Consider the following 115343-nt stretch of genomic DNA (forward strand, 5'->3'; position numbering starts at 1 on the left):
GCTGCGTGACACGGAAGCAGACAACACGCCTCAGTCCGACCTGGTGAAGCCGGAGTTCGAGGCGTGGTGGCAGGACAGCGCCGGCGGCCGTCGCGGAGACATCGCAGCCCGCTGCGGCACCCAACAGCACTTACGAAGGGTTATGGTGGAAACCCCCCCTCGGGCCGGTCCGTATCCCCCCCACGGACCGGCCCGTTTTCTGTGCCGGGGCCGCCGACCGACAGCCGGCGGCCCGGCGGCGGGCCGTTGGGCGGGCCCGCGCCGGGGGTGTCAGCCCCGGTCGGCCCAGATGTTCGTGCCCTTGGTGTCCACCGCGAAGTCGTCGATCTCCCGGAGGTCGTCCGCGGAGAGCGGCGCACCGGCCAGCGCGGCGACATTCTCGTCGAGCTGCTTCACACTCGACGCGCCGATCAGCGCGGAGGTCATCCGGGCGTCACGGAGCACCCAGTTCAGCGCGAGCTGTGCCAGCGACTGACCGCGACGCCGCGCGATCTCGTTCAGCCCGTTCAGCCGCCGCGTGACCTCGTCGGAGAGCAGATTCGGGTTCAGGGACTTGCCCTGGGTGGCCCGCGAGCCCTCCGGAATGCCCTTCAGGTACTTGTTCGTCAGCAGCCCCTGCGCGAGCGGCACAAAGGAGATGCAGCCCATTCCGGCCGTCTCCAGGGTGTCGAGCAGGCCGTCGTCCTCGATCCAGCGGTTGATCATCGAGTAGGAGGGCTGGTGGATGAGGGCGGGGACGCCCATCTCCTTCAGCAGCCCGGCCGCCTCGGCGGTCTGCTCCGCGTTGTACGACGAGACCCCGACGTACAGCGCCTTGCCCTGCCGCACGGCGGACGCCAGCGCGCCCATCGTCTCCTCAAGCGGAGTCTCCGGGTCGAAGCGGTGCGAGTAGAAGATGTCGACGTAGTCGAGTCCCATCCGCTCCAGGGACGCGTCCAGCGACGACAACAGGTACTTACGGGAACCCCATTCCCCGTAAGGGCCGGGATGCATCAGATAGCCCGCCTTGGTGGAAATGATGAGTTCATCCCGGTAGGCGGAAAAGTCCTGGGCGAAGATCTTGCCGAAATTCAGCTCGGCGGATCCGGGCGGCGGACCGTAGTTGTTCGCCAGGTCGAAGTGCGTGACGCCGAGATCGAAGGCGCGGCGCAGGATCGCGCGCTGCGAGTCGAGGGTGCGGTCGTCACCGAAGTTGTGCCAGAGGCCGAGAGAGATCGCGGGCAATTTCAGGCCACTGCGACCGCTGCGCCGGTACTCCATGGAGTCGTACCGGTCGTCGGCTGCGAGGTAAGAGGGAAAATCAGTCACGTCTCATTCCTTATCACGTACTTGTGACAGGCCGGGTTGGGTGACCGTGGTGACCGCGCAGTACTGTGACGGCTTCGGGGTCCTGGGCCGGCCCCAGGATCCCGCCAGCGGACGCGCCGGTCCCCATGGAATCGAGAGGTGGACTCAGTGAACCTGCGCGACCTGGTGTACGGGCTCTATGCACGCCGGGTGGAAGGCCGCCTCGATCACGCCCAGGTGCCCAAGCACATCGGCGTCATCCTCGACGGCAACCGTCGCTGGGCCAAGGCGTCCGGCGGTACGACCGAGCAAGGGCACAAGGCCGGCGCCAGCAAGATCCTGGAACTGCTCGGCTGGTGCTCCGAGACCAATGTCGAGGTCGTCACCCTCTGGATGCTCTCCACGGACAACTTCGACCGTCCCGAGGAAGAGCTCGTCCCGCTGCTGGGCATCATCGAGAACGCGGTCCGCGATCTGGCGGCCGACGGCCGCTGGCGGGTGCACCACGTCGGCACGCTGGACCTGCTGCCGGCCCGCACCCAGACCGTGATCAAGGAGGCCGAACAGGCCACCGTCGACAACAAGGGGATACTCGTCAATGTCGCCGTGGGCTACGGCGGCCGACAGGAGATCGCGGACGCCGTCCGCTCCCTGCTGATCGACCACGCGAGCAAGGGCACCTCCTTCGAGGACCTCGCCGAGATCGTCGACACCGACATGATCTCCTCGCACCTCTACACGCGCGGCCAGCCCGACCCCGACCTGGTCATCCGTACCAGCGGCGAGCAGCGTCTCTCCGGCTTCATGCTGTGGCAGAGCGCCCATTCGGAGTACTACTTCTGCGAAGTCTTCTGGCCGGCCTTCCGCAAGGTCGACTTCCTGCGGGCGCTGCGTGACTACGCGGCACGCCACCGCCGCTACGGTTCCTGACCTCCGCGCCCGGCGGACCTCCGCGGCCGGCCGGCCACGGAGGTCCGCCCCGCGTATTCGGGTGATAAGCGCGACACGCCGCGGCGCGCCGCCCGGCGTCAGGATCCCGTAAAGGTCCCCGGCGACGGGTCAGTTCCCGCAAGGCATCCGGGCCTCCGCCCCCGGCGCGCGCCCCCGTACGACCGGTCTCTTCACCCGGCATTCATCCGCCGTCCGTCATATGCCATGGCATGGCGGCGAGCGTTCGAGGGCATACCTCCTCCAGGTCGACGTCCGAAAAGTACTGGCAGCGATGCCGGCGGATGTCGCATCTCAGCGGACGGCATGGGGCCGTCCGCCCGGGAGGCCCTTTGCACCAGGACGACCGTGCGGTGAGACGTACGGGCGACATGGAGGGCCGGAGCTCGGCCCGCGCATGGGACCCGAGCCCGGCCCACCCGCCCGCGACGCCGTCGCACCCCGACCTCAGCCGAGGGGGTACGTCCTTCCGTGGTGACCAGCACAAAGCGCCGCATGCCCGACAGGCGCACCTATGTTCTCGACACCAGCGTCCTGCTGGCCGATCCGAACGCCATGTCCCGCTTCGAGGAGCACGAAGTCGTGCTCCCGATCGTGGTGATCACGGAGTTGGAGGCCAAGAGGCACCATCCGGAGCTCGGCTACTTCGCCCGGCAGGCGCTGCGCCTGCTCGACGACTTCCGAATCCGCTATGGCCGTCTCGACGCCCCCATCCCGCTGGGCGACCTGGGCGGCACGCTGCGCGTCGAGCTCAACCACTCTGATCCCGGCATCCTGCCAGCCGGCTTCCGATTGGGGGACAACGACTCACGGATTCTCGCGGTCGCGCGCAATCTGCAGGCCGAGGGGTACGACGTCACGGTCGTCTCCAAGGACCTGCCGCTGCGCATCAAGGCGTCGTCGGTCGGACTTCTCGCCGAGGAGTACCGCGCCGAACTCGCCATCACCGACTCCGGCTGGACAGGGATGAGCGAGCTGTCGCTCGCCGCTGATCAGGTGGACCTCCTCTATACGGAGGAGACGGTCCATGTGCCCGAGGCGAGCGAGCTGCCCGTGCACACCGGGCTGGTGCTCCAGTCCGAGCGCGGCAAGGCGCTGGGCCGGGTCACCGCCGAGGGAAATGTCCGGCTCGTCCGCGGTGACCGTGAGGCCTTCGGGATCCACGGCCGCAGCGCCGAGCAGCGCATCGCCCTCGATCTCCTCCTCGACCCGGACATCGGCATTGTGTCGATGGGCGGCCGGGCCGGCACGGGCAAGTCGGCGCTGGCCCTCTGCGCGGGCCTGGAGGCGGTTCTGGAGCGCCGGCAGCATCAGAAGGTGATGGTCTTCCGGCCGCTGTACGCGGTCGGCGGCCAGGAGCTCGGCTATCTGCCCGGCACCGAGGCCGAGAAGATGAGCCCCTGGGCGCAGGCGGTCTTCGACACGCTCTCCGCGGTCGCCGGCCGTGAGGTGATCGAGGAGGTGCTGGGGCGCGGCATGCTCGAAGTGCTGCCGCTCACTCACATCCGCGGCCGGTCACTGCACGACGCGTTCGTCATCGTCGACGAGGCCCAGTCGCTGGAGCGGAACGTCCTGCTGACCGTTCTGTCCCGGATCGGGGCGAACTCCCGGGTGGTGCTCACGCATGACGTCGCGCAGCGGGACAACTTGCGGGTGGGCCGGTACGACGGGATCGTCGCCGTCGTCGAGAAGCTCAAGGGCCATCCGCTGTTCGCGCATGTCACTCTCACCCGCTCCGAGCGTTCGCAGATCGCCGCGCTCGTGACCGAAATGTTGGAGGACGGCCAGATCTAGCCTGAATCACCACAGTTGGCGCCGCCCGGTGAAGCCGAAGAGCTTAGCCGGGCGGCGTTGTGCTGTGCCGCGATTTCCATAAATCTCTTGCGGCAAACGGGGTGTGAGCTTTCACACGCAACGAAGAATTGCCTCAGGGTGTCGCCGTCCGGCAGAGTCTTGCTTCCGTCAGGCCCCGCATGCGGCACACGTACACCTCCACAGGTGTGGCACCACACAATTCAACAACTGCCGCCGTATGCCGCCCGTGCACCACGCGGCAGTCCCCGCAAGGGGGTTGTCCAGCGGGCCCGTGTCTCCCGTGACCCAGCAGTGGGGAGGCCAGTGACAGGGGCACGATCGCGCCCGCGAGGTCACCTATGCGGGCGATGCTGGAAGGACACCGTGTGAGCCGGATCTCGGTCCGGGGATTCGCCGTGGCGTCAGCCACTGCGGTCACCACCGTCGGCGCTGTCGTGGGTGTCGCCTCGGGCGACCCTCAGACCTCGAACGACAACTTCGAGGCGACCGCAGCCGACACGACGCTCCTCGCAGACATCCCCGCAGGCCAGCAGGCGCAGGTCCAGACCGCGTCGCTGACGCAGCAGGCGGACGTGCAGGCGGCCGCCGCCGACGCGACCGCGAAGAAGTCCGCCGAGGAAGCGGCCCGTATCCAGGCCGCCAAGGACGCCAAGGCGAAGAAGGAAGCCGCTGACGACAAGGTCGAGCGCGAGCGCGCGGCCAAGGAAGCGGAAGAGCGCGCGAGCCGCGACGAGGTGCGTTCCGCCAGCGCCTTCGCGCCGCAGAGCTCCTACACCATCGCCCAGGTCCAGGCGATCGCCCGGCAGATGATCCCGGCCGACCAGTTCCAGTGCTTCAGCAACATCGTGAGCCACGAGTCCGGCTGGAACTACACGGCGCAGAACGCTTCGTCCGGCGCGTACGGTCTCGTCCAGGCGCTCCCCGGCTCGAAGATGGCCTCGGCGGGCGCGGACTGGCAGACCAATCCGGCCACCCAGATCAAGTGGGGCCTGAACTACATGAACGGCCGCTACGACAGCCCCTGTGGCGCCTGGTCGTTCTGGCAGGCCAACAACTGGTACTAGGGGTACGCGAAGCCCCTCAGGCCCGCACCGGCCCGAGCGGTACTCAACCCCGCGAAGCCCCCCGCCGTCCCTACGGCGGGGGGCTTCGTACGTGTACGGTCGGTGCGGACGGCTCCCGGGGGAGCGAGTGGAGAGCCCACCGGGGGGAAGAGGGAACATCATGTCAAGAGTGCCAGGATGGCTGGGTCGGCTGGGCGCGGAACTGACCCTTATCGGAGAGCGCTTGGACGAGCGCAGGGCCGAGGCGGAGGCAGGCGAGGACCTCGGGTCCTCGGCGGCGCCGAAGAGCGTGCCTCCACCGCCCGCCCACGCGCCCGCCGTGTCGGCCAAACCCGATCCCGTCGCCGCCATCCCCTGGGGGATCCGCGTCGCGGGCGAGGCCGCCTGGCGGCTGCTCGTGCTGGCCGGCACGCTCTGGGTGCTGATGCGCGTGATCAGCGCCGTACAACTGGTCGTCCTGGCCTTTGTCGCCGGGCTGCTCATCACGGCCCTGCTCCAGCCCACGGTGGCCCGGCTCAAGAGCCACGGGGTGCCGCGCGGGCTGGCCACCTCCCTCACCGCCATAGCGGGATTCGTCCTCATGGGGCTGGTCGGCTGGTTCGTGGTGTGGCAGGTCATGGAGAACATCGACGATCTCTCCAACCGGGTCACCGACGGTATCGACGAGCTGAAGCGCTGGCTCCTCAACAGTCCGTTCCATGTGACCGAGGACCAGATCAATGACATCGCGAAGAACCTGAGCGACGCCGTCGGCACCAATACCGAGGAGATAACGTCGGCGGGCCTGCAGGGCGTGACCGTGATGGTCGAGTTCCTGACGGGCATGCTGCTGGCGATGTTCTCGACGCTCTTCCTGCTGTACGACGGCAGGCGGATCTGGGAGTGGACGCTCAAACTGGTCCCGGCGCAGGCCCGGGAGGGTGTGGCCGGAGCCGGGCCCCGTGCCTGGCGCACCCTCACCGCCTATGTGCGCGGCACGGTCATCGTGGCGCTGATCGACGCGACCTTCATCGGTCTGGGGCTCTACTTCCTCGATGTGCCGCTGGCGGTGCCGCTGGCCGTCTTCATCTTCCTGGGCGCCTTCATCCCGCTGGTCGGCGCGGTGATCTCGGGCGCTCTGGCCGTGGTGGTCGCGCTGGTCACCCAGGACGTGTTCACCGCGCTGATGGTCCTGGTCGTCGTGCTCGCCGTCCAGCAGATCGAGGGCCATGTGCTGCAGCCCTTCATCCTGGGCCGCGCGGTACGGGTGCATCCGCTCGCCGTCGTCCTCTCCGTGGCGGCCGGCGGACTGGTCGCGGGCATCGGCGGCGCGGTGGTGGCGGTGCCGCTGGTGGCGGTGACCAATACCGTCGTCGGCTATCTCCGCGCGTACAGCCAGGGGCAGTATGCGCGGAGTTCCCCGCCGCCGCCGGCCGAGGCGGTGGCCGACAGCGCGCCGGAACCGCCGCCCGCCCCGGCGCCCGCGGTCGTGGCACCGTCCGGCGCGGTCGCGGCCCCGGAGGGGCGCGAGAACCAGGAGTGATCCGGTCTGTCCGAGTGGGGCCCCGTGGAATGTCCACGGGGCCCCTCGGCAATCGGGGCTCACTCAGCGAGGACGGCCTCGGCGTCGAGCGTCGTGCCCACGGCCTGGATCACCGAGGCGATCTTGAAGGCTTCCTGGACGGCCTCGCGGTCCAGGCCCGCCTTGCGCAGCACCCGCTCGTGCGCGTCGAGGCACAGGCCGCAGCCGTTGACGGCGGAGACGGCGAGCGACCAGAACTCGAAGTCGACCCGCTCCACGCCAGGGTTGCCGATGACGTTCATCCGCAGTCCGGCGCGCAGGGATCCGTACTCGGGGTCCGACAGCAGATGCCGGGTCCGGTAGAAGACGTTGTTCATCGCCATCATCGCGGCGGCCGTCTTGGCGGCGGTGTACGCCTCGGCGCTCAGCCGGGACTTCGCCTCCGGCGCCAGCTCGCGCAGCACCGTCGCCGAGCGTGACGCGATCGCACAGGCCAGCACCGTGCCCCAGAGCCGCTGCTGCGGCAGCTCGCTGTTGCCGATGACCGAACCGAGGTTCAGCCGCAGGTCCTTCGCGTAGTCCGGCAGGGCCGACTTCAGATCGTCGAGTGCCATCGCGGCGTCACACGCCCGACAGAAGCTTGGCGGAGTCCAGGGTTTCCTCTCCCTTGTTCCAGTTGCACGGGCACAGCTCGTCGGTCTGGAGGGCGTCCAGCACCCGCAGGACCTCCCTGGGGTTGCGCCCGACGGAGCCCGCCGTCACCATCGCGAACTGGATCTCGTTCTCCGGGTCGACGATGAAGACGGCGCGCCTGGCGAAGCCGTCCCCGTCCTCGATGCCCAGGTCGCGCATCAGCTCGTGCCCGGAGTCCGCCATCATCGGGAACGGCAGGTCCCGCAGGTCCGGATGGTCCTTGCGCCAGGCGTGGTGGACATACTCCGAGTCGCCCGAGAAGCCGAGGAGCTGGGCGTCACGGTCCCTGAAGTCCTCGTTCAGCCGGCCGAAGGCCGCGATCTCGGTCGGGCACACAAAGGTGAAGTCCTTGGGCCAGGCGAAGACGACCAGCCAGGTGCCTTCATAGGTCTTGTGGTTGATCTCCTCGAACTCCTTGCCGCTCTCCAGCGAGACACAGGCGGTCAGCTCGAACGCGGGGAACCTGTCACCAACAGTGAGCATGCGCACTCCTTGTGGGGGAGGAAATCCCTTTTGAGGGCTTCCGGGGGCCGGACAGGTTACTGATGGTGGCACAGAGAACGCGGACCACAGAAATAACCGACATGGCCGCCGCCGGCGGAGGTGCCCCTCCCGGGCGGTACGCCGGTCGCACGGGCCGGCGGGGCGGAACGCCCGGCCGGCCCGGCGCCTCACTCCGTCCGCAGGCCGTCCGGCCGCATCACGCGCCAGAGGAACGGCAGACTGCCCACCGTCACCAGCAGGATCACGGCGACCCCCGCGCCCGCGAAGGGCAGGAACACCGACCAATCCTTGACCGGTTTGTTCACGATGTGCAGCATGGCGTCGCCGAGGACCAGCCCACCGCCGATCGCGAGGACGGTGCCCGCCACAACCGGCACGGCCGTCCCCCACAGCACCGACCAGGCGAGGGTCGATCTGCGGGTGCCGAAGGCCACCAGAGCGGACAACAGCCGCTTGCGCTCCCGGAGTTGCTCGATCTGCGCGACCAGCATGCTCGCGGCGATCAGGGCCATCGTGGCGGCGCCGCCGGCCAGCAGGCCCGTCTGCACGGTGGCGTACTGCTTGTCCCGCTCCATGTTCTGCAGCTTCCACACGCGCATCGTCGGGTCGAGGCGCGCCGCGGTGTTGCGCACATGCTCCTCGGCGTCGGGTGTCCGCCTGTCGACACGGATCGCGGCACGGGTCGTCCCGCCGGGCAGCCGGCCCGTGTCGACGGCTCCCGTGGTGGCGAGGATGCCGTCGTGTTCGGTGCCCATCGGGTCCGGCACGGTCCGCACCGTACGGGTGGACGCGGGCAGGGTCCACAGGACCGGCTTCGAACCGTCGCGCGTGGAGCCGGCGTTGAGATCGACGGGCTTGCCCGGCCGGGCCGTCTTGTCGATCCACGCGTTGCCTTCCGTCTGCCCGGCGGTGTGGGCGACGAAGGTGTCGCCGTCCCGGCAGGACGGCAGCCGGGCCAGTTCGCGGAGGGTGGCGCAGGCGCCGATCGTCAAGGTCGTGGTGGGCTGGATCTCGCCGGTGGCGACGCCCCCGGGCCGGGTGACATACGTCTCGACGACGCCGATGACGGCGGTGACCCCCTGTGTGCGGCGGAAGTCCTCGGTCATCCGTTCCGCCAGCGCCCCGTCACCGAACTCCGTGCTGATGTCGAGGCCGGCGCGGGCGGCGTCCTGGCCCGTCGGTTTCAGGAAGTCCTCCTGCATCCCGCCGAACATCATCTGGAGGGCGATCGCGCCCGCCACGGCCACGGTGATCCCGCTCACGGCGCGGGCCGCGGTGCCGCTGCCGAGCTGGAGCCGGCGCATGGCGAGCTGCCAGGGCACGGGACCGCCCCGCAGCCGGGCCACCACCGCCTCCACCAGCCACGGCAGCAGGGCGGTGAGGCCGGTCAGCACCAGCAGCGTCCCGGCCGCGACGGGATACGGATCGACTCCCTCGCTGTCGCCCTCGACGGTCTCCGTCAGGGCGAGGACGGCGACGCCGACGACGGGCATCAGCAGCCGCCACCAGAGCCGGCGCCGGCGGGGACCGGATTCGCGTACGACGCCCAGCGGTTCGATGACGACCGAGCGCAGGGCGGCCAGGGTGACCAGGACGGCCGACGCCGGTACGGCGAACACGATGAGCGCGGCGAGCGCGGGCACCGGCGCGATGTCGGCGGGGAAGGCGCTCAGGCTCCACAACTGCACACCGCCCGCCAGGGGTCTGGCGGCCAGGAAGATCACGGCTCCGAGGACCAGCCCCAGCACCGCGCCGCACAGGGCCTCGCCCGCGGCGATGCGCCGGGTCATCCTGATGTCCGCGCCGACCAGCCGCAGCGCGGCCAGCCTGCGGTCCCTGCGGTCGCCGCCGAACCGGACGGCGGTGGCGATGAAGACGGCCACCGGGGCGAGCAGCACCACACAGATCAGGATGATCAGCACCACCAGGACCGGATTCGTCGGAAGCCCGGGGTCGTGCGCACCGTAACCGGCCGCCCGCAGGGCGCCCCTGTCGGTGGAGAGGGTGTCGCTGCCCGCGTAGAAGCGGAGTTCGCCGGGGGCGAGCAGGCCGCGCTCGGCGATGGTGCCGACGTCGTGGTAGTCCAGCCGCTCCTTGAGGAGGGCGCCGTCCGGCGAGCCGAGCAGGTCGCGCAGCGCGGGGGAGACGAGCATGCCGCCGGGGCCCGGCAGCGCGGTCACCCCGGGCGGCTTCGGCGCCTCCGGGCCCTCCGGGCGCAGCAGTTGACCGCCGACGGGGTCGCCGCGGTACTCGGTGCCCGCGTCGGCCCACAGCAGGGCCGAGCCGTCCGGCGACTGCCCGGACGACGCCTCGGCGGCCCGCCGCGCGTCGCCGCGTTCGGCGCGGGCGGCGGTCATGTGCGGCACGGACGCCGCGAAGAAGAGCAGCGCCACACCGAGTCCGACCCCCACCGCCGTCAGCGCGGTACGGGCCCAGCCCTCGCGGCCGCCTGACAGGGCGAACCGGATGCCGAGCGCGAGGTCGCGGGGCCAGGCGCCGAAGCCGTCGGACCCGGATTCCGGCCGCGGGACGGCGGTCTTCCGCCGGTCGAGGAGGGTCATCCCGCGTGCTCCAGGTCGCGGCACTTTCCGTCCCGCACGACGATCTCGCGGTCCGAGTAGGCGGCGACCCGCGCCTCATGAGTGACCAGAACGACGGCGGTACGGATGGACCTCGCCGCGTCGGTCAGCAGCTCCATCACCCGCTCGCCGTTGAGCGAGTCGAGCGCTCCGGTCGGCTCGTCGGCGAAGATCACGCGCGGATCGCCGACCAGCGAACGGGCGACCGCGACCCGCTGGCCCTGTCCGCCGGAGACCTCGCCGGGCCGCTTGTGCCCGACACCGTCGACCTCCAGGCGCTCCAGCCATGCCAGCGCGGCGCGCTCCGCCTCCTTGCGGCGGGTGCCCGCGAGCCGCAGCGGCAGTGCCACATTCTCCAGACAGGTCAGCTCGGGCACGAGCCGGCCGAACTGGAAGACGAAGCCGAAGGCGTGCCGGCGCAGGGCGCTGCGCTCGGCGTCCGTCATCGCGCCGAGCGTCCGGCCCTCATAGGTGATGGTGCCCGAGTCGGGGCGGACGATCCCGGCGAGGCAGTGCAGCAGGGTGGACTTCCCGGAGCCGGACGGGCCCATGACGGCGACGACCTCGCCGGGACGGATGGCGAACGAGGCGCCGTCGAGCGCGGGGGTGGCGCCGTATGCCTTGCGCAGATCCTCGGCGACGAGCAGGGCACCGGCGGGCGTCATGCGCGCACCTGCTCGGCGAGTTTGTCCAGCCGGGCGGCGGCCAGCTCCAGCCAGCGCAGATCGGCCTCCAGATGGAACAGCGCGTGGTCGCAGACGAGCTGGTCGGCGAGGTCGCCGTGCCGCTTGCGGTCGGTCAGGGTACGCATCAGCCGCAGATGCTCGGCGCGCTGGACGTCGAGCAGCTCGTGCGCGCTGCGGCCGGTGAGCAGCGCGAGGACGAGCTTGGTGTAGAGCGTCGACTGGAGGTAGGGCTCCGGCTTCTCCGGCTGGGAGAGCCACTGGGCGACATCGGTGACGCCGGCATCGGTGATGGCGTACCGCTTGCGCTCGGGACCCCCTCCGGCCTCTATGCCGTCGACCTCGACCAGGCCGTTCTTCAGCAGCCGGGACATGGTCGAGTAGACCTGCCCGTAGTGGAGCGGCCGGTCGTGGCCGAATTTCTCGTCGAAGGCGCGCTTGAGGTCGTAACCGTGGCGCGGTCCGGACTCCAGAAGCCCGAGCAGGGTGTGGCCGATAGACATGGAGAGCACTCTACACCGTGTGTATACCCGTTGTGTATAGCGATTTTTTGCAGCCTTCCCGGCAGTCGGTGCCTCCCCGGCGCGGCCGGCCGGGGAGGCGCCGGCTCACTCCCCGTCGGGCGTGCTCCCCGGATCCGGGCCCGCCGGGCCCGGATCCGGCCGCTGCGCGGCCTTCGGGGGCCGGCCCCGGCGCGGGATGGGCGCCGCGCCGCCGGGGAGCCGGCCCGCCTCCGCCAGGGCCCGGCGGAGCAGGAACTCGATCTGCGCGTTGGTGCTGCGCAGCTCGTCGGACGCCCAGCGGGCCAGGGCGTCGTACACCGCCGGGTCCAGTCGCAGGAGGGCCTGCTTGCGTTCGGTCACTGGTAGAGAGTGCCCGTGTTCACGACCGGCTGTGCGGCCCGGTCCCCGCAGAGCACGACCAGCAGATTGCTGACCATCGCGGCCTTGCGCTCCGAGTCCAGCTCGACGATGTCCTGTTCGGTGAGGCGGGTGAGCGCGGCCTCGACCATGCCGACCGCGCCGTCCACGATCAGCCGGCGGGCCGCGACGACGGCGCCCGCCTGCTGGCGCTGGAGCATCGCGGAGGCGATCTCCGGGGCGTAGGCGAGATGGGTGAAGCGGGACTCGATGATGTGGACACCGGCCGCCTCCACCCGGGCGTGCAGCTCGACGGCGAGCTTCTCGGTGATCTCCTCGGCGTTGCCGCGCAGGGACAGGCCGTCCTCCTCGTGCGCGTCGTACGGGTACTCGATGGCGATATGACGGACGGCCGCCTCGGTCTGGGTGGAGACGAACTCCAGGAAGTCGTCCACCTCGAAGGTCGCCTGCGCGGTGTCCTCGACCTTCCAGACCACGACCGCGGCCAGCTCGATCGGGTTGCCGTAGGCGTCGTTGACCTTGAGGACCGCCGTCTCGTGGTTCCGGACCCGGGTCGAGATCTTGCTGCGCGAGGTGAGTGGATTCACCCAGCGCAGTCCGTCGGTGCGGATGGTGCCGCGGTAGCGGCCGAAGAGCTGGACGACCCGGGCCTCGCCCGGCGCGACCATGTTGAGTCCGCACATCGCGAAGAACGCGGCTATGTCCGTCAGGACGCCGACCACGATCAGCGCGGCCTTCGGTCCTGCCGAGCCGAGCGTGGCACCGAGGACGATCAGGCCGGCACCGGCGATCAAACCGAAGAGTCCGAACAGCAGTGCGAGACCACCCCCGATGCTGTGGGCGGAGAATTCCCGGACCTGCGGCGCGGGCATCTCGGGCAGGTCGTCGGGCGCGACGGTGCTGGTGGAGGCCATATTCGTTCCCCGTTTCTGTGGTGCCGCCGCCATCCGGCGGTGGCTATCATTGTGATAGCACATTAGCTGTCTTCACAACCCTCTGGCGCTCTGGTGAGTCGGTTCCATGGGAACGGGTGCTGATTGTCACGTCCCAAAAGGAAGGAAACAGTGCCCTTTGTCATAGCGGGCGGTGTTAGCTTTCTGAGCTGATTCCGGTGGGTGAGAGCTGCGAGCGAGTCCGACGACACGATCTGAGAGCGGAGCGACACGGCGATGGGCCGAGCTGAAGCCAGACGGGCCCGGCAGCGCACGACGCGCCGGGTGACGAACGCGGGCGGCATACGCCGCCTGTTCACACCGAAGAAGCTGCTCGGCACCTTCTTCGGGCTCTGCCTGCTCGCCATGGGCGCGTTCGTCGTGATCTATGTGCTGGTCCCGGTGCCGAGTGCCAACGCGCAGGCCGAGATGCAGAGCAACGTCTACAAGTACAGCGACGGAAAGATCCTGGCGCGTACCGGCGAGGTCAACCGCGAGATAGTCGGGCTGGAACAGATCCCCCAGGACGTCCAGCGCACCTTTGTCGCGGCCGAGAACAAGACCTTCTACAAGGACTCCGGCGTCGACCTCAAGGGCACCGCCCGCGGTCTGATGAACACCCTCTCGGGCAAGGGCAAGCAGGGTGGTTCGACCATCACCCAGCAGTACGTCAAGAACTACTACCTGCAGCAGGACCAGACGGTCACCCGCAAGCTCAAGGAGCTGGTGATCTCGCTGAAGGTGGATCAGAAGAAGAGCAAGAACGAGATCCTCGCCGGTTACATCAACACCAGCTACTACGGGCGCAACGCGTACGGCATCCAGGCCGCCGCCCAGGCGTACTACGGCATCGACGCCGGTGAGCTGAATGTCGCGCAGGGCGCCTATCTCGCCGCTGTCCTCCAGGCCCCCAGCCAGTACGACTGGGCCGTCGCCACCGACACCGGCAAGCGGCTGGTCACCGAGCGCTGGAACTACGTCCTGGACAACATGGTCGGCGAGCACTGGCTGGACCCCTCGGCCCGCCGGGGTCTGAAGTTCCCCGTGCCGCACGCGCCCAAGGCCGCGCCCGGCATGGAGGGCCAGACCGGCTACCTGGTCGAGGCCGCCAATGACGAACTGGCCCGGCAGGGTGTCGACAAGGCGGCCATCGACGCGGGCGGCTGGACGATCACCCTCAACATCGACGAGAAGCGGCAGAAGGCGCTCGTCGACTCGGTCGACAAACAGCTCGAAAGCAAGATCGACCGCAAGGAGAACAAGACGGACGCCACGGTGCAGGCCGGGGCCACCTCCGTCGACCCGAAGACCGGCCGGGTGGTCGCGCTCTACGGCGGGGTGGGCGCCACCGAGCACTGGATCTCCAACGCCACCCGCACCGACTACCAGCCCGCCTCGACCTTCAAGCCGGTCGTGCTCACCTCCGCCCTGGAGAACGGCTCGAAGACCCAGGACGGCCGGAAGATCGACCTCGGCACCGTGTACGACGGCACGAGCAAGCGGCCGGTCGAGGGCAGTGACACCCCCTTCAACCCGGAGAACGAGGACGACCGGGACTACGGCCCCGTCGACGTACGGACCGCGATGGAGGACTCGATCAACTCCGTCTTCGCGCAGATGGTCGTGGACGTCGGTCCCGGCACGGTCAAGCGGACCGCGCTCGCCCTCGGGATGCGGGACAAGAACTTCCCCGAGCGTCCCGCGATCACGCTGGGCACCATGAACGCCTCGACCTGGGACATGGCGGGCGTCTACGCGACCCTCGACAACCACGGCCGTAAGGTCACCCCGGCCATCGTGAAGTCGGCCGAGCACAAGGACCGTACGGTCAAGCTGCCCGATCCGGTGGGCAAGCAGGTGGTGAGCCGGGAGACGGCCGACACCGTGACCCATGTGCTCCAGAGCGTCGTCGACAACGGTTCGGGCTTCGAGGCCGACACCCCCGACTACGACGCGGCGGGCAAGACCGGTACGTCGGAGAACAACAAGTCGGCCTGGTTCGCCGCGTACACCCCGCAGCTCACCACGGTCGTCGCGCTGTTCGGCGAGTCGCCCCGGGACGGCGGCGGCCAGGTCACCCTGACCGGCACCGCCAACTCCGGCCGCGCCAACGGCGGCGGCTTCCCCGCCAGGATCTGGGCGGCCTACACGCTGGCCGCGCTGAACGGCGGCTCCGACGCGAAGTTCGACCTGGAGTACACGGAGCCCGTACCCGACAGGCCCACGGCGCCGCCGGTCGAGACCGCCCCCGAGCAGACGCCGAGCGAGGAGCCGACCAAGACCGCGCCGCCTCCGCCGGAGCCCGAAGAGACTCCGAGCGAGACCGCCCCCACGGCGCCAGAGGAGTCGCCGCCGCCCACCCTCCCGACCGATCCCGGCACCGACCCGGGCGGCCCCGAGAGCGGCGGCCCGACGGAGGCCCCCGGCCCTCCCGACGGACTCCTGAGACTGCCCGCGGGCCGGTGACGGCGCGGCCGAGGTGAGAAACGGCGAAAAGCGGCGGCCCCGGCGGACGCGTTCGCGTCCGGCGGGGCCACCGCTCCCGGCCCGGAGTCAGCCGCCGTTCGCCTTCGTGGCGATACGGTCGCCGATCTCCTTGTCGATATTGCGCCAGTACTGGAGCGCCCGCTCCAGCACCGGCCGGGACACGCCCTGTGCCAGATGGCCGACGACGTTCGACACCAGCCGGTCGCGCTGCGCGTCGTCCAGCACCTCACGGACCTGAGTGCCCGCCTGGCCCCAGTCGTCGTCCTCGCGGTGCAGCCTGGCCGCCTCGCGCACCATCTCGCCCGCCGCGGCCCAGCCCGCCGGGTCGCCGAAGCGCTCCGTGTCGGCCGCGGGACCGCCGTACGAGTTCGGCGCGTACGGCATCGCCGTGTGCGACGCCTCGTACCGCATCGGTCCGTCCTTCGCGTACGAGTTCACCTGCGAATGCGCCCGGTTCGGCGGGAGCTGCGTGTAGTTCGGGCCGATCCGGTAGCGGTGGGTGTCCGGGTACGAGAAGAGCCGGCCGAGCAGCATCTTGTCCGGGGACGGGCCGATGCCCGGCACCAGGTTCGAGGGCTCGAAGGCGGCCTGCTCGATATGGACGAAGAAGTTGTCCGGGTTCTCGTTGAGGGTCATCCGGCCGACATCGATCAGGGGGTAGTCGCCGTGCGGCCACACCTTGGTCAGGTCGAACGGATTGAAGCGGTAGTCCGCCGCGTCCTCGAACGGCATGATCTGGACCTTCAGGCTCCAGGTCGGCGCGTTCCCGGACTGGATCGACTCGTACAGGTCCCGGCGGTGGTGGTCGGCGTCCGAGCCGGCCATCTCGTCGGCGTCGGCCTGGGTGAGGAAGTCGATGCCCTGGTCGGTCTTGAAGTGGTATTTCACCCAGAACCGCTCACCGGCGGCGTTCACCCACATATAGGTGTGCGAGCTGTAGCCGTTCATGTGGCGGAAGGACTTCGGGATGCCCCGGTCGCCCATCAGCCAGGTCACCTGGTGCGCGGATTCGGGTGACAGGGTCCAGAAGTCCCACTGCATGTCGTTGTTGCGCAGCCCGGTGGCCGGGTGGCGCTTCTGCGAGCGGATGAAGTCCTGGAATTTCATCGGGTCGCGTACGAAGAAGACCGGCGTGTTGTTGCCGACCATGTCGTAGTTGCCGTGTTCCGTGTAGAACTTCAGCGCGAAGCCTCGGGGATCGCGCCAGGTGTCGGGGGAGCCCAGCTCACCGGCGACGGTGGAGAAACGCGCCAGCATGTCCGTGCGCTTGCCCGGCTGGAAAAGGTCGGCCTTGGTGAACTGGCTGACGTCGTTCGTCACTTCGAAGAAGCCATAAGCGCCTGCTCCCTTGGCGTGGACCACTCGCTCGGGGACCCGTTCGCGGTTGAACTGGGCCATTTTCTCGATGAGATAGTGGTCCTGCATCAGGATCGGGCCGTCGGAGCTGATGGTGAGCGAGTGCTCGTCGCTCTCCACCGGGATGCCGACGTTGTTCGTCGTGTAAGGAGTCCTGGGGGGTGACTCAGTCACGAGCGTCCTCCCGTCGATAGAAGGCCCGGGAAACCGGGGGCGACCCGGGAAATGGCAGCGGTCAATTGGCCGCCTGCCCCAGTCAACCTCCGTGACACCAGGTCGGCAACATCTGGATTTGGTCCAGACCTGACCCCGGTCCGGATTACGTCCTGGTCGGAAGCTCGAACCAGACCACCTTGCCGGTGGACAGCCGGGTCGCTCCCCAGCGCCGTGCCAGCCGGTTGACCAGGAAGAGTCCCCGGCCGCCCTCGTCCGTGTCCCGGGCGCGCCGCTGCCGGGGCAACTGCGGCGAGTCGTCCCCGACCTCGCAGCGCAGTACATCTGTACGGAGCAGCCGCAGCGTCACGGGGCGCTCCGCGTACCGCACGGCGTTGGTCACGACCTCGCTGATCAGCAGCTCGACCGAGTCGCTCAGCTCCTCCAGGTCCCAGCGCGCCAGCGCCCGCCGGGCCAGTCGCCTGGCCCGGCCCGGAGCGGCGTCCTCCGGCTCCAGGAACCAGTACGCGACGTCACTCGGCGCGATCCCGTCGAACCGGGCCGCGAGCAGTGCGATGTCGTCGTCCCGGTCGCCGGGGCCCAGTACGTCGAGGACGTCGTCGCAGAGCGCCTCCAGCGGCGGCGAGTGATCCGGCCCGGTGAGCTGCGCGGTGGCCGCGAGGCGCTCCCGGAGCTGCTCGATGCCCGTCCACACGTCACGCAGCCGCGACTCGACGAGCCCGTCCGTGTAGAGCAGGAGGGTCGCTCCGGCGGGCGCGTCCAGCTCGACGGCCTCGAAGTCCACCCCGCCGACCCCGATGGGGGCACCCGGCGGCACCCGGAGGACCTCGGCGCGGCCCCCCAGGTGCAGGAGTATGGGCGGCGGATGGCCGGCGTTGGCGATGGTGATCCGGTGCGAGACCGGGTCGTACACCGCGTACAGGCAGGTCGCCATCCGGTCCGTGCCGAGGCGCTGGGCCTGCTCGTCGAGATGGTGCAGCACCTCCTGCGGCGGCAGATCGAGGCCCGCGAGGGTCTGCGCCGTCGTCCGGAGCTGGCCCATGATCGCCGCCGAGGTCATGGAGTGGCCCATGACATCGCCCACGACCAGCGCCACCCGGCTGCCCGGCAGCGGGATCGCGTCGTACCAGTCGCCGCCGACCCGGGCGGTCTCGGCCGCCGGCAGATAGCGGGAGGCGAGCCGGACCCCCGTGGGCTGCGGGAGGTTCTCCGGCAGCATCGTGCGCTGGAGCTCGTCGGCGATGTACGCCTCGCGTCCGTACAGCACCGCCTTGTCGATCCCCAGCGCCGTGTGGGTCGCGAGCTGCGCCGCGACCAGCAGGTCGTTCGGTTCGAAGGCCGCGCGGTCCGGCCTGCGCAGGAAGACGGCCGCGCCGATGACCCGCCGCCGCCCGCGCAGCGGCGCGAGTATCGCGCGGTGCCCGCTCGGTACGGCCCGGTCGGCGCCCAGCAGCTCGGGCAGCGCGGCGCGGGCCGCGGCCGAATCGCCGAACACGGGGCGCACCCCGCGCAGCACCTCGGAGAGCGCGCCGCCCGAGAGCACCTCGCACAGCTCGGACGCCGGCATCACCTCGGACTGCGGGTCGAGGAGCGGCAGCAGCGCCGTGGGGGAGATCTGCGTCGGGATGCCGCCCGGGACCGTGCCGTGCTCGGGATCCTCGTCGGTCAGCCGGAGCCGGTCCGTGCGCCGCAGACGCAGGACGAAGGGGGAGACCGGCCGTTCGTCGCCGACCGGCAGCGGATCGCGCAGATAGACGAGGATGGCGTCGGAGAACGTCGGCACGGTCGCCCGGCACAGCCCGAGCACGATCTCGTCCAGATCGATGCCCCGGGCGATGCGTCGGGTGGCGGCCCCCACGAAGCGCAGCCGGTCGCCCTCGCGCCGCGCGGTCTGCGCGGGGTCGGGCGTCGGCACCGCGGGCTGTGGGACGGCGGAGGCGCTCGCCTCCTGCCGCGGCCGTGTGCGTTCCTGAGACCGGGCAGCCAGGGGCTGCCGGCCTTCGTGGGAGGTGGGGTGCTCCGTCACGCGTGGGGTTCCGTCCGTCCGGGCCGGTGGTGCGATGCGATCGCGTCGAAGGAGCGGCTGCCGTCCCGCACGGCTCCACCCCCTCGGAAAGTGACTCACGTTCGTAGTGACTAGCGGTGTGACGTGTGTGTGACTTGCGGTCAGGTCCGGTGCCGCGCTGCCCCGTTGACCGGGAGCGGCCTTCCGGAGGACGATCCTACGTTTGAACCCCGGGGGTACATCAAGGGTCTCATGACGTCGGTGACGGAGCCCCGGCGATCACGGCGCCGGCCGGTTCATCCCGCCGGGACCCCGGAGCGTCCCGGTGCCCGGTCCCAGCCGTCCGGCAGTTCGGGCACCGTCCAGCGCGGATCGGGCCGCCAGTGCTCCCAGCCGTCACGGAACGGCGAGCCCCAGGAGGCGACCACGTCGATCGCCGCCCGGCCGGCCTCCCTGACCTGCCGCGCCAGCTCACGCTCCATCAGCCCGTCGTGCTGGGCCTGGGCGAACTCGTCCTCGTCGCGCCAGCGCCAGCTCCGGTCCGGGAAGACGTCGATGTCGAGGAAGTGGTCCTGCGAGTCGACGCCGCCCGACCAGCGGGTGCGGGGCTCCTCCAGATTCACGTACCAGTTCTGGAAGCGCCAGCCGCGCTCCCACCAGAGCCAGACCGACCAGGGCTCGCCGGGCCGCGCCAGCTTCAGCACGCCCATGCCGTACCACCGGTCGCGCACCACCGTGCGCGGCTTGGTGTAGCGGCTGGCCAGCGGCTCGCGGTGGACCGGCGTGCCGTCCGCGAGGACCGGCTTCACACACGGGGTGTCCGGTGCCAGCCAGGCCGCGAGCAGTTCGTCCGTGTCCTGCACGACCGTGACGGGACGGCAGATGTGCACCCGGTCACCGGCGTTCTCGCGGTAACGCCACAGGATCTGGGTGCCGGGCGTCCAGTGCCCGTCGGCTGCCGTCTCTGTCATGCGCAGATCCTAGGCCCTGGAGCGGGACACCGTCGGCGGGGCCGGCGACGCGGCCGGGAAACCGGACCGCCGGACGCCGCCGTGCCGGTGACTGTTCACGGCCGGGTCATGCGCAGTACGTCCAGCGCCTCGTCGAGCTGTTCCAGGGTGAGATCGCCGCGCTCCACGTACCCCGAGGCCAGGACCACCTCGCGGATCGTCCTGCGCTCGGCCAGGGACTTCTTGGCGACCTTGGCGGCCTCCTCGTAGCCGATGTACTTGTTCAGCGGAGTGACGACGGACGGCGAGGACTCGGCGTACTCACGGGCCCGTTCGACGTGGGCGGTGATCCCGTCGACCGTGCGGTCCGCGAGCAGCCGCGAGACATTGGCGAGCAGGCGTACGGACTCCAGGAGGTTCTTGGCGATCACCGGGAGCATCACGTTCAGCTCGAAGTTCCCGGCGGCGCCGGCCGCGGCGACCGTGGCGTCATTGCCGGTGACCTGCGCGGCGACCATCAGCACGGCTTCCGGAATCACCGGATTGACCTTGCCGGGCATGATCGAGGAGCCCGGCTGGAGATCGGGGAGACTGATCTCCGCCAGCCCGGTGCGCGGGCCCGAGGCCATCCAGCGCAGATCGTTGGAGATCTTGGTCAGGGAGACGGCGAGGGTACGGAGCTGTCCCGAGGTCTCCACCAGGCCGTCGCGGGCGCCCTGCGCCTCGAAGTGATTGCGGGCCTCGGTCAGCGGCAGCCCGGTCGTGCGGGCGACCTCGGCGATGACGGCGGCGGAGAAGCCGGGCGGGGTGTTGATGCCGGTGCCCACCGCCGTACCGCCGAGCGGCAGCTCGGCGAGGCGCGGGAGGGAGGCGGTCAGCCGCTCCACGGCGTAGCGGATCTGCGCGGCGTAACCGCCGAACTCCTGCCCCAGTGTGACGGGGGTGGCGTCCATGAGATGCGTACGCCCGGACTTCACGACGTCCCGGAACTCCTCGGCCTTGCGCTCCAGGGCCGCGGCCAGATGGTCCAGCGCCGGCACCAGTTCGCCGGTGACGGCCGCGGTGGCGGCGATGTGGATGCTGGACGGGAAGACGTCGTTGGAGCTCTGCGAGGCGTTGACATGGTCGTTCGGGTGGACGTCCCGGCCGAGGCGCTCGGTGGCGAGTGTGGCGAGCACCTCATTGGTGTTCATGTTGGAGGACGTGCCCGAGCCGGTCTGGAAGACGTCCACCGGGAAGTGCTCGTCCCAGCGGCCCTCCGCGACCTCGGCGGCGGCCTCCTGGATGGCCTCGGCGATGTCCGCACCGATCACCCCGAGATCGGCGTTGACCTTGGCGGCGGCGGCCTTGATCCGGGCCAGCGCCTCGATGTGGGCGCGTTCGAGCCGCTGCCCCGAGACGGGGAAGTTCTCCACGGCGCGCTGGGTCTGGGCCCGCCACTTGGCGTGCGCGGGGACCCGTACCTCGCCCATCGAGTCGTGCTCCGTGCGGTACTCCGCCGGGTCCTGTGTGTCCTGTGCGTCCATCGCTTATGACCTCCTGGAAGCCTGAGCAGCGGTCCTGACCTGTGTATTCCCCTTCCCGCGCCGATCGGGCCAACGTCCCGCGGCATCACCCCCGCGCGGACCTCAGCCCCTCGGCGATCACGTCGAGGAGGGCGCCGGGCTCCCGGGTCAGATACATATGCCCGCCGTCGAGCTCGGCGGTGGTCAGCTTCCCGGTGGTCGCGTCCGCCCACTGGGCCGCCTCGACCGCGCTGACCAGTGTGTCCGTGCTGCCTCTGACCGAGGTGACGGGCGTGGACAGCGGACGGTCCGACAGCGGGCGGTAGCTCTCGTGGAGCTGTACGTCGGCCCGCAGCGACGGCAGCAGCAGCTCCCGCATCTCGGGGTCCTCCAGCGCGGGATGCGCGTATCCGGCGAAGGACCGCACCCGGGCGACGAACTCGTCGTCGGGCAGTCCGCCCGCCCGGTCGGCCCGTACCGTCCAGGGCCCCGGGGAGCCGCTGACGAACAGGGCGTCAAGACGGACCGCGGGGTCCGATTCGAGGCGGTGCGCCAGCTCGTACGCGAGGACCGCGCCCATGCTGTGCCCGAACAGCGCCACCCGGGCGCCGTCCGCCAGCGCCCCGGTCACCTGGCCGTACGCGTCCTCGACGGCCGGGGCGGCGGTCGTGTGGGCCGGTTCGGCGAAGCGCTTCTCCCGTCCCGGCAGTCGCACGGGCAGGACGCGCAGCCACTCGGGGGCGTAGGCCGTCCAGGGGGTGAAGAACGACGGACCCGCGCCGGCGAACGGCAGACAGATCAGGACGGTCTCTTCCACGGCGGATGTCTCCGGTTCCTTGGGACGTGGGCTTGGGTGGGGACGTGAGCACGGCTACCGACCCTGCGACTGCGGCGGAACAGGCGGGCGGGGCCCGTCAGCCGCCCGAGACGAAGGCGCCGAGGACGGCGGCGAGATGGCCGGGATCGGCCGCCCCGCACAGTTCGCGCGCCGAGTGCATGGACAGTCCCGGCACGCCCACGTCGACCGTGGTGACGCCGAGCCGGGCGGCGGTGAGCGGCCCGATCGAGGTGCCGCACGGCATCGCGTTGTTGGAGACGAACGGCTGCCACGGCGCTCCGGCCCGCTCGCACGCCTCGGCGAACACCGCGATGCCGGTGCTGTCGGTGGCGTACCGCTGATTGACATTGACCTTGACCGTGGGGCCGCCGTTGGGCAGCGGACGATGGTCCGGATCGTGCCGTTCCGTGTAGTTGGGGTGTACCGCGTGCGCCATGTCGGCGGAGACGCACAGCGCCCCGGAGAGGGCGCGCGCCCAGTCCTCCGGACCGCCGCCCCGGGCGGTGACGGAGCGGCTGAGGGTCCGTTCGAGCATCGGGCTCTGCGCGCCCGTCTCGGAGCCGCTGCCGGCCTCCTCGTGGTCGAAGGCCGCCAGGACGGGGATGTACGCGGGCTGTTCCGCGGCGGTCGCGGCGTTCGCCAGCGCGGTCGCGCCCGCGTGCACCGACACCAGGTTGTCCAGCCGGGACGACACCACGAACTCCCGGTCCGCGCCCAGATATCCGGGCCGCTGGATGTCATGGAGCATCAGGTCCCAGGCGAGCACCTCGGCCGGATCCACCTCGGCGGCCCCCGCGACCCGGCGCAGCAGCGCGCCCTCCTCCGGCGCCCCCAGCGCCCACAGCGGCGCGATGTGCCGCTGCCGGTCGAGTGCCAGCCCGTCGTTGACCGAACGGTCGAGATGGATGGCGAGTTGCGGGACGCGCAGCAGGGGTTCGTCGATCTGGACGAGCCGGGTCCGCGGCCCGGTTCCGGCGCCGGACCCGCGCAGGGCGAGCCGTCCCGAGATGCCCAGATCGCGGTCGAGCCAGGTGTTGAGGGGGACCCCGCCGTAGATCTCCACCCCGATCTGCCGCCAGCCGGCCGAACCGGTGTCGGGTCTCGGCTTGACCCGCAGATTCGGTGAATCGGTGTGGGCGCCGACAATCCGGAAGGGCGTGTGGGCGGGCGCGCCCTCCGGGACGTACCAGGCGATCAGGGCGCCGCCGCGGGCCACGAAGCAACCGCCGGTCGTGTCCGACCAGTCGTCCGTTCCGTACAGCTCGCGGAAGCCCGCCTTCTCCAGTCTTCGGACCGCGCTCGCCACCGCGTGGTACGGGGAAGGGCTCGATCCGATGAACGACAGGAGGTCGTCGGCGTGGCTGCGGTGGGGGGCCGGCGTCATACGGCGTCCGCCTTTCCAGTGGTGGGGGGGATCGGTCCGGTCGGCAGCAGATCGCTGACCGGCCGGTCGGGGAAGGCGCAGAACTCCGCGAGCAGCGCGGCGTAGGAGGACAGCAGATCTTCGGCCGTCCCACGGTTCCACAGGTCCGCGGAGTACTCCAGAAACGTCCTGTACCCCCGAACGCGGTCCCGGCACGGTGCCAGGCCGAAACACAGCTCGCTGCGGGAGAGCGGCGGCGCCAGATCCTCGACCTCGACGCGGAGCCCGGGGATCTCGATGTCCGTGTCGAGCGAGTTCTGGAAGGCGAGGATGTGCGGCACCCGGTCCGGGACGTCGCGGGCGCCGGCCTCCCGCATCGCCCGCATGATCCGGGCGGTGGGCAGCACATGTGCCATCGCGCCCATCGCGCCCTCGCCGGTGCGCGTCACCAGGGCGGCGCGGCTCTCGTCCGGATCGATCCGCACCCGCACCATCACGGCGGTCGAGGTCATGGCGACCAGCGACTCGAAGGCGGTGCCCTGGCGGTTGGCGTACGGGACGCTGAGCAGGATGTCCCGCTCGCCGGAGAGCCCGGCCAGGAACACCCCGAGCGCGGTCGCCGCCACCGCGAACGGTGTGGTGTGCCGGGCCGCGGCGAACTCTTCGACGGCCGCGCGCACCTCGCCGGAGGCGAGGCCCCGCACGGTGTCGCCGCGCCCGCTGAGCCGCTCGGGCCTGGGCCGGTCGGTGGGGACGGGCACCCCGGACGGGACGCCGTCGAGATAGGCGGCGCAGTACGCGGCCCTGCGCGCCTCCGTCTCCGGATCGTGGTGCGCGAGCTGCCGGCGGGCGTAGTCCGTGGACTGCGCGCCCGGCGGCGCGAGCGTGTGCGGGACGCCGGCCGCGGCGGCGGTGTACAGCTCGGCGATCTCCGCGAGCAGCAGCGACAGGGACCAGCCGTCGGCGCAGATGTGGTGCAGGACGAACATCAGCGCCCACCGGTCCTCCGCGACGCGCAGCAGCCGCAGCCGGGGCAGCACGGGCCGGGTGAGATCGAAGCCGCCGCCGGCCGTCTCCCGGCACAACTCCTCGAAGCGGTCTTCCCGTTCGGCGGCGGGCAGCCCGGTGAGATCCTCCACCGGCAGATCGAGGGGCGGGGGTACGACCACCTCCTGCCACCAGGTGCCGGCTCCGGTTTCCCCGGCGCCGGTGTTGTCCCCGGTCCTCTCCCCGGCCCTGACGAACCGGGTGTGCAGCGCGTGGTGCCGGGCGGTCAGCTCGGTGAGCGCCGACCGCAGCGCCTCCGGATCCAGGGCTCCGGTGAAGCTGATCCTGGTCGGGATGTTCCACACCTCGGAGTGCGGCACGGCGTGGTGCCCGGCGATCATCCGCGCCTGCTGATCGCTGACCGGTGCCCGGTCGATCACCTCGGCGCCGGTGAGGCGGTCCAGCAACTCCCGCTTGTGGTGGCGCAGTTCGGCCAGGAGTTCGTCGGTGAGAGCGGTGCGCGGCGCGTCGTAGCGCAGCACTCCGCCCGGCCCGGCGGCGAGGCGCACATCGAGCGCGGACAGCCGGTCGAGCAGGGCGTCGATCACAGTTCCCCCCGTACCCGCGCGCCGGCCGCCGCCGGGCCGGCCGGCGCGCCGGGACCGCCCGCGAGCTGTTCGGTCATGGCGCGCAGGGTGGCGTCCATAAAGAAATCGGCCATCGGATAGTCGACGCCGAGGACATCGCGTACCCGGTTGACCAGCCGGATGGCGGCGATCGAGTTCCCGCCGATGTCGAAGAAGCTGGTGTCCGCCGGGAAGCCCCGGACGTCCAGGACCGACTCCCAGACGTCCCGGAGCACATCGGCGACGGCGCCCCTGTCCTCCTCCGGGGCCCCCGCCTCGCCCACGCGGAGATCCTCGCCGCCGCTCGCCATCGACTCCAGCGTCCGGTCCAGCTCGCCGAGGAGACGGCGCCCGGTCTCCGCGTCGAAGAGATCCGCGTCGTAGCGCAGCCGCAACCGCAGTCCGGCGGCGGTACGGGTGGCCATCAGGGCCAGTTCCAGCGGCGCCGACGCCGTCCCCGCGGTCACCTCCTCCGCGCGCAGCCCCGGCAGATCGATCCGGCTGAGTGTCTCGGCGTCCAGATCCGCCGAGACCGTGATCAGCGGCCGGGGGCTGCCCGGCGCCGGATGGACGCCGGCCAGCAGGGCGTCCGGATCGACCTCCTGGTGCTCGGCCGCCTCGAACAGGGCGCGTCCGGTGGCCCGTACCGCCTCGGTCACCGTCATCGCGTCCGTGAGCGACGCCCGCAGCGGCAGCAGCGCCACATGGAAACCCACGGTGTCGCGGGTCTCCGCCGTGCGCCGGCCGAAGGTGGAGCCGAGGACGAAGTCGTCCTGCCCGGAGCGCCGCCGCAGCACCAGCCGCCAGGCGGTGAAGAGCGTCGCGAACAGCGTGACGCCCCGTCCGCCGCTCCATTCCTGGAGCCGCGCCGTGCGCCCGGGATCCAGCCGGATCGCGGCGGCGCCGCCACGGCCCCCGGTCCGCCGCTCGCGCGGCCGGTCGGTGGGCAGTTCGAGCACCGGCGGCTTCTCCCCGAGCCGCGCACGCCACCAGGCCAGATCGGCGTGGTCGCGCACCGGTTCCGCCGCACCGGCGGTCGTACCGGCGGGCCGTTCGAACACCGGGGCGCGGTGCTCCAGGGCGGCCCGGTACAACTCCTCCAGATCGGCGGCGAGCAGAGCGGCGGAGTGCGCGTCGGTGACGATGTGGTGCATGCCGAACACCAGCACATGGTCGTCCGGCGCCAGCCGGACCAGCCGCGGTGTGAACAGCGGTCCCCGGGCCAGGTCGTAGGCGCGCCCGCTCTCCTCGGCGAGTGCCGCGCCGATCGCCTCCGCCGGGTCCCGGTCCCGGGCGTCGGTCAGCCGCAGCGGGACGCGCCACCCGTGCCGCACCACCTGGAGCACGGTCTCGTCCCCGTGTCCCGCGCGGAACACCGTGCGCAGCCCGGCGTGCCGGGCGACCAGGCCGTCCACGGCGGTACGCAGGGCGTCCTCGTCCAGCGGGCCGCGCAGCCGCACCGCCTGTGTCTCGTTGTACGCGGCGGGGTCCGCGAGCAGCCGCGCCGCGAGCCACAGCCGCCGCTGGGCCGAGGTGGCCGGGGCGACGGTCTCGGCCGGACGGTCCGCGCCGTCGTCCCGCGCGGCTCCTGCGCCCTCCGTCGCGCGTCGCGGGCCGCCGTCCTCCGGCGAGGGACGCGAGCGGCGGCGCAGCAGATCGAGCTGGTCCAGTCCGGCCCGCAGCCGCTCCACGGGCAGTCCGAAGTCGACGAGCGCGGCGATCTCGTCCACACCGGCCCGGCGCAGCGCCTCCACGAACGGCGCGCAGCTCTCCGGCGTACCGATCATCGCCCGCTGGTCGCAGTACCGGTCGTACGCGCGGCGGAACAGATAGTCCAGGTCCTCCTCGCCGGCCGCCGCCACATCCTCCGCGCTGTGGCCCAGCGCGGTGGCGGCCGACCGCATCAGCAGCGACGAACGCAGATACCGGCTCATCGGCTCCAGCGCCTCGGCCCGCGCCGCCTCGTGGTCCGTGCCCAGATAGGTGTGGACGAGGACGGTCACCCGGCCCGCGTCCGGGTCGAGCCCGCTCTCTGCGCGCACCCGCCGGTAGTGCGCGACATGGCCGCCCAGTTCGTCCACGGTCTGGTTCATCAGATGGGTGACGACGCCCAGTCCGCGCCGGGCCGCCTCCTCGTAGGAGGCACGCTGTCCCGTGGTGGCGAGGAACATCGGCGGGGTGTCCTGGACCGGCCGGGGATGGATCCGTACGTCCGTCTCCGTGCCCTCGCCGGTCCGCCGCCGCACGGCCTCACCGCGCCAGAGCCGCCGGATGTCGTCGAGATGGGCGAAGGCGATCTCCCTGCGGTCCGCGAACCGCTCCGGGTGCAGGGCGAAGTCCCGCGCGTGCCAGCCGGTGGCGCAGCCGATGCCGACCCGGCCGCCGGAGAGATTGTCGACCACCGACCACTCCTCGGCGACCCGGATCGGGTCGTGCAGCGGCAGCACGACGGACCCGGCGTTGATCCGGATCCGGGCGGTCTCGCGGGCGAGCGCGGCGGCGAGGACGGCCGGGTTGGGGAAGAGGCCGCCGAAGGAGTGGAAGTGCCGCTCCGGCACCCAGACGGAGCTGAAGCCGTGCTGGTCGGCGAAGCGCGCGGTCTCGACGAGCGCGTCGTACGCCTGCGCGGTGCCGCTGCCGCCGGTCTCCGGGTAGTCGCCGAAGAAGTACACCCCGAAGTCGGGGGCGGGCCGGGGCCGCGCGGCGGCCCCGGCCCGGCCCGCGCGGGCGGCCGGGAAGAATCCGCCGTCGCGCAGCTCGCGCAGTGAGCCCTTGACCGCGGCGGCGATCTCCTCGGTGTGCTCGTCCGTGTGCGCGGTGGAGAGGTAGAAGCTGCGCCACTCCCAGACATAGAGGCCGCGCAGCAGCAAGTGGTGGTAGAGCAGTTCCATGTCGGCGCGGTGCGTGAAGCGGAACATCGAGCCGAAGTGAGCGGCCTCCAGCGGGAATTCCTCGTCGCGGAAGAAGCGGTTGAGATCGGCGGCGAGCGCGTCGGTACGGGCGTTCAGCCGCTCCTGGAGCCCGGGGCCCTGCTCCGTGAGATGGGTGAGCACCGCTCTGGCCGCGGCCATGGAGAGGGGGTGCTGCATATACGTACCACCGAAATAGGTGGTTTCGTGCGGCGGCCGGCTGTCGTCCCCGTACTGCCAGAGCCCGCCGTCGACCCCGTCGAGGATGTCGGCCCGGCCCGCGACGGCGCCGATCGGGAAGCCGCTGCCGAGCGCCTTGCCGTAGGTGGCGAGGTCGGGGACGACGCCGTAGTGGTGCTGCGCGCCGCGCGGGTGCGGCCGCAGCCCGGTGAGCATCTCGTCGAAGAGCAGCACGATGCCCCGGCGGCGGGTCAGCTCCCGCAGCGACCGCACGAATTCGGCGGGCCGCAGGCCCGGGTTGCGGCACTGCACCGGCTCGACCAGGACGGCGGCGATGCTGTCACCGAGTGCGTCGATGGTGTCGAGCGCCTCCTGGCTGCCGTACTCCAGCACGATCAGCTCCGCGACGGCGCTGCCCGGGATGCCCCGGGAGACGGGGACCGTGCGGCGGCCCTCGGCGTCGCCGGGCCTGCCGAGCACCGAGTCGACATGGCCGTGGTAGGAGCCCCGGAACATCACGGCCTTGTCGCGCCCGGTGGCGGCGCGGGCCAGTCTGAGCGCGGCCGAGTTCGCCTCCGTGCCCGACCCGGCGAAGGCGACACGCTCCATCCCCGTCAGTCCCGCGAGCAGCTCCGCCACCTCGCCGGTGTCGGCGGAGCGCGGCCCGAACCGCAGTCCCCCGGAGAGATGCCGCCGGACGGCGTCGGTGACGAACTCCGGCTCGTGCCCGAAGAGCAGCGCGCCGAACCCCATGGTGATGTCGGTGTAGTCGTTGCCGTCGACATCGGTGATCCGGGCGCCGTGGGCGGAGCGCGCCGCGATCGGATACAGCATCTCCTTGGTGGCGGCGCGGAATCCGACCACGGCCCGGCTGTCGGCCAGCACCGGCCGGTGGCGCGCGGCGATCTCCTTGGACGTACGGGTGCGCTCCGTGAACCGCCGGATCAGGGCCTCGGTGTGCGCCCGCTGGCCGGCGCCGGCCCCCGCACCGGCCATGCCGCCCGCCGGGTCCACGACACGACGGGGGCCATGGCCGGGATCCGGCCGGTCCGCGGGCGGCGGCTCCCTGCGCGGGTCCGTGCCGGCGGCGGCCCGGCGGCGTCCGGCCGCCGCGAGCTGCGCGGTCAGCCGTTGCGAGAGTGTGGCGGCCCTCGCCACCTCGGCCCCGGCGGTACCCGCCGCGCCGGTCTCCTCCACCGTCATCGGTCCGTCGCCTCCGGTGCGCCGGTCAGCAGGGCGACCGCGTCGGAGAGCTGGGTCAGCATCGCCGACTGGGCCTGTGCGAGCTGCCGTATCTGCCGCGAGAGTTCCTCGATCTCGGCCCGGGTCGCGTACGCCGGTTCCGGCCCCGGTCTGGGCACCGCTCCGGGTTCCGGTTCCGGTTGTGCTTCCGGTTCCGGTTCCGGCGGCGCCGTACGGGCGGTTATCAGCCGGGCCGTCAGCCTCGGTGTGCCCGCCTCCTCCAGGATCTCCCGTATCGCCAGCTCCGCGCCGAACTCCGCCTCCAACTGCCGCACCATCCCCACGAGCTGAAGCGAGTCCGCGCCGAGACCGACATACGAGCGGTCGGCGCCGACCTCCGGCAACGGATAACCAAGATGACGGGCGGTCAGCGCCAACACCCGCTCCAGTACGGCCTGTTCGGTCATGCCATCCTCCGTTGGGCGATCGTAGTCACGCGCGGACACCGGCACCGGCGGCGGACCGGTCCAGTACGACTGATGCTGGAACGGATAGGTCGGCAGCGGCACCCGCCGCCCGCCGCCACCGGCGAGCAGCGCCGCCCAGTCGATGCCGGCTCCCGAGCAGTGCAGCAGGGCCACCGCCTCCCACAGCCGCCGGGTCGGCGCGGCGGCGACACCCGGCAGCGCCCGGCGCGCCATCCCGGTCAGCGTGGCGCCGGGCCCGAGCTCCAGCAGTACGGCGGGGCCGCCGGCGTCCGGTGCCACCGTCCGCAGCACCGCGTGGAAATCGACGGGCTCGCGCGCCTGCCGGACCAGATAGCCGGGGTCGGGCAGCCAGCCGGGCGGGCGCACCACACCGTCGAGACCGCTGACGAAGGCGATCCGGAGCGGACGCGGCCGGGCCCGGCCCGCTGCGGCACGCAGCTCGTCGAGGACCGGATCGAGCAGCGCCGAGTGGAAGGCGCGGTCGACGGCCAGCGGCTCATACGCCTCGCCGCGCGCCGCGAGCAGGTCCCGCGCCGTCGCCACGGCCCCGGGCGGACCGGCGACCACATGGTGACGCGGGCCGTTGACCGCGGCGAGTTCGAGCTCCCCGACGGCGCCCAGCAGCTCCTTCACCCGCGTCTCGGTCACGAACACGGCGAGCATCGCGCCCTCGGCGGCGGACCGCATCAGCCGCCCCCGCCGGCACATCAGGCGCATGGCGTCCTCCGTGCTCAGCGCCCCCGCCGCACAGAGCGCCGCGTACTCGCCGGCGCTGTGCCCGGCGACGAGCGACGGCGTGACACCGAGGTGTTCCCACAGCCGCGCCTGGGCGATCTGGAGGGCGAAGAGCGCGGGCTGCGCGAACGCCGTGTCCCACCCGGCGGGCCCGGCGCCGCGCACCAGCCGGTCGAGGAAGTCACCGTCCCCGGTTTCCTCCGCGTACACCCGGGCGCAGCGCGCCAGGACCCCGGCCACCACGGGGAAGCGCGCGGCGAGACCGGCGGCCGTGCCGGGACGGCCGCCGCCCTGTCCGCTGAACAGGAAGACGGACCCGGCCGGACGGTCCGGGCCGGCCACCGTCCCCGTGGTGTAGGTGTCCGAGGGCACTCCCGCCAGGAACGCGTCGAGTCCGGTGCGCGCGTCCTCGGCGGTCACCACCAGCCGGTGGCGCAGATGGCGCCGTCCCAGGGCGGTACTGACCACCAGATCGGCGGGCGCGGTCGCCGGATGCCGCGCGAGATGGTCCCGGAAGGCGCGGGCGTACGCCACCAGCGCGGCCCGGCTGTGTCCGGACAGCGGCAGCAGCCGGGGCGCGTCCGCCGCTCCGGCCACGGCGGCAGCCACCGGTGGCGGCGCCTGTTCCAGGACGACATGGGCGTTGGTGCCGCCCAGCCCGATGGAGTGCACCCCGGCCCGGCGCGGCCCGTCTCCCCCGACCGGCCACGCGCGCTCCCGCTCCGGCAGCAGAAAGGGGCTGGTGGCCAGGGCCAGCGCCGGATTGGGCCGGGAGAAGTTCACCAGCGGCGGTACGATCCCGTGCCGCAGCACCAGGACCGCCTTGATCAGCCCCGCCAGACCCGCCGCGCTGTCGAGATGCCCGATGGCCGGTTTGGCGGAGCCCAGCGCGCAGAAGCCGACCCGGTCGGTGTGGCGGCGGAACGCCTCGGTGAGCCCGGCGAACTCGATCGGATCGCCCTTGAGCGTGCCCGTGCCATGTGTCTCCAGATAGCCCACAGAATCGGCCGGCACACCGGCGGCGCGCAGCGCGCCCAGCACGGCGTCGCGCTGCCCGGCGACGCTCGGCGCGGCGAATCCGGCCTTGGCCGCGCCGTCGTTGGTCACCGCCGAACCGAGGATCACGGCGTGCACCGTGTCCCCGTCCGCGAGCGCGCGCTCCAGGGGCTTCAGCAGAACGGCCGCGACCCCGTTGCCGCCGACCGTGCCGTCCGCGTCCGCGTCGAAGGCCCGTACCGTGCCCGTCCTGGAGATCGTCGAGCCCTTCATATGGCGGTGCCCGGTCACCTGCGGCACATGCAGCGCCGCCGCCCCCACCACCATCAGATCGGCGTCACCGGCGCGCAGCGCCTGGCAGGCCAGATGGACGGAGACCAGCGCGCTGGAACAGGCCGTCGCCACATTGACCGCGGGCCCGGTCAGCCCGAGCCGGAAGGCGGCCCGGTTGGCGGTGAAGTCGGGATAGTTGCCGACCTGGATCTGTTTGACGGTCATCCAGTCGCCGGACCCGGCCTCCCCGGCGAGGTTCCCGGCGAGATAGCTGTGCAACGAGTACAGCCGGTAACCGGTACTGGCGTAGACCCCGATCCGTAAGTCGTCGCCGGCGCCCGCGTAACCGCCGTCCTCCAGCGCCTTGTAGCAGCACTCCAGGAAGAGCCGCTGCTGCGGATCGGTGACGGTCGCCTCCCGGCCGCTCATCCCGAAGAACTCCGCGTCGAAGCCGTCGATACCGTCCAGCAGGGCGCTGGCACCGGTGAATCCGTCCGCGCGGTACTCCGCGGGCGGCACCCCGGCGGCGGCGAACTCCGCGTCGGTGAACCGCCGTACGTGCGAGACGCCGCCCCTGATGTCCCGCCAGTACCGCTCCGCGGTGTCAGCTCCCGGGAACCTCAGCGCCATCCCGATCACCGCGATGCGCTCCTCCGGCATCCGCCTCTCCTCTCCCCGCCGGGGCGCGCCCGGCCCCGCGCAGCCTCACCACCCGGAACACGAACGCGACCGCGACCAGGATGGCCGCTCCGTGGGACCACGCGACCACCGCCAGCGGGGAGTACCGGTCCAGTGCCAGGGCGACCAGGATCGTGCCCACGCCGAAACCGAGATTCTCGAAGGTCGCGGAGAGTCCGAAGGCATGTCCGCGCAGTTTGTCGGAGAGCGTCTGCAGATGCGAGGTGTACGACACCTCGGTGAGCCCGTCGGCGGCTCCCGCGACCAGAGCGATCACGGCGGTCGCCGCCAGCGGGAAGCCCGCGAACGCGAGGATGAAGGCGCCGGACATGGCGATCGTGCCGTAACCGAAGCCCAGCGCGCCGACCGAACGCCCGGTGCGTTTCGCGTACCGCTGGATCAACTGCTGGGCGAGGACATTGCCGAGCGCCCACAGACACCAGAACGCGCTGACGAATACGGCGGGACGCGAGGCGTCCAGCTCGCTGGAGTACACCGGCAGCGCCGCGTTGTGCGAGGACGAGCCGAAGGCGTCGACCCCGCGCAGCGCCACCATTAGCCCGAGACCGGGCGCGGCGGCCAGCGCGGCGAACGCGACGGGTGTGCGCCGCCGGCCGGCCTTCTTCTCCGTCGCGGGCGCCCGCTCCGGGCCCTCCCCGGCGGCCTCGGCCGGGTCCGGCGCGGTGGCCTTCCCCCTGCCGCCGCCCGCGATCGGCAGCAGCGCGACGGTCACGGCGCAGATGGTGAACGTCGTCATGTCCACCACGAACGCCGCCGTGTAACCGACGAGCGAGACCACCACGCCCGCCGAGGCGAACCCGGCCACCATCGCGAGTGAACGTCCCGTGATCGAGAGGGAGTTCGCCCAGCCGCGCCGGTCGGCGCCCACCATCTCCGGAATGGAGCTGCGCAGGGCCACCATGAAGAGCGTCCCGCAGCCGCCGACCACCAGGGAGACGGCCATCAGGGCCGCCGTCCGCAGTCCGTCCGGCGCGAAGATCAGCAGGAGCATCACTGCGGCCTGCGCGACATTCGCCCAGAGCATGACGCTCTTGGCCCTCCACCGGGCGAGCAGACCACCGGCCAGCAGACCGGCCACAAAACCGGCGCCCAGCCTTACCGCCATGAACAGGCCCAGGGCGAGCGCTCTTCCCGTCGTCTCGTAGACGAACAGATTGAGCGCCACCATATTCAGGAAGGTGCCGTACGAGGAGATCGCGTAACCGGCGACAAGGAGCCGGTAACGCCGTTCTCCGAGGGCCGTGTTGTTCGCGTGGTCGATGCCGGGCGTCACGGGCACATACTCGTCGAGTCACCGCGATCATTGATGTCGCCCCGTCAGTACAAATGTAATCTGCATACTTGTGAAGGACGATCATTCCAGCACACGGGCATGTGATTGCCGCGAATCGTCGCCGGACCGGCCGTGTGAAGCGGCCCTGGCGGCATACCGGCGCGCGCTCGTGGAAGGAGCCCTTCCGGGAGACGAGGTGCCCGGTTGTCTGCGTTCCCTGCATCTTGTGGTGGAGGACCGGGACTCGCCGGGATTTATGATCCCCATTTCGCCCGAGACGGCATCGTTCGCCGCGCTCGGTCCCATTGAGGAGGCGCTCGCGCGGCAGCGCGGGAACCTCCGCTCCGCGCGCGCCGCGCTCTCGGTCTTCGAGGCCCTGTACGCCGATGTGCACCGGCGGGAACAGCCCGCGCTCACCCGGCTCACCGGCCACGCGGCCATCAGCAAGGCGCTGGACGCGGCGGTGGGGAGCTGCCGGGAGGAGCTGCGCACCGCTCAGCCGGGCGGCGGGCGTCCGTCCCCTGTCCTCGGCGAGGCCCTGCCCCGCGATCTGCGGACGCTGCGGCGCGGCGTACGGCAGCGGACGATCTATCAGCACACGGTCCGCACGCACCCGGCGACGCTCTCCTACATCGAGCAGGTCGTGGCGGCCGGCGCGGAGATCAGGACGCTTGCGGAGGTCGTCGACCGGTTGATCATCTGCGACCGGGACGTCGCGTTCATCCCGTTCTCGGAGGAGCCGAACACCGCCCTGCGGGTCCAGCATCCGGCCCTGGTCCGCTTTCTGGTCAACTACTTCGACAACGCCTGGGCCAGGTCGGTCCCGGTCAGCCCGGACGCGGCGCCGACACGCAGCCCCGTCATCACGTCCGACCTTCAGCGGACCATCCTGCTGGCGGTGGTCAACGGCGAGACGGACGCGTCGATCGCCCGCCGGGTCGGCATGAGCCGGCGCAGCGTCGCCGAACACATGCGCCGGGTCTCGGCACAACTGGGCAGCAACAGCCGCGCGCAGCTCGGCTATCTGCTCGCCACCTCGGGGCTGCTCGACCCCTGAACGGGGCCGTGGCCGCGCCGGTCTCCGCCGGACGGCCACCGGCCCTGCCGCGACGGGGCGGTCAGGCCAGACCGGGGCCGCGCACCGGGATGCTGGTGAATGTCGGCGCCGGCGCCGGCTCGGTGAAGAAGTCGTTGCCCTTGTCGTCCACGACGATGAACGCGGGGAAGTCCTCCACCTCGATCTTCCAGACCGCCTCCATGCCCAGCTCCTCGTACTCGACGACCTCGACCTTCTTGATGCAGTCCTGGGCGAGCCGGGCGGCCGGGCCGCCGATCGAGCCGAGATAGAAACCGCCGTGTGTGCCGCAGGCGTCGGTGACCTGCTTCGAGCGGTTGCCCTTGGCGAGCATCACCTTGGAACCGCCGGCCGCCTGGAACTGCTCCACGTACGAGTCCATCCGGCCCGCCGTCGTCGGTCCGAACGAACCGGAGGCGTAGCCCTCGGGGGTCTTCGCCGGGCCCGCGTAGTAGACCGGGTGGTCCTTCAGGTACTGGGGCATCTCCTCGCCCGCGTCCAGGCGTTCCTTGATCTTGGCGTGGGCGATGTCCCGGGCCACCACCAGCGGTCCTGTCAGCGAGAGCCGGGTCTTGACCGGGTACTTCGTCAGCTCGGCGAGGACCTCGTCCATCGGCCGGCTGAGGTCGACACGCACCACGGTGCCCTCGTCCAGGTGCTCGTCGGTGGTGTCCGGCAGGAAGCGCGCCGGGTCGGTCTCCAACTGCTCCAGGAAGACGCCCTCGGCGGTGATCTTCGCGACGGCCTGGCGGTCGGCGGAGCAGGAGACGGCGATGGCGACCGGCAGCGAGGCTCCGTGGCGCGGCAGCCGCACCACGCGCACGTCGTGGCAGAAGTACTTGCCGCCGAACTGCGCGCCGATACCGATCTTCTGCGTCAGCTCGAAGACCTTCTCCTCCAGCTCCTTGTCACGGAAGCCGTGGCCGGTGGGGGAGCCCTCGGCCGGCAGCTCGTCCAGGTAGTGCGCGGAGGCGTACTTCGCGGTCTTCAGCGCGAACTCGGCGGACGTACCGCCCACGACGATCGCCAGGTGGTACGGCGGGCAGGCCGCCGTACCGAGCGAACGGATCTTCTCCTCCAGGAACGTCATCATGGAGGTCTCGTTGAGGACCGCCTTGGTCTCCTGGTAGAGGAAGGACTTGTTGGCCGAGCCGCCGCCCTTCGCCATGAAGAGGAACTTGTACGCGCCGCCGTCGGTCGCGTACAGCTCGATCTGCGCGGGCAGGTTCGAGCCGGTGTTCTTCTCCTCCCACATGGTGAGCGGCGCCATCTGCGAGTAGCGCAGGTTGAGCTTGGTGTACGCGTCGTAGATGCCGTGGGAGAGGGCTTCCTCGTCGCCGCCCGCCGTCAGCACGTTCTGGCCGCGCTTGCCCATCACGATCGCGGTGCCGGTGTCCTGGCACATGGGGAGCACCCCGGCCGCCGCGATATTGGCGTTCTTCAGCAGGTCGAGCGCCACGAACTTGTCGTTTGAGGACGCCTCCGGGTCGTCGACGATCCGCCTGAGCTGGGCGAGATGGGCAGGACGCAGATAGTGCGAGATGTCGTGCATCGCCTCGGCGGCGAGGGTGCGCAGCGCCTCCGGCTCGACCTTGAGGAACGTACGGCCGTCGGCCTCGAAGGTGGAGACACCTTCGGCGGTCACCAGGCGATAGGGCGTGGTGTCCTCTCCCAGGGGGAGCAGATCGGAGTACGCGAACTCTGGCATTACGGCCATTCCTCACTCGACAGACGGCGGCGCGGCCCCCATTGGCGGCGCGGCACCCAGCGTAGGCCCTGCCCGGCGCGCGGCCCCGGGCGCCCGGAGTCCGGCCGCGCTCCGGCGGTGCCGCTGTGGAGGACGGCCCGGCGGCAGCGGGGCGCGTGGGCGCGAAAGACCCCTAGTCGCGATCTATCGCGTTTCGCTACTCTGGGGCGGTGGACCTCGAAAAGCACCCTCAGAAGCCGCTCGCATCGGCGGAGCCCGCGGGCCTCCGGGCCTCCGACGCCGACCGGGACAGGATCGCGGACATCCTCCGGGAGGCGCTGGCGGAGGGCCGCCTGGACGCCGAGGAGCATGCCGAGCGGATCGACTCCGTTTATCGGGCCAAGACCGTCGGCGAACTGGAACCGCTGGTGAGGGACTTGCCGGCGGCCGGCGCCGGGGCGCGGCCCTTCGGCGCCCCCGGGGTGTCGGCGGCGGCGTCGGCGTCGGCGTCGGGATACGGATACGGCCCCGAGGGCTCCGCGGCCCCGGTCGACAACCTTGTCGCGGTCTTCAGCAGCTCGACCTGCAAGGGGCGTTGGCGCGTGGGTGGCAGGACCAATGCCTTCGCGCTCTTCGGAAATGTTGAGATCGATCTCACGGAGGCTCTCTTCGGGCAGCGGACATCCGTGATCAACGCGACGTCCATTTTCGGAAGTGTCGAGATCCGGGTGCCCGAGAACATCTCGCTGCGCGGCAACGGCACCGGCGTCTTCGGGAACTTCGAAGTCGTCACGCTGGAAGCGCCGGACGGTGAGGCGCCGGTCGTCGTTGTGAATGGTTTCTCGGTGTTCGGCAATGTCGAGGCCAAGCCGAAGCGCGGGAAACTCATCGCGGATCTCCGTGACCGTTTGCGCAAGCACCTCGGTTAAGGTCCGGGCCGCCTTGTCCCCCATGGCTGCGGGATGGCTGTTTTCGGCCAAAACCGGCCGTCGGTGATTGCGTGTCGGTAATTCCGCACTGCGTTCCGAACTCCGGAACTGAGTGCCACGCAGTGCATAGGCGCGCGCACAGCGGGTAGGGAGTGCTGCATCGTCTCTCGCTCGCGAAGCCGTCGTCAGGAGTAGACCGTGCTGCAACTGCCGCATCAGCCCCTGCAGGTCGCCGCCGTGCCCCCGCAGCGGAGTCCCGCTCGGGAGGATCAGGCCGGCCCCTGGCATTCGGAGGCGGTGTGCCGCCGTGACGAGGCCGGATTGTTCTTCGCCCCGTCGAAAGAGCCGACGGCCGCGAGGCTGGCCCGCGAGGAGGCCGCGAAGCGGGTCTGCGCCCGCTGTCCGGTGATGGTGGACTGCCGGGAACACGCGCTGCTCCAGCCCGAGCCGTACGGCGTCTGGGGCGGGCTGACCGCGGCCGAGCGCCGCGTCGTCCTGGCCCGCCGCCGCAGGCGCGAGGTGGAGCTGAGGAAGGCCGCCGCGGCGGGCGACCGGGTCGCCGCCGCGGGCTGACCCGCCTCGGGCATCGGGGCTTTCGGGCATCCGGGCAGCCTCGGGCGTCCGGACATACGGAAGGGGCGTCCCCGCCGCACCGCGGGGACGCCCCTTCCGTAAGGGCCCTCCGCCCCACCGGGGTGGCGGCGGCGCCGTGGCCGTGCCGGGCTGCCGCTGAGTGGCGCAGCCCTTACTTCGCGCGGTCGAAGTCGATCGTGCTGTACGCCCGGAGCTTGGACAGCCGGTGGGTCGAGTCGATCTGCCGGATGGTGCCCGACTTGGACCGCATCACCAGGGACGACGTCGTCGCGGTCTCCGAGCGGTAGCGCACCCCGCGCAGCAGCTCGCCGTCCGTGATGCCGGTGGCGACGAAGAACACGTTGTCGCCGCTGACCAGGTCATCCGTGGACAGGACGCGGTCCAGGTCGTGCCCGGCGTCGATCGCGCGGCGCCGCTCCGCGTCGTCCTTGGGCCAGAGCTTGCCCTGGATGACACCGCCGAGGCACTTGATCGCGCACGCCGAGATGATGCCCTCGGGCGTGCCGCCGATGCCCATCAGCAGATCGACGCCGGTGCCCTCGCGCGCCGCCATGATCGAACCGGCCACGTCGCCGTCGGAGATGAACCTGATCCGGGCGCCGGTCTCCCGGATCTCCTTGACCACGCCGTCGTGGCGGGGCCGGTCCAGGATGACCACCGTGACGTCGTCCGGAAGCATCTGCTTGGCCTTGGCGACCCGGCGGATATTGACCGAGACGGGCGCGTTGATGTCGACGAAGTCGGCGGCCTCGGCTCCGGTGACCAGCTTGTCCATGTAGAAGACCGCGGACGGGTCGAACATGGTGCCCCGGTCGGCGGCGGCCAGCACGGCGATGGCGTTGGGCATGCCCTTGGCGTTGAGCGTGGTGCCGTCGATGGGGTCCACGGCGATGTCGACCTCGGCGCCGGTGCCGTCACCGATCCGTTCGCCGTTGAACAGCATCGGGGCTTCGTCCTTCTCGCCCTCGCCGATGACGACCACGCCGTTCATCGACACGGTGGAGACAAGCGTCCGCATGGCGTTCACCGCGGCGCCGTCCGCGCCGTTCTTGTCGCCGCGCCCGACCCAGCGGCCGGCCGCCATGGCGGCGGCCTCGGTGACCCGGACCAGCTCCAGGGCGAGGTTGCGGTCGGGTGCCTCGGGAGGCACCTCCAGTGGGGGCGGCAGTTGATGTTCGGTCATCGGAGCGCACCTTTCTGGACGACTCTGGACGACGACGGCCGGATAAGAGGGTGATACGACTGTATCCGCACCTCGACAGTTTGAGCAGAGGGGCCCACGTATGAGCGCGGGGCCTTGATGCGACGATGGTGGGGTGGCAGCTCAGCGAGGCAGACAGACGGTGCGGGACCTGGTCCTGTCGATGGCGGTCATCGGGGTCGTCGTCGCCGGGATCTATGTGTTCATTCCGCATGACGAGAAGGCCGATCCGGTCCAGGCGGTCGACTACCGGGTCGAACTGGTGACGGCGCGGCGGGCCGCGCCGTACGCGGTGCTGGCCCCGGCGGGTCTGTCGCAGAAGTGGAAGCCGACGTCGGTCTCCTACGAGCGGCAGAGCGACAACGCGTGGCACCTGGGCTATCTGGACCCGGACGGCGAATACGTCGCGGTCGAGCAGTCGACGGCGGCGGCGGAGAAATATGTGCCGGAGGTCAGCCAGCGGGCCGAGGACACCGGCAGGACCCAGCGGGTGGCGGGCGAGACCTGGCAGCGCTGGGAGGGGCCGAAGTACGACGCCCTGGTCCGCACCGACGGAGGCGCGACCACGGTCGTGACCGGGACCGCTTCCTACGGTCGGCTGGCCGAGATGGCGGCCGCGCTGGGCTCGGACCCCGCCGGGAACACGCGCTGAGCACCCGCGTCGGGAGACGCCGGGGGGCTCGGGCCTGAGAACCGCTGACGAGAGGGCCGCCGCCCCGGCAGGGGACGGCGGCCTTCTCGCGCTCGGGCCCGGATGCTCAGACGGTGGTGATGACCTCGTCGTAGGAGAGGCGGGGGGAGCGGGGGAACCAGGCGTCCTCGCCGGGCTTGCCGATGTTGACGACCATCAGCGGGGTGTGGTCGGCGTCCAGGAACTCCTTCTGGATGCCGGCGGCGTCGAAGCCGGTCATCGGGCCCGCGGCGAGACCGGCGGCGCGTACGCCCACGATGAAGTAGGCGGCCTGGAGGGCGCCGTTCAGCGCGGCGCTTCCCTCGCGCACCGCGCGGTCACCGAAGAAGAGGTCCTTGGCCTGCGGGAAGTGCGGGAAGAGCTGCGGCAGCTCCTCGTGGAAGTCGTTGTCCGCGGCCAGGATCGCGACCAGGGGCGCGGCGGCGGTCTTGGGCTGGTTGCCCTCGGCCATGTGCTGGACCAGGCGCTCACGGGCCTCCGCGGAGCGGACCAGGACGATCCGCAGCGGCGACATGTTCATGGAGGTGGGGCCGTACTTGACCAGGTCGTAGATCGCCTGGACCTGCTCCTCGGTCACCGGTTCGTCGGTGAACGTGTTGGCGGTACGGGCTTCGCGGAAGAGGAGGTCCTGAGCGGCGGGGTCAAGAACGAGGGACATCTGGCGGTACCTTCCGGACAATGCGACAGTTGGAACGATCACCTCGTACGGTAACGCCAAGATAAATTAAGATTCAACAAAAACCGTGGTCCGGGTGATCCGATTCACAGGGTTCCCGCGCGGCCCGCCGGGTAGAGATCACTGTCCTTCGTTTCCGGCAGCCGGTGCCTCCCCGCCGGGTCCCGGCGTACCGCGCGTGTCACCGGCGGCACCGCCGCCCGCCGCGCTCTGCTCCGACAGCGACGCGTCCAGCCGCGCCCGGGCGCCCTCCAGCCAGCGGCGGCAGACCTTCGCCAGCTCCTCGCCCCGCTCCCACAGCGCCAGGGAGTCCTCCAGCGAGGCGCCGCCCGCCTCCAGCCGGCGTACCACCTCGATCAGCTCGTCCCGCGCCTGCTCGTAGCCGAGGGTGTCCGGGGCCGTGGCCGCCGATGTCCCGTTGTCCGTCCTGGCCATGTGATCCACCTTAGGTACGCGCCTGTGCGCGCGATCCGTCAACGACTGCGCGGCGGTGCGGGGTCACTCCGCGACCCGCACCGTGAACTCGCCCCGCGCGACCCGGGCCCGCAGCTCCTCGGCCGCCGTGATGTCCCCGGGCGACCGTACGACCGTGCCGTCCGCGCGCTGGAGCACCGCGTAACCGCGCTCCAGCGTCGCCGCGGGAGACAGCGACACGACCCGCGCCCAGGTGTGCGACAGCTCCGAGTCCGCGCGGTCCAGCAGATGCCGAAGCACCCGCCGGCCCCGGTCGGCCAGCGCGTCCACCTCGGCCTCCCGCTCCTCCACCATCCGGTGCGGCCGCTCCATCACCGGCCGGGCCAGCGCGTGGGCGAGGCCGCGCTCCTCCCGGTCGAGCAGCCCCCGTACCGTCCGCAGCGCCCGGTCCCGGAGCGCCTGAACGCGGTCCAGCTCCTCGCCGACGTCCGGCACGGTCTTCTTCGCCGCGTCCGTCGGTGTCGAGGCCCGCACATCCGCCACAAGATCCAGCAGCGGGGAGTCCGGCTCGTGCCCGATCGCGGAGACGACCGGGGTGCGGCAGGCGGCCACCGCCCTGACAAGCTGCTCGTCGGAGAACGGCAGGAGATCCTCCACACTGCCGCCGCCGCGCGCCACGATGATCACGTCCACCTCCGGCAGCCCGTCCAGCTCCTTCACCGCCTGGACGACCTGGGCCACCGCGTTGACCCCCTGCACCGCCGTGTTGCGCACCTCGAAGCGCACCGCGGGCCACCGCCGCCGCGCGTTCTCCAGCACATCGCGCTCGGCCGCCGACGCCCGCCCGCACACCAGCCCGATGAGCTGCGGCAGAAAGGGCAGCGGCTTCTTGCGGTCGGCGGCGAACAGACCCTCCGCGCCCAGCGACTTCCGCAACCGCTCCAGCCGCACGAGCAGTTCACCGACCCCGACCGGCCGTATCTCCGTGGCCCGCAGCGAAAGCTGACCACGCGGCGCGTACCACTCCGGTTTGGCCCGCACCACCACCCGGGCGCCCTCGGAGACCACATCCGCGATCGCGTCGAAGACCTGCCGGAAGCAGGTGACGCCCACCGAGATGTCGTACGAGGGATCCCTGAGCGTCAGAAAGACGACCCCCGCGCCCGGCCGCCGCGAGAGCTGGGTGATCTGACCCTCCACCCAGACGGCACCGAGCCGGTCGATCCATCCGCCGATGAGCCGTGACACCTCGCCGACGGGCAGCGGGGTGTCCGCCGAAGTGTTGAGAGCCATACCGGGAGCGTATCCGCCGCCTGTGACATCACTCGGAGAATGTCCCGCCGACGGGCCGTGGCCCACCGGCCGTCCGGGGCCGGTGCCGGACGGACCTCCCCCTGCTCCGGGCGGCCTTACGATGGGGCGCATGACTGCTACGTCCAGCCCGTCGCCCGCCGCAGCCCCCAGTGGAGACGCCGTGCGCCGCGCCGGCAAACGCGTCCTGCTCGCCGCTCCCCGTGGTTACTGCGCGGGTGTGGACCGTGCCGTGATCGCCGTCGAGAAAGCCCTGGAGCAGTACGGCGCACCGATCTATGTCCGCCACGAGATCGTCCACAACAAGTACGTCGTGCAGACCCTGGAGCGGAAGGGCGCGATCTTCGTCGAGGAGACGGCGGAGGTCCCCGAGGGATCGATCGTGATGTTCTCCGCGCACGGGGTCGCACCCGTCGTCCACGACGAGGCGGCCGGCCGCAGGCTCGCCACCATCGACGCCACCTGCCCGCTGGTGACCAAGGTCCACAAGGAAGCCGTGCGCTTCGCCAACGAGGACTACGACATCCTGCTGATCGGCCACGAGGGCCACGAAGAGGTCATCGGCACCTCGGGCGAGGCGCCCGACCACATCACGGTGGTCGACGGCCCCGACGATGTCGCGAACGTCGAGGTCCGCGACGACTCCAAGGTCGTCTGGCTCTCGCAGACCACGCTCTCCGTCGACGAGACGATGGAGACGGTCGACCGGCTCAAGGAGAAGTTCCCGCAGCTCATCTCGCCGCCGAGCGACGACATCTGCTACGCCACGCAGAACCGTCAGATCGCGGTCAAGCAGATGGGCTCCGACGCCGATCTGGTGATCGTTGTCGGCTCCAAGAACTCCTCCAACTCGGTGCGGCTGGTCGAGGTCGCCCTCGGCGCGGGCGCGGGCGACGCCCATCTCGTCGACGGCGCCGACGAGATCGACGAGGCATGGCTCGACGGCGTGTCCACGGTCGGTGTGACCTCCGGCGCGTCCGTCCCGGAGATCCTGGTCGAGGGCGTGCTGGAGTGGCTCTCGGGGCGTGGCTTCGAGGACGTCGAGATCGTCAAGGCCGCCGAGGAGTCGATCACGTTCTCGCTGCCCAAGGAACTGCGCCGCGACCTGCGGGCGGAGGCGGCAGCCCTCGCCGGGAAGTGACGGCGGGCGGTCCGCTCATGTCCGGCCCACCGCTCCGGCGCGGGACACGCGCGCCGGAGCGTGAGCGGGGGAGCGGGCGCCGGCGCCGCCAATGCGGGCGTCCGGGCCCGTAATTGGGCCGTCCCGGAAGTCGCCGCCGTGGTCTGCCCGTAACGTTGTGTCCATGAACGTCTTCGGAGTGGACATCGGCGGCTCGGGAATCAAGGGTGCGCCCGTGGACCTGGAGCGCGGCGATCTGGTTGAACCGCGACATAAAGTACTGACCCCACACCCCGCGACGCCGGAGAGCGTCGCCGACGGTGTGGTCGAGGTGGTACGGCACTTCGGCTGGTCGGGCCCGGTCGGCATCACGTTTCCCGGCGTGGTCACGGGTTCGGTCATCCGTACCGCCGCCAATGTCGACAAGGCATGGATCGGTGTGGACGCCGGGCAGGTGCTCGGCGACCGGCTGAACCTCCGTGCCACCGTCCTCAACGACGCCGACGCGGCGGGCGTGGCCGAGATGGCCTTCGGCGCGGGACGCGGACGTAAGGGCACCGTGTTTCTGCTGACCTTCGGCACGGGGATCGGCAGCGCGCTGTTCACCGACGGCAAGCTGGTGCCCAACACCGAGCTGGGCCATCTGGAGCTGCACGGCCACGACGCGGAGAAGCACGCCTCGACGAAGGTCAAGGAGGACGAGGATCTGAGCTGGCACCACTGGGCGCACCGGGTCCAGAAGTATCTGGCCCATGTGGAGATGCTGTTCTCGCCCGAGCTGTTCATCATCGGCGGCGGGGTGAGCCGCAAGGCCGACAAGTTCCTGCCGCTGATCGAGGGGATCAAGGCCGAGGTCGTCCCGGCCGAGCTGCAGAACAACGCGGGGATCGTGGGCGCCGCGATGGCGGCGGCCGGGAGGTGACACCGGCGCGGTGACGGCCGGTGCGACGGCTTTACGACGGCCTTACGACGGCTTTACGACGCCCGTATGAACGCGACCCGTACGCCCGTACGAACGCGGCCTTGTATGCCCGTACGGACGAGCACGGGCGCGCCGTCACCGCGCGTGAGGGCGGACGGACCGTCCCTCCCGGGCGGTCTATCCGCGCCGCACGGCCCTGGGGGTGCCGCTCCTGGGCGCCGGGGGCCGCGCGGCGGCCACTCCGGTCCTGGTGGTGAAGGTGGCGGCGGTGTTCTGGCTCCGCAGCCGCCGGCTCATCTGCCGCACCTTCCGTACGGAGGCGATGAGCCCGGCGACGAGCGTCCCGCCGTAGAGCCAGCCCGCGTGCACCGCGAGCGCCGTGACGAGCGCCATCGTGTGCCCGCCGAAGCCGCTGCCGCCGGTGATCGGAATCGTGCCGACCGCGAAGGCGATCGGCACGCTGATCGGGGCCGTCACCAGGTCGGCGGTCCGTACCCAGAGCGCGGTCAGCGCGCTGACCGGCAGGAACAGCAGCCCGTACGCCAGGGGCGCGCCGTCGAGGAGCAGCTCGTCGAGGAAGGCGACGACCAGCATCGCCGAGACGGCGAACAGGCCCGCGCCGAGGCCGGTGAACCGGGGATTGGGCAGTCTGCGCAGCCGGACCACCACCGGCGGCACCCGCCGGGGCGTCGGCTGCACCCGGTAGACACCGACGCTCTCAGCGACGGCGCCCTGCCGTGCGAGAGGGGGCCGCGGCTGCTGCCGGGGCTGGGGCTGACGTGTCCTGTGCTGCTCCACCCGAACAACGTAGGTGGCGAAGGGGGAGGATTCAGGGGTTGGACACGCCCTTTGGGTGACCTTGGCGTTGAGTTCGACGCCGAAGGGCAGACCGCGCGCCGTCCAGGACACCCCGCAGGGCGGGCCGAGGGCCGCCCGGGACCCGTCGCTGACCGCCGCGGGCCGCCCGTAAACTGGGGGATCGGGCCACACCGGCCATCTGCCAGTCCTCACTCCAGGAAGTCGCCAACGTGTCGCTCACGATCGGAATCGTCGGCCTGCCGAATGTCGGCAAATCGACCCTGTTCAACGCCCTGACCAAGAACGACGTGCTGGCGGCCAACTACCCGTTCGCCACCATCGAGCCCAATGTCGGCGTGGTCGGCGTGCCTGACCCGCGTCTGAACAAGCTCGCGGAGGTCTTCGGCTCCCAGCGGATCCTGCCGGCCACGGTCGACTTCGTGGACATCGCCGGCATTGTGCGCGGCGCCTCCGAGGGGGAGGGCCTGGGCAACAAGTTCCTGGCGAACATCCGTGAGTCCGACGCGATCTGCCAGGTCATCCGGGCCTTCAAGGACGAGAACGTCGTCCATGTCGACGGCAAGGTCTCGCCGAAGGACGACATCGAGACGATCAACACCGAGCTGATCCTCGCCGACCTCCAGACGATCGAGAAGGTCCTTCCGCGCCTCCAGCGGGAGTCGCGCATCAAGAAGGACGTGCTGCCGAAGGTCAAGGCCATCGAAGAGGCCCAGGCCATCCTGGAGACCGGCGAGACCCTCTTCTCCGCGGGCATCGTCCAGGGCACGGAGAAGGCGGAGCCGCTGCACGACCTGCACCTGCTCACGACGAAGCCCTTCCTCTACGTCTTCAACGTCGACGAGGAGGAGCTGACGGACGACGCCTTCAAGAACGAGCAGCGGGCCCTGGTCGCACCCGCCGAGGCGATCTTCCTCAACGCGAAGCTGGAATCGGACCTCGCCGAGCTGGACGACGAGGAGGCCCTGGAGCTGCTCCAGTCGGTGGGCCAGCAGGAACCGGGCCTGGCCACCCTCGCCCATGTCGGCTTCCGCACCCTGGGCCTCCAGACCTACCTCACGGCCGGCCCCAAGGAGTCCCGCGCCTGGACGATCAAGAAGGGCGCCACCGCTCCCGAGGCGGCCGGTGTGATCCACACCGACTTCCAGAAGGGCTTCATCAAGGCCGAGGTCATCTCCTTCGCCGACCTGGTCGAGACGGGCTCGGTGGCCGAAGCCCGCTCGGCGGGCAAGGCCCGTATGGAGGGCAAGGAGTATGTGATGCAGGACGGGGATGTGGTGGAGTTCCGCTTCAACGTCTAGCGGCTGGCTTATCACCGTCGCTGATCTGGCAAACATGCAGGTCAAATGGGGTCTGACTCTTCTGAGTCGGGCCCCTGGTTTTTTCCCGTGCTGGGATGGTGCTGGGATGAGCTGCGGATGCCGGTGCTGGGATGGGTGCGAGCAGGGGCGCTGACCGAGTGTGAAGGTGGCGTGGACGTGGCACTTTTCCTACTCGTTTGACACACTCGGGGTATGGGTGAGACGACGTACAGCATCGGGGAAGGGCCGGCGACGCGGGTGAGCTTGTCGCTGCCCGAAGGGACTGCGGAGGCGATCCGGTCGCGGGTGGGCAAGCGGGAGTTCTCCGCGTTCATCGCTGAGGCGGTCGAGCGTGAGCTGCGCGGGCAGGTCCTCGACGAGTATTTGGCGGACTACGAGAGCCGCAAGGGGCCGGTTTCCGAGCAGGCTCGTCAGCGGGCACGGCAGGTCTTCGACGAGGTGTTCGCCGAGGAGGGCGAGTGGCCCGCCGCAAGCTGAGTCACGAGGGGACGCTGGTCCTCGACAGCGAAGGGCTCTCGAAGATGCTCGCCGAGGACGAGCAGGTGGTGGCCCTGGTCGCCGAGGCGCGCTCGCGCGGTATGGAGGTCGCGATCAGTGCGCTCACCATCATCGAGGTCGTTCACGCTCGTACGAATAACTCCCGCTTGAGCTGGGTGCTCTCCGGACTGCGCGTGGTACCGGTGGGCGACGAGGAGGCGAGGGCGGCTTCGAAGTTGCTGATGGATGCTGGTTTGCACGGGCACAAGTACGCGATCGATGCGGCGGTTGCCGAGGCCGCGCTGCGACAGCACCGCCCGGTGGTCATGTTGACCTCCGACATCGACGACATGGTCAAGCTCTGCGGCGATCGGGTCCGGCTCGTGGCGGTCTGACTTCCGAGGTCGGGAGTGGTCCAGGGGGCTCTTGGGCCGGTCTTGCCCCAGACGTCTGGCGCACCGTCATTCAGGCCGTGCCGTACCAGGCCGTTCTGGCAGGCGATGCCGAGGAGTTGGGCGCGGTCGCGGGCGCCGAGTTTGGTTACCGCGCTCTGGCTGTGGGTGCGCACGGTGAGGACGCTGAGGACGAGTTCTTCGGCGATCTCGCCAATGGGCGGCTTCCGGTGAGAGGAGGGCCTGGCTTGCGGCCGTTGGTGCGGATACCCGCGAGCAGTGCGTGGGTGATCCGACGCTGCATAGGCGATGGGGCGCGTGTGCCGTCGATCTTGTCGTGATCGGTTCATGTGCCAGAGTGGAGCGTTCGCGACCGTTCAGGCGAAGTTCCACTCTTCGCTGGGCAGCGAGTGCCACAGGTCGAGCCAGTCATGGGCTAGGAAGAGCGGTCGGGACAGGACGACGTCGCCGGCCCGCTGGGACCGGATCGCCAGGCCGAGATCGGCGAAGACCGGATCGGCGGCGGGGCTGTACGTCAGGCTGCCGGACCGCAGTGTCGTGCGGTGGACGAGCCACTCCTCCACAGGGGAAGGCGCGCAGCCGGTCAGCGGGACTGCGGCCAGTCTCACCTGGGGGCCGGTGAGGGCGTTCACAGCGACACACCCCAGGCGGCCGTCACGGAAGAGGGCTCTGATCCCGATCTCGGCGAAGTCCGCGTAGTTGAGTTGTTGGTCTTCGCCGTGATGGGAGTAGGACGAGACGGCCGGTCGTTCGCCGAGGGCATTGGTGATCTCCTCCGAGGTCATCCCGAAGTGCAGGGGGCCGACTCCTACGTACGGCGTGAACGTCCACTCGGTTCGCTCCTCCTCCCCGACGATTCGCCACGGGCCCCGGTACCCCGCCTCGCTCCCCGCGGCGGCCACTGGCGGCTCGGGTGCCGGCTCGTGCGGGGCCGCTTGTGCGGACGCGGTCCGGTCCTCACGCCGACGGCCGACTTGTTCCGGAGCCGCAGTGTCCTCCCAGCGCCAGCGGCCCTGAATGCGCGGCGCGACAGTGAGCGGGTTCCGGCGTCCGCACGCACGGGATTTCCTGAACTCGCGCGCTTTGATTCCGACCGGCCACGTGTTCCCGGCGCGGATCAGGTGCCATGGACGGCGGAGCGATGCCCGAGGCGCGCCACCCTGCTGCCGCCGTCGGCCGCCGTCTCCCTCAGGCGTGACACCTACTGGACGGGCTGAGGCCGGACGGGCTGGGACGCCGCAGGGCCCGCGGCCGGGGCCAGTCCCGTTGTGGCACCGGCACCGCAGAGGGGTACGACCGCGCTGCGGTCCGTCCAGCCGCCGACCGCCGCCCAGCAGGCGACACCGGTCGGCTCGACAAAGAGGCCACGGGCGGCCAGATCGAGCTGGGCGGCGCGTAGCTGATCCTCCGTCACGGTGAGGAAGGTGCCGCCTGACTCCCTGACGGCACGCAGAATCTGGCGGGCGCGCGGCGGGTTCCGGATGGCGATGCCCTCGGCGAGAGTGGGCGCCGGGGCGGGAGCGGCCCCGGTGAGCAGTTCGTCGGCGCCCGCGTGGAAGGCGGCCGCCAGCGGTGAGACCGCCTCGGTCTGGACGGCGATCAGAGCGGGGCTTTCGCCGATGAGCCCGTGCGCACGCAGCTCGCCGATCGCCAGCGCCGCGCCCAGCAGCAGGGTGCCATTGCCGACCGGGACGACGACGGCCTCGGGCAGGCGGCCTCCGAGGTCTTCCCACAGCTCGTAGACATAGGTCTTCGTGCCGTGCAGGAAATACGGGTTGTGGACGTGGCTGGCGTAGAACGTGCCCGGTTCGCCGGCTGCCGCGCGGGCGGCCAGGGCCGTGGCCTCACGGCTGCCCTTGACGCGTTCGAGGCGTGCGCCGTGCGCCTGGATCTGCTCGGTCTTCTTGACCGGGGTGGCCTCGGGGACGTAGACCGTGCAGGGCAGCCCGGCCCGCGCGCAGTAGGCCGCGACGGCGGTGCCGGCGTTGCCGCTGCTGTCGGCGATCACCCGGTCGGGCCCGAGCCGCCGCGCCAGTTCCGCCAGGAGCACCGCGCCGCGGTCCTTGAAGGAGAGCGTCGGCATCAGGAAGTCGAGCTTGGCGGAGACGGACGGTGTCAGCGGGACGAGCGGCGTACGGCCCTCGCCGAGGCTGGTGAGCGGCGCGGAGAGCGGCAGCGCCTCCTCGTAGCGCCACAGCGAGTTGACCCGCCGGGGAAGGGATTCGAGCGGTACGGGCGAGGCGTCGAAGTCGAGATCCCAGGGCCCGCCGCAGACGGGGCAGCACCAGGCGAGCGACTCGACGGGGGAGCGGGTGCCGTCGGCCGGGCAGCGGTACGTCGTCATGGCGGCCAGCATGGCAGTTCCGGACGGCGCAGGCGTACCCACCCGAACGGCAGAGCCTGGGACATACCCCGATCATCACTTCGAGTGAGACTCTGGCCCATGCTTGCGGTCAACAACCGACGGTTGTCAGTCTGTTGCTGTCTGTCAACCTGATGGGAGTGGCCAGTGGCTTTCGGTGAGCAGCCCGCTTATCTGCGCGTTGCGAGCGATCTACGGGAGAAGATCGTCAATGGCGCTCTGCCGCCGCACACCCGACTGCCCTCGCAGGCCCGGATTCGCGAGGAGTACGGCGTCTCCGACACGGTCGCGCTGGAGGCGCGCAAGGTCCTGATGGCCGAGGGGCTGGTGGAGGGCCGCTCCGGATCCGGTACGTATGTGCGGGAGCGTCCTGTCCCGCGCCGGATCGCGCGCTCCGGCTACCGGCCGCCGTCCGGCTCCAGCCCGTTCCGCCAGGAGCAGACGGAGGAGAGCGCGCGGGGCACCTGGGAGTCCCGCAGTGAGCAGGCCGGGGCCGAGCCCGAGATCGCCGCCCGGCTGGGCATCGAGCCGGGCGACCGGGTGATGCGCACGCGCTATGTGTTCCGGGACGGGGGCGAGCCCATGATGCTCTCCACCTCCTGGGAGCCGCTCGCGGTGACCGGGCGCACCCCGGTGATGCTGCCCGAGGAAGGGCCGCTCGGAGGCTGTGGAGTGGTCGAGCGGATGGCGGCCATCGACATCGTGGTGGACAACGTCGTGGAGGAGGTCGGCGCGCGTCCGGGTCTCGCGGAGGAGCTCCTGGCGCTCGGCGGCGTACCGGGCCATGTGGTGATGGTCCTGGAGCGGACGTATTACGCGTCGGGGCGGGCCGTCGAGACGGCGGATGTGGTCGTCCCCGCCGACCGGTACCGCGTCTCGTACCACCTTTCCGTCAAGTGACCGCTGGCCGGACGCTCTCGTCCGGCGGCCGTGACGGCGAGTTAACGCCCGGCCCGTCGCCGTAACGGCGGGGCAATCACCCGCTGATGCGGCTTGTCATGTCCGCCTCCTACCTTCCCGTCTCTACCGGTATACCGCCGACGAACGGACGTTACCGATGACGGACACCGAGGCACCAACCGCGATATCCGGCGCGACCCCCGTCGCCGGCGCCACCGGACCGAGCCTGCCGAGGCGCAGTTACGCGAAGCTCGCCGCCGACGAGAGCCGCGAGGACTATTCGCTCCGCTATGCCCCGCACTCCTTCCGCCGCTGGTCGCCCTCCACGGTCGCGGGCACCGCGCTCGGCGGTATCGCCTATCTGGCGGACTTCGCGATCGGTGCCTCGATCGTCTTCACCTACGGTTTCGGCAGCGGATTCGCCTCCATCCTCACGGCGGCGGCGATCATCTTCCTGACCGGGATCCCGATCGCGCGGGCCTGCGCCACCTACGGCCTGGACATGGACCTCGTCACCCGAGGCGCGGGTTTCGGTTACTTCGGTTCGACGCTGACCTCGCTCATCTACGCCTCCTTCACCTTCATCTTCTTCGCGCTCGAAGGCTCGATCATGGCCCAGGCCATGCATCAGGCCGTCGGACTCCCGGTCGAGATCGGCTACTTGGTGACGACCCTGATCGTCATCCCGATCGTGTTCCGCGGGATGGGCGCGCTGGCGAAGGTGCAGGCGTGGACCCAGCCGGTCTGGATCGTCGGCATGGTGCTGCCGTTCGTGGTGCTCGCCTTCAACGCGCCGGACGCGTGGGGGGCCTTCGGTTCCTTCGGCGGTACGGAGGGGGCCGGTGCCGGTTTCTCCTGGATCGGCTTCGGGCTGGGGACGGGCGTCGCGCTCTCGCTCATCGCCCAGATCGGTGAACAGGCCGACTATCTGCGCTTCATGCCCGCCAAGACCGAGCAGAACAAGCGCCGCTGGAATGCCGCCGTCCTCGCCGCGGGACCCGGCTGGGTCATCATCGGCGCGGCCAAGCAACTCGGCGGCGCGTTCCTCGCCTTCGTGGCGCTGGAGGCGGTGGGCAGGACGCATGCCCTGGAGCCGATCGCTCCGCAGATCGAGGCGCTCAGACCCTGGCTCGGTTCGTTCGCCCTGCCGGCGGCCGCGATCTTCGTCATTGTCTCCCAGATCAAGATCAACGTGACCAACGCCTACAGCGGCTCGCTGTCCTGGTCGAACTTCTTCTCCCGTATCACGCACAGGCATCCGGGACGGGTCTGGTACATCTTCCTCAACCTCGCCATCGCCCTGACGCTGATGGAGATGAACATGTTCGCGGCCCTCAATAAGCTCCTGGGCTTCTACTCGAACGTGGGCATCGCCTGGATCACGGCGGTCGCCGCCGACCTGGTCATCAACAAGAGGATCGGGCTGAGCCCCGCGTACATCGAGTTCAAACGGGCCTATCTGTACGCGGTGAACCCGGCCGGCTTCGGCGCGATGGTGATCGCCTCCACCGTCTCGATCCTGGCCTTCTTCGGACTGTTCGGCGAGTACGCGGAAGCCTTCTCGACCTTCATCGCGGCCGGACTCGCCCTGGTCCTCTGCCCGTTGATCGCCTGGGCGACCAAGGGGAAGTACTACCTGGCCCGGCCGAATCCGGTCAACGGCCCGCAGGTCGAGGTCGACGACATCACCGCCACCCATGTCTGCGCGGTGTGCGAGACGCCGTACGAACTGCCGGACATCGCGGACTGTCCCGTCCACTCGGGGCCGATCTGCTCCCTCTGCTGCTCGCTCGACTCCGCATGCGGCGACGCGTGCAGGAAGGGCGCGGCGGCCGGACCCGTACTGATGCCGGTGCCCACGGTGCGGGTGCCCCCCGCACCGCCCAGGGACATCACCGCCGGAGCGCATCTGATGACCCCCGGGGACTGAACGGCCCGGCCGAACTCCGGGACGGCGGACACCGGTCCGGCGTAGGCTCAAGCCGGCGGACGAGGGGACCACAGGGGGCGCGTGCGCCGGTGCGTGCCCGCCGGTTCCGGAGTTTTGTTGGCCGGATCGGTATCTCTTTGTGAAAACTCGTATCCGCTGCGTGAAGGTCAGGCGTAGGCTCGGGCATATGCGGATTGCGGTTTCCTGGGGAGATTCAGAGAGATGCGGGCCGACGGCGGGAGGGGCACGATGAACGACGCTGCTGCCCTGCTCCCATGGCTGGTGATACGGCAGGACGACAACGGCAACCGCTATCGCGTCGGCAGGTATGCCACGCAGGACGAGGCGCAGAAGATCGCGGACAGCCTCGACGGCCGTGGCCACCAGCAGCTCTACTGGGTGGAGCGCGTCGGCCAGGCCGCGCGCTGACCCGTCCGGCCCGCGGCGCGGTCCCGGGCCCCACGGGCGGATCGCCGCCGTATGCGCACCGGGGCGGCGGCATCCCCGGGGCCCGGGCCCCCGCGTTACGCTGCGGCGCATGGGTGATCGTGTAGTGGTGGCGGGCGCCGTGTACGACCGGGGCAGGCTGCTGGCCGCCCGCCGTAGCGCGCCTCCCGAGCTGGCCGGCCGCTGGGAGCTGCCCGGCGGCAAGCTGGAGCCCGGGGAGGGGCCCGAGCAGGCTCTGGTGCGCGAGCTGCGGGAGGAACTCGGCGTGGAGGCGCAGCCGATGGAGCGCATCCCCGGTGAGTGGCCGCTGAAGCCCGGCTATGTGCTCCAGGTGTGGACCGCCCGGCTGCTCTCCGGTGAGCCCCGCCCTCTTGAGGACCACGACGAGCTCCGCTGGCTCGGTCCGGACGAGACGCACACGGTGGACTGGCTCGATCAGGACCGGCCGGCCGTGGCCGAGGCCGCCCGCCGTCTCCGGAGTGCCCTCCGGCGGCCCTGAGCCGGTGGTCCCGCCGGTCGCGTGGCTCCGCTCCACCCGCGCCGGGGCCGCGCCGGGGCGCCCCCGCGTACTCCATCTGCGCCGGCCCGCCACGGCCTCGGCGGTAGCCATGCCATATATCGGGTATGTGCAGATTGTCCCCCTGAAAAGGACCTGGTTCAACCATCGGTCTCGGGAAGTGATCGGCTTGATCGGCACAGAGGGCGCATGCGCCGAGTGGACCTTTCCTGCCGCACTCGACGCCGTGCGCGACGCGCGCCATGCCGTCTACGACACCCTCAGCGCCTGGGGCGCGCCTCCCGCCACCCGGGACATGGCCGTGCTGCTGGTCAGTGAGCTGGTGACGAATTCCCTCCGCTACGCGGCGGGACCGATCGGCGTACGGATGGCTGTCCACGCCCTCGCCCCCAGCCCGGGCGGTCCCGGCGACTCCGGCGCCGCACAGCCCGCCGCGCTGCTGGTCGAAGTCTCCGATCCGCTTCCGGACGTCCCGACCGAGCGTCCCGCGGGGCCCGACGACGAGGGAGGACGCGGGCTTCACCTTGTGGCCTGTTCCGCCCGTCGCTGGGGCACGCGACGAGGGAAGACGGGTAAGACCGTGTGGTTCGAGCTGCCCCTCCCTGGTTAGAAGTGTGAAGGGACAACGATCACGCTGGACTCGGCTCAAAGAGAACGAGACCCTGCTGTGATCGTGAACGCCGTGTCGCCTGGGGCCGTAGTGCTGAATACTGCGGACATGGCCGGTCCGGTGCGTGAGCTGGAGGGGACGGTCGCGTGAGCGAAATATCTGGGACGACGGGCGACGTCGTATGGCAGAGCAGTCCACCCGGCTCGATGTATGACTACATCAGAGTCGCTTCCTTCTCGATCGGCCCGGACGGGCTGGTCGACCAGTGGAGCCAGCGGGCCGCCGAGCTGTTCCACCTCGGCCCGCACGAGGTCAGGGGCAAGGACCCGGTCGAGGTGTTCATGCCTCCCGACCTGCGCTCGCGGGGCCACCGCAAGATGAGCGAGATCCTCGACGGCAAGGAATGGACCGGCCTGGTGCCGTTCCGGCTGGACCGGGAGCGCGGAGAGCACGGTCTCGCCGAAATCTATGTGATGCCGAGTGAGACGGAGAGCGGCGAACGGGGCGCTCTCTGTATCGTCGTCGATGTCCGCGCACTCCGCCGAATCGAAACCGACATCGCCTCTTCGCAGGCGATTTTCGGCCAATCTCCTTTCGGCTTCCTGCTGTTCGGCGTGGACCTCAGAGTGCAGCGCGCCAACCGGCGCTTCGCCGCGGTCTTCGGCGGCGAGGCCAACGACCACCGGGGCCGGACGGTCCACGACTATCTCTCCCGCCCCGAGGCCGAACGCATGACCGCCTCGCTCAAGCGTGTCCTGGCGACCGGCGAGCCCGTCACCGACCTCCAGATCGTCGGCACCCGGCCCGGCGGCAAGGAACGCCGGCACTGGTCCGTCGACCTGTATCGCGTCCACAGCGGCTCGGGCCGCCCCATCGGCGTCGCCGGAGTCGGCACCGATGTCACACGCCGTCATATCGCCGCCCGCGAGGCCGCCAGCGCCCGCCGTAACCTCGCCCTTCTCAATGAGGCGAGCGCCCGGATCGGGAACTCCCTGGACCTGGAGACCACCGCCCGCGAGCTGCTCGATGTCGCCGTCCCCGGTTTCTGCGACCTCGCGGCCGTCGACCTCTACCAGAGCCTGCTCACCGGAGAGGAGGCGCCGCCGGGACGCTGGGGCTCCTCCGGGAGCGAATCCGGCGGCGGCAGCGCCCGGCTGCGCCGGGTCGCCTTCGCCAGCGCCGTCTCCGACGCCCCGCTGACCGGTCCCGACGGACTGGGCGACAGCGGATATGTCCCGCCCGAGGTCGGTGCGGTGCACCGCTTCCCCTTCAGCTCGCGCGGCGCGAACGCGCTGCGCACGGGCCGTGTGCAGTCCATACCCGGCGGGGCCGGCAGCCTCATCCAGTCCACGCTCGCCGTCCCCATGGTCGCCCACGACACCGTCATCGGGCTTGTCCAGTTCTCCCGGGCGAAGGGCAGCGAACCCTTCGGCGAACGGGACCGGACGCTCGCCGCCGAACTCGCCGCGCGCGCCGCCGTCTGTATCGACAACGCCCGCCTCTACCGGAGGGAGCACGAACGCGCGCTGATCCTGCAGCGCAGTCTGCTCCCGCCCGGCGACCCGGAGGCCGCGGGGCTGGACATCGCCTGCCGCTATCTGCCGGGCAACACGGCCACCGAAGTGGGCGGCGACTGGTTCGATGTCATCGAACTGCCCGGCCACCGGACCGCGCTGGTCGTGGGCGATGTGATGGGACGCGGGCTGCGAGCCGCCGTGGCCATGGGGGAGTTGCGTACGGCGGTGCGGACCCTGGCGCTCCTCGACCTGGAGCCCGCCGAGGTGCTCTCCGCGCTCGACGAGATCGCCCGCGGCCTCGGCTCCCCCATCGGCGCCCAGCAGGCGTCGCGGGTCGCCCACAAGTCGCGGGACGCGGACCTCTCCGAGGTCTACCTCGCCACCTGTGTGTACGCCGTCTATGACCCGGTCACCCGGCGCTGCACATTCGCCAACGCCGGCCATCTCCCGCCGGTGCTCGTCGAACCGGGCGAGGAGGCGCTGCTGCTCGATGTGCCGCCGGGGATGCCGCTGGGCGTGGGCGGTGAACCATTCGAACAGGTGGAGGTCGAAGTGACGGAGGGCGCGCTGCTCGCCCTCTACACGGACGGCCTTGTCGAATCCCGCGACCATCCGCTCGACGAGGGACTGACCGCCTTCCGCGCCGCCCTCGCCAACTCCGGACGGCCGCTGGAAGACGTCTGTGACCATGTGCTGAGCACCCTTGACACCCGGCACGGCGAGGACGACATCGCGCTCCTGATGGCGCGTATCCAGGGCCTGCCGACCGGCGCGGTCGGCGACTGGCGGCTGCCGCGCGAGCCGCGCTCCGTGGGCCGGGCCCGGGAGCTCGCCCGCGCCCAGTTGCTCGCCTGGGACCTCGAACCACTGGTGGACACGGTCGAACTGCTGGTCAGCGAACTGGTCACCAATGCCATGCGCTACGGCGAGGGCGAGATCAGGCTCCGGCTGCTGCGCGACCGCACGCTTGTCTGCGAGGTGTGGGATGCCGGCCTCGTACAGCCGAGGCGGCGGCGGGCCCGCGACACCGACGAGGGCGGCCGGGGACTGCAACTGGTCGGCCTGCTGAGCGCCGCATGGGGCTCGCGCCGGACACCACGCGGCAAGACGGTCTGGTTCGAACTCGCCCTGCCCGACGGCGGCCCGGCGGCCGAACCCAGCGTCGAACAACTGCTGAGCATGTTCTGACGAGTTGTCGGCGCCCTCTCCCGGCCCAAGAGCGCGGACCGGGCCTCCGGAGCCGAGAGCGAGCAAGGGACCGCCCGCGAGCGGGCCAGGTCTTGCGGAAGTCGCCGGGGCACCCTGCCGGGTACCGCCGTATAACCTGAACGCCTCCCGGGCCGGGGATGCCCCGGAGGCTGGTGTTCCGGGGGAGGGGGGCGGCTGTGCGAGCACGGCTGCGCGGATTCGAGCGACCGCGACGCATATTGACAGGTGCCTGGCGCTCTCCAGGGGCGCGGTGGCCCAAGCGGATCGCGCTGGCGCTGGCCGTCCTGCTGGTCGTGCCCGCCGTCACCGGCGCGGTCGCCCTGCGGGTCACCTACACGGGCGGTATCCAGGACGGCACCCAGACGCGCGGCCGGGACGCCATCTGGCTGGGCCACGCCTGGGTGGACGGTCGTAAGAAGGACGCCGACCTCGACGCCTTCGCGCGCCGGATCCGCGGGACCGGGATACGTGACCTCTATGTCCACACCGGGCCGCTGGAGCACGACGGCACGCTGCCCGCCGCGCGCCATCCGGGGGCACGCCGACTGATCGACGCCGTGCACCGCGAGATTCCGGGTGTGCGCGTGCACGCCTGGCTCGGTGACAAGCTGGCGACCGAGAGTCCGGACGGACTGCGCCTGGGACGGGCCTCGTCCCGCGCCAACGTGGTGCGTTCCGCCGGACAGATCCTGGATGTCGGCTTCGACGGCGTCCACTTCGATCTGGAGCCGCTGCACTCCGGCGACCGCGACTATCTGTCGCTGCTGGACGATCTGCGCACGCTCACCCGGGCACGGGACGTGCCGCTCTCCGTCGCCGCCCACCAGATCGACCCGCTGCCCGCGCTCCACTCCGTCGTCGGAGCCGTCAGCGGGCACCCGAAGTGGTGGTCGCAGGCGTTCTTCACGGAGGTCGCCCGGAGGGTCGACCAGATCGCCCTGATGTCGTACGACACCGCGCTGCCGGTGGAGAGTCTCTACGGCGGTTATGTCGCCCAGCAGACCGTGCTCGCCCTGGAGGCGACGCCGGAGACCACCGACCTGCTGATGGGGCTGCCCTTCTACCACACGGAGGAGTGGGGGCATCACGCCCACGCGGAGACGGTCCCGGCCGCGATCCGCGGTGTCCGGCTGGGGCTCGGGCGCGCCGACCGCGACCGGGAACGCTTCGGCGTCGCGCTCTATGTCGACTTCGCGGCGACGGAGGCCGACTGGACGGCCTATCGCGAGGGATGGGGCTGTGTGACTCCGGCCGCATGCTGAAACGCGCGAGGGGCCGAGACCGAGGATGACAGGGAACCTTGCAAGGTTGCCTGCCTATCTCGTACGGTGGGGCCATGTCCGAACAGTCCGACGACCCGACCGCCGAGCAGGTCGCCGCTGATCTCTCCGCCGTTCTCGGCCGGCTGATGCGGCGGCTGCGGACGGCCTCTCCTGACAGCGGGCTGACGCCCTCGCAGCGATCGGTGCTGGCGCGGCTGGGCGGCGAAGGGCCGTCCACCACGGCCGCGCTGGCCCGCGCCGAGTATGTACGGCCGCAGTCCATGCGGCTGACCCTCGGGGCGCTGGAGGACCAGGGCCTGGTCCAGCGGACACCCGATCCCGACGACGGCCGGCAGTCCGTCGTGTCCGTCACGGATACCGGCCGCACCGTCCTGGCCGGGCTCCGCGCGGCCAAGCACGGCTGGCTCTCCGAGGCGCTCGACGCCGAACTGGACGGCGCCGAGCGCCGCACCCTCGCCGACGCCGCGGCGCTGCTGCGGCGGCTGGTCGAGAGGTGAGCCCAGGGACCGGACTTCCGGCCGGAACCGCCACCGGAGTGGACACGACCGCCGCGACCGGAATGTCCACCGGCGCCGGAAGCCCGGGCTTCTCGGCCCGTCTCACCGCGCCCCTGCTGCTCGGATCCCTGCTCAACCCGCTCAACACCACCATGATCTCCACCGCCCTGGTGGCGATCGGCCACACCTTCGGCATCGGCGCCGCCGACACCGCGTGGCTCATCTCCGTCCTCTATCTCGCCAGCGCCGTGGGCCAGCCCGTCCTCGGCAAGCTCGCCGACTCGTTCGGCCCGCGCCGGGTCTTCCTCGCCGGCCTGGTGATCGTCTTCGCGTCCGGCCTGATCGGAGCCGTTGCCCCGTCCTTCGGCTGGCTCGTTGTCTCCCGGCTGCTGCTCGGTGTCGGCACATCCGCCGCCTATCCGGCCGCCATGTCCGTCCTGCGTGACGAAGGCCGGCGGGTCGGCAGGCCCGCGCCCCGTACCGTGCTGGCGCGGGTGTCGTTCGCCGCGCTCGGCAGCGCCGCCGTCGGCCCGACCCTCGGCGGTCTGCTGGTCGCGCTGGTCGGCTGGCGCGGCATCTTCGCGGTCAACCTGCCCGTCGCCCTGATCGCCTTTGCCGCCGGGCTGATCTGGATCCCGAAGGACCCGCCCCGCGAGAGCGCCGTCACGGGCCGCTCGCTGCGCGACACCCTTGATCCGCTCGGTATAGCGCTGTTCTCCGCCGCGCTGACCGTCCTGGTCTTCTTCCTGCTCGATCTCGCCCGGCCGATGTGGTGGCTGCTCGCGCCCTTCGGTGTGCTGACGGCCGTCCTCGTCGGGTGGCAACTGCGCCGGCCCCGGCCCTTCATCGATCTCCGGATGCTCGCGGGCAACGGCCCGCTGGCCCGCACCTATCTACGGCACGGCGTCAGCTATCTGCTCATCTACTGCGTGATGTACGGCTTCACCCAGTGGCTGGAGGAGGCCAGGGACTTCTCCTCCGGCGAGACCGGTGTGCTGCTGCTGCCGATGTCGGTGGCCGCGCTGGTCTGCTCGCTCCTGGGCGCCCGTACGAAGGGCATCTACGGGCCGCTCGCTCTCGCCTGTCTGCTGCTCACCGGCGGCTCCGTCCTGCTGTTCTTCGTCGGCGGTGACACTCCGCTCGCCGTACTGCTCCTCGCCGGAGCGTGCTTCGGCATCCCGCAGGGCCTGATCGGTACGAGCAACCAGGCCGCCGTCCAGGCCCATGCCCCGCCGGAGAGCATCGGCTCCGCCGCCGGGCTCCAGCGCACCGCGCAGTACATCGGCGCCATCGCCGCCTCCAGCCTGATCGCCCTCGCCTACGGCCGGCAGGCCGGCGACGGCGGTCTGCACCTCATGGCCGGCGTCTGCGCCGTCCTCGGGCTGCTGCTGATCGTCCTGACCCTCACCGACCGGGCGCTGCGTGCCCGGTCCTGACCACCGAGATCATCCGTACCGCAAGGAGTAGCACCATGAGCGCCACCGTCCTCGACCCCACGACCGCACTGATCGTCGTGGACCTCCAGAAGGGCATCGTCTCCCTGCCCACCGCCCACCCGACCGCGGATGTCGTCGCGCGTTCGGCCGAACTCGCCGCCGCCTTCCGGGCCAAGGGCCTGCCGGTCGTGCTCGTGCGCGTCACCGGCGGGGCGCCGGGCCGCACCGAAGGCCCGGCGCGTGGTGGCAGGCCGGCCGCCGACTGGGCCGACCTGGTGGCCGAACTGGACCAGCAGGACGGCGACATCGTCGTCACCAAGCAGCAGTGGGGCGCCTTCTACGGCACCGACCTGGACCTTCAGCTCCGCCGCCGGGGCGTCACCCAGGTCGTCGTGACCGGCGTCGCCACCAGCATCGGTGTCGAGTCCACCGCCCGGTCCGCCCATGAACACGGGTATCACGTCACCGTCGCCACGGACGCGGTCACGGACATGGACGAGGACGCCCACAAGAACAGCGTCGAGAAGATCTTCCCGAGGCTCGGCGAGACCGACACCACCGACGCGATCCTGAAGCTCCTCGGCTGAGGGCCGTCCCGCCGGGGATCACCCGGAGGGTCCCGGGGCGGGGGAAAGTGCCGGGGGCCCGTTGTCCGGGCGACGACCAGGACAGCGGGCCCCTGCTCTCCGGCTGTCCTTCCCGGCTCTCCGGTTATTCGCCCCGGCGCCGGATCTTGTTGCCCAGCCATACGAGCGGGTCGTACTTCCGGTCCACGGCCCGTTCCTTCAATGGGATCAGCGCGTTGTCCGTGATTTTGATGTGCTCGGGGCACACCTCCGTACAGCATTTGGTGATGTTGCAGTAGCCGAGTCCATGCTCGTCCTGGGCCGTCTTCTTCCGGTCGAGGCCGGACTCCTCGGCGGCGTCCAGCGGATGCATGTCCAGTTCGGCCACCCGCATCAGAAAGCGCGGTCCGGCGAACGCCGTCTTGTTCTCCTCGTGGTCCCGCACCACATGACAGGTGTCCTGGCACAGGAAGCACTCGATGCACTTACGGAACTCCTGCGAGCGGTCGACATCCACCTGCTGCATCCGGTAGTCACCCGCGGCGACACCCGGCGGCGGCACGAACGACGGCACCTCCCGCGCCTTTGTGTAGTTGAAGGACACATCCGTCACCAGATCCCGGATGACCGGGAAGGCCCGCAGCGGGGTGATCGTGATCGTCTCCTCGCGGGAGAAGACGGACATCCGGGTCATGCACATCAGCCGGGGCCGCCCGTTGATCTCCGCGCTGCACGAACCGCACTTGCCGGCCTTGCAGTTCCAGCGCACCGCCAGATCCGCCGCCTGCGTCGCCTGGAGCCGGTGAATGATGTCGAGGACGACCTCTCCGTCGTTCACCTCGACGGCGAAGTCCTCCAGCCCGCCGCCGTCGGCATTGCCCCGCCACACCTTGAACTGCGCTTCATATGTCGTCGACACACTCGGGCTCACTCGTGAAGCTCCTCTTCGGCGAGGTACTTGACCAGCTCTTCCTTGTCGAACAGGGCCAGCAGGTCGGGGCGGATGGGCTCGGTCGTCTGCCGGGCGAGCGTGATCCGGCCGTGCAGGGGATCGGCCCCCGGTCCCTCGGTGGCGGCGGCGAGCCGGCAGAGCAGATTCACCCGGCGCCAGTCGAGGTCCATGCCCGGCCAGTCCTCCCGGGTGTGGCCGCCACGGCTCTCCGTGCGCGCCAGGGCCGCCCGCGCCACGCACTCGCTGACCAGCAGCATGTTCCGCAGATCGAGCGCGAGGTGCCAGCCCGGATTGAACTGCCGGTGTCCCTCGACCCCGGCCCGCCCGGCCCGTACGCGCAACTCGGCCAGTTTCTCCAGGGCCTGCTCCATCTCGCCCTCGCGCCTGATGATGCCGACCAGGTCGTTCATCGTCTGCTGGAGCTCCTGATGGAGGGTGTACGGATTCTCCACCGGCCCCCCGTCCGCCGACGGCCCGCCGCCCGCGTCGCCGCCCGCCCGGTCCTCCGCGTGGAACGGGCGGAGCGCCTCGGCCGCCGCCGCGTCGATCTCGGCCTGGTCCACGACCGGGCGCGCGGTGAGCCCGGCCGCGTACCCGGCCGCGTGCAGTCCCGCCCGCCGTCCGAAGACCAGCAGGTCGGAGAGGGAGTTCCCGCCCAGCCGGTTGGAGCCGTGCATGCCTCCGGCGACCTCGCCCGCCGCGTAGAGACCGGTGACGCCCGCGGCGGCGGTCTCCGAGTCCACGGCGACCCCGCCCATCACGTAGTGGCAGGTCGGGCCGACCTCCATGGCCTCCGCGGTGATGTCGACGTCCGCCAGCTCCTTGAACTGGTGGTACATCGAGGGCAGCCGGCGCCGGATCACCTCGGCGGACATCCGCGTCGAGACATCGAGGAAGACCCCGCCGTGCGGAGAGCCCCGGCCCGCCTTGACCTCGGAGTTGATGGCGCGGGCCACCTCGTCGCGCGGAAGCAGTTCGGGCGGGCGGCGGTTGCTGTCCGGGTCCTCGTACCAGCGGTCGCCCTCCTCCTCCGACTCCGCGTACTTCTCCTTGAAGACATCGGGGATGTAGTCGAACATGAACCGCTTGCCCTCGGAGTTGCGGAGCACCCCGCCGTCACCGCGCACCGATTCGGTGACGAGGATCCCCTTGACCGAGGGCGGCCAGACCATCCCGGTCGGATGGAACTGCACGAATTCCATGTTCAGCAGGGGAGCGCCGGCGAGCAGCGCCAGCGCGTGCCCGTCGCCTGTGTACTCCCAGGAGTTCGACGTCACCTTGAAGGACTTTCCGATACCGCCCGTGGCGAGTACGACGGAGGGCGCCTCCAGTACGAAGAAGCGGCCCGACTCGCGCTCGTAGCAGAAGGCGCCCGCGATCCGGTCCTCTCCCGCCGGGCCGTGCTCCTGGAGGACACGGGTGACCGTGCACTCCTGATAGACCTTGAGCCGCGCCTCGTAGTCGCCGAGTTCGCGGAAGTCCTCCTGCTGGAGCGAGACGATCTTCTGCTGGAGGGTGCGGATCAGCTCAAGGCCGGTACGGTCGCCGACATGGGCGAGCCGGGGGTACTCATGTCCGCCGAAATTGCGCTGGGAGATCTTTCCGTCGGCCGTACGGTCGAAGAGCGCGCCCCAGGTCTCCAGCTCCCAGACCCGGTCCGGTGCCTCCTGGGCGTGCAGCTCCGCCATGCGCCACTGGTTGAGGAACTTCCCGCCGCGCAGCGTGTCCCGGAAGTGCACCTGCCAGTTGTCCCCGGAGTTCACATTGCCCATGGAGGCCGCGATGCCGCCCTCGGCCATCACCGTATGGGCCTTGCCGAAGAGGGACTTGCAGATCACGGCGGTGCGGGCGCCGCGCTCGCGTGCCTCGATGGCGGCCCGCAGTCCCGCGCCCCCGGCGCCCACCACCACGACGTCCCACTGCCGGCGTTCGAGTTGCGTCATGTCTGAAGACATCCCCTAGAAGAAGCGCGGATCGTCGAAGGCGCCGGTGGCCAGCAGATAGACATAGAAGTCGGACACGGCGACGCTGATCAGAGAGGCCCAGGCGAGCTGCATGTGCCGGTTGTTCAGCCTGCCGACCCAGCCCCACAGCCGGTAGCGCACCGGGTGCTTCGAGAAGTGCCGCAGCCGACCGCCGATCACATGCCGGCAGGAGTGGCAGGACAGGGTGTACGCCCAGATCAGCCCGATATTGACCAGGAAGATCAGCGAGCCGAGACCCAGATGGCCCCAGGCGTAGTCCTCGTCGCGGAAGGACAGCACGGTGTCATAGGTGAGGATGCCGGCGACCGGCACGGCCGCGTAGAAGAAGTAGCGGTGGATGTTCTGCATGATCAGCGGGAAGCGGGTCTCGCCGGTGTACTTCGTGTGGGGTTCCGCCACGGCGCAGGCGGGCGGCGAGGCCCAGAAGCCCCGGTAGTACGCCTTGCGGTAGTAGTAGCAGGTGAGCCGGAAACCCAGCGGGAAGATCAGGATCAGCAGGGCGGGGGAGAGGCCCCACCAGCTTCCGAAGATCTCCCAGTTCGGCCCGTTCCGCATGGGCGCGCAGTTCTCCGCCAGACAGGGCGAGTAGAACGGTGAGACATAGGGCGCCGCGTAGTAGTCCGCGTTGGCGAACGCCCGCCAGGTCGAGTAGACGATGAAGGCCAGCAGTCCGGCGGCGGTCGCGGCCGGCGCCAGCCACCAGCGGTCCGTCCGCAGATGGCGGGACGCGATGGCGGCGCGGGTGGAGCCGCGCACGCCCGTGCTTCCGTGCGCGCCCGGACTGACAGAGGGGGGTTGGGTGCCGGTGGCCAAGGAGCTCTCCTCAGGCGTGCTTCGGACGTGGCGCCGTTCGCGCGGGGGCGGCTGCCGTGGACGGCCGCGGGCGGACGGCCCCGCGGCGCGGGGGCCGCGCGGGCCGGGTGCCGGACGGGACCTCGGGCGTACGCGCTACGGCGCCCGCCGGTCGCGCACGCCCAGGCCCTCGTCGTCCGAGTCCGTCCACAGCGCGGTGTTGTACGGGGTGTCGGTGATTGTGACCAGATCGTCGGCGCGGCCGGCCACCAGAGGCCGGGACTCGTTCTCCCGGAGCTGAGCGAGGCTGCGTTCCAGCCGTCCGACCGTGCGGACCAGGTCGTCCAGGCAGCGCCTGACCGCTGTCAAATCGTCCTGCAGGGACATGAGATGGCCTCATTTCCACAGTGGCGAATCGCATGAAGGACGCCGAGGGATTCCCCCGGGACGCTCTTGTACGCGCCTGAGAGTGTTCCGCGTCACATCCCCGCTTGTGAAGGCGTGTGCCCCCTCTTTTTTACGTACGCGATGCGCCTGCGGTGCCTTTCGCGCCCCTGCGGGGCGGGGCTCCCCTCCGGGCCCGGGGCCGGGCCGGGCTCCGCCGTTCGGTGCGCGCGTGGGCGAGGCGGAGCCGCAGCGCCATAAATAGTCCGTACATACTTGGGCGATTAGGACAATATGAGGGCCATCTGACGGTGGACGCCGGAGACCGGCCCGGGGTCCGCCGGCGGGGTCGGGTGTCCCTGTCCGCTCGTCGCCGTATGCGTTCACGCTTTCGATACTGCTGGGTGTTTTTGCTGGTTCGGTGCCCTTTTGGCTGTCCGGTGGGCGGCCGGCTCGCTGTCCTTGTTGAGCCGCACGGGTGGCCTTTGCGGTGACTGCCGCCGTGTCTGCGTCGCGGCCCAGGTCCGGTCCACTTCAGTGGGTGGGCAATAGGTGTGATCATCTCTAAATTCCACAAACAGGACGAAGAGGTACAAGCCATGTCCCACGTCGGCGCCCCACGCGGGAGGACATGCTCCCGAACGCTCCGCTCGGTCGCGCTTCTCACCACCGGTGTGCTCGCCCTGCCCTCCCTGTCCGCCTGCTCCTCGGAGGACGACGGCAACAAGGCCACGGCGGCCCCCGACATCGCACCGGCCGGACGGGAGTGGGTCGGCCAGGGCGGCACCCTGCACTGGGCGATCGACACCATGCCCGCGACGCTCAACGCCTTCCAGGCCGATGCCGACGCCTCCACCAACCGGATCGCCGGTGCCGTACTGCCCTCCCTCTTCACGCTCGACGAGCGTGGCCGCCCGAAGATGAACCCCGACTATCTGGAGTCCGCCAAGGTCGTCGAGCGCGAGCCGAAGCAGGTGGTGCTCTACAAGCTCAACCAGCAGGCGGTGTGGAGCGACGGCCGGGAGATCGGGGCGCAGGACTTCGCGGCCCAGTGGCGTGCGCTGCGCGGCAAGGACTCCGCGTACTGGACGGCGCGCAACGCCGGCTACGAACGGATCGAGAAGATCGAGCGCGGGGCCAGTGACCTGGAGGTCAGGGTCACCTTCAACAAGCCCTACGCGGACTGGAAGTCTCTCTTCAGCCCCCTTTATCCCAAGGATGTGACGGCCAAGCCCAACTCCTTCAACGACGGGGCCAGGACCACCCTCAAGAAGACGGCCGGCCCCTTCACCGTCAAGAAGGTGGACCGGAAGAAGAAGGAAGCCGTCCTCGTCCGCAACCCCCGCTGGTGGGGGGAGCCGGCCAAGCTGGACTCGCTCGTCATGCGCGCGGTGCCCAGGAGCAAGCGGGCCGCCGCCCTCGCGGCCGGCCAGCTCGATCTCGCGGAGGTCGACAGGAAGGTCGTCGAACGCATCGCCCTGGCCAAGCGGGACAAGGGCGGCGGCGGGCAGCCGCTCACCCATGGCCCCGGCACCGAGATCACCGCGGCCTCCGCGCTCCGGTCCTGGGCGCTGGCCCACGGCTCCGACGAGGAGGAGGCCGAGGCGGCGCAGGAGGCCCGCGAGCAGACCGTCGCGTCCATCAAGCGGTACGCCCGTGAGCAGAAGTCCCTGGACGCCTACGAGGTCCGGAAGTCGCTGGAGCCCGCCTACACGCAGCTCGCGCTGAACGGCCAGTCAGGACCGCTCGCCGATGAGCGGGTGCGGCGCGCGGTGGCCCGCGCGATCAACCGCCAGGAACTCGCCGACACCGTGCTCAAGCCGCTCGGACTGCCCGCGAAGCCGCTCGGCAGCCATCTGGCGCTGGACGGGCAGCAGGCGTACGCGGACAACAGCGCCGCACTCGGCAAGCAGGACACCCAGGAGGCACAGGCGCTGCTGGCCGACGCCGGCTGGGTGCCGGGCGGAGCCCGTAAGAAGGCGGACGGGGCGAAGGCCGGCAGCAGGGGCAAGAAGGCCGACGCCGAGGAAGAGGCGAAGCGGCACGAGAAGAAGGCCCCGGACCGGAAGGCCGAGGAGAAGGCCGAGAGACAGGCGGCCGAAAAGCTCAAGGAGGAGGAGAAGAAGAACAACACGGAGGACAACAAGCCGGACGTCCCCTCCGACGAGGGCACGTACATCGTCGGCGACGAGAAGCCCGGCGAGAAGGCACCCAGCCCCGAGAGGGCCACACACATCCTCGCTCCCGCCCCGGCGGCCGCCTTCCAGGGCACCACACTGCTCCGTCAGGCCGCGGTCCTGGACGACTCCGACGTGCGGCCGCAGACGGTGAAGGCCGCGCAGGAGGCCCAGGAGAAGCCGGGCGGCATGGCCGGCGCCTACGCCCCGGCCGGCACCGCCGCCCCCAGCGGGACGGCCACCCCGCCCGTCCTCACCGGCCCGGTCGGAAAGAACGGCAAGCCGCTCACCCTCCGTTTCGTCCTGCCCGGCGGCGAGGGCTCCGAGTCGCTGCGCGCCGTCGGTGAGCGGATCTCGCGGATGCTCGACCGCATCGGCATCGACACGGAGATCACCAAGGTCTCCGACGACAACTACTTCAAGGACCACGTCTCCTCGGGCGACTACGACCTGGCGCTCTACTCCTGGCCCGCCACCGCCTACCCGGCGACCGACGGCCGGCCGATCTTCGCCAAGCCCGTGCCCGCCAGCGACGGCTCGCTGCTGGTGGAGCAGAACTACACCCGCGTCGGCACGGACCACATCGACCAGCTCTTCGACCGGGCGGCCGGCGAGCTGGACGAGAACGCGGCCCGCGATCTGCTCAAGCAGGCCGATGCCCGTATCTGGGCCGCGGCCGGTTCCATCCCCCTCTACCAGCGCCCGCAGCTCGTGGTCGTCAAGCCGGGACTGATGAACGCGGGGGCCTTCGGCTTCGCCACCCCGCGCTACCAGGACATCGGATTCAAGAAGCCGGGCACCGCGGGCCCGGACTCGGAGGACTGAGCGCCCGCAGGCCCGGCTCCGGGACCAGCAGCAGGTCAGAGCCGCAGAAAACAGCAGAACCGACCGACCGACGTGCCCGCCGGCCTCCCCCGGCGGGCACGTCCGTGTCCGCCCCGGGCCGGCGAGGCCCCCGCCCGGCTCCGCTCCGCCCGGCGCCCGCGCCCCGGCGCCCGGTCCTCCCGGGGATCCCCCCGGATCGGGCCGGGAAGCCCCCGACTCCCCGGCCCCGTACCATGGGACGAGCCGTGGCGGGTCCGCCCGGCGGGCGTACGAAGGAAAACGCCGCATCCCACGATCGAGAGAAGCGCCAGCCAGCATGCCCACGCGCCACGACATCCGTAACGTCGCCATCGTCGCCCACGTCGACCATGGCAAGACCACTCTGGTCGACGCCATGCTGAAGCAGGCCGGCGCTTTCGCCGCGCACGCAGCCGAGCACCTCGACGACCGGATGATGGACTCGAACGACCTGGAGCGTGAGAAGGGCATCACGATCCTGGCCAAGAACACCGCCGTGAAGTACCACCCCAAGTCGGGCGGCGACCCGATCACGATCAACATCATCGACACCCCCGGCCACGCCGACTTCGGCGGCGAGGTCGAGCGCGGCCTGTCGATGGTCGACGCGGTCGTGCTGCTCGTCGACGCCTCGGAGGGCCCGCTCCCGCAGACCCGCTTCGTGCTCCGCAAGGCGCTCGCGGCGAAGATGCCGGTGATCCTCTGTATCAACAAGACGGACCGCCCGGACTCCCGGATCGCCGAGGTCGTCGACGAGACGTACGACCTCTTCCTGGATCTGGACGCGACCGAGGAGCAGATCGAGTTCCCGATCGTCTACGCCTGCGCGCGGGACGGCGTCGCCTCGCTGACCAAGCCGCAGGACGGCACGGTCCCGGCCGACAGCGACAGCCTGGAGCCGTTCTTCTCCACGATCCTGGACCATGTGCCGGCCCCGGAGTACGACGAGGCCGCGCCGCTCCAGGCCCATGTCACCAACCTGGACGCCGACAACTTCCTCGGCCGTATCGCGCTGTGCCGCGTCGAGCAGGGCGAGCTGAAGAAGGGCCAGACCGTCACCTGGATCAAGCGTGACGGCACGATGTCCAATGTCCGCATCACCGAGCTGCTGATGACCGAGGCGCTCACCCGCAAGCCGGCCGAGAAGGCGGGCCCGGGTGACATCTGTGCCATCGCCGGTATCCCGGACATCATGATCGGCGAGACCCTGGCCGACCCGGAGAACCCGATCGCGCTGCCGCTGATCACGGTCGACGAGCCGGCCATCTCGATGACCATCGGTACGAACACCTCACCGCTGGTCGGCAAGGGCGGCAAGGGCCACAAGGTCACCGCGCGCCAGGTCAAGGACCGGCTGGACCGCGAGCTGATCGGTAACGTCTCGCTGCGTGTCCTGGACACCGAGCGTCCCGACGCCTGGGAGGTCCAGGGCCGGGGCGAGCTGGCGCTGGCCATCCTCGTCGAGACCATGCGCCGGGAGGGCTTCGAGCTGACCGTCGGCAAGCCCGAGGTGGTCACCAAGCAGGTCGACGGCAAGACGCACGAGCCGATCGAGCGCATGACGATCGACTGCCCCGAGGAGCACCTCGGCGCCATCACCCAGCTCATGGCGACCCGCAAGGGCCGTATGGAGACCATGACCAACCACGGCTCGGGCTGGATCCGGATGGAGTGGATCGTCCCGTCCCGCGGCCTCATCGGCTTCCGTACGGAGTTCCTGACCCAGACCCGCGGCACGGGTATCGCGCACTCGATCTTCGAGGGCCACGAGCCGTGGTTCGGTGAGCTGCGGACCCGGAACAACGGTTCGCTGGTCGCGGACCGTGCCGGTTCTGTCACTCCGTTCGCGATGGTCAACCTCCAGGAGCGCGGTGTCATCTTCACCGAGCCCGGCACCGAGGTGTACGAGGGCATGATCGTCGGCGAGAACTCGCGCGCCGACGACATGGACGTGAACATCACCAAGGAGAAAAAGCTCACAAACATGCGTGCCGCCTCCGCGGACACCACCGAGAACGTGGTGCCGCCGCGCAGGCTCTCGCTGGAGCAGTCCCTGGAGTTCTGCCGGGACGACGAGTGCATCGAGGTGACCCCGGAGACGGTCCGGATCCGCAAGGTCGTCCTCGACCAGAAGGAGCGCGGCCGCGCCGCGTCGCGCGCCAAGCGCTGACCTGCCGCCCGGCGCTGTGCCTGACATCACGTCAGTACGACGGCCCGGTCCACCGCGGAAACGCGGCGGGCCGGGCCGTTCGTCAATCGCATTTCTCTGCCGGGGTGTCCGGATATCGACCATCGCTCTCCGGAACATGTGTTAACGGTCCGTTTCGCGGGTGTCTGTCTGCACTCAGTTTGTCCGGATTTCGGGCGGACAGGGTACTTCGATGTTGTCAAAACGAGACCCTCCAAGTGTGGTTTACGGCCGGGCTGTACTTAATAGTTGGCTCCATTGAGCTCGGGTCAATGGGTCATGCGCTGTGGGGAGCGCCGACTCACGAGCACACTCGGGGTAATTGACCAGCGCGCTGCCAGGGGTGTCAGCGCGCGTAGACAATGCCCTTCTTTAGTGACTAGTGGACTCATGAGGAGGAACCCATGCGTGGTGCCAAGAGCGCCAAGTGGGTCGCGGGTGCGATAGTCGTCGCCCTGGCAGCGACCGCCTGTGGTGGCGGTGGCAGTGACAGTGGCGATGACATGAACGCGGGCAAGGCCGACCCGAACGGCATTCTTGTTGCCCAGCTCGGCGAGCCGCAGAACCCGCTCCAGCCTGCGAACGCCAAGGAGAGCCAGGGCAGCCGTGTGCTGCGCACCATCTTCTCCGGGCTGGTGGACTACGAGCCGGGAACCGGCAAGCTCGAGTACATCAACGCCGAATCCGTGACCCCGAACGCGGACTCGTCCGTGTGGACGGTCAAGCTCAAGCCGGGCTGGAAGTTCCACGACGGCACGACGGTGACGGCCAAGTCCTACGTCGACTCGTGGAACTGGTCGGCCAACGTCAAGAACAACCAGACCAACTCGAGCTGGTTCCAGGACATCAAGGGCTACGCGGACGTCCACCCCGACAAGGGTGAGCCCAAGGGCACGACGATGTCGGGTCTGAAGGTCCTTGACGACAACACCTTCACGATCACGCTGAACGGTCCGGTCTCGTACTTCGCGTACAAGCTCGGTTACGACGTGTGGACCCCGCTCCCCGAGGGCTTCTTCAAGGACCCCAAGGGCTACGGCGAGAAGCCGATCGGCAACGGCCCCTACAAGTTCGTCTCGTGGGACCACAAGAAGCTGATCAAGGTTCGTAAGTTCGACGGCTACACCGGGCCCAACAAGGCCAAGAACGGTGGCATCGACTTCAAGAACTACACCACCGCCGACGCCGCCTACTCGGACCTGCGGTCGAACAACCTGGACTGGATCGAGCAGGTCCCGACCACGGCCCTGACGAGCTACAAGCAGGACCTCGGCGACCGCGCGATCGACGCGGAGTACTCCGCGGTCCAGTCGCTGGTCCCGGCGTTCTACACCAAGCAGTTCAAGGACATCAACCCCAAGGTCATCCAGGGTCTGTCCATGGCGATCGACCGTGACACGATCACCAAGACCGTGCTGCACGGCACCCGTACCCCGGCCGACTCCTTCGTCGCCCGCGGTGTGCTCGGCTACAAGGCCGGCGCTCTCGGTGACGTCGTGAAGTACGACCCGGCCAAGGCCAAGGCCCTCATCCAGGAGGGTGGCGGCGTCCCGGGCAACAAGATCTCGATCCAGTTCAACGCGGACCAGGACCACAAGCCGTGGGTCGACGCGGTCTGCAACAGCATCCGCCAGGCCACGGGCGTCGACTGTGTCGGCGACTCGAAGCCCGACTTCCAGGCGGACCTGAACGCGCGCGACAACCACACGGTCAAGTCCATGTACCGCGGTGGCTGGGTGCTCGACTACCCGGTCAACTCGAACTTCATGCGCGACCTGTACGGCACCACCGCCGCGGGTAACACCTCGGGTTACTCCAACAAGGCGTTCGACGACCTGGCGTCCAAGGCTGACAAGGCCGCCACGCTCGACGACACGGTGAAGATGTACCAGGAGGCCGAGCAGCTCCTGAAGAACGACATGCCGGCCATCCCGCTGTGGTTCTACAAGAACAACTCCGGCCAGTCGACGAACGTGTTCGGCAAGATTCCCTACGGCCAGGACGGCGACCCCATCTTCACCGACGTCCAGGTGAAGTCGAAGAAGTAAGCATCGGGACCGCCGACCGGTGCCGCCGCCCCCGCGGGGGGTGGCGGCACCGGTCCGCAGGCGTAGGCCCCGGGACTTTCTCCCCCACACCCCGGGGCGGAGAAAACGAGGAAGGCCATCGCCGACCCCTCACGGCATGGAGGCATGATGGGGCGCTACGTCGCCAGGCGACTGCTCCAGATGATCCCGGTTTTCATCGGGACCACTCTGATTATTTTCCTCATGGTCCACATTCTTCCGGGTGACCCCATCCGGGCGATGTGGGGAGACAAGGCGGCAGACCCCGCACAGGTCGCGTCGCTCCGCCATGAGTTCGGGCTCGACCAGCCCCTGTGGAAGCAATACGTCGACTACATGGGCAATCTCTTCCAGGGCGACTTCGGTCAGACCTTCGGTGGCCGCGCGGTCATCGACGAGATGTCCGAGTCCTTCCCGGTGACGCTGCGGCTCACCGCGGTCGCCATGATCATCGAGATCATCGTGGGCATCGGCCTCGGCGCCTGGGCGGGCCTCAAGGCCGGCAAGGCCGCCGACACCGGCGTGCTGATCTTCACCCTGATCGTCATCTCGATCCCGGTGTTCGTGCTCGGCTTCCTCGCCCGCTTCGTCCTCGCGGACGAACTCGGCTGGGTGCCGCCGAACGTCCAGGACTCGACGAACTTCGGGCAGTTGTTCCTGCCGGGGTTTGTCCTGGCGATGCTCTCCATGGCCTATGTGGCACGACTGACCCGTACGACGTTCGCGGAGAATCTGCGCGCCGACTACATGCGGACCGCGATGGCCAAGGGCCTCCCGCGCCGCCGTATCGTCGGCGTCCACCTGCTGCGCAACTCGCTCATCCCGGTCGTCACCTTTCTCGGCACGGATGTCGGCGGTTTCATCGGCGGCGCCGTTGTCACCGAGGGCATCTTCAACGTCCAGGGTGTCGGCAACCTTCTCTACAAGGCGCTTCAGCAGCGCGAGGGCTCCACGATCGTCGGTGTGGTCACGGTCTTCGTCCTCGTCATTCTTGTGATCAACCTGATCGTCGACCTGCTGTACGCGGTCCTGGACCCGAGGATCCGGTATGCCTGACGTGATCAAGACCAAGACCGAAACAGTCGTCGACGCCATCGCTCCGCCGGAGGCCGACGCGGCGGCGGTGTCGGCCGCGGGCCACAAGGAGCAGGGCAAGCCCCGCAGCCTCTGGGGCGACGCCTGGTACGACCTGCGTCACCGCCCCATGTTCTGGATCTCCTCGATCCTGCTGCTTCTGCTGCTGATCGTCGCGGCCTTCCCGGGCATGTTCACCAGCGTCGACCCGCGTTCCGGCGACCTGACCAACCACTTCCTGACCAAGCCGGCACTGGGGCACATCCTCCAGCCGGACTGGTTCGGTTACGACGGCCAGGGCCGCTCGATCTATGCACGTGTCGTCTACGGCACCCGGGCCTCGATTCTGGTGGGTGTCGGCGTCACCGCGCTGGTGACCCTGCTCGGCGGTCTGCTGGGCATGCTCGCCGGTTACTTCGGCGGCTGGCTCGACTCCATCATTTCCCGGATCACCGACATCTTCTTCGGCATCCCCTTCCTGCTCGGTGCCATGGTCGTCCTGAACGCCTTCACCGAGCGCAAGGTGTACGTCGTCATCCTGGCCCTCGCCTTCCTGGGCTGGACCTCGATCTGCCGGGTGATGCGCTCGTCGGTGATCACCGCGAAGCAGGCGGACTATGTGACGGCGGCCCGCGCCCTCGGCGCGGGCACCCCCCGGATCCTGTTCCGCCATGTCCTGCCGAACGCGCTCGCCCCGACCATCGTGGTGGCGACGATCGCGCTGGGCGGCTACATCTCCGCCGAGGCGACGCTGTCGTTCCTCGGCCTCGGACTGGCCGACCCGACGATCTCGTGGGGCATCGACATCGCCCAGGGCAGCAAGGACATCCGGGACAACCCCCATGCCCTGTTCTTCCCGGCCGGCGCGCTCAGCCTCACGGTCTTCGCGTTCATCATGCTGGGCGACGCGGTACGCGACGCGCTCGACCCGAAGTTGCGCTGAGGAGGGCGTACGTGACCATCATCGAAGAAACATCAAGTGTCCCGGCGCCCCGTGCGGGCGGCCCGGCCTCCGGACCGCTCCTCGAAGTCCGCGATCTCCACGTGGAGTTCCACACCAGGGACGGCGTCGCCAAGGCCGTCAACGGCGTGAACTACAGCGTCAACTCCGGCGAGACCCTCGCGGTGCTCGGTGAGTCGGGCTCCGGCAAGTCCGTGACGGCCCAGGCCATCATGGGCATCCTGGACATGCCGCCCGGCAAGATCCCGCAGGGCCAGATCCTGTACCGCGGTCAGGACATGCTGACCATGAGCTACGAGGAGCGGCGCAAGATCCGCGGCCAGAAGATCGCCATGATCTTCCAGGACGCGCTCTCCTCGCTCAACCCCGTGCTCTCGGTCGGCTACCAGCTCGGTGAGATGTTCCGGGTCCACCAGGGACTCTCCAAGAAGCAGGCCAAGGCCAGGGCCATCGACCTGATGGAGCGGGTGAAGATCCCGGCCGCCAGGGAGCGGGTCAACGACTACCCGCACCAGTTCTCGGGCGGTATGCGCCAGCGCATCATGATCGCGATGGCGCTCGCCCTGGAGCCGGACCTGATCATCGCGGACGAGCCGACCACCGCGCTCGACGTGACCGTCCAGGCCCAGGTGATGGATCTGCTGGCGGAGCTCCAGCGCGAATTCAACATGGGGCTGATCCTGATCACCCACGACCTCGGCGTCGTCGCCGATGTCGCGGACAAGATCGCTGTCATGTACGCGGGCCGTATCGTCGAGACCGCGCCGGTGCACGAGCTGTACAAGCGCCCGGCCCACCCGTACACCCGCGGACTGCTGGACTCGATCCCGCGCCTGGACCAGAAGGGCCAGGAGCTCTACGCGATCAAGGGTCTGCCGCCCAACCTGCTCAAGATCCCGGCCGGCTGCGCGTTCAACCCGCGCTGCCCGATGGCGCAGGACATCTGCCGTACCGAGGTCCCGGCGCTGACACCGGTGACCGAGCAGGACGGCAGCGAGCTGCCCGGCCGCGGCAGCGCGTGCCACTTCTGGAAGGAGACGATCCATGGCTGAGCTCAACAAGGCGGACGCGACGCCGTCCGAGCTCGCCGGTGCCACCCCGAACGTCACCGAGGTGGAACTGGTCGACGCGGCCTCCGAGAGCGCGGCGGTCGCCGCGATCGAGGCGCCGGTCGAGCGTGGAGAGCCGATCCTCCAGGTCCGCAACCTGGTCAAGCACTTCCCGCTGACCCAGGGGATCCTCTTCAAGCGCCAGGTGGGCGCGGTCAAGGCCGTGGACGGGGTCTCGTTCGACCTGTACCAGGGCGAGACGCTCGGTATCGTCGGTGAGTCCGGCTGTGGCAAGTCCACCGTCGCCAAGCTGCTGATGACGCTGGAGCAGGCGACCGCCGGCGAGGTCTTCTTCAAGGGCCAGGACATCACCAAGCTGTCCGGGCGCGCGCTGAAGGCGGTCCGCAGGAACATCCAGATGGTGTTCCAGGACCCGTACACCTCGCTCAACCCGCGTATGACGGTCGGTGACATCATCGGCGAGCCCTTCGACATCCACCCCGAGGTGGCTCCCAAGGGCGACCGCCGCCGCCGGGTGCAGGAACTGCTCGATGTCGTGGGTCTCAACCCGGAGTACATCAACCGGTATCCGCACCAGTTCTCCGGCGGTCAGCGCCAGCGCATCGGCATCGCCCGGGGGCTCGCGCTCAACCCCGAGATCATCATCTGCGACGAGCCGGTCTCGGCGCTGGACGTCTCCGTCCAGGCGCAGGTCATCAACCTGATGGAGAATCTGCAGGACGAGTTCAACCTCTCCTACATCTTCATCGCGCACGACCTGTCGATCGTCCGGCACATCTCGGACCGGGTCGGTGTGATGTACCTCGGCAAGATCGCGGAGATCGGTACGGACACCCAGATCTACGACCACCCGACGCACCCCTACACCCAGGCGCTGCTGTCGGCGGTCCCGGTGCCCGACCCCACGGCGCGCGATCACCGCGACCGGATCATCCTCAGCGGCGATGTCCCGTCGCCGGCGAACCCGCCGTCCGGCTGCCGCTTCCGCACCCGCTGCTGGAAGGCACAGGAGCGGTGCGCCACGGAGGTGCCGCTGCTGGCGATCCCCGAGCGCTTCAAGGACTCGGACGGTCAGGTCGCGCACGAGTCGGCGTGCCACTTCGCCGAGGAGAAGGACGTCGTCCACGCGGCGTGATCCCTGTCTCGTGCCCGCACGAGTACGCGCGAGCGGCGCCCGGACCTTCTGGTCCGGGCGCCGCTCCGTGTCCGGCGTACGCGCGGTGCGTACATCCAGGGGACGCGGCGCCCCCGCGGACGGGACGGCTGAGCGTGTTACGCGCTGACCAGCACGATGTCGGATTACATAAGACAAATGGTCCGAGGGCGCACATCCACGCACCGGGCCACGGTTGTCGGACGGGCCGCGTGCCTGTCGGCCGTGGCCCTCGCCGTGACGGCCTGCGGGGGCGGCGCCGTCGTCACCGGCGGTCCCGACGGTGTGGTGCGCTCCTCCTGGGGCGATCCGCAGAACCCGCTGGAACCCGCGAACACCAACGAGGTCCAGGGCGGCAAGGTCCTCGACATGATCTTCCGCGGGCTGAAGAGATACCACCCGGAAACCGGCCGGGCCGAGAACGCGCTCGCCGAGCGGATCGACAGCCGGGACGCGAGAAACTTCGCGATCACCGTCAGGGCCGGATGGACCTTCAGCAATGGCGAGAAGGTCACCGCGAGGTCTTTCGTCGACGCCTGGAATTACGGCGCGGACCTCCGGAACAACCAGAAGAACTCCAGCTTCTTCCAGTACATCGACGGTTATGACAAGGTCCATCCGGAATCGGGCCGGCCCACCGCCCGGACAATGTCCGGACTGAGCGTCACGGGCGAGAGGACCTTCACCGTCAGGCTGGCGCAGCAGTTTTCGAGCTGGCCCGACACGCTGGGATACGCGGCCTTCGTGCCGCTGCCCCGGATGTTCTTCGACGACCACGCGGCCTGGCTCGCCAAGCCCGTCGGCAACGGCCCTTACACGGTGGAGAGATACATCAGGGGATCGCAGATGTCGCTGCGTACCCGTAAGGGCTATCCGGGCACCGAGAAGGTGCGTAACGGCGGAGTGGACCTCATGGTCTACACCGACAGCAACACCGCCTACACCGATCTGGTCGCGGGCCATCTCGATCTCGTCGACGACATCCCGGCCGCGCAACTGAGGAATGTCAGGGGCGACCTGAGCGGGCGGTACATCAACACCCCGGCCGGCATCATCCAGACCCTCGCCTTTCCCTACTCCGACACACGCTGGAACACGCCGGGCGCGGCCAAGGTGCGCACCGGCCTCTCCATGGCGGTCAACCGGAAGCAGATCACCGAGACGATCTTCCGGAACACCCGGACACCGGCCACGGACTGGACCTCCCCGGTCCTCGGCGCCGACGGCGGCTACCGGGCCGGGCTCTGCGGCCGGGCCTGCGTCTTCGATCCGGCCGCGGCGAAAAGGATGATCCGGGCGGGCGGCGGCATCCCCGGCGGCCGGCTCACCATCTCCTACAACGCCGACTCCGGCTCCCACAAGGAATGGGTCGACGCGGTCTGCAACAGCATCAACAACTCGCTGGGAAACGACCGGGCGTGCGCCGGCCGGCCGATCGGCACCTTCGCGGACTTCCGCAACCAGATCGGCCAGAGGAAACTCACCGGGCCGTTCCGGGCGGGCTGGCAGATGGACTATCCGCTGATCCAGAACTTCCTCCAGCCGCTCTACTACACCAACGCCTCGTCCAACGACGGCAAGTGGAGCAACGCCGAGTTCGACCGGCTCATCAACGAGGCCAACGCGGAATCCGAGGCGAAGCAGGCGGTACGGAAATTCCAGCAGGCCGAGGACGTCGTACGGGACCAGATGGCCGCGATCCCGCTCTGGTACCAGAACGGCAGCGCCGGTTATGCGGACCGGATCTCCGGGGTCGCGCTGAACCCGTTCAGCGTCCCCGTCTACAACGAGATCAGGGTCCGCTGATGCGGGAGCGAGGACGGCCCGGCGCCCGCCCCCGCCCCGGGCCCGGCACTTTCACCGGCACCGCGCCCGGAGGGCCGAATCCGCGTCCCGACGACCACGATCTCCGGAGCGCCTCATGGGACGTTATGTGATCCGGCGGCTGCTGCAGATGGTCCCCGTCTTCGTCGGCGCCACCCTGCTGATTTTCCTCATGGTCAATGTGATGGGCGACCCCGTCGCGGGGCTCTGCGGGGACAAGCAGTGCGATCCGGCGACCGAGGCCCGGCTGCGGGGCGAATTCGGCCTCGACCAGCCGGTGTGGCGCCAGTACCTCACCTATATGGGCCATGTGTTCTCCGGCGACTTCGGCACCGCGTTCAACGGGCAGAAGGTCATCGACCTGATGGGTGACGCCTTCCCGGTGACCATCCGGCTGACGATCGTGGCCGTCGTCTTCGAGATCGTCATCGGGGTGAGCCTCGGAGTGATCACGGGACTGCGCCGGGGCCGCCCCGCCGACACGTCCGTACTGCTGCTGACGCTGGTGGTCATCGCCGTCCCGACCTTTGTCACCGGTCTGCTGGCACAGCTCGTGTTCGGCGTGGAATGGCGGCTCATCGGGCCCTCGGTCTCCTCCGCCGCGACGGTCGACGAGCTGATCGTGCCCGGCCTGGTGCTGGCCTCGGTCTCCCTGGCGTATGTCACCCGGCTGACCCGTACCTCGATCGCCGAGAACGTCCGCGCCGACTACGTCCGCACCGCCGTCGCCAAGGGCCTGCCCAGACGGCGGGTCATCACCCGGCATCTGCTGCGCAACTCACTGATCCCGGTGGTCACCTTCATCGGTACCGACATCGGCGCGCTGATGGGCGGCGCCATCGTCACCGAGCGGATCTTCAACATCCATGGCGTCGGATTCCAGCTCTACCAGGGCATCCTGCGCCAGAACACCCAGACCGTGGTCGGTTTCGTGACCGTACTCGTCATTGTCTTCCTGGTCGCGAATCTGCTGGTCGACCTTGTCTACGCCGTTCTCGACCCGAGGATCCGGTATGCCTGAGCAGCAGCTCCCCGCACCCGGTCACCGGTCGGCAGCCGTGGCGCCGACCGGGGCCGGCGGCGCGATGGACCTCGCCGTCAGCGAGGGGGCCGCCCTGGAGCGGGGCCCCGGAGAACCGGGTGCGGGCGGGCCCGCCGGCAAGCCGCGCAGCCTCCGCTCGGACGCCTGGCGGGATCTGCGCCGGAACCCCGTCTTCCTTGTCTCGGGCCTTCTCATCGTCTTCCTGGTGGTCATCTCGATCCGCCCCTCGCTGATCGCGGGCGGCAATCCGCTCTCCTGCGATCTGGCGAGGGCCCAGGAGGGCTCCGGGCCCGGCCATCCCTTCGGCTTCAACGGCCAGGGCTGCGACGTCTACACCCGTACGGTGTACGGCGCCAGGACGTCGGTGGTGGTCGGCGTGTGCGCCTCGCTCGGTGTCGCGGCGGCGGGCTCGCTGCTGGGCGGGCTGGCCGGTTTCTTCGGCGGATTCTGGGACGCGGTCCTCTCCCGGATCACCGACATCTTCTTCGCCGTTCCGGTGGTCCTCGGCGGTCTGGTACTGCTGTCGGTGGTGACCGGTTCGACCGTCTGGCCGGTGATCGGCTTCATGGTGCTGCTCGGCTGGCCGCAGATCTCCCGGATCGCCCGCGGGTCCGTCATCACCGTCAAACAGCACGACTTCATCCAGGCGGCCCGGGCACTCGGCGCCTCCAGCACGCGGTTGCTGCTGCGGCACATCCTGCCCAACGCCATCGCGCCGGTGATCGTCGTGGCGACCATCGCGCTCGGTACGTTCATCGCGCTGGAGGCGACCCTCTCGTACCTCGGCGTGGGGCTCAAACCACCCACCGTGTCCTGGGGGATCGACATCTCGGACGCCTCCCCGTACATCCGCAACGCCCCGCACATGCTGCTCTGGCCGGCCGGCGCGCTGGCGGTCACCGTGCTCGCGTTCATCATGCTCGGCGACGCCGTACGCGACGCCCTCGACCCCAAGCTGCGCTGAGGAGCCGCGTCCCGTGTTGCTCGAAGTACGCGATCTGCGAGTGGAGTTCCACACCCGGGACGGCATCGCCAGGGCCGTCAACGGCGTCAGCTACGCGGTGGACGCGGGCGAGACGCTCGCCGTGCTGGGGGAGTCGGGTTCCGGCAAGTCCGTCACCGCGCAGGCCGTCATGGGGATCCTGGACACCCCGCCCGGCCGGATCACCGGCGGCGAGGTGCTCTTCGGCGGGAGGGATCTGTTCGGGCTCACGGCGGAGCGGCGACGGCGGATCCGGGGCGCGGAGATGGCGATGATCTTCCAGGACGCGCTGTCCTCGCTCAACCCCGTGCTCACGGTGGGTGCCCAGCTCGGCGAGATGTTCATCGTGCACCGGGGGATGTCCCGCAGGGAGGCCCGGGTGAAGGCCGTCGAGCTGATGGACCGGGTCAGGATCCCGGCGGCGCGGGAGCGGGTCGACGACTACCCGCACCAGTTCTCCGGCGGTATGCGCCAGCGCGTCATGATCGCCATGGCGATGGCGCTGGGCCCCTCGCTGATCATCGCCGACGAACCGACCACCGCCCTGGACGTCACCGTCCAGGCCCAGGTGATGGAACTGCTCGCGGAGCTGCGGCGGGAACGCGACATGGGGCTGATCCTGATCACCCACGATCTGGGAGTGGTCGCGGATGTCGCCGACCGGATCGCGGTGATGTACGCGGGCCGGATCGTGGAGACCGCGCCGGTGCACGACATCTACCGGGCTCCCGCCCACCCCTACACCCGCGGTCTGCTGGAGTCGATCCCGCGCCTGGACCGGAAGGGCCGGCAGCTCTACGCCATCAAGGGACTGCCGCCGAATCTGCTGGACATCCCGCCCGGCTGCGCCTTCCACCCGCGCTGTCCGCTGGCCAGGGACGTCTGCCGCGCCGAGGTGCCGCCGCTCTACGAGGTGGCGCCGGGCCGGCGCAGCGCCTGCCACTTCTGGACGGAGACGCTCGATGGCTGAGGCCATTCTGGAGGTGCGGGACCTGGTCAAGCACTACCCGGTGACCAGGGGCGTTCTCTTCAGGAAACAGATCGGGGCCGTGCGCGCGGTCGACGGGGTCTCCTTCGACCTGGCGGCCGGCGAGACGCTCGGGCTCGTGGGCGAGTCCGGCTGCGGCAAGTCGACCGTGGCGAAGCTGCTGGTCAATCTGGAGCGGCCGACGTCCGGCCGGATCCGCTACCGGGGCGACGACATCACCCGGCTGTCCGGACGCGCGCTGAAGTCGGTGCGCAGGAACATCCAGATGGTGTTCCAGGATCCGTACACCTCGCTGAACCCGCGGATGACGGTCGGTGACATCGTCGGAGAGCCCTACGAGATCCATCCCGAGGTGGCGCCCAGAGGCGACCGGCGGCGGCGGGTCCAGGAGCTGCTGGACGTGGTCGGCCTCAATCCGGAGTACATCAACCGCTATCCGCACCAGTTCTCCGGCGGCCAGCGCCAGCGCATCGGTATCGCCCGGGGCCTCGCGCTCCGCCCGGAGATCATCGTCGCCGACGAACCGGTCTCGGCCCTCGACGTCTCCGTGCAGGCGCAGGTCATCAATCTGATGGAGCGGCTCCAGGACGAGTTCGGCCTCGCCTATGTCTTCATCGCCCACGACCTCTCGATCGTGCGGCACATCTCCGACCGGGTCGCGGTGATGTATCTGGGACGGCTGGCCGAGACCGGTACAGACGCGCAGATCTACGGCCACGCCACACATCCCTACACCCAGGCGCTGCTCTCCGCCGCGCCGCTGCCCGATCCCGCGCTCCGCGAGCGCCGCGACCGGATCGTCCTGACCGGCGACGTGCCCTCGCCGGCGCGTCCGCCGTCCGGCTGCCGCTTCCGCACCCGCTGCTGGAAGGCGCGGGAGCGCTGCGAGGCGGAGGTGCCGGAGCTGGCGGTACCGGCGGCCTTCCGCGCCCGGACCGGGCCCGCCGCGCACCCGTCGGCCTGCCATTTCGCGGAGGAGCGGCGGATCGTGCCGGGTCCGGGGGCCGGTGCCGCGGAGGAGTGGCTGGATTCAGGAGACAAAAACGTATAAGTGGTGGCAAGGTCGTTAACACGGAGGCAACTTCGCGGACCCGTCACCGATATACGGACGCGTCAGGCTGTGGAGCGTACGGCCGTGCGGGTGCCGTGGACCGGCCGGGACTTACGAGTCCCGGCCGGTCGCCCGTGTGATGCCGGTCCCGGCGGGCCGCTCAGGACATCCCCAGCGACCGCTTGAGGAAGTCCACCTGGAGCAGCAGCAGGTTCTCCGCGATCTCCTCCTGCGGCGTCATATGCGTCACACCCGTGAGCGGCAGTACCTCATGCGGCCGGCCTGCGGAGAGCAGCGCTGAGGAGAGCCGCAGGGTGTGTGCCACCACCACATTGTCGTCCGCCAGACCGTGGATGATCATCAGCGGCCGGGCCGGGCTCTCCGGGGCCGAGAGCCCTTCGTCGGTGACGAGGGAGTTGGCGGCGTACACCTCGGGCGCCTCCTCCGGGGTGCCGAGATAGCGCTCCATGTAGTGGGTGTCGTAGAGCCGCAGATCGGTGACCGGGGCGCCCGCGACCGCCGCGTGGAAGACATCGGGCCTGCGCAGGACCGCGAGCGCGGCCAGATAGCCGCCGTACGACCAGCCGCGGATCGCCACCCGCCCGGTGTCCAGCGGAAACCGGCCGGCGAGGTCGCTCAGCGCCTCGACCTGGTCGTCCAGGGTGAGCAGCAGATTGTTCTTGACCGACTTCTCCCACGCGGGCGAACGGCCGGGGGTGCCCCGGCCGTCGGCGACCACGACCGCGAAGCCCTGGTCGGCGAACCACTGCGAGGTGAGGTGCGCGTTCTGCGCCGCGACCACCCGCTGGCCGTGCGGGCCGCCGTACGGGTCCAGCAGGACCGGAAGCGGGCCGTCCGTCTCCCGGTGGCCGGCCGGGAGCAGCACGGCGCACGGAATCCGGCGTGCGCCCCCTTCGGTGAGCCGCACGCGGGCTGTGAGCACCGGCTGCTCGGCGTACGAGCCGATGGTGACGGGTTCCCCGCCGTTCCCGTCCCCGCCGTCTCCGTGCTCGTCGGCTCCCGTGAAGACCTGTACCGACGATCCGGCGACGGTCGGCCTGGCCGAGACCAGCACCGTCACCGCGCCCGTACGCACGGCGGAGTGCACTCCCGCGCCCGCCGAGAACCGCTCGATCCCCAGCTCGCTGACCCGGTACACATGGATCTCGCCGGTCTCGGGATCCGCGGCCTCCTCGCCGGCCGACGCCGAGACCAGGATGTCGTGCTCACCGATGTCCAGCACCGAGCGCAGATGCAACTGGGGCCCGGTCAGCGGCCGGTCGCCGACCACCAGCACCCGGGCGCCGCCCTCGTCGGCGATCCGGACCAGGCGTCCGTCCGGCGCCCAGGCGGGCACCCCGGGGAAGAGTTCCAGCCACGCCGGGTCCTCGTCCTGGTGCACGGTCCTGGTCGCGCCGGTCTCCGTGTCCACCGCCAGATGGAGCTGGCCGCCCTGGTCGCGGCTCTGTACGAGCAGCAGCGGGGCGCCGGCCTCCGACCAGTGCACCCGGGCCAGATACGGGTGGCGCGCGCGGTCCCAGGTCACTTCCACCCGCGATCCGTCCAGGCCGACCAGGAACAGCCGCACCTCGGCGTTGGGCGTACCGGCCGCGGGATAGGCCACCCGGGCCGGCTCCCGGTCCGGGTGCGCGGGGTCGGAGATCCACCACCGCCGCACCTCGGCCGTGTCGACCCGGGCCACCAGCAGCCGGTCGGAGCGGGGCGACCACCAGTAGCCCCGGGAGCGGCCCATCTCCTCGGCGGCGACGAACTCCGCCAGCCCCCAGGTGACATCGGCGCTGTCGGCCTTCTCGGGGCCTGCCAGCTCCCGGTCGGCCTCTCCGTCCGCCCCGACCACGCGCAGCGCTCCCTGGGCCGCGTAGGCGATGTGCCGCCCGTCCGGAGAGGGGCGCGGGTCCAGCACCGGTCCGGGGACGCGCAGTTCGCGGGTCGTCCCGGCCCGCAGCTCGGCCGTGAACAGCCGTCCGGACAGCGGGAAGGCGGCCAGCTCGACCGCGCCGTCCACCGCGTAGCCGACGATGCCGGCGGACCCCTCACGGCTCCGCTCGCGCCGTGCCCGCTCCTCGGCGGAGAGCCGCTCGGCGGCGCCGCCCAGCAGCACCCCGGGGTCCGCGGCGATCCGCTCGCGCCCCTCGGCCGACGGCGAGCCGTCGAGATCGAGCACACAGAGGCGGTTCGCGCGGTCCGTCCCCGAGGCGGACCGGAGGAACACCACCCGTGCCCCGTCCGGCGACACCGTGAAGGCGCGCGGGGTGCCGAGGGTGAACCGCTGGGTCCTGGCGTACTGGCGCGGGAACGAGATCTGCTGCCTCAAGGTCATGCGACCGAACCTAGCGTCCGTGCGCCCCCGTGTGCTGCCGTGCACCGACGGATGCGCACGCACGGATAGTTATGATCCGTAGCGTTAGGTGGGTATGAATCTGCCGGCACATGCATGCTGCGTTTTCCCGACTGAGAATTTATGGAGGTGAACCGCCGTGGCACTCTCGATTTCGGCGGTGGTGCTGCTGGCGATCGTCGTCTTCCTGCTGGTCCGGAAATCCGGGCTGAAGGCCGGACACGCGGTGGTCTGCATGCTGCTCGGGTTCTACATCGCCAGTTCCTCCATCGCCCCCACCATCAGCGAACTGACCACGAACGTGGCGGGGATGATCGGTGGGATCAAGTTCTAGCCATTCTGCCGTCGACTATCAGCCAATCTTCACCGACCGGGGAGACCGGGGAGAGCCTCGTGCCGCCTCGTAGGCTGTCCCCATGACCGATCTCCCCGCTCGTCGTCTGCTGCTCGTGCACGCGCACCCGGACGACGAGTCGATCAACAACGGCGCCACCATGGCCAAGTACGCGGCCGAGGGCGCCCGGGTCACCCTGGTGACCTGCACCCTCGGTGAGGAGGGCGAGGTCATCCCGGCCGGCCTCGCCCACCTCGCGGCCGATCAGGAGGACCGCCTCGGCGCCCGTCGCATCGGTGAACTCGGGGCGGCGATGAAGGAGCTGGGCGTCACCGACCACCGCTTCCTCGGCGGCCCCGGGCGGTTCCGGGACTCCGGGATGATGGGTCTGGAGCAGAACCACCGCGAGAACGCCTTCTGGCACACGGACATCGACGAGGCCGCCCCGTACCTGGTCGAGGTGATCCGTGAGATACGCCCCCAGGTGCTGGTGACCTACGACCCCGACGGCGGCTACGGCCATCCCGACCACATCCAGGCCCACCGCGTCGCGATGCGCGCGGCCGCCCTGGCGGCCGAGACCGGCTACCTGCCCGGGCTGGGCGTCCCGCACGGCATCGCGAAGATCTACTGGAACCGCGTACCGCGCTCGGTCGCCGAAGAGGGCTTCGCCCGGCTGCGCGCCGCGGGGACGGCCTTCCCCGGTGTCGCGACGGTCGACGACCTCCCGGGTGTGATCGACGACACGGAGATCACCGCGGCGGTCGACGGGGCGCCGTACCGGGCGGCGAAAACGGCCGCGATGCGCGCCCACGCCACCCAGATCGCCGTGGACGGCTCCTCCTTCGCGCTCTCCAACGACCTGGCCCAGCCGATCTTCGCCACCGAGTACTACCAGTTGGCGCACGGTGAACCGGGAGCGCCGGCCGGCGAGCGGGAAGACGATCTCTTCGCGGGAGCGGGCGCGTGAGCGCGCGACGGCCGCAGCCCGGCGGCCCGTTCGCGGGGCAGTCCAGACCGGGACGTATCGCCCTGTATGCGGGCCTGTTCGTGCTCGGGGCGCTGGTCGGGGTCGCCGGCTCCCTGGCCCAGGGCGGCCTGTTTCCCGGTGGCTTGCTGCTGGCGCTGCTCGCGACGGCCGGCCTCTTCTACGGCGGGCTGTACGTCACCGGCACCCAGCTCGGCGTGGCCGCGCCCGCCGCGGGCTGGCTGGTCGCGGCCGTCCTGCTGAGCATCCCCCGCCCGGAGGGCGACGCGGTCTTCGCGGCGGGACTCGGGCCGCTCGTCTACCTGCTGGGCGGGATGGTGGTGGCTGTGATGTGTGCCACCATGTCGCGGTTGCCGCAACCAGGTACGAAGTCCGGCCGACTTGGGAAGTGACGCGTCCGCCAACAGCCGAAACGGCCTTGTCCGTACGGCCCGCGGAGCGTCCCTTGCCACGGCCGTCGGGTGTGTGTCACCGGAGGCCAGTATGGTGGTGCGCGCTCCGGGCCGTCCCCTCGCCTCCGGCATGGGGGACCCGAACAGTTGAGTACCAGTAAGAACGGGCGGCGGAGCCAACCGGGAGAACCTGCTTTGAGTCGTGAAACTGACAGTTCGTCCTCCGGGCCCCAGGGGCGCGGCGGAGCCGCGTACCCCTCGGGGACACCGCCGTACGGATCCCGCCAGTATCCGTCGCTGCATCCCCAGCAGGACGCTCCGGAGGAGACGGGTACCGCGTCCGTGCCCCAGCAGGACGCGCCCAGAACCGAGACCACGCTGACCACCCGCATCCGGATCAACATCCCGGGTTCGCGGCCGATCCCGCCCGTGGTGATGCGTACGCCCATGGGCGACGGCGAGAGCACCGACGGCCGGGGGGTGCCCGCGGGCGAGTCCGCCGGGAAGATTCCGGGGCCCAGCACGCCGCCGGACGCCGACGCGGGACGGCCCGGAGGCGCGGAGGACAAGCCTGCCGGGGACAAGCCCACCAGCGACTGGTTCGCGCCACGCAAGGCGTCGGGCGCGGGCGCGGGCATGGGTGCGGGCGCGGCGGCCGTCGCGGGCGGACCGACCCCGCCGCCGGCCGAGCCGAGCGGCGACCGGCGCCCCGACCAGCCGTACTACCCGGAGAGCCGGCAGCCGCATCCGCCGGCCGGCGGCGTTCCCGGGAGCAATGGATACGCGCCCGGCGCGGCGGCCGGACCCAGCGGTCCGACCACCGGCCCGGTCACCGGCAGTTCACCGCTGGGCACCCCGCCCGCCGCGCTGGGCACCCCGCCGGGAGCGGGCCAGGCCGGTCCGCCGCGGATGCCCGACGACACCGCCGAACTGACCCCGCAGCAGCCCGCGCCCGGTCCCGGCCCCGCCGGGCATGTCTCCGGAGACACGCTGACCAGCGGTATCCCCGTGGTCCCGCCGGAGCACCGCACACCCTTCCCCGGCTCGGGCCCCCAGGGCGCCGGTCCGCACACGGATCCGGCCGGCCGCCCCGACGGGCCCGGCCCCCTCGGCCGGCAGGACCAGGGCTTCTCGACGCCGGACTTCCCCGGACCGGTCGGTCCCGCCCAGGGCACGCCCCCGTCGGGCCCGGCGCCCGCGCGCGCCGCCGCTCCGGCCAGGCCCGCCAAGAAGGGCCGCTCCAAGCTGATGCTTCTCGGCGTCGTGGTCGTCGTCGCGGCCGGCGGGCTCTACGGAGCCGGTCTGCTCATGAACCGCTCCGACGTGCCCAAGGGCACCACCGTCCTGGGCGTGGACATCGGCGGCACCCGGGACCAGGCGGTCAAGAAGCTCGACGCCACCTTCGGCGAGCGGGCCGTCGCGCCGCTGCGGCTCAGCATCGCGGGCAAGACGGAGGAACTGGCCCCGGACCGGGCCGGACTCAGCCTGGACAGCCAGGCGACCGTCCGCGCCGCGGCCGGCAGCGACTACAACCCGGTCTCGGTGATCGGCTCGCTCTTCGGCGGCGCACGGATCGCCGAGCCGGTGATCCCCGTCGACGAGGAGAAGCTGAGCGCGGCGCTGAACGATCTGGCGGGCGTCTCGGGCTCGGCCGCCGACGGGACGATCAAGTTCGAGCCGGGCCGGGCCGTCGCGGTCCCGGGCAAGTCGGGCAAGGCGCTGGACGTCAGCCACTCGATCATCTCGGTACGGGACGCCTACCGCGCCCAGGTCCAGACCGGGAAGACGAACACGGTCGCGCTGCCCGTCGCCACCCGTGAGCCGACGATCAGCCAGGCGGAACTGGACCGGGCGATGAAGGAGTTCGCCGAGCCCGCGATGTCCGGCCTGATCACGATCAAGGCCGCAGACAAGCAGATCCAGTTCGGCCCGGCGAAGTCGCTGCCCAAGATCCTCTCGATGAAGCCGATCAACGGGAAGCTTGTCGAGGTCTACGACAGGAACGCCATCGACCAGCTCCTGGAAGGCGTCTTCGACGGCATCACCATCACCAAGGGCGACGGCAAGCAGTACCCCGTCTCCTCCGCCGATGTGGCCCAGGCCATGCAGAAGGCGCTGCTCGGCAGGACGCCGGCCGAACGCACCCAGGTGATCGACCTCGATCCCAGCTAGGGCGTGTTCCGAACGTAGCGCCGCGGTGCGTCGCGGGAGCCCTCGCCCCACCGGGCGAGGGCTCCCGTGTGTCCCGGCAGCTCTCCGGACGGCTGATCCCCGGCGGCTCGGCTCAGTTGAGCATCGCCCGCGCGGCCCGGGCCCGGCCGCGGATCGCCTCCGCCGTCGACGGCTCGACGGCGGCCACCACCCGCGCGTACTCGTCCATCTCCGCCGCTCCGCGCAGAAACTCCCCACGCCGGACGAGCAGCTTGGCGCGGTCGTAACGCAGCCTCGCCGGATGGGCCGGGAGCAGCATGCACAGCTCAACCGCCCACAGCGAGACATCGGTGCGCTCCGGGCGGATCTCGGCCCAGGCGCGGATGTTGTTCAGGACGCGCACGACGATGTCGAGCGGATCGGCCGGAGCGAACATGTCGGGCCGTGACGGAGCCCCCGTGGCGCCGCTGACCAGCAGCTCCGCGTCGGGGCCCGTCAGCAGCCGCCCGCCCTCGAACGGATCGGCCAGGATCCGCTCGGCCGGATCCCCGAACCCGACCACGAAATGGCCGGGCAGGGCCACGCCGTACACCGCCGCTCCCGCTCGCCGGGCCACCTCGATCCAGACCACCGACAGCAGGATGGGAAGCCCGCGCCTGCGCCGCAGCACCTCGGGCAGCAGCGAGGACTCCAGCCGCTGGTACTCGGCGGCGGAGCCGCGGAAGTCGTGGCGCGCGCCCAGCAGATCCGCGAGCGCGGTCGCCCAGGCGCTCGCCCCGCTGACGCCGTAGGGCAGCAGCCCGGCCAGCCGGTCCAGCTCGGCCTGGGCCGCGTCAAGACCGGCCTCGCCCAGGGAGGGATCGGCCTCCGCGCCCATCAGCAGACAGAGCGTGGCCAGATCGGGCCGCTCCGCACGGGCCTCCTCGGCGAAGAGCCGGCGCCGGTCGGTGGATTCCGGATGCATACGCGCCTCGTACCCGCTCAGCTGGATCGGAAGTGGTGATAACGGTGGTGGACCGCGAAGCCCATGCCTTCGTACAGCGCACGTGCCCCGTCATTGTCCGCCTCGACCTGGAGCCAGGCGGCCGACGCGCCCTCTTCCAGCGCACGGCGGGCGAGCGCGGTCATCACCGCGGTGGCCAGGCCCTCACGCCGGCGGGCGGGATCGACCTCCACCGCCATGAACCCGGCCCAGCGTCCGTCGACCACACATCTGCCGATCGCCGCCGGGACATCCGAGGCGCCGGGCACGGTGGCGAACCACACCGAGGGGCCGCTGCCCAGTACGTGCGCCACATGTGGCCCCGGGGTACCGGACCTCTGGTAGCGCCGGAGCCAGGCGGTGTCGCAGGTACGGTCCAGCCGCACCGGCGGCCCGCCGGTCTCCTCCGGGCCGGGCCGGTCCCCGAGCGGCGCGAGCGCGGCGACGCGCAGCTCCGCGGTCACCTCGGAGCGCCAGCCGCGTTTCTCCAGCTCCGCGCACAGCAGCTCCTGGGTGCCCTCCGCGCCGGTCGCGGTCTGGACGTACGCGGGCAGGCCGCGCTCGCCGTACCACCGGCGCACATGTGCCAGCGCCTCGTCGAGCGGCAGCCCGGGATCACCGAGCGGCAGCACCGAATTGGCCCGTCTGGTGAATCCGGCGGCCGATCTGAGCAGCCACTCGCCGAGCGGTTCGCTCTCCACCGGCTGCCATGCGCGGGCGGAGATCCGGGCCAGTTCCTCGAACGCCGCCGCCGGCCCCCGGCGCCTGGCGGGCGCCGCCGGCACCACCTTGCCCGCCACCAGCGCGGCCTCGGGGACCCGGACAGTCTCACCGGTCCGCCGTGTGATGAGCAGCACACCGGCGTCCCAGGATGTGAGAACGCCCACCGTGTCGGTGAACTTCTCCGGGCCCGCGCCGCCGCCCGTCAATCGCCTGACTGATACCCGTTTGCCCACGTCAGCCTCTGTCACGCGGACCTCAAGCCGTCCGCCGGCGGTGAATTCCACGGCTCTCTGCGCCCCTCCTGTTCGGATCGTGCCCAAGAACGGAGATACTAGATGCGGGCATCGACGACGCCGCGCTCCCGCGCGCCCGTGGACGGAGCCGCAGATCGGCCCGCCGCGCCCTATCGAGGAGGAACGACAGCGTGACCTACGTCATCGCGCAGCCTTGTGTCGACGTCAAGGACAAGGCGTGCATCGAGGAGTGCCCGGTCGACTGCATCTACGAGGGCTCCCGGTCCTTGTACATCCACCCGGACGAATGCGTCGACTGTGGAGCCTGTGAGCCGGTCTGCCCGGTCGAGGCCATCTTCTACGAGGACGACACCCCGGAGGAGTGGAAGGACTACTACAAGGCGAACGTCGAGTTCTTCGACGAGCTCGGTTCGCCCGGCGGTGCTTCCAAGCTCGGCCTGATCGAGCGCGACCACCCCTTCATCGCAGCGCTGCCGCCCCAGAACGGCTGACAGTGCGCCCCCGGTCCCGCACGGCCCCCCCGGCCGTGCGGGACCGAGGCGTTCTCGTCCGCACGAGGTACCAGAAAGAGTGAGCACCGTGTCCGCAGTCTCTTCGCGCCTTCCCGACTTTCCCTGGGACAGGCTGGAGCCCCACAAGGCGACGGCCGCGGCCCATCCGGACGGGATCGTGGACCTGTCCGTGGGCACCCCCGTCGATCCGGTGCCCGCCCTGGTCCAGCGGGCTCTGGTCGAGGCGGCCGACTCACCGGGGTATCCGACGGTGTGGGGGACGGCCGGGCTGCGTGACGCGCTGACCGGCTGGGCCGGGCGCCGGCTCGGTGCTCGTGCGATGACCCACGCGCATGTGCTGCCGGTGGTGGGTTCCAAGGAACTGGTGGCCTGGCTGCCCACCCAGCTCGGACTGGGCGCGGGCGACCGGGTCGCCCATCCTCGGCTCGCGTACCCGACGTACGAGGTGGGGGCGCGGCTGTGCGGCGCCGAGCCCGTCCCGTACGACGACCCCACGGAGCTGGACCCGGCGGGTCTGAAGCTCCTCTGGCTCAACTCGCCGTCGAATCCGACCGGCGAGGTGCTGCCCGGCGAAGAGCTGGCCAGGATCGTGGCCTGGGCGCGTGAGCACGGTGTGCTGGTCTTCAGCGACGAGTGCTATCTGGAGCTGGGCTGGGAGGCCGAGCCCGTCTCCGTGCTCCATCCGGACGTCTGCGGCGGTTCGTACGAGGGGATCGTCGCCGTCCACTCCCTCTCCAAGCGCTCCAACCTGGCCGGATACCGCGCCGCGTTTCTCGCGGGCGACCCGGCGGTGCTCGGGGAGCTGCTCCAGATCCGCAAGCACGGCGGGATGATGGTCCCGGCGCCGGTGCAGGCGGCGACGGCCGCGGCCCTCGGCGACGACACGCACGTACGGGAGCAGCGGGCGCGGTACGCGGCGCGCCGGGACGCGCTGCGCGGCGCGCTGGAGGCGCACGGCTTCCGGGTCGACCACAGCGAGGCCAGCCTCTATCTCTGGTCGACGCGGGACGAGCCGTGCTGGGACACCGTGGCCCACCTCGCGGAGCTGGGCATCCTGGTCGCGCCCGGCGACTTCTACGGTCCCGCCGGGGAGCGGCATGTACGGGTGGCGCTGACGGCCACCGACGAGCGGATCGACGCGGCGGTCAAGCGGCTGGGCTGACGCCGGAAGCGGCGGTTGACGGCATGCGGGCGGGCCGGGGAGTACGTACTCCCCGGCCCGCCCGTTCGTACGCGGGTGCGGCGTGCGTGTCAGCCGAGCGGCAGGCTCTGGACGGGGAGCTGTCCGGTCGGCAGGCCGCCGCCGAGTGCGGTCGGCCCGGCGCCCTTGGTGGCGGTCGAGGCGGTCTCGCCCAGCACGTCACCGGCGCTGTCGGCGGTGTCACCGGCCAGCTTCTGCGCGGCGGGGGTCGCCGCCTTGCCGGCCTTGCCGACGCTCTTGCCGGCCGCCGGGACGGTCTTCTTGACGGCCTTGCCGCCGACTTCGCCCGCCACCTCGGTCGCCTTCTGGGCGCCGCTGTCGACGGCTTCGCCCACCGCGGCGCCGTCGAGCGCGCTCACCGCACCCAGGCCGGTGGTCTGGGGAAGTGCCGCCGCGCTCGCGGAACCGGCCGCTCCGACCACGGGGGCCGCACCCGCGGCGATGAGCAGCGCGGCACGGGCGATCCGACGGGTCAGGGGGAGGGACATGATGCTCCTTTGGCGGGAGGGAAACAGTGCTTGTCCGTCGATCGGACGCAGTGACAACCCCTCGAAGGGCCGCGAAGGTTGCGGCGAGCAAGGGTAAAGAGTTGGTAATGCGTCGCATTATCGGCTACGGATAAAAACGGGCAAACGATGCCGTTAAGGAGAGTGTGACGAACCGTCACTTCCCTTGATTCACAAGGGATTCGACGGGTGGAGGTGTGCTGATCCGAATCATCCGAAGAAATATCACGCGGTAGGACCGGGGGCCGCCCGTCCGGGTGATCTCTCGTACTACTGCGCGGTGCGAATTCGAATTTCCTGGGCGCCGGGCCCGGCCGGATCGCCCTTTCCCTGCCAGCCGCGCTCCGCGTCCTTCGCGCTCCAGGTCCGGCCCGCGTAGCGGACCTCGTTGATCCGCAGGGCGGCCGCCTGGGCCACCGCCCAGTGCGCCAGCTCCCAGCCGCGCTGCGACGGCGAAGGCCCTCCCACCGATTCGCCGGCCGAGTCGCCGGCGTCCGCCGCGGCCGGTACCGGCACGGACACATCGGCGGCCGTGCGCGAGGCCCCCGACCGGCCGGTGGCCGCGTCCGGCGGCAGCACCCCGGATCCGAAGGCCCGCACCAGCGCCGTCCGTACCTTCGCCGGGTCTCCCGGCACGCTGCCGTTCGGTGCCGAACAGGTCAGGGAGGCGGCGAACCGGCCGGTGAGCGCCGCGGCCAGCAGCGCCGCGTCCGGCTCGTGCTTCGCGTACGCCTGCGGGAAGCCACTGCGCTGGACGCGCTGGGCCGCCACGGTGAGCGGCAGCCGTGAATAGCCGGGGACCTTGGCGAGATGGTCGTAGAACTGTCCCGCCGCGTAGGCCGGGTCGCGGATCTGGGCCGCGGTGCCCCAGCCCTTCGAGGGACGCTGCTGGAAGAGCCCCAGCGAGTCCCGGTCGCCATGGTTCAGATTGCGCAGCGCGGACTCCTGGAGGGCGGTCGCCAGCGCGATGGTGACCGCGCGCTCGGGCAGCCCGCGCGAGGTGCCGACCGCGGAGATCGTGGCCGCGTTCGCGGCCTGTTCCGGAGACATCTCGTAGCGGGGGCTGCCGTCGCCCGAGGGGTCCTGGGCCCGGACCACACACCGGGGCGCGCCCCCGCCGCCCGTCGTGTACTGCACCGCCACATACGCGGCCAGGGCCAGCAGTACGGCGAGGGCGGCTGCGATACGCAGGAGGCGGCCGCGACGGGAGGGAGAGGCGGTCTCGGACACGCGCCCACCGTACTGGAGTCGGACGGTGCCAAGATCCCGGTCGCCCGGGACGGGACGGGCCCGCCGGAAGGAGAGCTCGGGCCGGGAGGAGAGCTAGGGTCAAAACCATGTCTGAGACCATGCTCGACCTCACTCTGGACGGCCCGGCGCTCACCGCCCGCCTGGTCGACTTCCCGTCGGTCAGCGGCGAGGAGAAGCCCCTCGCCGACGCGATCGAGCAGGCGCTGCGCGCCCTGCCGCATCTCACCGTCGACCGGCACGGGAACAACGTCGTGGCACGCACCCGGCTGGGACGCGGCGAGCGGATCATCCTCGCCGGGCATATCGACACGGTCCCGATCGCCGGCAATGTGCCCTCCCGGCTGGACGCCGACGGGGTGCTGTGGGGCTGTGGCACCAGCGACATGAAGTCGGGGGTCGCCGTGCAGCTCCGGATCGCCGCGACGGTCCCCGAGCCCAATCGCGACCTCACCTTCGTCTTCTACGACAACGAAGAGGTCGCCGCACATCTCAATGGGCTCGGACATCTGGCAGAGGCACATCCGGACTGGCTGGAGGGCGATTTCGCCGTACTGCTGGAGCCCTCCGACGGCCAGGTCGAGGGCGGCTGCCAGGGCACGCTGAGGATCCTGCTGCGGATGACGGGGGAGCGGGCACACTCCGCGCGCAGTTGGATGGGGTCCAACGCCATTCACGCCGCCGCGCCCGTCCTGGACCGCCTCGCCGCGTACGAACCGCGGCGGCCGGTCATCGACGGTCTGGAGTACCGGGAGGGGCTCAACGCCGTACGGATCGAGGGGGGCGTGGCCAACAACGTCATCCCCGACGAGTGCACCGTCGTCGTGAACTACCGCTACGCCCCGGACCGGGGCGAGGAGGAGGCCCTCGCGCATGTCCGGGAGGTCTTCGCGGACTGCGGGGTCGCCGACCTCACCGTGGACGACCACTCGGGCGCCGCCCTGCCCGGCCTCTCGCACCCGGCCGCGGCCGCGTTCATGGCCGCCGTGGGCGGTACGGCACAGCCCAAGTTCGGCTGGACGGACGTCTCGCGCTTCGGCGGCCTCGGAGTGCCCGCCGTCAATTACGGCCCCGGTGACGCGCTGCTCGCCCACAAGCGCGACGAGCGGGTGGCCGTCGAGCGGATCACGCACTGCGAGAAGCGGCTCCGTGACTGGCTCACCGGGTGAGAACGTACGGGAAGTGAGGGCCGGACGGACTGCCGCAATTTCGCCGTTTGTCACGTCCGTGGTCCTACCCTTGCCGAGAACAGCGCACAGCAGCGGAGGGAGCAGGTCATGGGCATGCCTGACGGAGCGCAGAAGCCGGAGGAACAGCGGCTCGGACCGGTGATCCGCCGCCGGGAGCAGGTGCAGCCCGGCACGACCGATCAGCGGCTGCTGGACACCGAGGGCGACTCGGAGTGGGTGCACACCGACCCCTGGCGAGTGATGCGCATCCAGTCGGAGTTCGTGGAGGGCTTCGGCGCGCTCGCCGAGCTGCCCAGTGCCATCAGCGTCTTCGGGTCGGCCCGTACGCCGGTGGACTCCGCGGAGTACGAGGCGGGGATCCGGATCGGCGGGGCGCTCGTGGAGGCGGGCTTCGCGGTGATCACGGGCGGCGGGCCCGGCGCGATGGAGGCCGCTAACAGGGGAGCGCGGGAGGCCCGGGGCGTCTCCGTGGGGCTCGGGATCGAGCTGCCCTTCGAGCAGGGGCTGAACCAGCATGTCGACATCGGTGTGAACTTCCGCTACTTCTTCGTCCGCAAGACGATGTTCGTGAAGTACGCGCAGGGGTTCGTGGTCCTGCCCGGGGGGCTCGGCACGCTGGACGAGCTGTTCGAGGCCCTCACCCTGGTCCAGACCCGCAAGGTCACCCGCTTCCCGATCGTGCTGTTCGGCACGGCGTACTGGGGCGGACTCGTCGAGTGGCTGCGGGACACGGTCGTGGCGCAGGGCAAGGCGTCCGAGCGGGATCTGCTGCTCTTCCATGTCACGGACGACGTGGAAGAGGCGGTGGCGCTGGTCACCAAGGAGACCGGGAACTGACCCGGCGGCTCAGGCCAGCCCCCGGCGGGCCACCGCCGGGGGCCGGTGACCGGCGACGGCCGCCACCATGTCGAGCACCTGCTTGGTCTCCGCCACCTCGTGGACGCGGTAGACCCGCGCCCCGAGCCAGGCCGACACGGCGGTCGTGGCGAGGGTGCCGATCACCCGCTCCTTGACCGGCTTGTCGAGCGTCTCGCCGACGAAGTCCTTGTTGGACAGCGAGACCAGCACCGGCCAGCCCGTCTCGGCCATCTCGCCCAGCCTGCGGGTCGCCTCCAGCGAGTGGCGGGTGTTCTTCCCGAAGTCATGACCGGGATCGATCATGATCCCGTCCCTGCGGACGCCCAGTGCCAGGGCGCGCTCCGCCAGGCCGACCGTCACACGCAGGATGTCGGCCATCACGTCGTCGTACACGACCCGGTGCGGCCGGGTCCTCGGCTCGGCCCCGCCGGCATGGGTGCAGACCAGCCCCGCGCCGTACCGGGCGGCGACCTCCGCGAGCCGCGGGTCGACCCCGCCCCACGCGTCGTTCAGCAGGTCGGCGCCGGCCGCGCAGACCGCCTCGCCGACCTCGTGCCGCCAGGTGTCGACGCTGATCACCACGTCCGGGTAGCGGCGGCGGACCTCGGCGACGAAGCCGACCGTACGGCGAACCTCCTCCTCGGCCGTGACCTCCTCGCCCGGCCCCGCCTTCACACCGCCGATGTCGATGATGGCGGCGCCCTCCGCCACCGCGTGCTCGACCCGGTCCAGGGCCGGTTCGTCGCGGAACGTCGCACCCTGGTCGTAGAAGGAGTCCGGGGTCCGGTTGACGATCGCCATGATCACCGGCTCATGGGCGTCGAATTCCCGACGTCCCAGCCGCAGAGTCCCGCCGCGCATCCCGTGTTTCCTCCTCGCGTCCGTTCCGCCTGCGACCTTAACCGTCTTCACTGTCGGTGGCTCATGGCACGATCGGCACCGGACGTTTCGCTGCCCGGGGAGAAGCTCGTGTTCTTGTTCTTGCTCATCGCGATGGTCGTGGTGGTCGCCGCGGTCACACTCGCGGTCGTCGGCGGCGGTGACCGCGCGGTCCTGCCCGAAGCCGCTCCGGAACGGCTGGTGGACCCGCTGCCGCCGAACCGCCCCGTGGGCCGCGCCGATGTCGAGGCGGTCCGGCTGCCGGTCGGCATGCGCGGCTACCGGATGGCGGATGTGGACGATGTCCTCAGCCGGCTGGGCGCGGAGCTCGCCGAGCGGGACGCGCGGATCGCGGAGCTGGAGGCGGCGCTGGCCGGAGCCCAGGCGACGGCGGTGTCCTCCGTCGAGCTCTTCAAGAAGCCGGGCGAGGAGCCGGAGCTGTGAGCGGGGACGGCGTGGTGCCGGGCCCCGACGGCAGAGCGCGCTGTCCGTGGGGCCTGTCCACCGAGGACTATGTCGCCTACCACGACGCCGAGTGGGGCCGCCCGGTCCACGGCGACGACGCCCTGTTCGAGCGTCTCTGTCTGGAAGCCTTCCAGTCCGGGCTGTCCTGGATCACGATCCTGCGCCGGCGGGAGGGCTTCCGCGCCGCCTTCGCCTCGTTCCGGATCGCGTCCGTCGCGCAGTTCGGCGAGGGGGACCGGGAGCGGCTGCTCGCCGACCCGGGCATCATCCGCAACCGCGCCAAGATCGACGCCACGCTCGCCAACGCGCGCGTCCTCGACGCCTGGTCCCCCGGCGAGCTGGAGGCCCTGATCTGGTCGTACGCCCCCGACCCGGCGAAGCGCCCCGCCCCCAGGACCACCGCCGACGTCCCGGCGGTCACGGACGAGTCCACGGCGCTCGCCAAGACCCTCAAGAAACGCGGCATCCGCTTTGTGGGTCCCACCACCGCCTACGCCCTCATGCAGGCCTGCGGCCTGGTCAACGACCATCTCGCCGGCTGCGCGTTCCGTACCGCCTGAGCGCCCGGCGGACGGCTCCGCGCCGAACGCCGGGAGCCGGACGGCGCGAGGGGAGCCCCCGGCGGCGGGATCCGCCGTACAACCGCCTCAGCGGCCCACGTACTTCGGCCGCTCCTTCGCCAGGAACGCCCGCACCGCGATCGTGTGGTCCTCCGACGCGCCCGCCCTCGTCTGGAGTTCGTTCTCCTTCTCCAGCGTCTCGGCCAGCGAGTGCTCCGCGCCGTACGCCAGGGACTCCTTGATCGCCGCGTACGCCAGGGTCGGGCCCCCAGCCAGCGCGCGGGCCACGGCGGCGGCCTCCGCCGCCAGGTCCGCCGCCGGGACGACCTTGTCGGCCAGGCCCAGCTCGTACGCCTCCCGCGCGGACACCGACCGCGGGAAGAGCAGCAGATCGGTGGCGCGGCCCCGTCCGATCAGCCGCGGCAGCGTCCAGGAGACCCCGGAATCCGCGGTCAGCGCGACGCCCGCGAAGGACGTGTTGAACGTGGCTGTCTCCGCCACGACCCGGTGGTCCGCGGCGAGGACGAAGCCGAGGCCCGCGCCCGCCGCCACCCCGTTGACCCCGGCGACCACCGGCTTGGGCATCTCCGTGATCGCCCGCACGACCGGGTTGTAGTGCTCGCTCACGGTGTCCATCGTCCGGCTGGTGCCCGCCTCCAGGTCGGCCGCGAGCAGGGCCGTGTGCTCCTTGAGGTCCTGTCCCACACAGAAGGCCCGGTCGCCCGAGGCGGTCAGCAGCACCGCGCGCACGGCGGGGTCGGCCGCCGCCTCCCGGAGCGCGTCCCGGAGGGCGGTCTTGGCCGCGATGTTCATCGCGTTCATGGCCTCGGGCCGATTGATCGTGATCGTTGCGAGTCCGTCACTCACCTCGTACAGCACGGTGTCGGCCATGATCGGGTCCCCTTCGCGGCTCGGGCAGTCCTGTCCGGGCCCAGCATGGCGGAGATCACCGAGGGGAGCATGTGACCTGCGTCTAAGAAAGTCGGGTTCCCGCCGGGGGCATGGCGGCGCAGTATCGCAGGCGGATCGCCGAATTGAGTCGTTTTGCGTGAGCGCGTTGCGCAAGCGATGCCGTCCGATGTTGGTCATCGGGTCACGCCATGCGGGATAATGGGCCTGAAGCAATGTGTTCGATGCCGGTGACACAGCGCCTGTCATGGGGCCGCCGGCGGTGATGAGCTGGTTTCAGGAAGGGGAACGAGCATGGCGGCCATGAAGCCGCGAACGGGCGACGGCCCGCTCGAGGTGACCAAGGAGGGGCGGGGCATCGTCATGCGCGTTCCGCTCGAAGGCGGCGGTCGGCTTGTCGTCGAGCTGACTCCGGACGAGGCGGATGCGCTCGGCGACGCTCTGAAGAAGGTCGTCGGCTGAGCGGAACGCTCACAGTCTTCGGGGCCGTTGGTCACCCCCGGATCGACACCAGCGCTGCCCCGGCACGGATCACTCCGTGCCGGGGCAGTGCCTTGTTCACGGGCGCGCCGGGCGCGGGTCAGCAAAGGGGCCGGACGGCCTCAGCCGCGCCGTACCGCGCAGAGCAGTCCGTCGCCCACCGGCAGCAGGGACGGCTGCAGCTCCGGGCTCTCCCGTACGGTCCGCAGCAGCTCCCGCAGCCGCAGCACCTCGGCGGGCTGGGCGGCCGAGTCCACCGTCCGGCCGTTCGCGAACACGCCCTCGAAGCAGATGAGCCCGCCGGGTCTGAGCAGACGCAACGATTCATCGAGATAGTCGAGGCACTCCAGCCGGTCCCCGTCACAGAAGACGAGGTCGTATCCGCCGTCCGCGAGCCGGGGCAGCACATCCAGGGCGCGGCCGGGGATGAAGCGCGCGCGGTTGCCCGCGAAGCCTGCGGCCCGGAACGCCTGCCGGGCGAACTGCTGGCGATCGGGCTCCGTGTCGACCGTGGTGAGGACGCCGTCCGGCCGCATGCCCTGGAGCAGGTACGTCCCCGAGACACCGGTGCCGGTGCCGATCTCGGCGACCGCCTTGGCGTCCAGGGTGGCGGCGAGCAGACGCAGCGCGGCGCCGGTGCCTGGTGACACCGAGCGAAGGCCCGCCTCACGGGCCCGGTCCCGGGCCCAGCGGAGTGCTTCGTCCTCGGCGACAAAGGCGTCGGCGAACGCCCAGCTCGTCTGCCGGTTGGCGGTAATGACCCTCTCCTTGTCCCGTTGGCGGCGCAACGGTGACTGTATCCGCTGCGCCCGGGAACCCGCAGATGGGACCAGGCGTTGTGAAGAGTGGGGAAAGGCATGGATCAGCACATGGGACCGGCCCCAAATGCGCGTAAAGATTCTTATCCGGAGCTAACGGGCGGAGTGGCTATGGTAGGGGCTCCACTGGACACCACCAGAGCCGACAGGGGAGGTGCGGCTGCGCCTGTGGATCGGGGAGGAGTGCTCAGGCGTCTTCTCAGGTCGGCTGGTGAGCCGAAATCCGTGACCAACACTGCTGACCGTTCTCGCTCCATCGACTCCGCAGTTACAGCGACCTTCGCATCGGATGCGGAATCGCCGGCGTGGACGCCTCCCACCTGGGAGGAGATCGTCAGCACGCACAGCGGACGTGTCTACCGCCTCGCCTACCGCCTCACGGGCAACCAGCACGACGCCGAGGACCTGACCCAGGAGGTCTTCGTCCGGGTCTTCCGTTCGCTGTCGACCTACACCCCCGGCACCTTCGAGGGCTGGCTGCACCGCATCACCACCAACCTCTTCCTCGACATGGTCCGCCGCAAGCAGCGGATCCGGTTCGACGCGCTCGGTGACGACGCCGCGGAGCGGCTGCCCAGCCGGGAGCCCTCGCCCCAGCAGGTCTTCCACGACACGCACTTCGACGCGGACGTCCAGCAGGCGCTGGACACCCTCGCGCCCGAATTCCGGGCCGCGGTGGTGCTCTGCGACATCGAGGGGCTCTCGTACGAGGAGATCGCGGCCACGCTGGGCGTCAAGCTCGGCACCGTGCGCAGCAGGATCCACCGCGGCCGTTCGCATCTCCGCAAGGCCCTGCAGCACCGTTCCCCCGAGGCCCGGGCCGAGCAGCGTGCCTTCGTGTGCGTGGCGGGGGAGGGCGGATCGGCGTGAGTGGCATCTGCCCGACCCCTGCTGAGCAGCATCTGGGGGACCGACTCGCCGCCTTGGTCGACGGAGAGCTGGACCACGACGCGCGTGAGCGTGTGCTGGCCCATCTGGCGACCTGCGCCAAGTGCAAGGCAGAGGCCGACGCCCAGCGCCGGCTGAAGAACGTTTTCGCGCAGTCCGCTCCGCCGCCGCCCTCCGCGGGGCTGCTCGCCCGACTCCAGGGGCTGCCGGGGGGACCGCCGGGAGACGGCGGCGACGGCAGAGGTCTGTTCGACGGAGGACGCTTCGGTGACGGCGTCTTCGGGGTGTCCACGGAGGGCTTCGGCTATGCCCCGGTGGGCCCGCACGCCGGCGTGATCCCCGGCGGCTCCGGTTTCCGTATCCACGAGGTCGCCCGCCAGGAGGCCGAGCGTTCGCCCTGGCGCGGCCGGCGGTTCGCCTTCGCGGCCGCCAGCGCCGTGTCGTTCGCCGCGATGGCGCTGGGCGGCACCCTGCCGCTCGGGACACCCGGTGACGGCCTCCCGCGCGGCGCGGGCAACAACGTCACCCCCCTGCGGGCCCCGGCCGGGAGCACGGCCCCGGTCTCCGTCGGGACGGAGTCCACCCGGCGGCAGAGCGGGGGCGACGGCATCCTGCCGCAGTTCGCCGGCGGCCCGGCCCCCACGGCCCCGCCCGGGATGCTCCAGGCGCAGACGCTCTCCGAGCGCTCGTTCTCGCCGGGGATCCTCACCGGCTCGGCGCCGCTGCCGCTGGTGCGGCCCACGGGCATGGCGCTCCAGATCGACGAGGTGTCCGGCACCCCCACGGCCACCCCCAGCCCCACCCGGCTCGCCGCACCGACGCTGCCGGCCGCGCCGTTTTCGTCCCGGCGCTGACAACGTCCCTGCGCGGACATTCGTAAACCTGGTTGAATCTTTCGCAGGGTGCCCCCGCCGGGGCGCGGAACGGCAGTTGCGGGGAGAGCATGGACGACGGGAAGCCCACCGGGCCCAGGGCGAAGTGGTGGAGCCGTCCCCCGGCGGGACGCGCGACACCGGCGGAGCCGTCGCGCGAAGCGGCTCCGGCGCCCGGCGAGCCGCCCCGGATACCGGGGGAGCCGGGACCACTGCCCGGCCCGGTGTCCGCCGGGGAAGTCTCCCCGCCGCACCAGGTCGGTCAGCGAGTACCCCGGCAAGAGCGGCCCACACCTCTGCACGAGCCCGATGTCTACAGCACACCGCCCTACGGCGAGCCGGGACCCTGGGCGCCCGCTCCTCCCGTACAGCGCCCCGCTCCCACTCCGGCACACGGCACCCCGCTGCCTCCTCCCTACGCGGCCCCGGGTCCGGGCGACACCCCCGCGCCGCCGCCCGGCCATCCGGCCGCGCCGCACCTCCCGCCCTTCGCGCAGGCGCCCCATCAGCTCCCGCCCACGCCGCCGCAGGCTCCTCCGGGAGCGCCGCAGTGGCAGCAGTACGACCCGTGGAACCCGGCAGGGCAGCGGCAGCCCCTGACGGGGTACGGCGAGCCGCGGCGGCGGCGCCGGCCACGGCTGTCCGGAGCGGTGCTGCTGGCGCTGGTCACCGGCGTGCTGGGCGGCGCGGTCGGCGCGTACCTCGAAGGCAACGGCGGCTTCTCCGACGTCGAACTCTCCCAGGCGGGCCCGGAGACCGGTGGCCGCGCACCCGACAGCGTCGCGGGCATCGCGGCCAGCGCCCTGCCCAGCGTCGTCACCCTGCATGTCAGCGGCAGCGGCGAGCAGGGCACCGGCACCGGCTTTGTCCTGGACCGGCAGGGTCACATCCTGACGAACAATCATGTCGTCCAGCCGGCGTCCTCCTCCGGCGAGATATCCGTCACGTTCAGCGGCGGCGAGACCGCCAGGGCGAAGCTCGTGGGCAAGGACAGCGGCTACGACCTCGCCGTCGTGAAGGTCACCGGGGTCTCCGGGCTCAAGCCCCTGCCGCTGGGGAACTCGGACAATGTCCGGGTCGGCGACCCCGTCGTGGCCATCGGGGCCCCCTTCGACCTGTCCAACACGGTGACCTCCGGGATCATCAGCGCCATCCAGCGCCCGATCACCGCCGGCGGCGAGAAGGGCGACGGCAGCGACATCAGCTATGTGGACGCGCTGCAGACCGACGCACCGATCAACCCCGGCAATTCCGGCGGCCCCCTGGTGGACAGCCGGGCCCGGGTCATCGGCATCAACAGCGCGATCCGCGCGGCGGACACCGGCGCCGACCCCGAGGCCGGCCAGTCCGGATCCATCGGTCTGGGCTTCGCCATACCCATCAACCAGGGCAAGCGGGTCGCCGAGGAACTGATCAACACGGGCAGGGCCACCCATCCCGTGATCGGCGTCAGCCTGGACATGCGGTACGCCGGTGACGGCGCCCGGGTCGGTACGAAGACGCCCGACGGCGGTCCCGCGGTGACCGTCGGCGGACCCGGCGCCAAGGCCGGCATCAGACCCGGGGACGTCATCACCGAGGTGAACGGGGAGCGGGTGCACGGCGGTGAGGAGCTGATCGTCAAGATCCGCGCCCACCGCCCGGGGGACCGGCTGGAGCTCACCCTGGTCCGCGCGGGCAGGGAGCGGACCGTGACGTTGTCCCTGGGGTCCGCGGACGGCACCTGACGGTAACCCGAAGGTACCGCCCGGACAGGTCCGGCAGGTACCGTGGAGCGGCCCGGCCCTTGACCCGTCTCGGGCCAGGACGCCTCGTCCGGTCCGCGGGCCGCGTTGCCCGCGGGCAACGGGAATCCGCGGGCAACGGGAATCCGGCGGGAAGACAGGGAGCGGCAACGTGTTCAATGACATTGGCGGACTGGAGCTTGTGACGCTCGTGGTCCTCGCCGTGCTTGTCTTCGGCCCGGAAAAGCTGCCCAAGGTCATCCAGGACGCCTCCCGCTTCATCCGGAAGATCCGTGAGTTCTCCGAGAACGCCAAGCAGGACATCCGATCCGAGCTGGGCCCGGACTTCAAGGACTTCGACTTCGAGGACCTCAACCCCAAGACGTTCGTCCGCAAGCAGCTTCTGGACAACGACGATCTGGGGCTGAAGGAGATCACCGGCAGCTTCGACCTCCGCAAGGAGATGGCGGATGTCGCCGACGCGGTGAACGGCCATGAGAGTGGCTCTGCCGCGTCCGACCCGGTGGCTCCTGTGGCCTCCGCGAACGGCTCCTCCGGTACTCCCGACCTGCTGAAGAAGCGTGAGAAGCCCGAGCAGGACGACCGTCCGCCCTTCGACGCAGACGCCACCTGAGCCCGATCAATCCCTGAGAGTCGGGACTGGGTGGCTATCCTCCATCTGTCCGGCAGTGAGGCGCCCGTCGGGGGCGGGCCGCTCCGGACACACGAGATCGAGGAGGCGCCGGCCAGATGGAGACGACGAGTCGGGCAGGGGCGCGGAACGCGGCCAGCTCACCCACCGCCGAGGGAGGGCCGGCGGTCAAGACGCGTACCGTCGAGGCATATCGGCGGGCAGCTTTTCCCTGGTACGGACTGGATGACGCGTTCACGGGACCGCGCTGGCTGATGCAGGTCGGCGTCACCGCCGACGGCAAGGTGCAGCACGGCTCCACGGGCCATGGTGAGGTGCCGTCGATAAGACCGGACGCGTCGGGCGGGCTGAAGGAACGCTTCGCGGTGGTTGTCACCGTGGCGACCAGCCCCGTCCGGCGCAGCGGTGACGGCACCGGGCATCTCGATGCCACGACGGCCTCCTCGGCGGCCTGGCTGGCCGGTTCCGGGCTGCTGTCCTCCATCTGGCCCGTGCAGCTCGACCACACCCTGCGCGACGACTGGCTGGCCCAGCAGACGGAGGCCGCGTTCGAGCTGGCCGACGATCTGGAGGGGGCCGCCTGGTCGGCGCTCTCGCTGCCCGTCGACGCGGAGCCGACGCCCTTTCACTACCGCGAGTCCGAGTTCGGCTGGGTGCTGGCCGGATCGACGCGCAGCGGGGTGCACCTGGGGGCGTACGGGCGTGGGATGAGCGCCTACGGCCTGGGCTTCTCGGCGATCGCCGACATCGGGGCGTACGTCTCCTGACGGGGCGTGAGCCGGATACGGCGGAGGGGCGGTCGCACACAGCGACCGCCCCTCCGCTCTGCCCCGTGGGGCTCAGAATTTGTTGCGCGGGGTGATCCCCAGCGACATGCCCGACAGACCGCGCTGCCGGCCGCCGAGCTTGCTCGCGATGCCGCGCAGCGCGGTGGCCGCCGGTGAGTCCGGGTCGGACAGCACGATGGGCTTGCCCTCGTCGCCGCCCTCCCGCAGCCGTACGTCGATCGGGATCGCGCCCAGCACCGGGACCGTGGCGCCGGTCGTCTTCGTCAGCCCCTCGGCGACGAGCTTGCCGCCGCCGGTGCCGAAGACATCGATCATCTCGTCGCAGTGCGGGCAGGGCAGGCCCGACATGTTCTCGACGACCCCAACGATCTTCTGATGGGTCTGCACGGCGATGGAGCCGGCCCGCTCCGCGACCTCGGCCGCGGCCTGCTGCGGCGTGGTCACCACCAGGATCTCGGCGTTCGGCACGAGCTGCGCCACCGAGATCGCGATGTCGCCGGTGCCGGGCGGCAGGTCCAGCAGCAGCACGTCCAGATCGCCCCAGTAGACGTCCGCGAGGAACTGCTGGAGCGCGCGGTGCAGCATCGGCCCGCGCCACACCACCGGAGCGTTGCCGGGCGTGAACATGCCGATGGAGATCACCTTCACGCCGTTCGCGGACGGCGGCATGATCATGTTCTCGACCTGGGTGGGCCGGCCGTCCGCGCCGAGCATCCGCGGCACGCTGTGTCCGTAGATGTCCGCGTCGACCACGCCGACCTTCAGCCCGTCGGCCGCCATCGCCGCCGCCAGGTTGACCGTCACCGAGGACTTGCCGACCCCGCCCTTGCCCGACGCCACCGCGTAGACCCGGGTCAGCGAGCCGGGCTTGGCGAACGGCACTTCCCGTTCCGCGGTGCCGCCGCGCAGCGAGGACGCCAGCTCGCGCCGCTGCTCGTCGCTCATCACGTCCAGCGTGACGTCGACCCGGGTGACCCCGGCGACCCGGGAGACCGCCTCCGAGACGCTCCGCGTGATGGTGTCGCGCATCGGGCAGCCGGACACCGTGAGATAGACCGTGACAGCCACCGCGCCGTCGGCGCCGATGTCCACCGATTTCACCATGCCGAGGTCGGTGATGGGCCGGTGGATCTCGGGGTCGTTCACCGTCGCCAGCGCGTCACGCACCGCGTCTTCCGCGGGGACGGCGGTTCCGTACGTCTCGGTAGCCATACCGAGATGGTACGGCGCCGGGTGCCCGCTCAGGAAAGCCTCAGCGGTCGGTTTCGTCGCGTCCGTGCCCCGTCTCCGCCGGAAGGACCAGGTGGTGGTCCGCCAGGTCCCTCACCAGGTCCTGGAGTTCCGAGCGCAGCCAGTCGCGCGTGGTGACCTCGCCGAGGCCCATCCGCAGCGCCGCGATCTCCCGCGTCAGGTACTCGGTGTCCGCGATGGAGCGCTCGTTCTGTTTGCGCTCCTGCTCCTGTGTGACCCGGTCCCGGTCGTCCTGGCGGTTCTGTGCCAGGAGGATCAGCGGCGCGGCGTACGACGCCTGGAGGGACAGGACCAGGGTCAGGAAGATGAACGGATACGGGTCGAAGCGCCAGCCGCTGGGCGCCGTGACGTTCCAGACCACCCACACGGTCACGATCAGGGTCATCCAGACGATGAAGCGGCCCGTCCCCAGGAAGCGCGCGACCCGCTCCGAGAGCTGCCCGAACGCCTCCGGGTCGTAGTCGGGCAGCAGCCTGCGCCGCCGGTCCAGTGGCTGGTCGAGCCGGGCCCGCGAACCGCGTACCAGCGCCGTCGCCCCGCCGCCGGACCCGGCCCTGGACCGCTCCCGGCCACCGTCCCGGTCGGGCCGTTCAGCCGCCACGGGCGGCCTCCTCCAGGCCGCGGAAGCCGGTCTCCCGCCAGTCGTCGGGCAGCAGGTGGTCCAGTACGTCGTCGACCGTCACCACGCCGAGCAGCGACCCGCTGTCGTCGACGACCGGTGCGGACACCATGTTGTACGCGGCGAGAAGGCCGGTGATCGCGGGCAGCGGGGTGTCCGGGGCGAGCGGCGGCAGATCGCTGTCCACGATCGAGCTGACCAGGGTGAACGGCGGCTCCCGCAGCAGCCGCTGGAAGTGCACCGTGCCCAGGTACTTGCCCGTCGGCGTCTCGTCCGGCGGCCGGCACACATAGACCTGCGCCGCCAGGGCGGGCGAGAGGTCGTGCTGCCGGACCCGGGCCAGCGCGTCCGCGACCGTCGCGTCGGGCCGCAGCACGATGGGCTCGGTCGTCATCAGACCGCCCGCGGTGCGCTCCTCGTACGACATCAGCCGCCGCACGTCCGCCGCGTCCCCCGGCCGCATCAGCGTCAGCAGCCGCTCCTTGTCCGCCTCGGGCAGCTCGGAGAGGAGATCGGCGGCGTCGTCCGGGTCCATCGCCTCCAGCACGTCGGCGGCGCGGTCCTCCTTGAGCTTGCCGAGGATCTCCACCTGGTCGTCGCCCGGCAGCTCCTCCATGACGTCCGCGAGCCGGTCGTCGTCGAGAGCCGCGGCCACCTCGGCCCGCCGCTTCGGCGAGAGGTGGTGCAGCACATTGGCCAGATCGACCGGACGCAGCCGCTCGAAGGTGGCGACGAGGTTCTCCGCGCCCTGTCCCTCCTCCTCCAGCGAGAAACCGGTGACCGCGGACCACTCGACGGTCAGGGTCTCGCCGCGCCGCCGGAGCGCGCCGCCCTTCCTGCCGCGCCGTACGAACACCTTGTCGATCTCCCAGTCGCGCCGCGCGGGAAGCTGCTGGACGGCGACGTCGAGGACGGTCACCTCCTCGCCGCTGTCCACCAGCCGCACCCGGCGGTCGAGCAGCTCACCGAGGACGAGGCGCTCGGTCGGACGCTGTTCGAAGCGCCGCATGTTGACCACACCCGTGGTGATGACCTGACCCGACTCGATCCCGGTGACCCGGGTCATGGGCAGGAAGATCCGGCGCCTGCTGAGCACCTCGACGACCAGTCCCATCAGCCGGGGCGGACGGCGGCCGACCCGGAGGACCGCCACCAGGTCGCGGACCCGTCCGACCTGGTCGCCGTTGGGATCGAAGACCGGCGCACCGGCGAGATGGGAGACGAAGACACGGGGGACGCCTGCCGCCATGAGGAGCGCCTCCTTGTCCTCGCTTGTCCGGCTATCCGGCGGGATAACGGGTTCAGGCTAGCCCGTACCGCTGCGGTACGCCCGGGCGGAACCACCCGTCCGGCTCTCTGTCGAGTGGTGCTTCCGGCCCGGGTACGCTGCGGTCTGCCACCCCCACTGTGTACGAGAGGCAGTGCGTCTGTGACCGCTTTTCTGTCGTCCGGCCGTGCCCGCCGGGCCGCGCTCCCCGTCGCGATCTGCGCGGGGCTGGCGACGATGCTCACGGCATGCGGTGAGGATCCGGACGCGGGGACCAACGGTGTCGGCAAGCTCTCCGCCACCGAGATCAAGACAAAGGCGCGGACGGCGGCGGACAGCACGGACGCGGTCCGGCTCTCCGGCTCGCTGGTCAGCCAGGGGCAGACGTACAAGCTCAATATGCGGCTCAAGGAGAGCGGCGGCATCGGGTCCGTCACCACGAAGAACAGCACGTTCCAGCTCCTGCGCATCGAGGACGCGCTCTTCCTCAAGGCCGACGCCGACTTCTGGGACCACGCGGGCGGCCACGGCGAGGAGAGCGCCGGGCCCGGCGACCCGGACACCGAGGTCGCGGGCAAGCTCCAGGACAAGTACGTGAAGGTCCCGGAGGACGATCCCTCGTACGAGCAGCTCAGCGGCTTCACGGACATGAAGACCCTGCTCGACGGGTTGCTGACGCTGCACGGGAAGCTGGACAAGGGCGCCCGCGACAAGATCGGCGGCGTACGGACCATCAAGATCAGTGGCAGTGAGGGCGACGGCGGGACGCTGGACGTCTCCCTCGAAGGCACGCCGTACCCGCTGCAACTGGTGCGCGCGGGCGGCGCGGGGACGCTCACCCTCGCCGACTGGGGCCAGGACTTCCCGCTGGAGGCCCCGGCCAAGGGGCAGACGGTCGACTACGGCAGCAGGCTGCCGGGGGCCGACGGCTAGGGCGGGTCTACCGGCGCTTCTCGCGCCGGAACAGCAAGCGTCCCAGCGAGGCCGGTACCGGCTCCCGGGTCGTCGCCCCGGTCGGCAGCGGCGCCGCCGCCAGAGAGCCGTGCGGCAGCTCGGTGATCGCGTCCTGGGGCGACAGCCGCAGCACCCGGCACTCCCGCGCCCAGCGCTCCGTCATCCGCTCCGCGTCCGGCGCGTTCAGCCGCTTGCCCTTCAGCTCGGCGACGGCCGTCTCCCACTCCGCCGAGTGCGGCGCGAGCTCGGTGACGGCCGCCGTCCAGGCGACGAGCCGGCCGCCCTTGTCCTTGCTGCGTACGGTCACCCGGGCGGCGGAGCCGTCGGCGAGGTCCGGCAGCGGCTGCTCCCCGGGCCCGTCCCCGACCAGATACACCGCGCCCTCGTGCCAGACGTGCCACAGCGCGCGGTCGGGGCCCGTGCCCCGTACCCAGACGAGGCCGGACTTCTTGGTGGCCTCCTCGACGAGCGCCTGGCCGAGCTGCGGTTCAGTCATGCGCGCAGCTTAGAGGAGGCGGCGCCACGGCCGCCCGGCCCGGCGGCGGCCCCGGCGCCGCTCGCCGCCGGGGCCCTAGAGCCAGCCGTTGCGCTTGAGCGTGCGATGGATCGTCAGACAGACGACGCCGATCGCGACCAGCACCATCGGATAGCCGAACTTCCAGTGCAGCTCGGGCATGTGGTCGAAGTTCATGCCGTAGATCCCGCAGACCGCCGTCGGCACGGCGATGATGGCCGCCCAGGACGTGATCTTGCGCATGTCCTCGTTCTGCGCGACGGTGGCCTGCGCCAGATTGGCCTGGAGGATCGAGTTCAGCAGTTCGTCGAAGCCGATGACCTGCTCGTGCACCCGGGCGAGGTGGTCCGCGACATCACGGAAGTACTTCTGGATGTCGGGGTCGATGAGGCGCATCGGCCGCTCGCTCAGAAGCTGCATGGGCCGCAGCAGCGGCGAGACGGCCCGCTTGAATTCCAGCACCTCGCGCTTGAGCTGGTAGATCCGGCCGGCGTCCGAGCCGCGCGGGCTGCCCTTCGCGGGCGCGGAGAACACATCGATCTCGACCTCGTCGATGTCGTCCTGCACGGCGCCCGCCACCGCGATGTATCCGTCGACGACATGGTCGGCGATGGAGTGCAGCACGGCCGAGGGCCCCTTGGCGAGCAGCTCGGTGTCGTCCTCCAGACGGTGGCGCAGATTGCGCAGCGAGCCCTTGCCGCCGTGGCGGACGGTGATGACGAAGTCCCGGCCGGTGAAGCACATGACCTCACCGGTGTCGACCACCTCGCTGGTCGCGGTCAGTTCGGTGTGCTCGACATAGTGGATGGTCTTGAAGACGGTGAAGAGCGTGTCGTCGTAACGCTCCAGCTTGGGCCGCTGGTGCGCGTGGACGGCGTCTTCCACCGCCAGGGGGTGCAGTCCGAACTCGGCCGCGATACCGGCGAATTCCGCCTCGGTCGGCTCATGGAGGCCGATCCAGGCGAATCCGCCGCCCTCGCGTACGCGCAGCATCGCCTCGTGCGGGGTGACACAGGGGTCCTTCACGACCCGCCGGCCGTCGCGGTAGACCGCGCAGTCGACGACCGCGCTCGACGCGGACGGGTCACGGGTGGCGTCGTACGTCTCGTACTTGCTGTACGCGGCGCTGGTCTTGCGCAGGGACGGGCGGACCGCTGCGCGCAGATCACGGATCATCGACATGGCGGGCTCCTCACGGAGAGGCCGTCGGTGAGGCGTGGCACAGCCCGGAATGGGGACGTGAGTGCGTACGTCCGCAAAGCGGGCGGCACCGCGGGGTCACGGTGACGGCGTTCGCTTCAGACAGGCAAAAACACAAGCAATGAAAGAAGTGCTCTTCCGGCGTGCTACCTGCCGCGGGCTGGGCGGACGGTGCCTCAGGCCACAGAAGAAAGGAGTCGTGCGGAAGAGCGGCTGGTACTGGCCGGGTGACTTCGATCCACCGCAGCCCCACCTCCTCCGGCCGGTCCCCCGTGGGGGATGACGTGTCGTCGGGACCTGAGGGCGACGCTTACGCGTGCTGTCCCGACCGGCGGCCAAGACTATCAGCCCACAGGAGACCAATCCTTTCCCTTCCCCCATCCATACGCGTTCTATGCTCCCGGCATGGCAGAAATTCTCGCTCTGGTCGAGGCCCGGTTGCGTACGGCGCTGGGCGAGCCGGACGCGCGCGCGGCGGTGACCTTCCTGGGCACGGACCGCATCGAGGTGCTGCGCTTCCGGGACTCCCAGGGCGGCACCGACATCGTGAGGTATGTCACTCTCGGGATGTCCGCGCAGCCGATGGCCGACCCGGCCGGGACGGTCACCGGCGGCCCCGGTCCGCACGGCCCGGTGAACCCTTACGCGGCGCCGTCGCCCTCGGGGCCGAGGGCGGAGCTGGTGCTGTCGGTGCGGGCCGGGCTCGCCGACACCGGTCAGGTGCTGCGACCGCTGGCCGTGCTGGCCGCCTCTCCCCAGGTGGAGGGCGTGATCGTGGCTCCCGGCGGCTCGCTCGACCTCGGTGAACCGCTGTGGCCGGGCGCGCCGTTCAGCTCCGTACTGGTCGGCGAGCCCGGCGGACTGATCGAGGATCTGGAGCTGGATCCGCCGCTGGAGCCGGTGCGTTTTCTGCCGCTGCTGCCGATGACCCCCAACGAGGCGGCCTGGAAACGGGTCAGGGGCGCCCAGGAGCTTCAGGAGCGATGGCTGGCGCACGGCACGGATCTGCGTGATCCGCTGCGGCGTTCCGTCGCGCTGGACTGACGGCTTCGGCCGGGGCCGGGCCGCGCCGGACCCACGCGTGGCGCGGCCGGTTCCTCGCCGGGACCGGCTCCCGGCGAAGCCAGGACCGGCTCCCGGCGAAGCCAGGAACGGGTCCCGGCGAAAAGGATGCGGTATGCACATAATAAGTCGGACGAGCTTATGAGTGTGGGCTGCATCTGTCTTTTCCGGTCGAGTCCTCCGGCAGGCGCCTGATCGCCTTGACTCGGGGTCGGCCGGGGAGGACCGTGGGTCGCTATGAGGGGCGAACCCAGTTGCCCGAAGTGCGGTGGCCGAGTCAGGGCGCCCGGCCTCTTCGCCGACTCCTGGCAGTGCGACGAACACGGTCCCGTCTATCCGCTCCAGCCCGTGATACCGCCCAGCGTCGAAGCCCTCGCCGTCGTGGTGCACCGCGCCCGGGTCCCGGTCTGGATGCCCTGGCCGCTGCCCGTCGGCTGGCTCTTCGCGGGGGTGGCGTGCGCGGGCGACGACCGCAGCGGAGGCCGCGCCACCGCGGTGGCCTGCTCGGGACCGGGCCCGCTCGGCGGCAGAGGTGAACTCCTCCTGGTCGCGGAGGAGTTGGGTGTCGGACTCGGTGCGCACTACGCCGGGATCAGCGGCCCCGACCCGGGCCCGGACATCTGTGTGGACAAGCCGCCGCAGACGAAGCTGCTGGCGGCGGGACGGCCCACTCCGCTCTGGCATGTCGCCAAGGCCCCGGCGGACCGCGCGGTCTTCGCGGGCGAGGCCCTCGGCATCTGGCTCTGGGCGATCGTCTGGCCCGAGCAGTCGGGGCTGCTGCTCTACGACGAACTGGTGCTGACCGATGTGCGGGACGTCGGTGCGGAGGCCGAACTGCTGCCGTGCGGCGCGCTGTCGCAGCGGCTGCTGTCCTGACGGCGAGGTCGAGGGGCCCGCGCCCGGGAGCCGGCGGGCGGTGGGCCCCGGGCCCTGGACAGGGTGTTCGAAGCTCCCGTTATCCTGAAGCGTTCCCTGCCCGCACCGAGCCCCCGGAGTACGCGTCGTGCGCATCGATCTGCACACCCACTCCACGGCCTCGGACGGTACGGACACCCCGGCCGAACTCGTTCACCACGCGGCCGCCGCCGGGCTCGATGTCATCGCGCTGACCGACCACGACTCCACCCGCGGCCACGCCGAGGCGATCGCGGCCCTCGCCGACGTGGACCGGGAACTCACCCTGGTCACCGGCGTCGAACTGTCCTGCCGCCTCGACGGCACCGGGCTGCACATGCTCGCGTACCTCTTCGACCCGTACGAGACCGAACTGCTGCGCGAGCGCGAGCTGGTACGGGACGACCGGGTCCCGCGCGCCCGGACCATGGTCCGCAAGCTCCAGGAACTGGGCGTGCCCATCACCTGGGAGCAGGTGGCGCGCATCGCGGGCGACGCCTCGCTCGGCCGCCCGCACATCGCCACCGCACTCGTCGAACTCGGCGTCGTCGAGACCGTCTCCGACGCCTTCACGCCCGAGTGGCTGGCCGACGGCGGACGCGCGTACGCCGGAAAACACGAACTCGACCCCTTCGACGCGATCCGCCTGGTCAAGGCCGCCGGAGGGGTCACCGTCTTCGCGCACCCCCAGGCCGTCACCCGCGGCAGGGTCGTGCCCGAGTCCGCGATCGAACGGCTGGCCGCCGCGGGTCTGGACGGCATCGAGGTCGACCACATGGACCACGACGAGCCGACCCGGGCCCGGCTGCGCGGGCTGGCCGCCGGTCTCGGCCTGCTGACCACCGGGTCCAGCGACTACCACGGCAGCCGGAAGTCCGTGGCGCTCGGCGCCTGCACCACCGACCCGGAGATCTACGGGGAGATCACCCGGCGCGCCTCCGGTGCCTTCCCCGTCCCCGGCGCGGGCGGACAGGGCCTGTCACCGGACGGGACCTGACACCTCCGCCGTCCTCCTGGCCGGACTTCCGGCCCCTCTTCCGTCCGGCGGTGCGTCAAGCCGCCGCGTTTCCGCTCACTCCTCGCAAGGCCCTCACCTGTGTTCGACTTCGCCGTTTTCGGCTCGCTCTTCCTCACTCTGTTCGTGATCATGGACCCGCCCGGGATCACGCCGATCTTCCTCGCCCTCACCTCCGGCCGGCCCGTCAAGGTCAGACGGTCCATGGCCTGGCAGGCGGTGGCCGTGGCCTTCGGCGTGATCAGTGTCTTCGGCGTCCTCGGCCAGCAGATCCTGGACTATCTCCATGTCTCCGTGCCGGCGCTGATGATCGCCGGTGGTCTGCTTCTGCTGCTCATCGCACTCGACCTGCTGACCGGGAAGAACGAGGAGCCCAAGCAGACCAAGGACGTCAATGTGGCGCTCGTACCGCTGGGCATGCCGCTGCTGGCGGGGCCCGGCGCGATCGTGTCCGTCATCCTCGCCGTGCAGCACGCGGACGGCGTGACGGCGCAGATCTCGGTCTGGGCCGCGATACTCGCCATGCACGCCGTGCTCTGGGCGACGATGCGGTACTCACTGCTGATCATCCGGCTGATCAAGGACGGCGGTGTGGTGCTGGTGACCCGGCTGGCCGGGATGATGCTGTCGGCGATCGCCGTGCAGCAGATCATCAACGGTGTCACTCAGGTCGTGGGCGGCGCCTGACACAGCAGCGCCCCCGTACGGGTGATCCGTACAGGGGCGCTTCGTCAGTCGTGAGAAGTGGCGTCAGAATTATGAGGCGGCCGAGGTCTCGGCCGGGCGGATATAGATGCGCTGGCCCATCGAGGCGGCCTGCTGCACTATCCGGTTGACGGAGGCGGCGTCCACAACGGTGCTGTCCACGGCGGAACCGTCGACGTCGTCGAGTCGCATGATTTCGAAGCGCAAGGCTTCTCCCTTCGTCTGATCCTCCTGCTGGAGAACTACTTGGGTGACGGGTGGAACCGTCGTTGTCACATCTCTCTACAACGGCTTGCTCTCTGCAAACATTCCCTACGCTAACGAAATTCTTTCGTCGGCCAACTACTGGCGGGTACGGTGTCGTCCACAGAGAATGAACCGCGTATGAACGAGGCAGACATCAACCCGGATATCACCGACATCGGCGCCCGGCTGGAGCGCACCAATGAGCTGCTCCAGCGCATGCTCGCCGAAGTCGCGAAGACCCCGTCCACACATGCCATCTTCGTCGACGCGGGTTACGTCTATGCTGCGGCCGGGTTGCTTGTAGCGGGCACCGAAGACCGGCGTGCCTTCGACCTCGACGCCGAGGGGCTGATCGAGGCGTTCATCGACAAGGCCCGGATCATCTTCGCGGACAGCCGGCTGCTCCGCGTCTACTGGTACGACGGCGCCAGGCGCCGGATCCACACCTCCGAGCAGCAGTCCATCGCCGAGCTGCCCGACGTCAAGGTCAGACTCGGCAACCTCAACGCCAACAAC

At 70.6% G+C, this 115343-nt stretch carries 102 protein-coding genes and 1 pseudogene (1 of these 103 running past the window's edge); 58 read left to right on the forward strand and 45 right to left on the reverse strand.

The genetic code is table 11. The features are described from left to right. Positions 1-270: 270 nt before the first annotated feature. Positions 271-1308, reverse strand: a complete 1038-nt coding sequence (mgrA, locus tag ABZ707_RS13375; protein ID WP_360172625.1) for an L-glyceraldehyde 3-phosphate reductase — start codon at positions 1306-1308, stop codon at positions 271-273. Between the two features lie 147 nt (positions 1309-1455). Here mgrA and ABZ707_RS13380 point away from each other — a divergent pair, with 147 nt between their 5' ends. The 4 genes from ABZ707_RS13380 (at position 1456) to ABZ707_RS13395 (ending at position 6636) form a co-directional block, all read left to right on the forward strand. After that, entirely contained in the window at positions 1456-2217 is a 762-nt protein-coding gene (locus ABZ707_RS13380) for an isoprenyl transferase (protein WP_360173819.1), read from the forward strand. Positions 2218-2706: 489 nt separating this feature from the next. Then, positions 2707-4029, forward strand: a complete 1323-nt coding sequence (locus tag ABZ707_RS13385; RefSeq protein WP_319680442.1) for a PhoH family protein — start codon at positions 2707-2709, stop codon at positions 4027-4029. Positions 4030-4415: 386 nt separating this feature from the next. Beyond that, positions 4416-5114, forward strand: coding sequence for a transglycosylase SLT domain-containing protein (locus ABZ707_RS13390; protein WP_360172629.1), 699 nt, complete (start codon positions 4416-4418; stop codon positions 5112-5114). 160 nt (positions 5115-5274) lie between these two features. Beyond that, the gene (locus ABZ707_RS13395; protein WP_360172632.1) at positions 5275-6636 is read left to right on the forward strand and encodes an AI-2E family transporter; all 1362 of its coding nucleotides are present in this window, start codon (positions 5275-5277) and stop codon (positions 6634-6636) included. A 59-nt stretch (positions 6637-6695) separates the two neighbouring features. Here the strand turns inward: ABZ707_RS13395 and ABZ707_RS13400 are convergent, their stop codons facing one another. From ABZ707_RS13400 to ABZ707_RS13430, 7 genes are all read right to left on the reverse strand, one after another. Beyond that, positions 6696-7229 (reverse strand): alkyl hydroperoxide reductase, encoded by a 534-nt coding sequence (locus tag ABZ707_RS13400; RefSeq protein ID WP_360172635.1) that lies wholly within the window; start codon positions 7227-7229, stop codon positions 6696-6698. Between the two features lie 7 nt (positions 7230-7236). After that, the gene (locus ABZ707_RS13405; RefSeq protein WP_360172637.1) at positions 7237-7791 is read right to left on the reverse strand and encodes a peroxiredoxin; all 555 of its coding nucleotides are present in this window, start codon (positions 7789-7791) and stop codon (positions 7237-7239) included. A 188-nt stretch (positions 7792-7979) separates the two neighbouring features. After that, positions 7980-10373: an FtsX-like permease family protein gene (locus ABZ707_RS13410; protein WP_360172640.1), complete on the reverse strand. Its 2394-nt coding sequence runs from the start codon at positions 10371-10373 to the stop codon at positions 7980-7982. Then, the gene (locus ABZ707_RS13415; protein ID WP_360172643.1) at positions 10370-11056 is read right to left on the reverse strand and encodes an ABC transporter ATP-binding protein; all 687 of its coding nucleotides are present in this window, start codon (positions 11054-11056) and stop codon (positions 10370-10372) included. Before ABZ707_RS13415 ends, ABZ707_RS13410 begins: the two co-directional genes overlap by 4 nt. Continuing rightward, positions 11053-11577 (reverse strand): PadR family transcriptional regulator, encoded by a 525-nt coding sequence (locus ABZ707_RS13420; protein WP_360172646.1) that lies wholly within the window; start codon positions 11575-11577, stop codon positions 11053-11055. Before ABZ707_RS13420 ends, ABZ707_RS13415 begins: the two co-directional genes overlap by 4 nt. Positions 11578-11682: 105 nt before the next feature. Continuing rightward, positions 11683-11988 carry a hypothetical protein gene (locus ABZ707_RS13425; RefSeq protein WP_360173822.1) on the reverse strand — a complete coding sequence of 102 codons (306 nt, stop codon included), beginning with the start codon at positions 11986-11988 and terminating at the stop codon, positions 11683-11685. Beyond that, positions 11934-12869, reverse strand: coding sequence for an SPFH domain-containing protein (locus tag ABZ707_RS13430; RefSeq protein ID WP_360172649.1), 936 nt, complete (start codon positions 12867-12869; stop codon positions 11934-11936). Before ABZ707_RS13430 ends, ABZ707_RS13425 begins: the two co-directional genes overlap by 55 nt. Positions 12870-13124: 255 nt before the next feature. Between ABZ707_RS13430 and ABZ707_RS13435 the strand changes: the two genes are divergently transcribed. Further along, entirely contained in the window at positions 13125-15353 is a 2229-nt protein-coding gene (locus tag ABZ707_RS13435; RefSeq protein WP_360172652.1) for a transglycosylase domain-containing protein, read from the forward strand. A gap of 87 nt (positions 15354-15440) precedes the next feature. On the opposite strand, the gene ABZ707_RS13440 is transcribed toward ABZ707_RS13435, so the two are convergent. The 10 genes from ABZ707_RS13440 to ABZ707_RS13485 all read right to left on the reverse strand — a co-directional run bounded on the left by ABZ707_RS13440 (position 15441) and on the right by ABZ707_RS13485 (position 33901). After that, complete coding sequence (locus ABZ707_RS13440) at positions 15441-16904, reverse strand: catalase (protein WP_360172655.1); 1464 nt, start codon at positions 16902-16904, stop codon at positions 15441-15443. A gap of 145 nt (positions 16905-17049) precedes the next feature. Further along, on the reverse strand, positions 17050-18930 hold the full coding sequence (locus tag ABZ707_RS13445; RefSeq protein ID WP_360172658.1) for a SpoIIE family protein phosphatase: 1881 nt from the start codon (positions 18928-18930) through the stop codon (positions 17050-17052). 275 nt (positions 18931-19205) lie between these two features. After that, positions 19206-19880: a DUF402 domain-containing protein gene (locus ABZ707_RS13450; RefSeq protein ID WP_360172661.1), complete on the reverse strand. Its 675-nt coding sequence runs from the start codon at positions 19878-19880 to the stop codon at positions 19206-19208. Between the two features lie 95 nt (positions 19881-19975). Next, a complete protein-coding gene (locus ABZ707_RS13455) occupies positions 19976-21385 on the reverse strand; it encodes a class II fumarate hydratase (protein WP_360172664.1) in 1410 nt (469 codons plus the stop codon). A gap of 85 nt (positions 21386-21470) precedes the next feature. Continuing rightward, positions 21471-22181 (reverse strand): alpha/beta fold hydrolase, encoded by a 711-nt coding sequence (locus tag ABZ707_RS13460; RefSeq protein WP_360172667.1) that lies wholly within the window; start codon positions 22179-22181, stop codon positions 21471-21473. A gap of 97 nt (positions 22182-22278) precedes the next feature. Beyond that, a complete protein-coding gene (locus ABZ707_RS13465; protein ID WP_360172670.1) occupies positions 22279-23586 on the reverse strand; it encodes a M18 family aminopeptidase in 1308 nt (435 codons plus the stop codon). Continuing rightward, complete coding sequence (locus tag ABZ707_RS13470; RefSeq protein WP_360172672.1) at positions 23583-25160, reverse strand: condensation domain-containing protein; 1578 nt, start codon at positions 25158-25160, stop codon at positions 23583-23585. The genes ABZ707_RS13465 and ABZ707_RS13470 overlap by 4 nt, the downstream gene beginning before the upstream one ends. Next, on the reverse strand, positions 25157-29470 hold the full coding sequence (locus ABZ707_RS13475; protein ID WP_360172675.1) for a MupA/Atu3671 family FMN-dependent luciferase-like monooxygenase: 4314 nt from the start codon (positions 29468-29470) through the stop codon (positions 25157-25159). Before ABZ707_RS13475 ends, ABZ707_RS13470 begins: the two co-directional genes overlap by 4 nt. Continuing rightward, complete coding sequence (locus tag ABZ707_RS13480) at positions 29467-32601, reverse strand: type I polyketide synthase (RefSeq protein WP_360172678.1); 3135 nt, start codon at positions 32599-32601, stop codon at positions 29467-29469. Before ABZ707_RS13480 ends, ABZ707_RS13475 begins: the two co-directional genes overlap by 4 nt. Continuing rightward, positions 32546-33901, reverse strand: coding sequence for an MFS transporter (locus ABZ707_RS13485; protein ID WP_360173825.1), 1356 nt, complete (start codon positions 33899-33901; stop codon positions 32546-32548). The genes ABZ707_RS13480 and ABZ707_RS13485 overlap by 56 nt, the downstream gene beginning before the upstream one ends. A gap of 82 nt (positions 33902-33983) precedes the next feature. Between ABZ707_RS13485 and ABZ707_RS13490 the strand changes: the two genes are divergently transcribed. Next, entirely contained in the window at positions 33984-34970 is a 987-nt protein-coding gene (locus tag ABZ707_RS13490; RefSeq protein ID WP_360172681.1) for a LuxR C-terminal-related transcriptional regulator, read from the forward strand. Between the two features lie 61 nt (positions 34971-35031). Here ABZ707_RS13490 and ABZ707_RS13495 read toward each other — a convergent pair whose 3' ends face one another. Then, complete coding sequence (locus ABZ707_RS13495) at positions 35032-36696, reverse strand: fumarate hydratase (RefSeq protein ID WP_360172684.1); 1665 nt, start codon at positions 36694-36696, stop codon at positions 35032-35034. A gap of 209 nt (positions 36697-36905) precedes the next feature. On the opposite strand from ABZ707_RS13495, the gene ABZ707_RS13500 reads away from it, so the two are divergent. Continuing rightward, positions 36906-37604, forward strand: a complete 699-nt coding sequence (locus ABZ707_RS13500) for a DUF1707 domain-containing protein (RefSeq protein WP_360172688.1) — start codon at positions 36906-36908, stop codon at positions 37602-37604. Between the two features lie 198 nt (positions 37605-37802). Beyond that, positions 37803-38177, forward strand: a complete 375-nt coding sequence (locus tag ABZ707_RS13505) for a WhiB family transcriptional regulator (protein ID WP_360172691.1) — start codon at positions 37803-37805, stop codon at positions 38175-38177. 172 nt (positions 38178-38349) lie between these two features. Here the strand turns inward: ABZ707_RS13505 and glpX are convergent, their stop codons facing one another. Next, complete coding sequence (gene glpX / locus ABZ707_RS13510) at positions 38350-39381, reverse strand: class II fructose-bisphosphatase (protein ID WP_360172694.1); 1032 nt, start codon at positions 39379-39381, stop codon at positions 38350-38352. 133 nt (positions 39382-39514) lie between these two features. Between glpX and ABZ707_RS13515 the strand changes: the two genes are divergently transcribed. Beyond that, entirely contained in the window at positions 39515-40051 is a 537-nt protein-coding gene (locus ABZ707_RS13515) for a DUF4245 domain-containing protein (RefSeq protein WP_360172697.1), read from the forward strand. A gap of 106 nt (positions 40052-40157) precedes the next feature. Here the strand turns inward: ABZ707_RS13515 and ABZ707_RS13520 are convergent, their stop codons facing one another. From ABZ707_RS13520 to xseA, 3 genes are all read right to left on the reverse strand, one after another. Next, positions 40158-40748 carry a malonic semialdehyde reductase gene (locus ABZ707_RS13520; RefSeq protein WP_360172700.1) on the reverse strand — a complete coding sequence of 197 codons (591 nt, stop codon included), beginning with the start codon at positions 40746-40748 and terminating at the stop codon, positions 40158-40160. A 138-nt stretch (positions 40749-40886) separates the two neighbouring features. Then, complete coding sequence (locus ABZ707_RS13525) at positions 40887-41201, reverse strand: exodeoxyribonuclease VII small subunit (RefSeq protein WP_360172703.1); 315 nt, start codon at positions 41199-41201, stop codon at positions 40887-40889. Positions 41202-41264: 63 nt separating this feature from the next. Then, entirely contained in the window at positions 41265-42473 is a 1209-nt protein-coding gene (gene xseA, locus ABZ707_RS13530) for an exodeoxyribonuclease VII large subunit (RefSeq protein WP_360172706.1), read from the reverse strand. Positions 42474-42603: 130 nt separating this feature from the next. On the opposite strand from xseA, the gene ABZ707_RS13535 reads away from it, so the two are divergent. Then, entirely contained in the window at positions 42604-43632 is a 1029-nt protein-coding gene (locus ABZ707_RS13535; protein ID WP_360172709.1) for a 4-hydroxy-3-methylbut-2-enyl diphosphate reductase, read from the forward strand. Positions 43633-43795: 163 nt separating this feature from the next. Then, entirely contained in the window at positions 43796-44533 is a 738-nt protein-coding gene (ppgK, locus tag ABZ707_RS13540; protein WP_360172712.1) for a polyphosphate--glucose phosphotransferase, read from the forward strand. Between the two features lie 177 nt (positions 44534-44710). Here ppgK and ABZ707_RS13545 read toward each other — a convergent pair whose 3' ends face one another. Continuing rightward, positions 44711-45331: a DUF6542 domain-containing protein gene (locus ABZ707_RS13545; protein ID WP_360172715.1), complete on the reverse strand. Its 621-nt coding sequence runs from the start codon at positions 45329-45331 to the stop codon at positions 44711-44713. A 230-nt stretch (positions 45332-45561) separates the two neighbouring features. On the opposite strand from ABZ707_RS13545, the gene ychF reads away from it, so the two are divergent. The 3 genes from ychF to ABZ707_RS13560 all read left to right on the forward strand — a co-directional run bounded on the left by ychF (position 45562) and on the right by ABZ707_RS13560 (position 47543). Further along, positions 45562-46650, forward strand: a complete 1089-nt coding sequence (ychF, locus tag ABZ707_RS13550) for a redox-regulated ATPase YchF (RefSeq protein WP_360172718.1) — start codon at positions 45562-45564, stop codon at positions 46648-46650. Positions 46651-46863: 213 nt separating this feature from the next. Further along, positions 46864-47148, forward strand: a complete 285-nt coding sequence (locus tag ABZ707_RS13555) for a hypothetical protein (RefSeq protein ID WP_360172721.1) — start codon at positions 46864-46866, stop codon at positions 47146-47148. Continuing rightward, positions 47130-47543, forward strand: a complete 414-nt coding sequence (locus tag ABZ707_RS13560; protein WP_360172724.1) for a DNA-binding protein — start codon at positions 47130-47132, stop codon at positions 47541-47543. The genes ABZ707_RS13555 and ABZ707_RS13560 overlap by 19 nt, the downstream gene beginning before the upstream one ends. A gap of 80 nt (positions 47544-47623) precedes the next feature. Here the strand turns inward: ABZ707_RS13560 and ABZ707_RS13565 are convergent. The 3 genes and pseudogenes from ABZ707_RS13565 to ABZ707_RS13575 form a co-directional block, all read right to left on the reverse strand. Continuing rightward, a pseudogene (locus ABZ707_RS13565) lies at positions 47624-47752 on the reverse strand (LuxR C-terminal-related transcriptional regulator); the annotation flags it as partial. A gap of 165 nt (positions 47753-47917) precedes the next feature. Then, positions 47918-48346 (reverse strand): hypothetical protein, encoded by a 429-nt coding sequence (locus ABZ707_RS13570; protein ID WP_360172727.1) that lies wholly within the window; start codon positions 48344-48346, stop codon positions 47918-47920. 416 nt (positions 48347-48762) lie between these two features. Beyond that, positions 48763-49905, reverse strand: coding sequence for a threonine synthase (locus tag ABZ707_RS13575; RefSeq protein ID WP_360172730.1), 1143 nt, complete (start codon positions 49903-49905; stop codon positions 48763-48765). Positions 49906-50070: 165 nt separating this feature from the next. Here ABZ707_RS13575 and ABZ707_RS13580 point away from each other — a divergent pair, with 165 nt between their 5' ends. The 10 genes from ABZ707_RS13580 (at position 50071) to ABZ707_RS13625 (ending at position 60856) form a co-directional block, all read left to right on the forward strand. Beyond that, positions 50071-50823 (forward strand): GntR family transcriptional regulator, encoded by a 753-nt coding sequence (locus ABZ707_RS13580; protein WP_360172733.1) that lies wholly within the window; start codon positions 50071-50073, stop codon positions 50821-50823. 157 nt (positions 50824-50980) lie between these two features. Next, a complete protein-coding gene (locus tag ABZ707_RS13585; RefSeq protein ID WP_360172736.1) occupies positions 50981-52753 on the forward strand; it encodes a hypothetical protein in 1773 nt (590 codons plus the stop codon). A gap of 249 nt (positions 52754-53002) precedes the next feature. Continuing rightward, on the forward strand, positions 53003-53182 hold the full coding sequence (locus ABZ707_RS13590) for an SPOR domain-containing protein (protein WP_319680399.1): 180 nt from the start codon (positions 53003-53005) through the stop codon (positions 53180-53182). A 109-nt stretch (positions 53183-53291) separates the two neighbouring features. Further along, on the forward strand, positions 53292-53699 hold the full coding sequence (locus ABZ707_RS13595; RefSeq protein ID WP_360172740.1) for a (deoxy)nucleoside triphosphate pyrophosphohydrolase: 408 nt from the start codon (positions 53292-53294) through the stop codon (positions 53697-53699). A 178-nt stretch (positions 53700-53877) separates the two neighbouring features. Beyond that, positions 53878-54327: an ATP-binding protein gene (locus tag ABZ707_RS13600; protein WP_360172743.1), complete on the forward strand. Its 450-nt coding sequence runs from the start codon at positions 53878-53880 to the stop codon at positions 54325-54327. A 146-nt stretch (positions 54328-54473) separates the two neighbouring features. Then, positions 54474-57032, forward strand: coding sequence for a SpoIIE family protein phosphatase (locus ABZ707_RS13605; RefSeq protein ID WP_360172746.1), 2559 nt, complete (start codon positions 54474-54476; stop codon positions 57030-57032). A 239-nt stretch (positions 57033-57271) separates the two neighbouring features. Beyond that, positions 57272-58315: a hypothetical protein gene (locus ABZ707_RS13610; protein ID WP_360172749.1), complete on the forward strand. Its 1044-nt coding sequence runs from the start codon at positions 57272-57274 to the stop codon at positions 58313-58315. A gap of 74 nt (positions 58316-58389) precedes the next feature. Continuing rightward, complete coding sequence (locus tag ABZ707_RS13615; RefSeq protein ID WP_360172752.1) at positions 58390-58833, forward strand: MarR family transcriptional regulator; 444 nt, start codon at positions 58390-58392, stop codon at positions 58831-58833. 62 nt (positions 58834-58895) lie between these two features. Further along, positions 58896-60269 (forward strand): MFS transporter, encoded by a 1374-nt coding sequence (locus tag ABZ707_RS13620; RefSeq protein WP_360173828.1) that lies wholly within the window; start codon positions 58896-58898, stop codon positions 60267-60269. Positions 60270-60304: 35 nt separating this feature from the next. Then, a complete protein-coding gene (locus tag ABZ707_RS13625; RefSeq protein ID WP_360172755.1) occupies positions 60305-60856 on the forward strand; it encodes an isochorismatase family protein in 552 nt (183 codons plus the stop codon). Positions 60857-60980: 124 nt separating this feature from the next. On the opposite strand, the gene ABZ707_RS13630 is transcribed toward ABZ707_RS13625, so the two are convergent. The 4 genes from ABZ707_RS13630 to ABZ707_RS13645 all read right to left on the reverse strand — a co-directional run bounded on the left by ABZ707_RS13630 (position 60981) and on the right by ABZ707_RS13645 (position 64951). Further along, positions 60981-61766: a succinate dehydrogenase/fumarate reductase iron-sulfur subunit gene (locus ABZ707_RS13630; protein WP_360172758.1), complete on the reverse strand. Its 786-nt coding sequence runs from the start codon at positions 61764-61766 to the stop codon at positions 60981-60983. Beyond that, on the reverse strand, positions 61763-63730 hold the full coding sequence (locus ABZ707_RS13635) for a fumarate reductase/succinate dehydrogenase flavoprotein subunit (RefSeq protein WP_360172761.1): 1968 nt from the start codon (positions 63728-63730) through the stop codon (positions 61763-61765). Before ABZ707_RS13635 ends, ABZ707_RS13630 begins: the two co-directional genes overlap by 4 nt. 15 nt (positions 63731-63745) lie before the next feature. Further along, the gene (locus ABZ707_RS13640) at positions 63746-64585 is read right to left on the reverse strand and encodes a hypothetical protein (RefSeq protein ID WP_360172764.1); all 840 of its coding nucleotides are present in this window, start codon (positions 64583-64585) and stop codon (positions 63746-63748) included. Positions 64586-64720: 135 nt separating this feature from the next. Further along, positions 64721-64951 (reverse strand): hypothetical protein, encoded by a 231-nt coding sequence (locus ABZ707_RS13645; protein ID WP_360172767.1) that lies wholly within the window; start codon positions 64949-64951, stop codon positions 64721-64723. Between the two features lie 596 nt (positions 64952-65547). Here ABZ707_RS13645 and ABZ707_RS13650 point away from each other — a divergent pair. From ABZ707_RS13650 to ABZ707_RS13705, 12 genes are all read left to right on the forward strand, one after another. After that, positions 65548-67950, forward strand: a complete 2403-nt coding sequence (locus ABZ707_RS13650; RefSeq protein ID WP_360172770.1) for an ABC transporter substrate-binding protein — start codon at positions 65548-65550, stop codon at positions 67948-67950. Between the two features lie 316 nt (positions 67951-68266). Continuing rightward, positions 68267-70138 (forward strand): translational GTPase TypA, encoded by a 1872-nt coding sequence (gene typA / locus ABZ707_RS13655; protein WP_360172773.1) that lies wholly within the window; start codon positions 68267-68269, stop codon positions 70136-70138. Between the two features lie 422 nt (positions 70139-70560). Beyond that, the gene (locus tag ABZ707_RS13660; RefSeq protein WP_360172777.1) at positions 70561-72204 is read left to right on the forward strand and encodes an ABC transporter substrate-binding protein; all 1644 of its coding nucleotides are present in this window, start codon (positions 70561-70563) and stop codon (positions 72202-72204) included. A gap of 147 nt (positions 72205-72351) precedes the next feature. Further along, positions 72352-73278 carry an ABC transporter permease gene (locus ABZ707_RS13665; protein WP_360173831.1) on the forward strand — a complete coding sequence of 309 codons (927 nt, stop codon included), beginning with the start codon at positions 72352-72354 and terminating at the stop codon, positions 73276-73278. Continuing rightward, the gene (locus ABZ707_RS13670) at positions 73271-74239 is read left to right on the forward strand and encodes an ABC transporter permease (RefSeq protein ID WP_360172780.1); all 969 of its coding nucleotides are present in this window, start codon (positions 73271-73273) and stop codon (positions 74237-74239) included. The genes ABZ707_RS13665 and ABZ707_RS13670 overlap by 8 nt, the downstream gene beginning before the upstream one ends. An 11-nt stretch (positions 74240-74250) precedes the next feature. After that, positions 74251-75309, forward strand: coding sequence for an ABC transporter ATP-binding protein (locus tag ABZ707_RS13675; RefSeq protein WP_360172783.1), 1059 nt, complete (start codon positions 74251-74253; stop codon positions 75307-75309). Next, complete coding sequence (locus tag ABZ707_RS13680) at positions 75302-76462, forward strand: dipeptide ABC transporter ATP-binding protein (RefSeq protein WP_360172786.1); 1161 nt, start codon at positions 75302-75304, stop codon at positions 76460-76462. The genes ABZ707_RS13675 and ABZ707_RS13680 overlap by 8 nt, the downstream gene beginning before the upstream one ends. Before the next feature lie 177 nt (positions 76463-76639). Continuing rightward, positions 76640-78286, forward strand: a complete 1647-nt coding sequence (locus ABZ707_RS13685) for an ABC transporter substrate-binding protein (RefSeq protein WP_360172789.1) — start codon at positions 76640-76642, stop codon at positions 78284-78286. Positions 78287-78401: 115 nt separating this feature from the next. Continuing rightward, positions 78402-79325 carry an ABC transporter permease gene (locus tag ABZ707_RS13690; protein ID WP_360172792.1) on the forward strand — a complete coding sequence of 308 codons (924 nt, stop codon included), beginning with the start codon at positions 78402-78404 and terminating at the stop codon, positions 79323-79325. Beyond that, complete coding sequence (locus ABZ707_RS13695) at positions 79318-80310, forward strand: ABC transporter permease (RefSeq protein WP_360172795.1); 993 nt, start codon at positions 79318-79320, stop codon at positions 80308-80310. Before ABZ707_RS13690 ends, ABZ707_RS13695 begins: the two co-directional genes overlap by 8 nt. A gap of 13 nt (positions 80311-80323) precedes the next feature. Then, entirely contained in the window at positions 80324-81298 is a 975-nt protein-coding gene (locus tag ABZ707_RS13700) for an ABC transporter ATP-binding protein (protein WP_360172798.1), read from the forward strand. Next, complete coding sequence (locus ABZ707_RS13705; protein WP_360172801.1) at positions 81291-82367, forward strand: dipeptide ABC transporter ATP-binding protein; 1077 nt, start codon at positions 81291-81293, stop codon at positions 82365-82367. Before ABZ707_RS13700 ends, ABZ707_RS13705 begins: the two co-directional genes overlap by 8 nt. A 160-nt stretch (positions 82368-82527) precedes the next feature. Here the strand turns inward: ABZ707_RS13705 and ABZ707_RS13710 are convergent, their stop codons facing one another. Beyond that, complete coding sequence (locus ABZ707_RS13710) at positions 82528-84708, reverse strand: prolyl oligopeptidase family serine peptidase (protein WP_360172804.1); 2181 nt, start codon at positions 84706-84708, stop codon at positions 82528-82530. A 157-nt stretch (positions 84709-84865) separates the two neighbouring features. Between ABZ707_RS13710 and ABZ707_RS13715 the strand changes: the two genes are divergently transcribed. The 4 genes from ABZ707_RS13715 to ABZ707_RS13730 all read left to right on the forward strand — a co-directional run bounded on the left by ABZ707_RS13715 (position 84866) and on the right by ABZ707_RS13730 (position 88612). Then, entirely contained in the window at positions 84866-85060 is a 195-nt protein-coding gene (locus tag ABZ707_RS13715) for a hypothetical protein (RefSeq protein WP_030352924.1), read from the forward strand. Between the two features lie 82 nt (positions 85061-85142). Continuing rightward, on the forward strand, positions 85143-86030 hold the full coding sequence (gene mshB, locus ABZ707_RS13720; protein WP_360172807.1) for an N-acetyl-1-D-myo-inositol-2-amino-2-deoxy-alpha-D-glucopyranoside deacetylase: 888 nt from the start codon (positions 85143-85145) through the stop codon (positions 86028-86030). After that, positions 86027-86440 carry a DUF6113 family protein gene (locus ABZ707_RS13725; protein ID WP_360172810.1) on the forward strand — a complete coding sequence of 138 codons (414 nt, stop codon included), beginning with the start codon at positions 86027-86029 and terminating at the stop codon, positions 86438-86440. Before mshB ends, ABZ707_RS13725 begins: the two co-directional genes overlap by 4 nt. Positions 86441-86635: 195 nt before the next feature. After that, complete coding sequence (locus ABZ707_RS13730; RefSeq protein ID WP_360172812.1) at positions 86636-88612, forward strand: hypothetical protein; 1977 nt, start codon at positions 86636-86638, stop codon at positions 88610-88612. Between the two features lie 112 nt (positions 88613-88724). Here ABZ707_RS13730 and ABZ707_RS13735 read toward each other — a convergent pair whose 3' ends face one another. Both ABZ707_RS13735 and ABZ707_RS13740 read right to left on the reverse strand, forming a co-directional pair. Further along, the gene (locus ABZ707_RS13735; RefSeq protein WP_360172815.1) at positions 88725-89555 is read right to left on the reverse strand and encodes a transglutaminase-like domain-containing protein; all 831 of its coding nucleotides are present in this window, start codon (positions 89553-89555) and stop codon (positions 88725-88727) included. A gap of 17 nt (positions 89556-89572) precedes the next feature. Next, positions 89573-90580 carry a GNAT family N-acetyltransferase gene (locus ABZ707_RS13740; RefSeq protein WP_360172818.1) on the reverse strand — a complete coding sequence of 336 codons (1008 nt, stop codon included), beginning with the start codon at positions 90578-90580 and terminating at the stop codon, positions 89573-89575. A gap of 140 nt (positions 90581-90720) precedes the next feature. Here ABZ707_RS13740 and fdxA point away from each other — a divergent pair, with 140 nt between their 5' ends. Together fdxA and dapC are read left to right on the forward strand one after the other, a co-directional pair. Beyond that, a complete protein-coding gene (gene fdxA, locus ABZ707_RS13745) occupies positions 90721-91041 on the forward strand; it encodes a ferredoxin (protein WP_003985062.1) in 321 nt (106 codons plus the stop codon). An 88-nt stretch (positions 91042-91129) separates the two neighbouring features. Further along, on the forward strand, positions 91130-92224 hold the full coding sequence (gene dapC / locus ABZ707_RS13750) for a succinyldiaminopimelate transaminase (protein WP_360172821.1): 1095 nt from the start codon (positions 91130-91132) through the stop codon (positions 92222-92224). An 89-nt stretch (positions 92225-92313) separates the two neighbouring features. Here the strand turns inward: dapC and ABZ707_RS13755 are convergent, their stop codons facing one another. Both ABZ707_RS13755 and ABZ707_RS13760 read right to left on the reverse strand, forming a co-directional pair. Further along, on the reverse strand, positions 92314-92751 hold the full coding sequence (locus tag ABZ707_RS13755) for an ATP-binding protein (protein ID WP_360172824.1): 438 nt from the start codon (positions 92749-92751) through the stop codon (positions 92314-92316). Between the two features lie 288 nt (positions 92752-93039). Continuing rightward, entirely contained in the window at positions 93040-93999 is a 960-nt protein-coding gene (locus tag ABZ707_RS13760) for a hypothetical protein (protein ID WP_360172827.1), read from the reverse strand. A gap of 107 nt (positions 94000-94106) precedes the next feature. Here ABZ707_RS13760 and dapE point away from each other — a divergent pair, with 107 nt between their 5' ends. Then, a complete protein-coding gene (gene dapE / locus ABZ707_RS13765) occupies positions 94107-95186 on the forward strand; it encodes a succinyl-diaminopimelate desuccinylase (protein WP_360172830.1) in 1080 nt (359 codons plus the stop codon). A 108-nt stretch (positions 95187-95294) separates the two neighbouring features. Beyond that, a complete protein-coding gene (locus ABZ707_RS13770) occupies positions 95295-96044 on the forward strand; it encodes a TIGR00730 family Rossman fold protein (protein ID WP_360172833.1) in 750 nt (249 codons plus the stop codon). A 9-nt stretch (positions 96045-96053) separates the two neighbouring features. Here ABZ707_RS13770 and folP read toward each other — a convergent pair whose 3' ends face one another. Continuing rightward, positions 96054-96926, reverse strand: a complete 873-nt coding sequence (gene folP / locus ABZ707_RS13775) for a dihydropteroate synthase (RefSeq protein ID WP_360172836.1) — start codon at positions 96924-96926, stop codon at positions 96054-96056. A gap of 108 nt (positions 96927-97034) precedes the next feature. Between folP and ABZ707_RS13780 the strand changes: the two genes are divergently transcribed. Further along, positions 97035-97388 (forward strand): DivIVA domain-containing protein, encoded by a 354-nt coding sequence (locus ABZ707_RS13780; protein WP_360172839.1) that lies wholly within the window; start codon positions 97035-97037, stop codon positions 97386-97388. After that, positions 97385-97969, forward strand: coding sequence for a DNA-3-methyladenine glycosylase I (locus tag ABZ707_RS13785; protein WP_360172842.1), 585 nt, complete (start codon positions 97385-97387; stop codon positions 97967-97969). The genes ABZ707_RS13780 and ABZ707_RS13785 overlap by 4 nt, the downstream gene beginning before the upstream one ends. Before the next feature lie 87 nt (positions 97970-98056). On the opposite strand, the gene ABZ707_RS13790 is transcribed toward ABZ707_RS13785, so the two are convergent. Beyond that, a complete protein-coding gene (locus ABZ707_RS13790; RefSeq protein WP_360172845.1) occupies positions 98057-98860 on the reverse strand; it encodes an enoyl-CoA hydratase-related protein in 804 nt (267 codons plus the stop codon). 312 nt (positions 98861-99172) lie between these two features. On the opposite strand from ABZ707_RS13790, the gene ABZ707_RS13795 reads away from it, so the two are divergent. After that, positions 99173-99340, forward strand: a complete 168-nt coding sequence (locus ABZ707_RS13795) for a DUF3117 domain-containing protein (protein WP_003966491.1) — start codon at positions 99173-99175, stop codon at positions 99338-99340. A gap of 140 nt (positions 99341-99480) precedes the next feature. On the opposite strand, the gene ABZ707_RS13800 is transcribed toward ABZ707_RS13795, so the two are convergent. Continuing rightward, a complete protein-coding gene (locus ABZ707_RS13800; protein WP_360172848.1) occupies positions 99481-100146 on the reverse strand; it encodes an O-methyltransferase in 666 nt (221 codons plus the stop codon). Between the two features lie 141 nt (positions 100147-100287). Here ABZ707_RS13800 and sigE point away from each other — a divergent pair, with 141 nt between their 5' ends. The 5 genes from sigE to ABZ707_RS13825 all read left to right on the forward strand — a co-directional run bounded on the left by sigE (position 100288) and on the right by ABZ707_RS13825 (position 105079). Then, the gene (sigE, locus tag ABZ707_RS13805; protein ID WP_360172851.1) at positions 100288-101046 is read left to right on the forward strand and encodes an RNA polymerase sigma factor SigE; all 759 of its coding nucleotides are present in this window, start codon (positions 100288-100290) and stop codon (positions 101044-101046) included. Beyond that, complete coding sequence (locus ABZ707_RS13810; protein ID WP_360172854.1) at positions 101043-101918, forward strand: zf-HC2 domain-containing protein; 876 nt, start codon at positions 101043-101045, stop codon at positions 101916-101918. The genes sigE and ABZ707_RS13810 overlap by 4 nt, the downstream gene beginning before the upstream one ends. Positions 101919-102007: 89 nt before the next feature. Then, on the forward strand, positions 102008-103663 hold the full coding sequence (locus ABZ707_RS13815; protein ID WP_360172857.1) for a trypsin-like peptidase domain-containing protein: 1656 nt from the start codon (positions 102008-102010) through the stop codon (positions 103661-103663). Between the two features lie 169 nt (positions 103664-103832). After that, positions 103833-104294, forward strand: a complete 462-nt coding sequence (locus tag ABZ707_RS13820) for a sec-independent translocase (RefSeq protein ID WP_360172860.1) — start codon at positions 103833-103835, stop codon at positions 104292-104294. 116 nt (positions 104295-104410) lie between these two features. After that, positions 104411-105079, forward strand: coding sequence for a hypothetical protein (locus ABZ707_RS13825; RefSeq protein WP_360172863.1), 669 nt, complete (start codon positions 104411-104413; stop codon positions 105077-105079). 72 nt (positions 105080-105151) lie between these two features. Here ABZ707_RS13825 and ABZ707_RS13830 read toward each other — a convergent pair whose 3' ends face one another. The 3 genes from ABZ707_RS13830 to ABZ707_RS13840 are packed head-to-tail and all read right to left on the reverse strand — an operon-like array spanning position 105152 to position 108219. Beyond that, a complete protein-coding gene (locus ABZ707_RS13830; protein ID WP_360172865.1) occupies positions 105152-106312 on the reverse strand; it encodes an Mrp/NBP35 family ATP-binding protein in 1161 nt (386 codons plus the stop codon). 40 nt (positions 106313-106352) lie between these two features. Next, entirely contained in the window at positions 106353-106952 is a 600-nt protein-coding gene (locus ABZ707_RS13835) for a DUF1003 domain-containing protein (protein ID WP_360172867.1), read from the reverse strand. Next, positions 106942-108219 (reverse strand): CBS domain-containing protein, encoded by a 1278-nt coding sequence (locus ABZ707_RS13840; protein WP_360172870.1) that lies wholly within the window; start codon positions 108217-108219, stop codon positions 106942-106944. Before ABZ707_RS13840 ends, ABZ707_RS13835 begins: the two co-directional genes overlap by 11 nt. Before the next feature lie 180 nt (positions 108220-108399). On the opposite strand from ABZ707_RS13840, the gene ABZ707_RS13845 reads away from it, so the two are divergent. Then, positions 108400-109170, forward strand: a complete 771-nt coding sequence (locus tag ABZ707_RS13845; protein WP_360172873.1) for a hypothetical protein — start codon at positions 108400-108402, stop codon at positions 109168-109170. Between the two features lie 7 nt (positions 109171-109177). Here ABZ707_RS13845 and ABZ707_RS13850 read toward each other — a convergent pair whose 3' ends face one another. Then, a complete protein-coding gene (locus tag ABZ707_RS13850; RefSeq protein WP_360172876.1) occupies positions 109178-109687 on the reverse strand; it encodes a hypothetical protein in 510 nt (169 codons plus the stop codon). A gap of 75 nt (positions 109688-109762) precedes the next feature. Continuing rightward, positions 109763-110887, reverse strand: a complete 1125-nt coding sequence (locus ABZ707_RS13855) for a magnesium and cobalt transport protein CorA (protein ID WP_360172879.1) — start codon at positions 110885-110887, stop codon at positions 109763-109765. A gap of 423 nt (positions 110888-111310) precedes the next feature. On the opposite strand from ABZ707_RS13855, the gene ABZ707_RS13860 reads away from it, so the two are divergent. From ABZ707_RS13860 to ABZ707_RS13875, 4 genes are all read left to right on the forward strand, one after another. After that, positions 111311-111949 (forward strand): suppressor of fused domain protein, encoded by a 639-nt coding sequence (locus tag ABZ707_RS13860; protein WP_360172882.1) that lies wholly within the window; start codon positions 111311-111313, stop codon positions 111947-111949. A 255-nt stretch (positions 111950-112204) separates the two neighbouring features. Then, a complete protein-coding gene (locus ABZ707_RS13865; protein WP_360172885.1) occupies positions 112205-112843 on the forward strand; it encodes a DUF6758 family protein in 639 nt (212 codons plus the stop codon). A gap of 127 nt (positions 112844-112970) precedes the next feature. Then, positions 112971-113858, forward strand: coding sequence for a PHP domain-containing protein (locus ABZ707_RS13870; RefSeq protein ID WP_360172888.1), 888 nt, complete (start codon positions 112971-112973; stop codon positions 113856-113858). A gap of 99 nt (positions 113859-113957) precedes the next feature. Continuing rightward, entirely contained in the window at positions 113958-114563 is a 606-nt protein-coding gene (locus tag ABZ707_RS13875; RefSeq protein ID WP_360172891.1) for a MarC family protein, read from the forward strand. 69 nt (positions 114564-114632) lie between these two features. Here ABZ707_RS13875 and ABZ707_RS13880 read toward each other — a convergent pair whose 3' ends face one another. Beyond that, positions 114633-114788: a hypothetical protein gene (locus ABZ707_RS13880; protein ID WP_319681300.1), complete on the reverse strand. Its 156-nt coding sequence runs from the start codon at positions 114786-114788 to the stop codon at positions 114633-114635. Positions 114789-114965: 177 nt separating this feature from the next. Here ABZ707_RS13880 and ABZ707_RS13885 point away from each other — a divergent pair, with 177 nt between their 5' ends. Beyond that, positions 114966-115343, forward strand: partial view of an NYN domain-containing protein gene (locus ABZ707_RS13885; RefSeq protein WP_360172895.1) — the 5' portion only. It continues 534 nt past the right edge of the window; only the first 378 of its 912 coding nucleotides appear in the window; its start codon is at positions 114966-114968; its stop codon lies off the right edge, out of view.

The organism is Streptomyces sp. NPDC006923 (genome assembly GCF_040635655.1).
Lineage (GTDB): Bacteria > Actinomycetota > Actinomycetes > Streptomycetales > Streptomycetaceae > Streptomyces.

Excerpts from the sequence above, each read along its gene's own strand:
- glpX (WP_360172694.1), bottom strand. The coding sequence starts at position 39,381 with ATGACCGAACATCAACTGCCGCCCCCACTGGAGGTGCCTCCCGAGGCA.
- ABZ707_RS13665 (WP_360173831.1), top strand. The coding sequence starts at position 72,352 with ATGGGGCGCTACGTCGCCAGGCGACTGCTCCAGATGATCCCGGTTTTC.
- ABZ707_RS13410 (WP_360172640.1), bottom strand. The coding sequence starts at position 10,373 with ATGACCCTCCTCGACCGGCGGAAGACCGCCGTCCCGCGGCCGGAATCC.
- ABZ707_RS13860 (WP_360172882.1), top strand. The coding sequence starts at position 111,311 with ATGGCAGAAATTCTCGCTCTGGTCGAGGCCCGGTTGCGTACGGCGCTG.
- ABZ707_RS13695 (WP_360172795.1), top strand. The coding sequence starts at position 79,318 with ATGCCTGAGCAGCAGCTCCCCGCACCCGGTCACCGGTCGGCAGCCGTG.
- ABZ707_RS13790 (WP_360172845.1), bottom strand. The coding sequence starts at position 98,860 with ATGGCCGACACCGTGCTGTACGAGGTGAGTGACGGACTCGCAACGATC.
- typA (WP_360172773.1), top strand. The coding sequence starts at position 68,267 with ATGCCCACGCGCCACGACATCCGTAACGTCGCCATCGTCGCCCACGTC.
- ABZ707_RS13735 (WP_360172815.1), bottom strand. The coding sequence starts at position 89,555 with ATGCATCCGGAATCCACCGACCGGCGCCGGCTCTTCGCCGAGGAGGCC.
- ABZ707_RS13590 (WP_319680399.1), top strand. The coding sequence starts at position 53,003 with ATGAACGACGCTGCTGCCCTGCTCCCATGGCTGGTGATACGGCAGGAC.
- mshB (WP_360172807.1), top strand. The coding sequence starts at position 85,143 with ATGACCGATCTCCCCGCTCGTCGTCTGCTGCTCGTGCACGCGCACCCG.
- ABZ707_RS13855 (WP_360172879.1), bottom strand. The coding sequence starts at position 110,887 with ATGTCGATGATCCGTGATCTGCGCGCAGCGGTCCGCCCGTCCCTGCGC.
- ABZ707_RS13625 (WP_360172755.1), top strand. The coding sequence starts at position 60,305 with ATGAGCGCCACCGTCCTCGACCCCACGACCGCACTGATCGTCGTGGAC.
- ABZ707_RS13755 (WP_360172824.1), bottom strand. The coding sequence starts at position 92,751 with ATGTCCCTCCCCCTGACCCGTCGGATCGCCCGTGCCGCGCTGCTCATC.
- ABZ707_RS13475 (WP_360172675.1), bottom strand. The coding sequence starts at position 29,470 with ATGACGGTGGAGGAGACCGGCGCGGCGGGTACCGCCGGGGCCGAGGTG.
- ABZ707_RS13420 (WP_360172646.1), bottom strand. The coding sequence starts at position 11,577 with ATGTCTATCGGCCACACCCTGCTCGGGCTTCTGGAGTCCGGACCGCGC.
- ABZ707_RS13620 (WP_360173828.1), top strand. The coding sequence starts at position 58,896 with ATGTCCACCGGCGCCGGAAGCCCGGGCTTCTCGGCCCGTCTCACCGCG.
- ABZ707_RS13595 (WP_360172740.1), top strand. The coding sequence starts at position 53,292 with ATGGGTGATCGTGTAGTGGTGGCGGGCGCCGTGTACGACCGGGGCAGG.
- ABZ707_RS13770 (WP_360172833.1), top strand. The coding sequence starts at position 95,295 with ATGGGCATGCCTGACGGAGCGCAGAAGCCGGAGGAACAGCGGCTCGGA.
- ABZ707_RS13615 (WP_360172752.1), top strand. The coding sequence starts at position 58,390 with ATGTCCGAACAGTCCGACGACCCGACCGCCGAGCAGGTCGCCGCTGAT.
- ABZ707_RS13795 (WP_003966491.1), top strand. The coding sequence starts at position 99,173 with ATGGCGGCCATGAAGCCGCGAACGGGCGACGGCCCGCTCGAGGTGACC.
- ABZ707_RS13660 (WP_360172777.1), top strand. The coding sequence starts at position 70,561 with ATGCGTGGTGCCAAGAGCGCCAAGTGGGTCGCGGGTGCGATAGTCGTC.
- ABZ707_RS13815 (WP_360172857.1), top strand. The coding sequence starts at position 102,008 with ATGGACGACGGGAAGCCCACCGGGCCCAGGGCGAAGTGGTGGAGCCGT.
- ABZ707_RS13575 (WP_360172730.1), bottom strand. The coding sequence starts at position 49,905 with ATGACGACGTACCGCTGCCCGGCCGACGGCACCCGCTCCCCCGTCGAG.
- ABZ707_RS13840 (WP_360172870.1), bottom strand. The coding sequence starts at position 108,219 with ATGGCGGCAGGCGTCCCCCGTGTCTTCGTCTCCCATCTCGCCGGTGCG.
- ABZ707_RS13710 (WP_360172804.1), bottom strand. The coding sequence starts at position 84,708 with ATGACCTTGAGGCAGCAGATCTCGTTCCCGCGCCAGTACGCCAGGACC.
- ABZ707_RS13825 (WP_360172863.1), top strand. The coding sequence starts at position 104,411 with ATGGAGACGACGAGTCGGGCAGGGGCGCGGAACGCGGCCAGCTCACCC.
- ABZ707_RS13450 (WP_360172661.1), bottom strand. The coding sequence starts at position 19,880 with ATGACAGAGACGGCAGCCGACGGGCACTGGACGCCCGGCACCCAGATC.
- ABZ707_RS13405 (WP_360172637.1), bottom strand. The coding sequence starts at position 7,791 with ATGCTCACTGTTGGTGACAGGTTCCCCGCGTTCGAGCTGACCGCCTGT.
- ABZ707_RS13465 (WP_360172670.1), bottom strand. The coding sequence starts at position 23,586 with ATGACGCCGGCCCCCCACCGCAGCCACGCCGACGACCTCCTGTCGTTC.
- ABZ707_RS13570 (WP_360172727.1), bottom strand. The coding sequence starts at position 48,346 with ATGACCTCGGAGGAGATCACCAATGCCCTCGGCGAACGACCGGCCGTC.
- ABZ707_RS13555 (WP_360172721.1), top strand. The coding sequence starts at position 46,864 with ATGGGTGAGACGACGTACAGCATCGGGGAAGGGCCGGCGACGCGGGTG.
- ABZ707_RS13415 (WP_360172643.1), bottom strand. The coding sequence starts at position 11,056 with ATGACGCCCGCCGGTGCCCTGCTCGTCGCCGAGGATCTGCGCAAGGCA.
- xseA (WP_360172706.1), bottom strand. The coding sequence starts at position 42,473 with ATGGCTCTCAACACTTCGGCGGACACCCCGCTGCCCGTCGGCGAGGTG.
- ABZ707_RS13690 (WP_360172792.1), top strand. The coding sequence starts at position 78,402 with ATGGGACGTTATGTGATCCGGCGGCTGCTGCAGATGGTCCCCGTCTTC.
- ppgK (WP_360172712.1), top strand. The coding sequence starts at position 43,796 with ATGAACGTCTTCGGAGTGGACATCGGCGGCTCGGGAATCAAGGGTGCG.
- folP (WP_360172836.1), bottom strand. The coding sequence starts at position 96,926 with ATGCGCGGCGGGACTCTGCGGCTGGGACGTCGGGAATTCGACGCCCAT.
- ABZ707_RS13400 (WP_360172635.1), bottom strand. The coding sequence starts at position 7,229 with ATGGCACTCGACGATCTGAAGTCGGCCCTGCCGGACTACGCGAAGGAC.
- ABZ707_RS13430 (WP_360172649.1), bottom strand. The coding sequence starts at position 12,869 with ATGGCCTCCACCAGCACCGTCGCGCCCGACGACCTGCCCGAGATGCCC.
- ABZ707_RS13670 (WP_360172780.1), top strand. The coding sequence starts at position 73,271 with ATGCCTGACGTGATCAAGACCAAGACCGAAACAGTCGTCGACGCCATC.
- ABZ707_RS13850 (WP_360172876.1), bottom strand. The coding sequence starts at position 109,687 with ATGACTGAACCGCAGCTCGGCCAGGCGCTCGTCGAGGAGGCCACCAAG.
- ABZ707_RS13635 (WP_360172761.1), bottom strand. The coding sequence starts at position 63,730 with ATGACGCAACTCGAACGCCGGCAGTGGGACGTCGTGGTGGTGGGCGCC.
- ABZ707_RS13525 (WP_360172703.1), bottom strand. The coding sequence starts at position 41,201 with ATGGCCAGGACGGACAACGGGACATCGGCGGCCACGGCCCCGGACACC.
- ABZ707_RS13865 (WP_360172885.1), top strand. The coding sequence starts at position 112,205 with ATGAGGGGCGAACCCAGTTGCCCGAAGTGCGGTGGCCGAGTCAGGGCG.
- ABZ707_RS13535 (WP_360172709.1), top strand. The coding sequence starts at position 42,604 with ATGACTGCTACGTCCAGCCCGTCGCCCGCCGCAGCCCCCAGTGGAGAC.
- ABZ707_RS13830 (WP_360172865.1), bottom strand. The coding sequence starts at position 106,312 with ATGGCTACCGAGACGTACGGAACCGCCGTCCCCGCGGAAGACGCGGTG.
- ABZ707_RS13520 (WP_360172700.1), bottom strand. The coding sequence starts at position 40,748 with ATGTCCCTCGTTCTTGACCCCGCCGCTCAGGACCTCCTCTTCCGCGAA.
- ABZ707_RS13705 (WP_360172801.1), top strand. The coding sequence starts at position 81,291 with ATGGCTGAGGCCATTCTGGAGGTGCGGGACCTGGTCAAGCACTACCCG.
- ABZ707_RS13495 (WP_360172684.1), bottom strand. The coding sequence starts at position 36,696 with ATGCCAGAGTTCGCGTACTCCGATCTGCTCCCCCTGGGAGAGGACACC.
- ABZ707_RS13435 (WP_360172652.1), top strand. The coding sequence starts at position 13,125 with ATGGGCCGAGCTGAAGCCAGACGGGCCCGGCAGCGCACGACGCGCCGG.
- ABZ707_RS13455 (WP_360172664.1), bottom strand. The coding sequence starts at position 21,385 with ATGGACGCACAGGACACACAGGACCCGGCGGAGTACCGCACGGAGCAC.
- ABZ707_RS13680 (WP_360172786.1), top strand. The coding sequence starts at position 75,302 with ATGGCTGAGCTCAACAAGGCGGACGCGACGCCGTCCGAGCTCGCCGGT.
- ABZ707_RS13685 (WP_360172789.1), top strand. The coding sequence starts at position 76,640 with ATGGTCCGAGGGCGCACATCCACGCACCGGGCCACGGTTGTCGGACGG.
- ABZ707_RS13645 (WP_360172767.1), bottom strand. The coding sequence starts at position 64,951 with ATGTCCCTGCAGGACGATTTGACAGCGGTCAGGCGCTGCCTGGACGAC.
- sigE (WP_360172851.1), top strand. The coding sequence starts at position 100,288 with ATGGTAGGGGCTCCACTGGACACCACCAGAGCCGACAGGGGAGGTGCG.
- ABZ707_RS13585 (WP_360172736.1), top strand. The coding sequence starts at position 50,981 with ATGACGGACACCGAGGCACCAACCGCGATATCCGGCGCGACCCCCGTC.
- dapE (WP_360172830.1), top strand. The coding sequence starts at position 94,107 with ATGTCTGAGACCATGCTCGACCTCACTCTGGACGGCCCGGCGCTCACC.
- ABZ707_RS13395 (WP_360172632.1), top strand. The coding sequence starts at position 5,275 with ATGTCAAGAGTGCCAGGATGGCTGGGTCGGCTGGGCGCGGAACTGACC.
- ABZ707_RS13650 (WP_360172770.1), top strand. The coding sequence starts at position 65,548 with ATGTCCCACGTCGGCGCCCCACGCGGGAGGACATGCTCCCGAACGCTC.
- ABZ707_RS13480 (WP_360172678.1), bottom strand. The coding sequence starts at position 32,601 with ATGCCGGAGGAGCGCATCGCGGTGATCGGGATGGCGCTGAGGTTCCCG.